Source organism: Candidatus Woesearchaeota archaeon, assembly GCA_016188115.1.
Lineage (GTDB): Archaea > Nanobdellota > Nanobdellia > Woesearchaeales > GW2011-AR9 > JACPIK01.
The window spans coordinates 1-113973 of the sequence record JACPIK010000002.1 but is presented as its reverse complement, the minus strand read 5'-3'; the positions used below and the strand labels follow the sequence as shown (position 1 = coordinate 113973).

The 113973-nt window shown below is 38.8% G+C and carries 121 protein-coding genes and 1 tRNA gene (1 of these 122 only partly in view); 58 read left to right on the top strand and 64 right to left on the bottom strand.

The window, feature by feature from the left end; all coding sequences use genetic code 11:
• A protein-coding gene (locus tag HYV86_00650) for a hypothetical protein (GenBank protein MBI2572348.1) crosses the window boundary here: on the top strand, positions 1-933 show its 3' portion. It extends 486 nt beyond the left edge of the window; the window shows 933 of its 1419 coding nt (coding positions 487-1419); its start codon lies beyond the left edge, outside the window; it ends in the stop codon at positions 931-933.
• Here the strand turns inward: HYV86_00650 and HYV86_00645 are convergent.
• The 3 genes from HYV86_00645 to HYV86_00635 form a co-directional block, all read right to left on the bottom strand.
• Positions 930-2123: a 4-demethylwyosine synthase TYW1 gene (locus tag HYV86_00645; protein ID MBI2572347.1), complete on the bottom strand. Its 1194-nt coding sequence runs from the start codon at positions 2121-2123 to the stop codon at positions 930-932. The two genes, HYV86_00650 and HYV86_00645, sit on opposite strands and share 4 nt — an antisense overlap.
• A gap of 104 nt (positions 2124-2227) precedes the next feature.
• A complete protein-coding gene (locus tag HYV86_00640; GenBank protein ID MBI2572346.1) occupies positions 2228-2644 on the bottom strand; it encodes a hypothetical protein in 417 nt (138 codons plus the stop codon).
• A 29-nt stretch (positions 2645-2673) separates the two neighbouring features.
• A complete protein-coding gene (locus HYV86_00635; GenBank protein ID MBI2572345.1) occupies positions 2674-3120 on the bottom strand; it encodes a hypothetical protein in 447 nt (148 codons plus the stop codon).
• Positions 3121-3211: 91 nt separating this feature from the next.
• Between HYV86_00635 and HYV86_00630 the strand changes: the two genes are divergently transcribed.
• A complete protein-coding gene (locus HYV86_00630) occupies positions 3212-3670 on the top strand; it encodes a hypothetical protein (GenBank protein ID MBI2572344.1) in 459 nt (152 codons plus the stop codon).
• Between the two features lie 21 nt (positions 3671-3691).
• Here HYV86_00630 and HYV86_00625 read toward each other — a convergent pair whose 3' ends face one another.
• Together HYV86_00625 and HYV86_00620 are read right to left on the bottom strand one after the other, a co-directional pair.
• Positions 3692-4240: a cupredoxin domain-containing protein gene (locus tag HYV86_00625; GenBank protein MBI2572343.1), complete on the bottom strand. Its 549-nt coding sequence runs from the start codon at positions 4238-4240 to the stop codon at positions 3692-3694.
• Positions 4204-4596 carry a DoxX family membrane protein gene (locus HYV86_00620; GenBank protein ID MBI2572342.1) on the bottom strand — a complete coding sequence of 131 codons (393 nt, stop codon included), beginning with the start codon at positions 4594-4596 and terminating at the stop codon, positions 4204-4206. Before HYV86_00620 ends, HYV86_00625 begins: the two co-directional genes overlap by 37 nt.
• 388 nt (positions 4597-4984) lie before the next feature.
• On the opposite strand from HYV86_00620, the gene HYV86_00615 reads away from it, so the two are divergent.
• The 9 genes from HYV86_00615 to HYV86_00575 all read left to right on the top strand — a co-directional run bounded on the left by HYV86_00615 (position 4985) and on the right by HYV86_00575 (position 12684).
• Positions 4985-5626 carry a hypothetical protein gene (locus HYV86_00615; GenBank protein MBI2572341.1) on the top strand — a complete coding sequence of 214 codons (642 nt, stop codon included), beginning with the start codon at positions 4985-4987 and terminating at the stop codon, positions 5624-5626.
• 81 nt (positions 5627-5707) lie between these two features.
• Positions 5708-6373 carry a CTP-dependent riboflavin kinase gene (locus HYV86_00610; GenBank protein ID MBI2572340.1) on the top strand — a complete coding sequence of 222 codons (666 nt, stop codon included), beginning with the start codon at positions 5708-5710 and terminating at the stop codon, positions 6371-6373.
• A complete protein-coding gene (locus HYV86_00605) occupies positions 6366-6851 on the top strand; it encodes a riboflavin synthase (protein ID MBI2572339.1) in 486 nt (161 codons plus the stop codon). The genes HYV86_00610 and HYV86_00605 overlap by 8 nt, the downstream gene beginning before the upstream one ends.
• Positions 6848-7297 carry a 6,7-dimethyl-8-ribityllumazine synthase gene (gene ribH / locus HYV86_00600; protein ID MBI2572338.1) on the top strand — a complete coding sequence of 150 codons (450 nt, stop codon included), beginning with the start codon at positions 6848-6850 and terminating at the stop codon, positions 7295-7297. The genes HYV86_00605 and ribH overlap by 4 nt, the downstream gene beginning before the upstream one ends.
• Before the next feature lie 42 nt (positions 7298-7339).
• Entirely contained in the window at positions 7340-8404 is a 1065-nt protein-coding gene (gene ribD / locus HYV86_00595; protein ID MBI2572337.1) for a bifunctional diaminohydroxyphosphoribosylaminopyrimidine deaminase/5-amino-6-(5-phosphoribosylamino)uracil reductase RibD, read from the top strand.
• Complete coding sequence (gene ribB, locus HYV86_00590) at positions 8401-9012, top strand: 3,4-dihydroxy-2-butanone-4-phosphate synthase (protein MBI2572336.1); 612 nt, start codon at positions 8401-8403, stop codon at positions 9010-9012. Before ribD ends, ribB begins: the two co-directional genes overlap by 4 nt.
• Positions 8999-9625, top strand: a complete 627-nt coding sequence (locus HYV86_00585) for an HAD family hydrolase (protein MBI2572335.1) — start codon at positions 8999-9001, stop codon at positions 9623-9625. The genes ribB and HYV86_00585 overlap by 14 nt, the downstream gene beginning before the upstream one ends.
• Before the next feature lie 115 nt (positions 9626-9740).
• Entirely contained in the window at positions 9741-11615 is a 1875-nt protein-coding gene (locus HYV86_00580) for a hypothetical protein (GenBank protein ID MBI2572334.1), read from the top strand.
• 319 nt (positions 11616-11934) lie between these two features.
• Positions 11935-12684, top strand: a complete 750-nt coding sequence (locus HYV86_00575; GenBank protein ID MBI2572333.1) for a hypothetical protein — start codon at positions 11935-11937, stop codon at positions 12682-12684.
• Positions 12685-12688: 4 nt separating this feature from the next.
• Here HYV86_00575 and HYV86_00570 read toward each other — a convergent pair whose 3' ends face one another.
• Complete coding sequence (locus HYV86_00570) at positions 12689-13384, bottom strand: hypothetical protein (GenBank protein MBI2572332.1); 696 nt, start codon at positions 13382-13384, stop codon at positions 12689-12691.
• Positions 13381-14442 carry a hypothetical protein gene (locus HYV86_00565; GenBank protein ID MBI2572331.1) on the bottom strand — a complete coding sequence of 354 codons (1062 nt, stop codon included), beginning with the start codon at positions 14440-14442 and terminating at the stop codon, positions 13381-13383. Before HYV86_00565 ends, HYV86_00570 begins: the two co-directional genes overlap by 4 nt.
• Before the next feature lie 133 nt (positions 14443-14575).
• Between HYV86_00565 and HYV86_00560 the strand changes: the two genes are divergently transcribed.
• The 4 genes from HYV86_00560 to HYV86_00545 all read left to right on the top strand — a co-directional run bounded on the left by HYV86_00560 (position 14576) and on the right by HYV86_00545 (position 19747).
• Positions 14576-15271 (top strand): Lrp/AsnC family transcriptional regulator, encoded by a 696-nt coding sequence (locus HYV86_00560; GenBank protein ID MBI2572330.1) that lies wholly within the window; start codon positions 14576-14578, stop codon positions 15269-15271.
• 24 nt (positions 15272-15295) lie between these two features.
• Positions 15296-15559: a hypothetical protein gene (locus HYV86_00555; protein MBI2572329.1), complete on the top strand. Its 264-nt coding sequence runs from the start codon at positions 15296-15298 to the stop codon at positions 15557-15559.
• Between the two features lie 250 nt (positions 15560-15809).
• Positions 15810-18944, top strand: a complete 3135-nt coding sequence (locus HYV86_00550) for an isoleucine--tRNA ligase (protein ID MBI2572328.1) — start codon at positions 15810-15812, stop codon at positions 18942-18944.
• A 269-nt stretch (positions 18945-19213) separates the two neighbouring features.
• On the top strand, positions 19214-19747 hold the full coding sequence (locus tag HYV86_00545; GenBank protein ID MBI2572327.1) for a hypothetical protein: 534 nt from the start codon (positions 19214-19216) through the stop codon (positions 19745-19747).
• Between the two features lie 56 nt (positions 19748-19803).
• Here the strand turns inward: HYV86_00545 and HYV86_00540 are convergent, their stop codons facing one another.
• Positions 19804-21081, bottom strand: coding sequence for a hypothetical protein (locus HYV86_00540; protein ID MBI2572326.1), 1278 nt, complete (start codon positions 21079-21081; stop codon positions 19804-19806).
• Positions 21082-21132: 51 nt separating this feature from the next.
• Positions 21133-22620, bottom strand: a complete 1488-nt coding sequence (locus HYV86_00535; GenBank protein MBI2572325.1) for a proline--tRNA ligase — start codon at positions 22618-22620, stop codon at positions 21133-21135.
• Positions 22621-22775: 155 nt separating this feature from the next.
• On the opposite strand from HYV86_00535, the gene HYV86_00530 reads away from it, so the two are divergent.
• Positions 22776-24503 (top strand): phosphotransferase, encoded by a 1728-nt coding sequence (locus HYV86_00530; protein MBI2572324.1) that lies wholly within the window; start codon positions 22776-22778, stop codon positions 24501-24503.
• 16 nt (positions 24504-24519) lie between these two features.
• On the opposite strand, the gene HYV86_00525 is transcribed toward HYV86_00530, so the two are convergent.
• Complete coding sequence (locus HYV86_00525) at positions 24520-25470, bottom strand: phosphate uptake regulator PhoU (protein MBI2572323.1); 951 nt, start codon at positions 25468-25470, stop codon at positions 24520-24522.
• 176 nt (positions 25471-25646) lie between these two features.
• On the opposite strand from HYV86_00525, the gene HYV86_00520 reads away from it, so the two are divergent.
• The 4 genes from HYV86_00520 to HYV86_00505 are packed head-to-tail and all read left to right on the top strand — an operon-like array spanning position 25647 to position 29152.
• Entirely contained in the window at positions 25647-26366 is a 720-nt protein-coding gene (locus HYV86_00520) for a hypothetical protein (GenBank protein MBI2572322.1), read from the top strand.
• A 27-nt stretch (positions 26367-26393) separates the two neighbouring features.
• Entirely contained in the window at positions 26394-27296 is a 903-nt protein-coding gene (locus tag HYV86_00515) for a hypothetical protein (protein MBI2572321.1), read from the top strand.
• Between the two features lie 11 nt (positions 27297-27307).
• Positions 27308-28192 carry a hypothetical protein gene (locus tag HYV86_00510; GenBank protein ID MBI2572320.1) on the top strand — a complete coding sequence of 295 codons (885 nt, stop codon included), beginning with the start codon at positions 27308-27310 and terminating at the stop codon, positions 28190-28192.
• 36 nt (positions 28193-28228) lie between these two features.
• Positions 28229-29152, top strand: coding sequence for a thioredoxin family protein (locus HYV86_00505; GenBank protein ID MBI2572319.1), 924 nt, complete (start codon positions 28229-28231; stop codon positions 29150-29152).
• 12 nt (positions 29153-29164) lie between these two features.
• Here the strand turns inward: HYV86_00505 and HYV86_00500 are convergent, their stop codons facing one another.
• The 3 genes from HYV86_00500 to HYV86_00490 form a co-directional block, all read right to left on the bottom strand.
• The gene (locus tag HYV86_00500; protein MBI2572318.1) at positions 29165-30190 is read right to left on the bottom strand and encodes a hypothetical protein; all 1026 of its coding nucleotides are present in this window, start codon (positions 30188-30190) and stop codon (positions 29165-29167) included.
• 233 nt (positions 30191-30423) lie between these two features.
• Entirely contained in the window at positions 30424-31488 is a 1065-nt protein-coding gene (ftsZ, locus tag HYV86_00495; protein ID MBI2572317.1) for a cell division protein FtsZ, read from the bottom strand.
• Between the two features lie 350 nt (positions 31489-31838).
• Complete coding sequence (locus HYV86_00490; GenBank protein ID MBI2572316.1) at positions 31839-32591, bottom strand: nitroreductase family protein; 753 nt, start codon at positions 32589-32591, stop codon at positions 31839-31841.
• Positions 32592-32716: 125 nt separating this feature from the next.
• Between HYV86_00490 and HYV86_00485 the strand changes: the two genes are divergently transcribed.
• On the top strand, positions 32717-33238 hold the full coding sequence (locus HYV86_00485; GenBank protein MBI2572315.1) for a helix-turn-helix domain-containing protein: 522 nt from the start codon (positions 32717-32719) through the stop codon (positions 33236-33238).
• Positions 33239-33520: 282 nt separating this feature from the next.
• On the opposite strand, the gene HYV86_00480 is transcribed toward HYV86_00485, so the two are convergent.
• From HYV86_00480 to HYV86_00465, 4 genes are all read right to left on the bottom strand, one after another.
• A complete protein-coding gene (locus HYV86_00480; GenBank protein MBI2572314.1) occupies positions 33521-34360 on the bottom strand; it encodes a hypothetical protein in 840 nt (279 codons plus the stop codon).
• A 1-nt stretch (position 34361) separates the two neighbouring features.
• Positions 34362-34538: a hypothetical protein gene (locus HYV86_00475; GenBank protein ID MBI2572313.1), complete on the bottom strand. Its 177-nt coding sequence runs from the start codon at positions 34536-34538 to the stop codon at positions 34362-34364.
• Positions 34539-34642: 104 nt separating this feature from the next.
• Positions 34643-35038: a 30S ribosomal protein S6e gene (locus HYV86_00470; GenBank protein MBI2572312.1), complete on the bottom strand. Its 396-nt coding sequence runs from the start codon at positions 35036-35038 to the stop codon at positions 34643-34645.
• Positions 35039-35156: 118 nt separating this feature from the next.
• Positions 35157-35348 (bottom strand): hypothetical protein, encoded by a 192-nt coding sequence (locus HYV86_00465; GenBank protein ID MBI2572311.1) that lies wholly within the window; start codon positions 35346-35348, stop codon positions 35157-35159.
• A gap of 54 nt (positions 35349-35402) precedes the next feature.
• Between HYV86_00465 and HYV86_00460 the strand changes: the two genes are divergently transcribed.
• Positions 35403-35747 (top strand): hypothetical protein, encoded by a 345-nt coding sequence (locus HYV86_00460; GenBank protein MBI2572310.1) that lies wholly within the window; start codon positions 35403-35405, stop codon positions 35745-35747.
• Here HYV86_00460 and HYV86_00455 read toward each other — a convergent pair.
• From HYV86_00455 to HYV86_00405, 11 genes are all read right to left on the bottom strand, one after another.
• Complete coding sequence (locus HYV86_00455) at positions 35728-37014, bottom strand: sensor histidine kinase (GenBank protein ID MBI2572309.1); 1287 nt, start codon at positions 37012-37014, stop codon at positions 35728-35730. The genes HYV86_00460 and HYV86_00455 overlap by 20 nt on opposite strands.
• Before the next feature lie 123 nt (positions 37015-37137).
• Entirely contained in the window at positions 37138-40278 is a 3141-nt protein-coding gene (locus HYV86_00450) for a hypothetical protein (GenBank protein MBI2572308.1), read from the bottom strand.
• The gene (locus HYV86_00445) at positions 40275-42671 is read right to left on the bottom strand and encodes a thrombospondin type 3 repeat-containing protein (protein ID MBI2572307.1); all 2397 of its coding nucleotides are present in this window, start codon (positions 42669-42671) and stop codon (positions 40275-40277) included. The genes HYV86_00450 and HYV86_00445 overlap by 4 nt, the downstream gene beginning before the upstream one ends.
• Positions 42592-44754 carry a hypothetical protein gene (locus HYV86_00440; protein MBI2572306.1) on the bottom strand — a complete coding sequence of 721 codons (2163 nt, stop codon included), beginning with the start codon at positions 44752-44754 and terminating at the stop codon, positions 42592-42594. The genes HYV86_00445 and HYV86_00440 overlap by 80 nt, the downstream gene beginning before the upstream one ends.
• A 53-nt stretch (positions 44755-44807) precedes the next feature.
• Complete coding sequence (locus tag HYV86_00435; protein MBI2572305.1) at positions 44808-45836, bottom strand: hypothetical protein; 1029 nt, start codon at positions 45834-45836, stop codon at positions 44808-44810.
• A gap of 61 nt (positions 45837-45897) precedes the next feature.
• Positions 45898-47439, bottom strand: a complete 1542-nt coding sequence (locus HYV86_00430; GenBank protein MBI2572304.1) for a hypothetical protein — start codon at positions 47437-47439, stop codon at positions 45898-45900.
• 148 nt (positions 47440-47587) lie between these two features.
• Positions 47588-50872, bottom strand: a complete 3285-nt coding sequence (locus HYV86_00425; protein ID MBI2572303.1) for a VCBS repeat-containing protein — start codon at positions 50870-50872, stop codon at positions 47588-47590.
• 171 nt (positions 50873-51043) lie between these two features.
• Positions 51044-51208 (bottom strand) — tRNA-Ser (locus HYV86_00420).
• 49 nt (positions 51209-51257) lie between these two features.
• On the bottom strand, positions 51258-51959 hold the full coding sequence (locus HYV86_00415) for a hypothetical protein (protein ID MBI2572302.1): 702 nt from the start codon (positions 51957-51959) through the stop codon (positions 51258-51260).
• A gap of 113 nt (positions 51960-52072) precedes the next feature.
• On the bottom strand, positions 52073-52453 hold the full coding sequence (locus HYV86_00410; GenBank protein MBI2572301.1) for a cell division protein SepF: 381 nt from the start codon (positions 52451-52453) through the stop codon (positions 52073-52075).
• A 171-nt stretch (positions 52454-52624) separates the two neighbouring features.
• Entirely contained in the window at positions 52625-54070 is a 1446-nt protein-coding gene (locus HYV86_00405) for a hypothetical protein (protein ID MBI2572300.1), read from the bottom strand.
• A gap of 286 nt (positions 54071-54356) precedes the next feature.
• On the opposite strand from HYV86_00405, the gene HYV86_00400 reads away from it, so the two are divergent.
• The 4 genes from HYV86_00400 to HYV86_00385 all read left to right on the top strand — a co-directional run bounded on the left by HYV86_00400 (position 54357) and on the right by HYV86_00385 (position 56528).
• Positions 54357-54941 (top strand): hypothetical protein, encoded by a 585-nt coding sequence (locus tag HYV86_00400; protein ID MBI2572299.1) that lies wholly within the window; start codon positions 54357-54359, stop codon positions 54939-54941.
• A gap of 15 nt (positions 54942-54956) precedes the next feature.
• Positions 54957-55553: a hypothetical protein gene (locus HYV86_00395; protein MBI2572298.1), complete on the top strand. Its 597-nt coding sequence runs from the start codon at positions 54957-54959 to the stop codon at positions 55551-55553.
• A gap of 23 nt (positions 55554-55576) precedes the next feature.
• Complete coding sequence (locus HYV86_00390) at positions 55577-56197, top strand: hypothetical protein (GenBank protein MBI2572297.1); 621 nt, start codon at positions 55577-55579, stop codon at positions 56195-56197.
• A 106-nt stretch (positions 56198-56303) separates the two neighbouring features.
• A complete protein-coding gene (locus HYV86_00385) occupies positions 56304-56528 on the top strand; it encodes a hypothetical protein (GenBank protein MBI2572296.1) in 225 nt (74 codons plus the stop codon).
• Between the two features lie 32 nt (positions 56529-56560).
• Here the strand turns inward: HYV86_00385 and HYV86_00380 are convergent, their stop codons facing one another.
• The 3 genes from HYV86_00380 to HYV86_00370 all read right to left on the bottom strand — a co-directional run bounded on the left by HYV86_00380 (position 56561) and on the right by HYV86_00370 (position 58112).
• Positions 56561-57178 (bottom strand): hypothetical protein, encoded by a 618-nt coding sequence (locus HYV86_00380; GenBank protein ID MBI2572295.1) that lies wholly within the window; start codon positions 57176-57178, stop codon positions 56561-56563.
• Complete coding sequence (locus HYV86_00375) at positions 57178-57732, bottom strand: hypothetical protein (protein MBI2572294.1); 555 nt, start codon at positions 57730-57732, stop codon at positions 57178-57180. Before HYV86_00375 ends, HYV86_00380 begins: the two co-directional genes overlap by 1 nt.
• Positions 57733-57806: 74 nt before the next feature.
• Complete coding sequence (locus tag HYV86_00370; protein ID MBI2572293.1) at positions 57807-58112, bottom strand: hypothetical protein; 306 nt, start codon at positions 58110-58112, stop codon at positions 57807-57809.
• 105 nt (positions 58113-58217) lie between these two features.
• Here HYV86_00370 and HYV86_00365 point away from each other — a divergent pair, with 105 nt between their 5' ends.
• Positions 58218-60506, top strand: a complete 2289-nt coding sequence (locus tag HYV86_00365; GenBank protein MBI2572292.1) for a type II/IV secretion system ATPase subunit — start codon at positions 58218-58220, stop codon at positions 60504-60506.
• Positions 60507-60517: 11 nt separating this feature from the next.
• Here the strand turns inward: HYV86_00365 and HYV86_00360 are convergent, their stop codons facing one another.
• Entirely contained in the window at positions 60518-60784 is a 267-nt protein-coding gene (locus tag HYV86_00360; GenBank protein MBI2572291.1) for a hypothetical protein, read from the bottom strand.
• A gap of 50 nt (positions 60785-60834) precedes the next feature.
• Between HYV86_00360 and HYV86_00355 the strand changes: the two genes are divergently transcribed.
• Positions 60835-61833 carry a DHH family phosphoesterase gene (locus tag HYV86_00355; protein ID MBI2572290.1) on the top strand — a complete coding sequence of 333 codons (999 nt, stop codon included), beginning with the start codon at positions 60835-60837 and terminating at the stop codon, positions 61831-61833.
• On the opposite strand, the gene HYV86_00350 is transcribed toward HYV86_00355, so the two are convergent.
• On the bottom strand, positions 61830-62612 hold the full coding sequence (locus HYV86_00350; GenBank protein MBI2572289.1) for a class I SAM-dependent methyltransferase: 783 nt from the start codon (positions 62610-62612) through the stop codon (positions 61830-61832). The genes HYV86_00355 and HYV86_00350 overlap by 4 nt on opposite strands.
• A gap of 48 nt (positions 62613-62660) precedes the next feature.
• Entirely contained in the window at positions 62661-63815 is a 1155-nt protein-coding gene (locus HYV86_00345; protein MBI2572288.1) for a cysteine desulfurase, read from the bottom strand.
• Positions 63816-63901: 86 nt separating this feature from the next.
• Here HYV86_00345 and HYV86_00340 point away from each other — a divergent pair, with 86 nt between their 5' ends.
• Together HYV86_00340 and HYV86_00335 are read left to right on the top strand one after the other, a co-directional pair.
• Positions 63902-64792: a histidine phosphatase family protein gene (locus HYV86_00340; protein MBI2572287.1), complete on the top strand. Its 891-nt coding sequence runs from the start codon at positions 63902-63904 to the stop codon at positions 64790-64792.
• A 48-nt stretch (positions 64793-64840) separates the two neighbouring features.
• Positions 64841-65482 carry a hypothetical protein gene (locus HYV86_00335; GenBank protein MBI2572286.1) on the top strand — a complete coding sequence of 214 codons (642 nt, stop codon included), beginning with the start codon at positions 64841-64843 and terminating at the stop codon, positions 65480-65482.
• On the opposite strand, the gene HYV86_00330 is transcribed toward HYV86_00335, so the two are convergent.
• On the bottom strand, positions 65479-65793 hold the full coding sequence (locus HYV86_00330) for a hypothetical protein (GenBank protein ID MBI2572285.1): 315 nt from the start codon (positions 65791-65793) through the stop codon (positions 65479-65481). The genes HYV86_00335 and HYV86_00330 overlap by 4 nt on opposite strands.
• 269 nt (positions 65794-66062) lie before the next feature.
• Here HYV86_00330 and HYV86_00325 point away from each other — a divergent pair, with 269 nt between their 5' ends.
• Complete coding sequence (locus HYV86_00325) at positions 66063-66587, top strand: DJ-1/PfpI family protein (protein MBI2572284.1); 525 nt, start codon at positions 66063-66065, stop codon at positions 66585-66587.
• Between the two features lie 34 nt (positions 66588-66621).
• Entirely contained in the window at positions 66622-67179 is a 558-nt protein-coding gene (locus HYV86_00320) for a DUF84 family protein (protein MBI2572283.1), read from the top strand.
• Here the strand turns inward: HYV86_00320 and HYV86_00315 are convergent.
• Positions 67166-67690, bottom strand: a complete 525-nt coding sequence (locus HYV86_00315; GenBank protein MBI2572282.1) for a hypothetical protein — start codon at positions 67688-67690, stop codon at positions 67166-67168. The genes HYV86_00320 and HYV86_00315 overlap by 14 nt on opposite strands.
• 101 nt (positions 67691-67791) lie before the next feature.
• On the opposite strand from HYV86_00315, the gene HYV86_00310 reads away from it, so the two are divergent.
• The 4 genes from HYV86_00310 to HYV86_00295 are packed head-to-tail and all read left to right on the top strand — an operon-like array spanning position 67792 to position 70170.
• Entirely contained in the window at positions 67792-68145 is a 354-nt protein-coding gene (locus tag HYV86_00310; GenBank protein ID MBI2572281.1) for a hypothetical protein, read from the top strand.
• Positions 68145-69059: a class II fructose-bisphosphate aldolase gene (locus HYV86_00305; protein MBI2572280.1), complete on the top strand. Its 915-nt coding sequence runs from the start codon at positions 68145-68147 to the stop codon at positions 69057-69059. Before HYV86_00310 ends, HYV86_00305 begins: the two co-directional genes overlap by 1 nt.
• On the top strand, positions 69059-69544 hold the full coding sequence (locus HYV86_00300; protein MBI2572279.1) for an RpiB/LacA/LacB family sugar-phosphate isomerase: 486 nt from the start codon (positions 69059-69061) through the stop codon (positions 69542-69544). Before HYV86_00305 ends, HYV86_00300 begins: the two co-directional genes overlap by 1 nt.
• 2 nt (positions 69545-69546) lie before the next feature.
• Positions 69547-70170, top strand: coding sequence for a hypothetical protein (locus tag HYV86_00295; GenBank protein MBI2572278.1), 624 nt, complete (start codon positions 69547-69549; stop codon positions 70168-70170).
• A 34-nt stretch (positions 70171-70204) separates the two neighbouring features.
• Here the strand turns inward: HYV86_00295 and HYV86_00290 are convergent, their stop codons facing one another.
• The gene (locus HYV86_00290; protein ID MBI2572277.1) at positions 70205-70690 is read right to left on the bottom strand and encodes a hypothetical protein; all 486 of its coding nucleotides are present in this window, start codon (positions 70688-70690) and stop codon (positions 70205-70207) included.
• A 104-nt stretch (positions 70691-70794) separates the two neighbouring features.
• On the opposite strand from HYV86_00290, the gene radC reads away from it, so the two are divergent.
• Both radC and endA read left to right on the top strand, forming a co-directional pair.
• Positions 70795-71532 (top strand): DNA repair protein RadC, encoded by a 738-nt coding sequence (radC, locus tag HYV86_00285; protein MBI2572276.1) that lies wholly within the window; start codon positions 70795-70797, stop codon positions 71530-71532.
• 32 nt (positions 71533-71564) lie between these two features.
• Positions 71565-72221, top strand: a complete 657-nt coding sequence (gene endA / locus HYV86_00280) for a tRNA-intron lyase (protein MBI2572275.1) — start codon at positions 71565-71567, stop codon at positions 72219-72221.
• On the opposite strand, the gene HYV86_00275 is transcribed toward endA, so the two are convergent.
• Together HYV86_00275 and HYV86_00270 are read right to left on the bottom strand one after the other, a co-directional pair.
• Positions 72218-72418: a hypothetical protein gene (locus HYV86_00275; GenBank protein ID MBI2572274.1), complete on the bottom strand. Its 201-nt coding sequence runs from the start codon at positions 72416-72418 to the stop codon at positions 72218-72220. The genes endA and HYV86_00275 overlap by 4 nt on opposite strands.
• Positions 72419-72464: 46 nt before the next feature.
• On the bottom strand, positions 72465-73067 hold the full coding sequence (locus HYV86_00270; protein MBI2572273.1) for a hypothetical protein: 603 nt from the start codon (positions 73065-73067) through the stop codon (positions 72465-72467).
• Positions 73068-73183: 116 nt separating this feature from the next.
• Here HYV86_00270 and HYV86_00265 point away from each other — a divergent pair, with 116 nt between their 5' ends.
• The 3 genes from HYV86_00265 to HYV86_00255 are packed head-to-tail and all read left to right on the top strand — an operon-like array spanning position 73184 to position 75887.
• Positions 73184-74221 (top strand): hypothetical protein, encoded by a 1038-nt coding sequence (locus HYV86_00265; protein ID MBI2572272.1) that lies wholly within the window; start codon positions 73184-73186, stop codon positions 74219-74221.
• Between the two features lie 60 nt (positions 74222-74281).
• The gene (locus HYV86_00260) at positions 74282-75319 is read left to right on the top strand and encodes a flap endonuclease-1 (protein MBI2572271.1); all 1038 of its coding nucleotides are present in this window, start codon (positions 74282-74284) and stop codon (positions 75317-75319) included.
• 16 nt (positions 75320-75335) lie between these two features.
• Positions 75336-75887 carry an NUDIX hydrolase gene (locus HYV86_00255; protein ID MBI2572270.1) on the top strand — a complete coding sequence of 184 codons (552 nt, stop codon included), beginning with the start codon at positions 75336-75338 and terminating at the stop codon, positions 75885-75887.
• Here HYV86_00255 and HYV86_00250 read toward each other — a convergent pair.
• Positions 75884-76492 (bottom strand): hypothetical protein, encoded by a 609-nt coding sequence (locus HYV86_00250; GenBank protein MBI2572269.1) that lies wholly within the window; start codon positions 76490-76492, stop codon positions 75884-75886. The two genes, HYV86_00255 and HYV86_00250, sit on opposite strands and share 4 nt — an antisense overlap.
• 67 nt (positions 76493-76559) lie before the next feature.
• Entirely contained in the window at positions 76560-77312 is a 753-nt protein-coding gene (locus tag HYV86_00245) for a hypothetical protein (protein MBI2572268.1), read from the bottom strand.
• Positions 77313-77379: 67 nt separating this feature from the next.
• On the opposite strand from HYV86_00245, the gene HYV86_00240 reads away from it, so the two are divergent.
• Positions 77380-78192: a 2OG-Fe(II) oxygenase family protein gene (locus HYV86_00240; GenBank protein MBI2572267.1), complete on the top strand. Its 813-nt coding sequence runs from the start codon at positions 77380-77382 to the stop codon at positions 78190-78192.
• Here the strand turns inward: HYV86_00240 and HYV86_00235 are convergent.
• Positions 78189-79331, bottom strand: a complete 1143-nt coding sequence (locus HYV86_00235) for an ABC transporter substrate-binding protein (protein ID MBI2572266.1) — start codon at positions 79329-79331, stop codon at positions 78189-78191. The genes HYV86_00240 and HYV86_00235 overlap by 4 nt on opposite strands.
• Positions 79332-79444: 113 nt before the next feature.
• On the opposite strand from HYV86_00235, the gene HYV86_00230 reads away from it, so the two are divergent.
• Complete coding sequence (locus tag HYV86_00230; GenBank protein ID MBI2572265.1) at positions 79445-80197, top strand: helix-turn-helix domain-containing protein; 753 nt, start codon at positions 79445-79447, stop codon at positions 80195-80197.
• Positions 80198-80477: 280 nt separating this feature from the next.
• A complete protein-coding gene (locus tag HYV86_00225; GenBank protein MBI2572264.1) occupies positions 80478-81314 on the top strand; it encodes a Bro-N domain-containing protein in 837 nt (278 codons plus the stop codon).
• On the opposite strand, the gene HYV86_00220 is transcribed toward HYV86_00225, so the two are convergent.
• Entirely contained in the window at positions 81315-82031 is a 717-nt protein-coding gene (locus HYV86_00220; protein ID MBI2572263.1) for a hypothetical protein, read from the bottom strand. It abuts the gene before it with no gap.
• Between the two features lie 86 nt (positions 82032-82117).
• Between HYV86_00220 and HYV86_00215 the strand changes: the two genes are divergently transcribed.
• The gene (locus HYV86_00215; GenBank protein ID MBI2572262.1) at positions 82118-82900 is read left to right on the top strand and encodes a hypothetical protein; all 783 of its coding nucleotides are present in this window, start codon (positions 82118-82120) and stop codon (positions 82898-82900) included.
• Positions 82901-82933: 33 nt separating this feature from the next.
• Here HYV86_00215 and HYV86_00210 read toward each other — a convergent pair whose 3' ends face one another.
• A complete protein-coding gene (locus HYV86_00210) occupies positions 82934-83470 on the bottom strand; it encodes an NUDIX domain-containing protein (protein MBI2572261.1) in 537 nt (178 codons plus the stop codon).
• A 48-nt stretch (positions 83471-83518) separates the two neighbouring features.
• Positions 83519-84433 carry a hypothetical protein gene (locus HYV86_00205; GenBank protein ID MBI2572260.1) on the bottom strand — a complete coding sequence of 305 codons (915 nt, stop codon included), beginning with the start codon at positions 84431-84433 and terminating at the stop codon, positions 83519-83521.
• Positions 84434-84611: 178 nt separating this feature from the next.
• Here HYV86_00205 and upp point away from each other — a divergent pair, with 178 nt between their 5' ends.
• Both upp and HYV86_00195 read left to right on the top strand, forming a co-directional pair.
• Entirely contained in the window at positions 84612-85466 is an 855-nt protein-coding gene (gene upp, locus HYV86_00200; protein ID MBI2572259.1) for a uracil phosphoribosyltransferase, read from the top strand.
• 43 nt (positions 85467-85509) lie between these two features.
• Complete coding sequence (locus HYV86_00195) at positions 85510-86532, top strand: class I SAM-dependent methyltransferase family protein (GenBank protein ID MBI2572258.1); 1023 nt, start codon at positions 85510-85512, stop codon at positions 86530-86532.
• Between the two features lie 8 nt (positions 86533-86540).
• On the opposite strand, the gene HYV86_00190 is transcribed toward HYV86_00195, so the two are convergent.
• The 3 genes from HYV86_00190 to HYV86_00180 form a co-directional block, all read right to left on the bottom strand.
• The gene (locus HYV86_00190; protein ID MBI2572257.1) at positions 86541-87833 is read right to left on the bottom strand and encodes a cation:proton antiporter; all 1293 of its coding nucleotides are present in this window, start codon (positions 87831-87833) and stop codon (positions 86541-86543) included.
• 125 nt (positions 87834-87958) lie between these two features.
• A complete protein-coding gene (locus tag HYV86_00185) occupies positions 87959-88243 on the bottom strand; it encodes a cold shock domain-containing protein (protein ID MBI2572256.1) in 285 nt (94 codons plus the stop codon).
• Positions 88244-88504: 261 nt separating this feature from the next.
• Positions 88505-89077, bottom strand: a complete 573-nt coding sequence (locus HYV86_00180; GenBank protein MBI2572255.1) for an NUDIX domain-containing protein — start codon at positions 89075-89077, stop codon at positions 88505-88507.
• Between the two features lie 96 nt (positions 89078-89173).
• On the opposite strand from HYV86_00180, the gene HYV86_00175 reads away from it, so the two are divergent.
• Both HYV86_00175 and HYV86_00170 read left to right on the top strand, forming a co-directional pair.
• Entirely contained in the window at positions 89174-89587 is a 414-nt protein-coding gene (locus HYV86_00175; GenBank protein MBI2572254.1) for a hypothetical protein, read from the top strand.
• Between the two features lie 74 nt (positions 89588-89661).
• Entirely contained in the window at positions 89662-90258 is a 597-nt protein-coding gene (locus HYV86_00170) for a hypothetical protein (protein ID MBI2572253.1), read from the top strand.
• Positions 90259-90322: 64 nt separating this feature from the next.
• On the opposite strand, the gene HYV86_00165 is transcribed toward HYV86_00170, so the two are convergent.
• From HYV86_00165 to HYV86_00155, 3 genes are all read right to left on the bottom strand, one after another.
• Positions 90323-91237 carry a DMT family transporter gene (locus tag HYV86_00165; GenBank protein ID MBI2572252.1) on the bottom strand — a complete coding sequence of 305 codons (915 nt, stop codon included), beginning with the start codon at positions 91235-91237 and terminating at the stop codon, positions 90323-90325.
• 91 nt (positions 91238-91328) lie between these two features.
• Positions 91329-92543: an AAA family ATPase gene (locus HYV86_00160; GenBank protein MBI2572251.1), complete on the bottom strand. Its 1215-nt coding sequence runs from the start codon at positions 92541-92543 to the stop codon at positions 91329-91331.
• 127 nt (positions 92544-92670) lie between these two features.
• Positions 92671-94635 (bottom strand): transglutaminase domain-containing protein, encoded by a 1965-nt coding sequence (locus tag HYV86_00155; protein ID MBI2572250.1) that lies wholly within the window; start codon positions 94633-94635, stop codon positions 92671-92673.
• 227 nt (positions 94636-94862) lie between these two features.
• Here HYV86_00155 and HYV86_00150 point away from each other — a divergent pair, with 227 nt between their 5' ends.
• Positions 94863-95333 (top strand): hypothetical protein, encoded by a 471-nt coding sequence (locus HYV86_00150; GenBank protein ID MBI2572249.1) that lies wholly within the window; start codon positions 94863-94865, stop codon positions 95331-95333.
• Positions 95334-95361: 28 nt separating this feature from the next.
• On the opposite strand, the gene HYV86_00145 is transcribed toward HYV86_00150, so the two are convergent.
• Positions 95362-96405 carry an asparaginase gene (locus HYV86_00145; protein MBI2572248.1) on the bottom strand — a complete coding sequence of 348 codons (1044 nt, stop codon included), beginning with the start codon at positions 96403-96405 and terminating at the stop codon, positions 95362-95364.
• A 94-nt stretch (positions 96406-96499) separates the two neighbouring features.
• On the opposite strand from HYV86_00145, the gene HYV86_00140 reads away from it, so the two are divergent.
• The 4 genes from HYV86_00140 to HYV86_00125 all read left to right on the top strand — a co-directional run bounded on the left by HYV86_00140 (position 96500) and on the right by HYV86_00125 (position 100178).
• The gene (locus HYV86_00140; GenBank protein MBI2572247.1) at positions 96500-97507 is read left to right on the top strand and encodes an Lrp/AsnC family transcriptional regulator; all 1008 of its coding nucleotides are present in this window, start codon (positions 96500-96502) and stop codon (positions 97505-97507) included.
• A gap of 48 nt (positions 97508-97555) precedes the next feature.
• Positions 97556-98035, top strand: a complete 480-nt coding sequence (locus HYV86_00135) for a hypothetical protein (GenBank protein ID MBI2572246.1) — start codon at positions 97556-97558, stop codon at positions 98033-98035.
• A gap of 63 nt (positions 98036-98098) precedes the next feature.
• Positions 98099-98710: a 7-cyano-7-deazaguanine synthase gene (locus HYV86_00130; GenBank protein MBI2572245.1), complete on the top strand. Its 612-nt coding sequence runs from the start codon at positions 98099-98101 to the stop codon at positions 98708-98710.
• A 67-nt stretch (positions 98711-98777) separates the two neighbouring features.
• On the top strand, positions 98778-100178 hold the full coding sequence (locus HYV86_00125; GenBank protein MBI2572244.1) for a cysteine--tRNA ligase: 1401 nt from the start codon (positions 98778-98780) through the stop codon (positions 100176-100178).
• Positions 100179-100186: 8 nt separating this feature from the next.
• Here HYV86_00125 and HYV86_00120 read toward each other — a convergent pair whose 3' ends face one another.
• Complete coding sequence (locus HYV86_00120) at positions 100187-100804, bottom strand: hypothetical protein (protein ID MBI2572243.1); 618 nt, start codon at positions 100802-100804, stop codon at positions 100187-100189.
• Between the two features lie 143 nt (positions 100805-100947).
• Between HYV86_00120 and HYV86_00115 the strand changes: the two genes are divergently transcribed.
• Positions 100948-101892 (top strand): hypothetical protein, encoded by a 945-nt coding sequence (locus HYV86_00115; GenBank protein MBI2572242.1) that lies wholly within the window; start codon positions 100948-100950, stop codon positions 101890-101892.
• A gap of 27 nt (positions 101893-101919) precedes the next feature.
• On the opposite strand, the gene HYV86_00110 is transcribed toward HYV86_00115, so the two are convergent.
• The 6 genes from HYV86_00110 to HYV86_00085 form a co-directional block, all read right to left on the bottom strand.
• Positions 101920-102264, bottom strand: a complete 345-nt coding sequence (locus HYV86_00110; protein MBI2572241.1) for a hypothetical protein — start codon at positions 102262-102264, stop codon at positions 101920-101922.
• Positions 102265-102350: 86 nt separating this feature from the next.
• A complete protein-coding gene (locus HYV86_00105) occupies positions 102351-102698 on the bottom strand; it encodes a hypothetical protein (GenBank protein ID MBI2572240.1) in 348 nt (115 codons plus the stop codon).
• A 76-nt stretch (positions 102699-102774) separates the two neighbouring features.
• A complete protein-coding gene (locus HYV86_00100; protein MBI2572239.1) occupies positions 102775-104424 on the bottom strand; it encodes an acetolactate synthase large subunit in 1650 nt (549 codons plus the stop codon).
• A 181-nt stretch (positions 104425-104605) separates the two neighbouring features.
• Positions 104606-106000 carry an NAD-dependent succinate-semialdehyde dehydrogenase gene (locus HYV86_00095; GenBank protein MBI2572238.1) on the bottom strand — a complete coding sequence of 465 codons (1395 nt, stop codon included), beginning with the start codon at positions 105998-106000 and terminating at the stop codon, positions 104606-104608.
• Positions 106001-106099: 99 nt separating this feature from the next.
• Positions 106100-106477, bottom strand: coding sequence for a peptide-methionine (R)-S-oxide reductase MsrB (gene msrB / locus HYV86_00090; protein ID MBI2572237.1), 378 nt, complete (start codon positions 106475-106477; stop codon positions 106100-106102).
• A gap of 75 nt (positions 106478-106552) precedes the next feature.
• Positions 106553-106924: a glutaredoxin family protein gene (locus HYV86_00085; protein ID MBI2572236.1), complete on the bottom strand. Its 372-nt coding sequence runs from the start codon at positions 106922-106924 to the stop codon at positions 106553-106555.
• A 72-nt stretch (positions 106925-106996) separates the two neighbouring features.
• On the opposite strand from HYV86_00085, the gene HYV86_00080 reads away from it, so the two are divergent.
• On the top strand, positions 106997-107533 hold the full coding sequence (locus HYV86_00080; GenBank protein ID MBI2572235.1) for a vitamin K epoxide reductase family protein: 537 nt from the start codon (positions 106997-106999) through the stop codon (positions 107531-107533).
• A gap of 284 nt (positions 107534-107817) precedes the next feature.
• Here the strand turns inward: HYV86_00080 and HYV86_00075 are convergent, their stop codons facing one another.
• Together HYV86_00075 and HYV86_00070 are read right to left on the bottom strand one after the other, a co-directional pair.
• A complete protein-coding gene (locus HYV86_00075) occupies positions 107818-108858 on the bottom strand; it encodes an FAD-dependent oxidoreductase (protein MBI2572234.1) in 1041 nt (346 codons plus the stop codon).
• A gap of 89 nt (positions 108859-108947) precedes the next feature.
• Positions 108948-109106, bottom strand: coding sequence for a hypothetical protein (locus HYV86_00070; protein ID MBI2572233.1), 159 nt, complete (start codon positions 109104-109106; stop codon positions 108948-108950).
• A 175-nt stretch (positions 109107-109281) separates the two neighbouring features.
• On the opposite strand from HYV86_00070, the gene HYV86_00065 reads away from it, so the two are divergent.
• Positions 109282-109653 (top strand): hypothetical protein, encoded by a 372-nt coding sequence (locus tag HYV86_00065; protein MBI2572232.1) that lies wholly within the window; start codon positions 109282-109284, stop codon positions 109651-109653.
• A gap of 137 nt (positions 109654-109790) precedes the next feature.
• Here the strand turns inward: HYV86_00065 and HYV86_00060 are convergent, their stop codons facing one another.
• The 3 genes from HYV86_00060 to HYV86_00050 form a co-directional block, all read right to left on the bottom strand.
• A complete protein-coding gene (locus HYV86_00060) occupies positions 109791-110300 on the bottom strand; it encodes an NUDIX hydrolase (GenBank protein ID MBI2572231.1) in 510 nt (169 codons plus the stop codon).
• A 113-nt stretch (positions 110301-110413) separates the two neighbouring features.
• Positions 110414-110875, bottom strand: coding sequence for a hypothetical protein (locus HYV86_00055; protein ID MBI2572230.1), 462 nt, complete (start codon positions 110873-110875; stop codon positions 110414-110416).
• Positions 110876-111014: 139 nt separating this feature from the next.
• Entirely contained in the window at positions 111015-112244 is a 1230-nt protein-coding gene (locus tag HYV86_00050) for an MFS transporter (protein MBI2572229.1), read from the bottom strand.
• 265 nt (positions 112245-112509) lie between these two features.
• Between HYV86_00050 and HYV86_00045 the strand changes: the two genes are divergently transcribed.
• Positions 112510-113784 (top strand): exonuclease SbcCD subunit D, encoded by a 1275-nt coding sequence (locus HYV86_00045; protein ID MBI2572228.1) that lies wholly within the window; start codon positions 112510-112512, stop codon positions 113782-113784.
• Positions 113785-113973: the final 189 nt, after the last annotated feature.

Below are 113973 nucleotides of genomic sequence, written 5' to 3'. Positions count from 1 at the left end.
GCTAAGGAAAATTATGATGGGCAGGGAGTATCATTAAACTTTGTATTAAAAACTTGGCTTAATGCAGGAGTAGATGCAGTAGTGACTGCACATCTACATGCAACGAATGAAGCTAGAAATATAACAGAACGATTAAATAAAGAATATTCTCCTCTGGCTAGACAAGCAGCACAGAATAATTCAAATCAGAGATATACACTTAACCTCTTTAACATTTCAGTTGCTCCTTTAGTAGGAGTTTTTCTTGCAGATAAGGGGGAAGAAATTCTATCTCTTAACACTCAAGACAAAGGAAGAAAAATAATAGTTCTTGGTGCTGATGTTAATGCAACTCCATTTGCACAAGAGATTGTTGTTAATGCGGGTTGGGATAATGCCACCTATGGAGGAATGAATAAGACTCGTGGAGCAGGAGGCGCAGTTGAAACTTTAGGTTTAGACAAATTAGTTGGACCAGATGGAAAAGAAATTACGGGAGAAGTTAATTTGGATGGTTTTGATGTTCTCGTAGTTGATGATATGATTCGGCAAGGAGGAACAATGCAGAAAAATAACGAAGTGATAATTGGTTCAACTGTAGATGGTTTAACTCGGGATGCTCGAATCACAGGAAGACCAAATAGAGTAGTAGTGTATGCCACTAGATCACGATTAAGTGAAACAGCACGAACTGTTCTCTCGGCTCCTGCGGTTAATGACATTGTACTTACTGGTCTTGATGCTCGTGTAACTCATAATATTGGTCAATTAGGTCGTAAAACGATCCTATTATGGAGCAATTTTTTATTTGGTACTGCAGCAAAAGCTATTGAAAGAGGAGAAGATCCAGCAACAGTGTTGACTCCGGATTATATTAGAAATAACAATCTTTTAGATTATCATATACCGCGCAGCCACAGAAAGAGAACTGATTTTAAACCAGGAATTATCTAATCATTCTTCTCATCTAATTCCATTTCATCCGTGCTCTCATCGACAAACACGATATCACTCTGAGTTGTTGCATTCGCTGCGTCAGCACGTTTTTTGAGATGTTTAGCATGCATCGCTTCCAAGTGATCTACGGTGCCTTTTCCAGATAATCCAGTTTGAGGTGTTTTGAGATTATATTCATCCGAGGTAAATTCTTTGCCAGTGGCAATATACTCTGCATAGAGTTCATGAAATTTAGGAAAATTAATCCAAGTATACCACACACCATCTTTTTTGTATTTCTTTTTGGCGAGCATAACGACACGAGAGGGGATATGCTCTGAAACAATTTCATAATCCGGAAGATACTTGACTAATTCTTGAGTGAAAGTGACGATTTCTTCATGCAGGGGCATGTTTTCTTTTTTTAGCCGCTGTTGAGATGGTCCAACAAACATATATGATTTGATTTCAATAAAATCAGAACTGCCTTTGTGAATCAAATCGGCATACCCTTGAAAATCTGTATCATTAATTCCTTTGATTACCGTTAATCGTACACAAGTACGTTGTTTTTTTTGCGCAAGATATTCTAGTGATTTATTGAGGCGTTCCCAGTTGTCAGCAAACAAAGGCACATCAACTTCTTTGAGCATGGGTTTGTTCGGTGCGTCAATGCTGACGTAGAGTTGAGTAATTGGTTTAAGATCACGGATCGCTTCAGGATATTGCGCATTGGTAACCAAGAACGTAGAGATCCCTTTTGCATGGAATCGATCAATAAGTTCATTGATACGAGGATAAAAAATAGGCTCGCCAGTAAGAGATAACGCAACATGCTTGACGGTTTTAGACGCTTCAAATGATCGCTTATTGGCTCGATGTGAACCCCCAAAACCAACAAGTAATTTTTCATGCGCTTCGAGACTTTTCTCAAAAATCAGGTTGGGATCATCGACGCCCCATTTCCAGTCTTTAGAGACAGGAGCTTTGTAACCTCGCCAGCAAAAGGTGCAACGATTAGCACAACTAATGCTCGTAGTCATCTGCATGCATTGGTTGCTCATGATACCGTAGAATTTAAGTTTGTAACAGCCGCCTTCACCGTTGATCATATTTTTGGTCCAGCCACAGGTCTTGACTGCAGAATGTTCTCCCACAATACGATATTGCTGTTTTTCGAGTTCGGCTCGGGCTTCTGGTGTTAACATGGGTAGTGGTTTGATGGCTGTTTTTAGTAAATGCACTACGTTTTGTTAAAAACTCTTGCATTTACTATTAGTAAACGAAATATGATTTTTTTTTCGTTTACTATTTAAAAAAGTTGTGTCCATACACCAAGTTTTGTTGAGTGAAGAATTGTTGGCCCTGGAATTTCGCTACGATGAATGATTCTTTCACCCAGAGTGTAGTCCCAATCGCGATTGCGATAAGGGAATAGCCGATTAACTGTTTCTTCTACTTTTTGGGCGTGCAACCATACCCCCATACGCAACCGTGCTGCGTCGTAAGTGCTGTAGACATCGCAACGACCATTGTTTTCCTTTGGATTATAACATTCTCCCGTTATACGTGTAAGAAATTGCACTTCGTTTCCTGTACGCCATGTTAGAGTACGCATCATCTCAATTGGATCATCGCGAGGGGACACACCATCACTTATTTCAAAGAAGATATGGGGACTTCTATGAAGTATGGTTCCAAGATCGTGAGTATAGAGATGTAGTTTCATCGAAAAATCAATTTTGTAGATTTGGCATTTTATTCTAAAATCTTTTCACCAAAAGTATATTTGCCATCCTCGTTTGGAAAAATAATCTCGAGAAGAAGCTGTAAAGAACTAGCATGAGAATTGGAGGCGGCTACTGTATCTTGTGTTCGTTTCAATACAGATGTTTGTAAGTATAACCCACGTTTCTCTTCAAGAGAGAAGAGACCATGATCATGCCCCATGCGATAGAAAGGGTAGGGGAGAGAAGAAGGCCGGGTATAGTCTAATTTTAAATTTAAGATTTCACAAAGGCGCTTTGTATCTAACCTGCTATTTGCAAATTCAATCTCACTACGAAAATTACCAAGAATATTATCACGCGCAAAATACGAGGTGATCCTTAGATTAGCATAGGTGCCTATTTTTATTAATCCATTAGGCTTCTCTTGACATGGCCCTGCGATAGAACTGTATTGAGAAACGACAGTTATAGCCATAATAGCTTAAAGAAGCAGACATTTTATAAAAGTTTCACCACTTTTTAGTATTAAATCATTAATAAAAGCAATCTTGCCTCTAAAACTTACAATGGTACGAAATCCAATTGATAAACATGGACTTTACTTTGAAGGTATTCTTCAATTACGAGACGTCGAACAAGATGTTGTAGATTTTGTAGAAGATGAACTACTGCGCGGCGGAATTAAAGTTGCCAAAGTAATGGAAGTAAAAGGGGGTCTTGACTTTTATCTTTCAGATAATAATTATACTAAAGGGCTAGGTAAAAAACTTCAAGAAAAGTTTGGCGGCGAGATTAAATCTAGCGCAAAACTTCATACCATGCGTGGAGATAAAGAGTTATATCGCGTTACGATTCTGTTTCGACCAACAACATATAACAAAGGTGACAAAGTGATGTATAAAGGGGAAGTTTACATCGTAAATGGTTTGTACAAAACAATTTGGTTACAACATGAAAAAACCGGTCAAAAAATCCAACTGAAGTATAAAGAAATGGAATCAATACGACGAATTGATACTGCGTAAAAAATAGAAATAAGAAAAAAATTATTCAACGATAAGTTTGCCTTTCATGCCTTGTTGACGATGGCTGCCAACACTGCAATAATATTCAAATGTGCCTTTCTTGCTAGCGACAAATTCTACTGAAGTTGGTGTTCCAGGTCGAACTTTTTGTGTATGAGCATCAAATTCATCTACTACCCAATCATGAAAACCATCGGTTGAGCTAAATTCGATACGTACTGTATCACCTTCTTTGACACGAAGTTCTGGAGCATCTTTCCCATCCATAACAAACTTGAAGTTTTCTCCGGTTATCAGAAAGGTTGTTGCACCAGGAGTTGGAGCTGAAGATGTTGTTGGAACTGGTTGAGATTCTTCTTCCATGTTTTCCATTGAATCATCTGCATTGACAACATTCGTTTCTGCAGGCCCATCAAATGGCGCTGGTTCACCATACGGCACTGGTTGTGTTACTTGCGGTACTGGTTGAGATTTGGATTCACACCCCACTGCAAGTACTAATACTAAGCTTACAAGTATTATACTAACTATATTTACAAACGATTTTTTCGTCGACTGTCTATTGTCCATATATCTGCACCTCCTAAAAAGATTGAAACTGTTGCGAGTGTTAGGCCAAGATCACGAATCATAATATCATTATAGCCTAACCCTATTGCAATAGTGAGTAAGTGAAGAGCAAGTAAAAGTGCTACTGGACGTACGAGAAAGCCAATAAGAAGCATGGTTCCTAAAATTACTTCTGCTGCACCGTTGAAGTAGATTAGCGTTTTTGCATAATCTAATTGGAGAAGGAAATCTGGAAGATAACCCATGAAATTATCTGGAAGAATGAGTTGATTAAGACCAAACCAGAGAAAGACGAGACTTATGCTGATACGAAGTACGGCTGGCGCGTAGGGTTGGATGGTTTTGAGTGATACCATGGTGTAGAGGAAATATTTTGAACTTATAAAACTTGTTTAGGAGAGCTCAGCTTAAATCTGAAAAAGTGTGTCAAAAGAGAATTAAAAACTTCTTTTGTGTCAACAATTTTAAGTAATTGGACGGGCTAGATATAGTTATGAGACAAAATGTTGTAGAATCGTTGAACAATTTTCTTACTACTACAACTACTACTTCTTGTTAGATTGTTTTCTCTTACTTGCGTGATGACGCGGAGGAGTTCTTTGGTTTGGTAAACCTGCAGAATTTTCCAAATCACGTGGAGGATGGAGAAAACGGATTGTTGAATCTTTATGTTCTTTTTTCTAACGAGGCATAGGGATTGATTTTATTGAACTAGTCGGCAGACTCTAAATTGCGGAAGAGAAAATGAATAATGAACAAAAAATATCTAAAGTATTGGAAGGAGGAGTGCAAAGTCTCGATGTTGATTTTTCCTCTAAAGAGGCCCTTGAAAAATTTAATTTTCTATCAGAATTAGCAGTACGACCCGCATTAGTATTGGATTACATTAGCTGTCCCGGTGATGGATCGGCGTACAGCTTTTTCTTTGATAGATTGATTAATCTTTTTGGTAATCCGCGCAATGAATTTATTGAACGTGTAAAAAGAGATTATTGTGCCAGGTATAATGAGGGTCTTTGGAATTTTAATCCCCGAGAAGCATTTCTTGATCAGTGTCTGCGTGGATCGAATGAATACGTGCGTGATGAGTTCATTGGAAAAGTCGTTCGAGCAGGACATCGGCTCTATGAACAGAGTGGAGGAATGGGTTGGAATAGGAATGAAGGAGGACCGCGACGTGAGGTCTTGCAGGATAAAATCGTATGGGGAGTTCAAGATGCAGTATTGCATGAGTTTTATGATTTACCCAAAGGATATAGATTTGAACAAGGCTCGCTTTACGCATGTCAATTTGATCTTGATGGTTTGTCGGAGAAACGACCGTTACATCCACGAGATTTTCGTGTTGCGGAAAGAAAATCTAGCCCAGTTTTTCCTAATCTTTGAGCGATTAAATTACTATTTTTTTCTTTTTACTTATTTTTAAGTACCATAACATTTTTAAGTAAATAGTTTATTTTTTGGGATATGAATTGGGATGACACTGCAGCGATGCTTTTGTATCTAGCAAAGAAGAGTGAAGGCAAGACCGAATTAGATCTCTCAACGCTTTCTATCGCTGATGAAGTAGGGATGTCCCAGCAAAGTGTTTCTCGTAAGTTAAAGGAATGTGAGGATGAAGGCTTAATTTGCCGTAAGGTTCATGGACAGGGAATTACGATAACACTCACAGATAAAGCAACGAAATTGTTACGAGAATATCATAATATCCTCTCAACACATTTTAATGAAAAGCAAACTATTTCTCTCAAAGGCATTCTTACTGCGGGCTTGGGAGAAGGAAAGTATTACATGTCATTAGAAGGGTACAAAACGCAGTTTCAGAATAAGTTAGGGTATATTCCTTTTGAAGGAACACTTAATCTAACTGTCGCAGCTACGCAATTAGAACATTTTGTCTCAAGTCTTCCTTCACTACGTTTAGAGGGGTTTAGTACACCACAACGCACATTTGGTGGATTATTAGCATATCCTGTGCTTATTTCATTTGGTTCAAAGAAAACACAGGGTCATTTGATTATGCCAGAACGAACAGTCCATACGAAAGCAGTTGCAGAAGTAATTTGCCCAATTCATTTTCGTAAGTCTTGGAAGTTGAACAATGGTGCGGTGGTGACATTAACGCATGGTTAACAAACAAAATAGAACAGAAGTAAAGAGAATAGGTATTGCTGACACCATGTTTGCACGTGTGAACATGGGAGAGATTGCTGCACAAACGGTAGGAGAGAATCTTGTTGTTGAAAGATACACCGTACCTGGTTTCAAAGATTTGCCGGTTGCCTGCAAAATTCTTATTGAGAAATACAAATGTGATATTGTGGTTGCGTGTGGCTGGGTTGGTAAGGAAGACATCGATGAAGTGTGTGCTCACGAAGCAAATTTAGGTTTAATTCAAGCTGAATTAATGACCAATACCCATATTCTCAAAGTATTTTTTCATGAGAAAGAAGCAGTGGGCGATACCAAGAAGCAAAAAGAGATTTGTGTTGATCGCGTCAAGAAACATACATTGAATGCATTGGAAATGTTGGAAGGAAAAGAAGCGTTAAGAAAGAATGCAGGGAAAGGGAAGAGACAAGGATATAGAGATGCGGGAGAAATAAAATGAGATTACAAACTGAATTAAAATCAAAAGTACAACTTAAAGAACCAACATCCATTAAAATCGGGATTGTGGTATCACAGTGGTATTGGGATGAGATTACCAGTAAGATGCTTGACTCAGCTCTTAAAACTGCAACTGAACATAATGTGCAAACAGAAGTTATGAAAGTGCCAGGCAGTTGGGAGATAATGTTTGGTTCGAAACAATTGTTGATGCGAAAAGATATCGCTGGTGTTGTAACACTAGGAGCTCTTATCGAAGGTGATACTGATCACGATAAATTAATTGCATATACTGTTGCAAGCAAGATTGCAGATTTATCGTTACAATATAACAAGCCGGTCTCACTGGGTGTGACAGGCCCTAAAATGAGTTTTCGTCAAGCAAAGAAACGAACTGATAAAGGCACAGAAGCAATGTTAGCTTGTTTAGAATTGTTGGGAAAATAGATTTTTCTTTTTCTGGTTATTATTTTAACTATGACTTTTACTATGAAATTAGATGAAGAGTATATGCAGCAGGTGTTTGAATTAGCACGTCAAGGCACACCTTCTCCGAATCCTTATGTTGGCTGTGTAATTGTCAAAGATGGAAAAGTCATAGGAGAAGGATATCACCACAAAGCTGGGCAAGCGCATGCAGAAGTTGAAGCGTTGCGAGATTGTGAGAAAAATGGTAACTCTGCTGCTGGGGCAACATTGTATGTTAATCTTGAACCTTGCTCTCATTATGGACGAACACCACCATGTGTGAGTGCTTTACTTGAAGCTAAAGTTGATAGAGTGGTAATTAGTACAGGTGACCCGAATCCATTGGTGAATGGTAAGGGTATTGAGATACTTCGTTCTGGAGGTATTGAAGTTGCGCAAGGTGTTCTTGAAAAAGAGGGAAAGGAGTTAAACAGACATTTTTTTATGTACATTACCCAGAAGCGACCGTTTGTGTATCTTAAAGCAGCAATAACGCTGGATGGAAAAATTGCATGCGCCAATTATGATTCAAAATGGATTAGTTCAGAGGAATCACGGATGTTGGTTCACGATCTGAGAGGTCGAGTGGATGCAGTTTTAGTTGGTAAAAATACAATTATTCAAGATAATCCACAGCTAAATGCACGACATACAGAAAAAATATGTTATCCCACTCGAATAATATTAGATAGTAATGATTCGTTAGATGATGGTTTTACTGTATTTCAAGAAGAAGGCGAAACGCTAGTTCTGACAACTAAAGAGAGTATAAAGAGAAATAGAATTGTCTGTGAAAAGAATGAGGGAAAGGTTAATTTGCATGATGCCCTAACTAAACTTACTGCAAAAGGTATTAGTAGTATTTTAGTAGAAGGCGGCAGCGAGGTCTTTGGTAGTTTCATTACAGAGAAACTCGTTGATGAGTTTTGGTTGTTTATTGCACCAACAATTCTTGGAGATGAGAAAGCGATTCCTCTTATGAATGGTTTTTCTCCACTTTCGATCAATGATGGGATTAAATTCAATTTTACTTCTTTGCAGCAAAGTGGGAAAGATATTTTCGTTAAAGGGGTGTTTGCAAGATGATTCGAGATTCTCAACTACAGAAAGCATTAGAAGAATTACAACAAGGTAAGTTCATTATCATCACAGATGCTCAAGATCGTGAGAACGAAGCGGACTTAGTTTTTGCTGCTCAATTTGTAAGTGAAGAGAAAATTGCGTTCATGTTACAACATACTTCAGGGATTATTTGTGTAGGTATGGAAGAAAAGAGGCTTCAAGAATTGGGTTTAGGACCAATGGTCGAACAGAATACCTCTAAGCATAGTACCCCCTTCACTATTCCGGTTGATGCCAAATTAATCCAAGACGGCGGAGTAAGTGCGCACGATAGGACACTCACAATTAAAGCACTCGTGGAGGGGGTCGCTACAGATTTAGTTAGACCCGGACATGTATTTCCTCTTCAAGCTAGAAAACAAGGCGTGTTAGAAAGAGCAGGTCATACGGAAGCGAGCGTAGATATTTGTAAGATTGCCAGTCTTTATCCTGCTGGCGTGTTATGTGAATTAATGAATCCAGATGGTACAATGATGCGTGGAACGCAGTTGTTAGCATTTGCCAAACATTTTAAAATAGCGATCATTACGATTGAACAAATACGAGATTATCTTACCCATGAAAAACATTAAAGCAATTATTTTTGATTTTGATGATACGCTTGCGTTATCTAATGAAGAGATTATTCGTACAATTGAACGCACTGCTCAGGCGTGTGATTTGCCTTATCCAGAACAAGACGCAATTGTTGAGCTTTTTGGACGACCACTCCAAGTATTGATTGAGACACTTTGGCCTTTTGCGGATGCAGATGAGTTTATCCAAACATATACTAAGTTGTACCAACCACACAACGTGAAATTGGTAGAGGGAGCGAAAAAAACTTTAGAAGAATTACATCGCCAAGGATTTGAATTGCATATTCTTAGCTCACGTAGAAAAAATACGCTTCAGGCGCATATTGAACAGTTTGGTCTATTACCCTTCTTTAAATCAGTGATTGGGTATGAAGATGTTACGCACCATAAGCCAGATTCGCGTGTCTTTGAGATATTTCTGAAAAACTATAAACCAAACGAAGTAGCTTATGTGGGTGATAGTATATATGATGCTCAAGCAGCAAAACAAGCAGGATTTCATTTTATTGGCGTATGCACAGGTATTGTGACGCGAGAAGGATTTGAATTAGAAAAAGCAGACCTAATCTTAAAGTCAGTTGCGGATTTAGATATTTCTTTGTTGTAATTATAGCAGTAATTTAGCAGTAGTTTTTCTGTGTTGTAAAAATGGATGCATCCTCTTCAAGTATGTGTCCTCTGCAAGCGACATCTTTATAAGAAAAACAGCCTTGGGATCTTTCATGAAGTCGTTTTTGATGATAGTTATTTTAGGTTTATTGTTAGTTCCTTTGGCTCTAGCACCAAGTAATGAACCCTATCATTTAACTTTACTTGCTGTACAGGAAACTGATTCTGGGTTTGTTGGTAGTCAGGCTGATTTATATTTAGAAGTGCAAGAAGGATCTGGGCGAGTTTTTTTAGATACACAACCAGCAACAAAAGTAGACACACAGATATCAACTCGATTTGCCAAAGAGATAGCCTGTGAACATTATGACCTTGATTGTGATAATTATGATTTTATTTATACTATTAAATCATCATCTAGTATTATAGGTGGTCCTTCGGCAGGTGCTGCTATTTCTGCGCTTACAGCTATTGCTATGATGGATTTAGATTATGACGAAAAAGTGGCGATTACGGGAACAATTAATTCAGGTGCTATTGTTGGACCAGTTGGCGGGGTTAAAGAAAAGATTGATGCGGCGCAAGCAGCTGGACTGCAGAAAGTATTAATTGCTGCAGGAACAAATATCGAACCGTCTCATAAGATTGCGGTTACTATTTCAGGAAATAATTCCAATTCTACAACGATAACAGATAGTAGTGATGAGGATAATAAGAATAATCAATCTAAGCTCCCAGAGATTTTTAATTTTACAACGTATAAAAATGAAAACTTGCATATCGATGTTGTTGAGGTGCTTAATCTTGATGAAGTGTTGTTTCATCTTACTGGAAAAAATTTCACTTCAGAGATAACACAGGTTATTGAAAATGAAGAGTATAATTTGATTATGAAAGAGTTAGAAACAGTTTTATGTGACCGCGCCCAAGGTTTAGAACAAGTCATCAAAAAAGAAAGGATTGTGCTTAATGAAAGTATTCAAGAGGCAATTGATCAAAAAAGAGGAAGTTCCATAAATGCTTCACAGCGAGGAGATTCATACTCTGCAGCCAGTTTTTGTTTTGGTAACAGTATCACTTTGCGAAGAGAATTATATATAGCACAGAATGTCTCGTCTGGTCAATTAAAGAAGTACCATGTTGAATTAGAACAGAAAGTTGGCATTCTTAAAGAAAAGACAAAGAATGTAAAGATTGAAACAATTTCAGATCTTCAGGCACTTATGATTGTTCAAGAACGTCTTCATGATGTTGAAGAACAGTTAGGTGAATTAAGTGAGAAAATAGAAAAGAACGAGATTCAAGATGCAATAGCATTGGTAGCCTATGCTCAGGAAAGACTTTTTTCCGCTGAGTCCTGGATGAAATTCTTTGAGATGGATGGTAAAAAGTATCTTGTTGATGATACCCTGCTTTCAAATGCCTGCACACAGAAAATTGCGGAAGCGCAAGAACGCCACCAATATACTACTTTATTTCTTAACCCAGACCAGATTAGTCATTTGCAAGAGAAGCTGGACCAAGCACGAGGAGCACAGGCTCGTGGAGAAAAAGCATTGTGTTTGATTATTGCTTCTCAAGTAAAGAGTGATGCGAATGCAATTTTAAGTTCATTTGGATTAGATGATGATTCAGCAAAAGCATATTATGAGAGTAAGAAAGATGCAGCTCTGCGAATTATAGCCCATAATAGCGCAGAAGGAATGTTTCCCATTTTAGGATATTCCTATTTTGAGTATGCTCAAGCTCTTTCTGAAAAAGAGGTGTATACCAGCTTATTATACCTAGAATATGCTTTGGAAATGAGTGATTTACAGATATATTTCCCTGAAGAGAGATCGAATTTTGAGGGAATTTCTGAAATGTTTAATAGAGAAGAGATAAAACATATTTTTCAAGGCATATTGATTGGAAGCTTGATTACTCTTATTCTTTGTTTGCTATTCTTACGTCGACGACCTCATTTGGATTTTGTTAAGTATCGATGAGAGAACAGAAAAACACAGCACTACATGGGCAATAAATTTGTTGAATAAGTTAATTTCTTAAGAAATAAAACCCCTCGCCAACCCGAAAGTCGGCGTGGGGAAAAAGAGGTGATAGATGTTTAAGTTTTGATACTGCCCCCTATATATAAATCTTTCGTTCAATTTAGTATTCGAGAGTAGTAAAAGTAGTAAAATGGCTACTGGTTTTGGATTTCCCCCACAGACCAAAATCATACAGATAAATAGGCAAAGATTAGCCAAATATGCTTACGATCCCCCTGCGATAGGTTTTTATAGATTGTAAACCCATTATCTTCTTATGAAAGAGAAGATATGGTTTGTGATAGTGCTATTCTGTTCTCTACCTATTGTACTAGGTGCTACCATCCAAGGTTCAATTTATAATGATAATCTAGATGTTGAAAAGGACGTATTAATTGAGATTAATAGCACACCTCCTCAAAAATATCTTGCAAAAGAGGGAACATATATGTTTATAGTGCCCTTGGGTGAGTATAGTTTAAGCGCGCGAAAAGCAGGAATTGATGTTGTAGAAAGTTTACATATTACTCAAGAAGGAACATTTGTGTTTGATGTTTTTCTTTTAGAGGATATAAGCCAAGAAGAAGAGCTTTGGGATGACACACAAGATGAACTCGTTGTTGAGCAACAAACGTCATCACGATGGTGGGCATATGTACTTTTTGGAATCATTGTGATTGGATTGTTGGCTCGGATTATTTACATGAGACATAAATATGGTTCAGTTGCATTTTTTCGGCGTAGAATTAAAGCTGAAAGTATCAAACCACTTGAAGTGCACGAGCAAGAAGTTGCCGCGTCACCACAATATTTAGATGATGCACTAGCAATTATCACAAAACACGATGGACGTATACATCAAAAAGACTTACGCAAAGAAATGGGTTATCTTAGTGAAGCAAAAGTAAGTTTAATTCTTACTGAATTAGAACACAAGGGATTGGTTGAAAAAGTTAAGAAAGGACGAGGCAATGTGGTGTTGTTAAAGAATTCTGTTAAGACACTAGAGACGAAAAAAGAGGAATAAAAGCCTATTTATTGTCTAATCTTCTCAAAGTATCGGTCCAAAATTGAGAACGAAAAGATATGGCAATTTGGATGCCATTTGATGCAAGATGATAATCGCGTGAAGATTTTACCAGTTCTCCAAGTGTTTTACTGAATGAGTCAGTATGAGTACTACCCTTTGTTCCCAGCTCTACCTTTTTTTCATCATGGACTTTATGGTGCCAGTAGAATACGGAAGTCTCTGGTGTGAGCCCAAAATCTTGCACAAGACGCGGCCAGAGAATATCGTATTCGATGCCAGGAAGGAGCTCCCCGTAAGTGCGCAAGAAGAAACCACCGCGTACGTCATCAAATGTGTCTCTTTCAATGTAGGTATGAACTTCTTCAACTAAATCTCTTGTTTCTTGGTGAGAGCCATATTTTTTATCTGGGACGTAGATACCCATCGTTTTAAGATCTTGATCTAATAGTTTCTGGTGGTCATCCGGTTGGTATTCGTCCGCGATAATGTCTTCTACAACTTGACGTAAACGACTATCTTGAATACGTTGTGCCGCTGCATTATACAAGGGGACAAATGCCCTTGAAAGAAGACGTTTTTCTAGAAGGACATAAGCTAATTGATCTTTGGTAAGGGATGTTGCCGGGGTTATGTTTGCTCTAAATCGACATGCTAAATCATTTTCCTTTTGATTAAGTTGATCAATATAAAAGGTCATCGTGTCCCCCTTGGTAAACAAAGATACTCACGGTTAAGATGGCGCGTAATGTTCTCAAGAAGTTGGAGATTGATGCCACCATTTTTCAGGACAATATTACCATTTTGTTGGAGATCTTGGTGTGGCGCAACATAAGGACACTGCCCGATGTTGCCATACGCACCCACAGTAATTACTGCACCTGCGCCCATTTGGCATTGCTCCATCCCTAATGAAGGCACATATACAGATGTACTGTGAGATCGTTGATTCGGCACATATTGCTTTGCTGCTTGCTTGAGTATAATGTCAGTAGTTCCAAATGGCGTGTTACACATGAATGCAATACCATGTTCTTGTGCGGCTTGACTGAGTCTTTCGACCCGTTGTGGATTCTCTCGATCGTGTTCTGTAAAGACATAGTTCATACCAAGACGCGTGATACCATCTTTAGGAGAATGAGCTTTTCTGTTCATGGTAGAAATGAAATCTCGCAGGTTTGCAGCTATACGCGCAGGATTTTGCTGTTGCGCAGTTCCTCGAAGCTGAAGTGGTTCGTCGTATTCCCTTCCTCCAAAGAAATCAGCGTCGACAAATTTGTTCCCAAATAAACTCCACATTACATTGACGCCATTTTCAACAAAGATATCAGCTGTTTGTGGATCAAGATTATCACCCGCATTGAAAACATAACTTCGAACTCCAAGCCGTGCAGCGTGTTGAATCTTTGCTATTGTACGCTGTTTTATTGTGTTTCCATCAGGCATCACTGCACCTGATAAAGGATCACCATACCCATTAATGGTTATCCAACCAATATCGAAATGTTCTTTTGCAAAGTCTAGGATCATAATGGATTGGTCTAATGAGAGTATCCTATCATCGCCAGCGAATGGGGAGGTAACACAGCCTCGACAAGCCTGCACTTTTTTATCATTTTCAAATACATATTGGCTTCTTTTTTCACACACGTTGACATCAGGCAGGTTAAGAATATATGGCAGTTGATTTAGATCTAATCTCGCTGCTCTGGCTACTTGTTCTAAATCTGCGACAATTTCAAGTGTGAATACAACCATGGTCGTGTTTCTATCTGTTTAGTTTCTACAAATTTAATATCACTTGAAAGTGACACAGACATATTTAACACTTTGTCACATTTTTATTTACTTTTCCGCTAAATTTAAATAGATTTATTTTTATCGTAAACTTATGAGAGCAAATCTTGATGTAAAAGATAGGAAGTTACTTTATCAATTAGATCTTAATGCACGCCAACCAAATTCTATGCTTGCAAAGAATGTAGGAGTTTCCAAACAAGTATGTGGATTACGCCTTAAGAGATTTGAAAAAGAAAAATTGATTACAACTTTTTATCCCGTCATTGATATTGCTCGATTAGGTTTTACAAATCACAAGAACTTTTTACGTCTTCATAACATTGACCAAAACAAAGAGATGGAATTGATTAATTGGCTTAAGCATCATCGAAATGTGGTGTGGCTTTCGAGCTGTGATGGAATGTTTGATCTGGCATTTGGCACTTGGGCGCAAGACATGGTGTTTTTAGATACCACACTCACAGAATTAAATCAAAAGTTTGGGCAATATATCGCTGAAAGACAAATTGCAACAATTATTCGCGGAGAATATTTTGTGAGAGATTATTTAATTGGGAAGAAAGCTAGCGGACATCGCAAGGAGTCATTCTTTGGTTCGACACCAAACCCCATCAAAATGGATGAGAATGATTGGGAAATTTTGCGGTTACTTGCACTTGATTGTCGAGAGAATGTGACTCAACTTGCACGAAAAGTAAAATTAAGCGCTGATGCTGTTACACAACGAATTCGTAAACTGGAGATTTCAGGAGTCATTAAGCATTACAATTTTGTACCTAATGAATAAGTTTATCCTTATCTGCATTACAAAGTGCTCATTTCATTACGTAATATCAATGAAGAAAAGTATAGCCAGCTGGTGGAATTTTGTCGTGTTCATCCAAATATAGTGTATATTGTTAAAGCATTAGGACCTTGGGATTTTGAAGCTGATTTAGAAGTGGAAGATGTTGAGGAGTTTCGTGTGATTTTAATGCAGTTGAAAAGTGAATTTAGCGAGATTATTCGGGACTATTCAACATTGCAAATTTATCAGGTACATAAATATAACTTCTGCCCAAGTGTACCAAAATAGAGATTATAGAATGCGCCATAATAGAAATGTGTCAATCCTCGTTTTAAGAGTTTATTTTTGTCAGAATGTTTAAGTAGGGAACCCTGCTGTGAGATTAACATGATAACCCTATCTGTTCTAATTAATATAAACAATATTGTTGCGTAAGCAACTACCACCCTAAACCCACTTCTTGAACTTTGACCAACCGCATACATTTATGACCACAGATTGCCAAAACGCTTTTAAACTACCCCCACAGGAGAAACACATGAAATTCACTACCTATAACCATACAGAACTCGAACCGCAAATTCTTGCCTACTGGAAGCATCATAAAACTCTTGAAAAATTACGTACAAAAACACAAGATGGTCCAAAATTTTATTTTCTGGATGGGCCGCCGTATACTTCCGGCCATATCCACTTAGGGCATGCTTGGAATATGGGACTCAAGGATATGATGGTTCGTTATAAGCGCATGCGAGGCCATAATGTGTGGGATAGGGCAGGATATGACATGCATGGCCTTCCTACTGAGCAGAAGGTAATGGTCAAATTTAATCTTAAAGATAAGCAAGATATTGAGCAGTTTGGAATTGCAAAATTCATGGAAGAATGTGAAAAGTTCTGTACTGAAATGATGCTCAAAATGAATGATGATTTTATCCGCATCGGTTCAACATTAGATTTCTCCAATCCGTACCAACCAATTAAACAAGAATTTATGGAAGCAGAGTGGCTTCTCATTAAGAAAGCCCAGGAGAAGAATCGCCTTTATCAGGGACTGCGCACAATGCATTGGGATACTGCAACACAAACTGCTGTTGCCAAACACGAGCTAGAGTACAAACAAATTACAGACATCTCACTTTACGTTAAATTTCCCTTAGTAGGAAAAGATAAGATGTATCTAGTAATTTGGACGACGACTCCGTGGACTGTTCCGCTCAACCTTGCAGTGATGGTTCATCCAGAGATTGAATATTGTGAAGTTAGTGTAGGAACCGAAACATGGATTGTAGCAAAGAACAGAGTAGACGAAGTTATGACGAAAGCAAAAGTGCGTCAATTCCGTGTTACAAAGACAGTAAAAGGAAAAGAACTAGAAGGGTTGCATTATACTCACCCTCTTGGTGTTGAGAAGTATTTACCCTTAGAATTGCAAAAAAATAAACGGCTCTTTTCTGTTTTGCTTACTGAAGAATATGTTGATGATAGTGCTGGAACAGGATTGGTTCATTGCGCTCCAGGTTGTGGTCCTGAGGATTATGAAGTAGGTCATTTGTATCATCTACCTCCATTTAATTGTGTTAATGAGGGTGGTATTTTCGAGAATTTTGGACCATTAAACGGATTAAAAGCGAAAACGGATGATTCTAAGTTTATTGAGTTACTTGATACAACAAAAGCTATTGTTGCTAAAGAAAAATATACTCATGAGTACCCCCATGGCGAACGTAGCCATCAGCCAGTGATTTTTAGAACTACAAAACAATGGTTCTTCAAAGTAGAAGATCTTAAAGATAAAATGGTTACAGCAAATGAGCAAGTGCTCTGGCAACCACAATCTGCTAAAAACGCTTTTCGTTCTTGGCTTGAATTTCTTCGTGATAATTCCATTACTAAACAGCGCTATTGGGGAACACCAGTCCCGATCTGGCAAGCACCCGATGGAGATTTTATTGTTGTAGGAAGTGTAGCAGAACTTGAATCTTTGAGTGGTCAGAAAGTAAAGGGCATGCATATTCCTAAGATAGATGACATTACTATTACCAAAAATGGAAAAGTGTACAAACGTATCCCTGACGTTTTAGATGTTTGGATTGATGCAGGTACTGCGTCTTGGAATTGTTTGGACTATCCTGTCCGCACCGATCTCTTTGAGAAATATTTCCCCGTTGATTTTATCCTTGAGGGAAAAGATCAAATTCGCGGATGGTATAATCTTTTGGTAGTTGCATCTTTTTTAGCGTTTGATATCCAACCGTTCAAAAATGTGGTGATGCATGGATTTCTTAATGATGTAAGTGGAGTGAAAATGTCTAAGTCATTAGGCAATATTATTTCACCAGATGAATTGGTTGAGAAATATGGGGCCGATGGGTTGCGATATTATATGTGTCAGACTAATGCAGGAGAAGACGTAAATTTTAGTTGGGATGAATGTGCTGTGAAATCACGCCAACTTAATATTCTTTGGAATGTGCATAAGTTTTTGATTACGCACTGCGAGGATAATAAGATTAATCCATTCACATTGGATAAAGGGATTACGGAAAATGTACTTGGTGAAGAAGAGAAGTATATCTTTTCACGACTCCATTCAACAATTAAAGAAGTGACTAGATTACTTGAAGAATATCGTATTGATGAGGTTATTGCTCATCTTGATGGTTTATTCCTTGATCTTTCTCGCACATATATTCAGATGGTTCGTGAAAAGAGCGCAGTGGGGGATGATCAAGATAAAGAAGTTGTAGCGTATACTGTTGCACATGTGATGCTTGAAACACTTAAAATGTTTCAAATTGTTGCACCATTTATCTGCGAAGCAATGTATCTTAATTTCAAACAAGCGTTCAATCTAGAACCTGAAAGCATTAGTCACTTTAATTGGCCAGTCGTTGATGAGAACAAGATATCTCGACGTTTAGAGTTAGATATGGCTACTGTGCAAGGCGTGATTCAAGCAGCTCTCGGTGCACGTGAAAAAGCTAAGACAGGAGTGCGCTGGCCGCTTAAAGAAGTGCTTATTTCAAGTAAAGATCCAGATACGCTTGAAGCTGTTGAAAGGCTTCGTGATATTGTGCTTAAACAGGTTAATGCGAAAGGGATTACTGTTGTTGAAAATATCCCCGGTGTGAGTGTTAAAGTCAAACCAAATTATGCAGCGATTGGACCTGCTTATGGGCAACTTGCTCCGCAGATTATCACGAAATTGACCATTGATAGTCCACAAACAATTGTCAAACATCTTGAATCTGAGGGTGCGTATCGTTTTGTACTTGAAGGTAAAGAAGTTGAGATTACTAAAGAGATGTTGGTTATGGAAAAAGTAATTCCAACTCATCTTCAAGAGGGAGCATTCAAGAACGGCTTTGCGTATGTGAATACCCATGTTGATCCGGAGTTAGAAAGCGAAGGATTTGCTCGTGAGTTAATGCGTAATGTGCAGAGTATGCGTAAAAAAGCTGGGTTGCAAAAACGGGACGATATTCATCTCTTCGTGTTGGTGTCAGCAGAAATGCGCAAACGGCTGGCTAGATTTGAAGTGGATGTTCGTGAGAAAGTTGGTGCAGCAAAACTGGAGTACGTAAGTGCTAAAGCTGTTAAAAACCATCTTGCCCATGAAGACTTCAAAGTCAAAAACGAAGAGTTTAGCGTTTGGTTTGATAAAGCATAGTTTGAGATTTTCTTTTTGTGTTTCTTTCTTTTTGTACGTCAATCACTCACGACCACTCTCGGTCAATAGACCGAGAGCATGCTCGGCTACGCCTCGGGTCGTTCGTTCGGACCCTGACCACTCCAATGAATTTTTTTCCGCTTCTCAACCACTGGTGAACACACCAGTGGAATAGTCAGATTTAATTTAGATTTTTTAATAATTCTGATTCAGCGGTGGCTTACCACCCCATAATGTTTATATACACAAAAATATTGATTCTTCTTACTATGGGAACGCCTGTGCCGCTAGGTCCAATTATAATCAAGTACCAAGGGCTCTTTGATTTTGATTTGTTGTATTCTACGATGGTTGATTGGGCAAAGAATTATGGCTATTTCTGGCATGAAAAAACGTACAAACATAAAGTGCCATCCCCCATGGGCGCAGAGCAAGAAATAGATTGGGAAACAGAAAAAAAGGTAACTGAATATATCAAATACACTATCAAGATGAAGATACATATTTTTGACCTGACAGAGATTGAAGTAGATAGTAACGGTAAGAAAAAAAGTCTTTCAAATGGAAGAATGGTCATCACACTTAACGGTATTGTAGAAGCAGATTATGAAAATATTTTTGGAGGGGGCTGGCTAGCAAAGAAACTGGGTGGATGGTATCTTACATTATGGTCTAAAAATCTGGATAATTATTATATTGACCCGTTGTGGTATAGGATGTGGAACCTACAGGCGTTGATTAAGAAGGTTCTGGATATGCAAACGAAAAAATATGCATATAAGAATTATTTAGGAGAAGGATAGGGTTCTTGTCTTTTTATTTTTGAGTTTATTTTAAGTTTAATTGCGTTCTTAATTTTTTATAGCTCCCTACCAAGAATTATGCTTAATTCTAACCCTTCCCTATTCCAGATTTGTTGTTCTACTAGATCATGATAAGAATATTGACATCGTGCGCCTACGTTCCAGCTACCAAGATTTATCTCCATAAAGCCCCCTACTTTCGAACCAGTTATGGTTCCATCTCGAATGGTAATGCCATTTTCGATGCCCATTTGAACATCAGCATGGTACCCCATCCCTAATTTAAAATAATCATAAGGAAACTCTTTGCCGGTGGAGAAAATTCTGGTTGTGCCGTAGGTTGTATTAAATCGCATAGACTGAATTTCAAACCACATTTCTTCAAATGCGATGGGACCAGATCCACTTAAACCAATCCATAATTGAGGAGGAGTTATATCCATAGGACCTAATTGAAATTGGAGGGGCTGATATTCTCGTTTGCCAGAGCGAACATATTCTCCAATGATAGCACTTGCATGATATGTTTCAATGTTAAGAACATCACTCATAGCTTGAGCGAAAGCAATTTCGTGAGGATGAATGCGCGAGGTAAGTCGTAAATTTGGTAAGGGAGAATTGAGATAGTTAGAAGCATTAGAAGGATTATTAGAGCTTAAATTCACCATAGCTGTATACACTTCAAGATCCCACCATTGTTGTTCTTGAATATCGCCAATTTGAGACGGGTGAGAGAGATGAGATGTTCCTGCGAGGAGATTCGCGTAGGAATAAATGCCAGGAGATAGTCGATTGATGAGATAGGTAACTGCATCATGAACGTCCCCTGTTTGAAGTGATTGTTCAAAGACCTGACGAGAAATCTCATATTGAATGTTGCTTCCTGCACCTGCATGCATCCTCATGATAGTAAGTATTTTATCTGAGAGAGGGTAAGGGGCTTCTTCTTCAAATGTGAAACAGATGCCAAAAGGAGCTTGGTCGATACTCCCTGTTCTTTTGAAATAGAGCTGATGTCCAAATTCATGACCAAAACAGGAGAATACGCCGTCTGCAAATGCAATGGCACTTATTTCTCCTACACGACCAAGAGCTGTTGTGGGTGCTACCATATCCGCAACAGAACCAACAAGTTCACTTAGAGACGTAGTCGTTGATACGATGCTTTCGTGAGAATTGATAAAAAGTGAAGAATCAAGAGTTAAAGAGATAGAATGAGGGGATCTTGGGTTTGGTGTTTCTAGAACTATTTGTTTTGGTTCTTGACCTACACTATGTCCAGAGGGATAAAATAGTACAGGAACAAGCAGTGATAAAGATAATGAATAATTCATAAAATGAAAAGATAGATAGCGTTTAAAAATGTTGCCACTTTAAAGTTAAAACTAATAGCTTCTTCCGAAATAATGCCAACGAATCGCAGGTTTTTTACACGCAAAACAACTTTGACCTTTCTTAAGAACAGGTTGATCGAAAGGCGCATTAAGCGATTTAGCTGCTGACTTCTCTTTGAACGCTTCTTCACACGGTGTTTCTCCACACCAAGGAGCAAGAACCATTTTTTTATCTTCGATGTGTTTAATTGCGTCCGTTGCTATGTCTATTTTGATAATGCTTTCTTTCAGGTGTTTCTGCGCTTTGGCAAGTAGATCTTGTTGGAAGGTGTCAAGGAGATGAGGAATATCTTTGCTTAGGTTTGTGAGAGAGTAGGGTTTTTTCTCTCCAGTATCTCGTCGTGCGACCATACATTGTTTTTTCTCAACGTCTTTTGGCCCTATTTCAATTCTAAGTGGAACACCTTTAACTTCCCACTCATTGTATTTCCAGCCCGGTGTATACCCCTCACGATCATCAACATGAACACGCAAACCTGCTTTGGTGAGTGCAGTTTTAGTTGCGTTTACTGCGGCAAGAACTTCTTCTTTACCCTTGTCGAAAATGATTGGTACGATGACAACTTGAATAGGTGCGACTCGAGGGGGAAGGATTAGACCTTTGTCATCAGAATGTTGAAGAATCATCACGCCAATGGATCGAGTGGAAAATCCCCACGAGTTTTGATGCGCAAATTGTTTTTGCTGGTTTTCATCCATGAATTCAATACTGAATGCTTTGGCAAAATTTTGTCCAAGATAATGAGATGTTGCTCCTTGAATTGCTTTACCGTTTGGTAAGAATGCTTCTACAGAAAGAGTAAAGTCTGCACCAGCAAACTTTTCCCCTTCTGATTTTTGACCTTTCAAAACGGGAACAGCATACATCTCTTGAAATACTTGTTCGTAGAAATCAAGAATTTTGTATGCTTCTTTGACTGCTTCATCTTTTGTGGCGAATACAGTATGACCCTCCTGCCAGAGAAATTCTCTGCTTCTCAGGAAAGGCGTACAATGTTTGAATTCCCAACGTACGACACTGCACCATTGATTAAGACGTAAAGGAAGATCTTTGTGGGATCGAATCCATTTTGCATACGCGTCATACATAATGGTTTCCGAGGTAGGTCTAACAGCGAGGCGTTCTCCTAATTTAGTGTCGCCGCCATAATCTACCCACGCAACTTCTGGGGCAAAACCTTCAACGTGATTTTTTTCTTTGGTTAAGAGAGATTCAGGAATAAAGAGAGGAAAATAACAATTTTTGACACCGTCTTGTTTTATAAGATGATCAAAATAGGATTGCACTTGTTCCCAGATAAAATACGCATTCGGACGTAGGATATAACAACCTGAAACAGGAGAATATTCGATCAGCTCTGCTTTTTGAATTAATTGGGTGAACCACTCAGAGAAATCGGACTCTTTAGTTGCCGTGAGACCTTTGGTGTCTTTCGTTTCTGGTTTGGCAGGAGATTTTTGAGGAACTTCTTTTGGCATGATATGAAAGATAAATAAGAGTTATATAAATGTTTAGACAACAATGAGCACAGAGAAGACAACAATGAGGGGATACGTTTTGATTAATCTAATATCTCTTATTTATGTCACTTTTTAGTGATAACTTTTTAAATTGACCCCCATTACCCATGTTTATGGAATCTATCGTCCGACCATCCCTTGTACGTAAAACAGTAGGCGTGTCTTTGGTATTAGGAGCTACCATTGCAGCACAAGAATATGGGCGGAGCACAGGATGTTATGATGAATATGCCAAGGAGATAGCTCTTATGTATGGCGGAATGGCGACAGCAGGGATGGCTCTTTTTCAAAATGCAGGATATGTAGCAGGAGATTGGTTTTTTAGAATTAAAGAACATGTGAGAAATAAAAGAAATGAAAAAAAATCCATTCTTGAAAAAATACTTAGCAAAACAGAGATGCGAGACTTAAAACGGAGATTAGCAACACTCTATGATGCAAATGAAACAAAAATTAAGATTGGAATTGAGGAGCCAATGCATGAAAGTAGCACGGCATATCGAGGGGGCGTTGTAGCGCGTATCCCCCTAGAAATGGAAGGAAAAGAAACACAATATATTTGGATTAAACAAGAAGCAGATGTTGTGAAGGGAGAAAAAGCTGTTTTCCCATCACGCTGGACTCGTAAGGATAAAGAACAAAAACGCAAACAGGAAATGTGTCTTACCCGCGCGGGAGTGGATAGTGTTGTACGATATTTCTTTACTCAAAAAGTGGAGAAACCTTGCGACCAAATACCCCCTCTACTTCTCGCACATGATTATGTAGGGGATATGAGTTCTAATTTACCCGGAAGTAGATTAGATACAATTATTGAAAGTTTGGATAGAGAAAATCGCTTAGATATTTTTAGTTCACTATATCAAACAATGTCAGATTTAAATGGGCAATACAATCATCGACTTCGTAGAGTTCTTGAAGAACGAACCAACCCATCTGATCGTCCTGAAACACGCTTTGAGCATTGTGCATCAAAAACACTTGGGACTGACCTAACACAAAAAATTGTAGATGCATTGGACATACATAAAAGAGACGGGTTTGTCAATGGCGATTTAAAGCTTGAAAATATTTTTTATGATGCACAAAAAGGAGTAAAAGTGCTTGATTTTGGACGGGCAGGTCATGGAGATAGATATATTGATCTTTACTTAGCAGCGTGTGAAATGGGAGTAAGTGAGTCTAAAGCAGCAAATGTACTGCTAGATCAATTACTGCCTGAACAAAATAGAGAATTTGAGCGATCAAGAGCACGTGCAAAAGCGCACCTATTCTGGGCAGTTCACGCCAATGAATATCTTAATAATGGATCAATTACATCACATAGTGTTCGTAAGCAATTTGAAGCATATCAAGCATTTAATCTTTCAAAAGCTTTGGAGTACATTGGACAAATAAAAGAACAGAACTCACAGCTTGAAGAAATCGATCGTTCTTTAAAATCGCATTATCAAGAGATCGGTGCCGAGAGATATGATATAAATCAATTTACGCACCCGGAAGCCACTGGTTTTTACTCACGTACGTTCTCTTTACTCTTTCAAGAAGGCAAAGAAACAGGACACAATGCCATAGATGAGTTAGAGGAGACAGTATTTTATGATAGAGCAAAACAAGCCAGCGAGCGTTTAGTAGGAAGAGGGATGTTACTAGGGATGCCAGGAGTGGGATTCTGTTTAGAAGCAGCAGGGTGGATCGCGGAGAAAATTACCGGATATTCACATCAAGTTAATTGGCTATTACCTACTCTGGCAACAACTGGACTCCTCGTTGCTCGTGAAAGTTTCTCAATTTATCGCCGTAATTCAGCAGTCAAAGAAGCACAGGAACAACTATGTTAGATGATGTTAGATTATGTTAAAATTTCATTTGCGAGGAAAATTGATATCCAACGAGATAGGTTGATGCAACCTGAATATGTCTAGCCAATTCAAAAAAATAAGGAAGAAATTGATTGTCAAATCCTTTATTCTTTACGAGAAAAGTTTGTATTTGACTATATACATCCCAGCGTAGATTGTCAAGTTCATTGAGTTTCGATAGATCTTTTTTGTAAAAAACATCATAGAGAAGTGTAACACCCAGATTAGTTCTCGTTATAACATCCATAAAGATTTTAGGTTCATTAATGAAGGGTTTATGATTTCTTTTTTTATCACACACATCTTTGTAAAAATAGTAATATGTATGGGCTAATACTGAAAATTTAGCAATGAAAGTGAAGAGAAAATAGGATTGTTCTTTTCCACCATAACTTACACCCAGAATGGTTCTGCGTGTAAAATTAGTGAAGCTATCGATTGTTTCTTTGAATTTAGTAATCGTCTCAAGATTAGTAAAAGAATTTGAAGATATGTCTTGATAAACCAGTTCAGCCATTTGCTTTGTGATAAGAAAGACTTTACGTAAAATAATATCGGTTTTATCGGTAGATGGTTCAGCAATATTCTCAATTATCATTTTAGTCTGATTCTCTTCAACAACTTCAAATCCGAGAAGATTTGTGCTAGTAAAATCGTTGATGAACTGCCGCTGTGCTTTTGTAGGATGGTGCAACGTGAAGCGAACATAGCCTGTACGATAGGCATTATTAAGCAAGTGCATCAAAGAACGCTTGGAATAGGATGACACATCCATTTCAAGAGCTTTTTCACTTTTATGAATCTGGGAAAGAGAAACTGTCAGACCTTTTTCAAAAGATTCGACATTGACCTCATCTCCTGCTTTAACATTATTTTCTCTCACCCACGCAGAAGGCAGCGACATAACTAATGAAGAGTTACCCATGCGTGAGACAGTGCGTTTCATGGATTAGTAGAAAGAAAGCCTATTTTTAAATTTTTGCTAAAATACGTATGATACGTATTATACTACCTAAAGATACTTATTTTACTTCTTTGTCACTTACAAGTAATATCTTGGCCGTTTTAGAAAAACAACGAGAAACAGAAACAATGAGAAAAATAGATTAGAGAGGAAAGATCATGAAAAATACCATCACACCACCTATATTCGCTGCCCTTGCTATGCTTTCTGCTAGTTGTGCAGAATACCATTCTTTTCATGAGGAAGACGATAATTCTGCAGCTAATGGAGAAGTCCCCATAGATGTAGGTTCATTTCCTTGTTATGTACCTCTGCGTAACCCCCCTAGTCCAAATTTTTATTTTGAAGGAACTACTAATGAAGGATATGGCAAGACCAAAGAAGAACGAACTAATTGGAAACATAACCAAGGCGTTAACCCTTATGAACAAGTAAACTGCGTTGTTACAAACCCTATCGCTAGAGAATACGATGCGAACTTCACCTACACCGGCAATACTCTTGATCTTTCGGATACACAACAACTTGATAGACCAGAGGTAATAGGAATCTCTTGGTTCTTGGACTCTCTTAAACCTGAAGATTTTGCGGAGAAAAAAGGTTACAACAACCCAGCAGTAGGATACCCTCAGCCAACAGCAGGAATTTATGGGGATACCCTTGTTGCACATGTAGGAAATTGTTACTTTGAAAGTGCAGGTGTTCGTCTTGGAAACGTACAAGATAATGGCGGCTGGATTTTTGCACCAAACCGAGAAGAAGGGAAATTAGGCAGAGTAATGCCAATTATGTCACCCCAGCAAAATCAAACTGCAATTCGCACTAACGCAGGTTTTCCTGATATTTCAGATTGTTTCTCACAGACTACAAGAGAATAAAGACTACAAGGAAATAGAGACACCACCATGAAACATATAACCACCCTAACTACTATTACTGCATTAACTTTCTTGGCATCTGCGTGTACTGATTCAACTACTATTTCACCTCACCCACAAGTACTAGATCAAGGAAATCAAAGACCTTATGTGGAAGATGCTTGGAAAGGACCATTACCATATTACATCGATATGGGCAAGGAAGGAAACCCTTGTTCCGAACCTAGTGTTCGTTGTGTAGACAGTGGGACATTAGATTTCGCTATTTTAGATGCTGCACTTGACCAAAACGTTTTGTTACAAGATGCTTTCATCCCACAAGAAAGAGATGCCGGTCTCGTAGATGTGAATTCTAGGGATGTAAATTCCAGACCAGATAGTACGGGAATTGAAGAATGTATTGAAGGGCAAGAGGTAAATTCACCAGCAGTCAATTGTGCTTTAGGTATTGCAATTAACAATGAAAGAGGATACTTTGTACCAGGAAGAATAAGAGCGCAATATTTACTTCCCCTCGACTTACAAGACGATATACCTGCGGGCAGTGAATATAAGACGACCACTATTTGTGAGATTGAGGGACCAACGGCGCATGAGATAGAGTTTAGAGGACGAGGATATGAGACTACCGGACAAACAATTGATTTGAGAGATGGCGCCCTACTAGCCCAATTATACCATAGATTTGGAGCACCTGCCGTCTTAATTCGACCCACAACAGAGATAGAAGAGACAATTTGCTACCCACAATCTTTTGTAAAAATTGGTGAGTGCATGATCGAAGTTGGGCATGGAGCACCACGAGCCACAACAGTAGGATGGGGTGGAGATCCGCTTAGTTCTATAGTGGCAGTTGGTCCTGATCGACGAGAATGGTATGAAGGCAGAGCTCCCGATTTGCCGTTTTGTTATACGACCATACAAGAATAAGAGATATTACCATGAAACATATAACCACCCTAACTACTATTACTGCATTAACTTTCTTGGCATCTGCGTGTACTGATTCAACTACTATTTCACCTCACCCACAAGCACCAGATCAAGGAGATCAAAGACCTTATGTTGAAGATGCTTGGAAAGGACCATTACCATATTACATTGATATGGGCAAGGAAGGAAATCCTTGTTCTGAACCCAGTGTTCGTTGCGTTGATGCAGGATTAGATTCTGCATTTCATCCAGATATGTTAATAAAAGACGCCCTTAATTCACAAGAAACTGATGTAGCTCTTGCTGATGCAAACCTCAGACCAGATACTTCTGGAATTGAGGAATGTGTCGAAGGACGAAACGTAAACTCACCGGCAGTTAATTGCGCACTTGCAGTTGGACTAGAAGGAAATCAAGGTTATTTTGCGCCGGGAAAGATAATTTCACTCTATTCGTTGTCACCCAACTTTCGCATACCTAGTGATGATTATCGAACCATCACTATCTGTGAACTTGAAGGATCTACGGCATATAAAGTACAGTTTCTACCCGGACAAGGTCACGTGGGTGGGTATGAGTTTACTGGAGAAACTATTGATTTACGAAATGGAGTTCAACTAGCCCAAGCATACACCGGCCGATTTGATGCGCCTGCCGCATTGATACAACCAGCTCTTGGTATAGAAGAGACAATTTGCTACCCACAATCTTTTGTAAAAGTAGGAGGTTGCATGATTGAAGTTGGTAATGGCGGAGCACGGGCACGTACCTGGGGCGGCGAACGATATGGAAACTATTTTATCACTGCAGTTGCGCCAGATCCCCAAGTATGGCGAGAAGGGCAAGCACCTGATTTACCATTTTGTTATACAACAATTCAAGAACAACAATAAGAAATGAGATAAAAAATTGGGAGACCAAGATTAATCTTGAGTCAAAACAATTATGATGACGAAATTACTATGAGACCAACAACTTTGTACTTTGCCTTAGCAAGTTTGCTGATGACAGGATGTAGCGATGATAAACCACGTTACGAACCAATGTATTCTTCCGCAGCAAGACCTGAAACGAGAGTTGTTGCACCAGAAATTCGTTGTTATAGTGAAGGTAAAGATCAGACAAACACGAAAAGCAAAGGAAAGTTACAGTTACGATTTTCAAAAAACATGCCCCTACTTAGCCCTAGAGATAGAGCAGATTTAGAAAAGTATGTCGAAAAACTTGAATTTAAAACACAAAAGGTATATGTTGCGTTTCCACCAGCATACCGCACTCAAGCTGAATGTGCGGTTGCAGAGTTAGATAGGATGGGAAAAGAACGATTCCAAATTTCTCGAGCTCTTACTGTTGAATCAATAGAAAATACACAATACAAAGGTGTGATTATTTCTTCAACAATTCCAAATGCAGTGGCAGCTAAATATAAAAAAAGAACAGAAGATAAGTTCGGCGGGGACATGCAAAGAAATACGCAAACAACCAAACCAACAAGATCCCATTCTGGCCAAATAGCAATCCAAGATCATCCCTCAGGAGAGAGTAAATTTTATGAGCTCATTAAAGGAGATAAACCAGTTGTAGTTGATTTCTATGCCACCTGGTGTGGACCATGTAAATCTCTTGGGAAAGATCTAGAGGACATGAAGCGAGAGTACGCAGGTCAAGCTGAATTTTTAAAAGTTAATGTTGATTCACAAAAATCACTTACGGCAAAAGTTGCTCCTGAACACCAAGGAGATACCAGTCTTAAACTCCCCACAGTTCTTATTTACCAAAGAGGCACGTTGATGAGTCGTATTAAAGGATATAATCCGAATGAAATTCGACGAACATTAGATTCACTTCTCTAAATTTCTTTTTCCCTAAATTTCTGTTTTCAATATTCTTACCAACTTTGGTCCTTCGAAAATAAATGGAGTATATATCTGGATGCCAACAACGTTTCCGATGGAAATTCGTTCTTTGGCTTTGTCGATTGAGTTGATTCCGCCGCAAGCAATGACGTTTGCTTGGGAAAAATGTTCCACCAGAAGCCGTTGGGTTGCAAGAGATTGTTGATACACGGCATTACCACTTGCACCGCCTTTTCCAGGGGAAGGTTGAATATAGTTTGGATCATGCCGAGTAGTGGTGTTAGCAATAGTGAAACGATTGATCGGATATTGAGTTGCCACAGCAATTAACTCTTTCATACCATTATCATCAAGATCTGGCGAAATTTTAAGATCAAGTTCTTGATAGGGATGTTTTGCTTTGGTTACGGTTTGAAGCATACTGACAAGTTGTTCTTGGTATTCCTTGCGTGCATCCATGCCCCCACCAGACCCATGAGTATTAGGACAAGAAATGTTGAGTTCGAAGCGATCAACCCCGTGAAGATCTCGAGTTGTTTTGATAGTGAAAGCAAGGTCGTTGAGGAGATCTTCTCCTTTTTTACCCGGTGTAGACATAAGATTGATAGTTATAGGTACCCCATGAGCACCAAATTTTGCCATATTTTGGGCGACTTTGGCTGCCCCAACACCCGGAAGACCCTGCCAGTTGACCATGGAACCAGTTTGAGGAAATCTTATTATGCTGGGACGAGGGTTGCCTGCCCATGGATCGGCAGTAACCGTACCAACAACAACTCGATCGAATCCAATATACTTGAGAGTTTGGGGCGGGATCTGCCCATTTTTGTTAAAGCCGGCGGCGTTTGAAAGTTCTATTTTAGAAGAGGGGCTTTTGTAATAGAAGATCAGTCTGTCCAGATGAAGTGTGTGAAGAACGCGAATGTTAGTGATGAACCATTCATGAGCTTTGTAAGGGTCTTCTTTAGATAATAAAAATATAATAGGTTTGACTAAAGAGTACGCTGATTCAGAACAAAGGCAGATGAGTTTCATTTAAGATTGCTCATTTTTTTTAGAATTATAAAGATTTAGGAATTGTTACTTGATAAAACCACAATATCTATTTTTGAGAATAGCCATCTAACCATAAATAATTTTTGAAAAAAAAAAAAAAAATCTTGCCCAGTGTTTTAGGGGGGTGGTGTACTAGAAGAAACAGCGTGGGCAAGATTTGGAGGAAAAAAATAAAATTAAAAAAAACCTGCAACGCAGGCGCCTAGCTGTTCTTAAACTAATTCAAGTCCAAGTTCGCGGCTTAATGATTGAGCGCGTTTTTGGGATTTGTGTTGGTCTACTTTGCCAAGGATCCATGGGCTATTAACACCAGTGATAATGGTCATAACAGTCAATTTACCTTTCATTTCGTCAGCAACACGTGCTCCCCAGATAACGTTAGCATCATCATCAAGGCTCTCGGTTACAAGCTCACCAATTCGGCTTACTTCATCAAGAGTCATGTCAGGGCCACCGGTGATGTGGATAAGTGCACCAGTTGCGCCTTCATAGTTGATGTCAAGTAATGGGTTGGAAAGAGCGCCTTTAACAGCTTCTTCAACGCGGTTGTTGGTATCGGAGCTTCCTACACCAATAGCTGCTACGCCACCGTTAGACATGATTGCTTTAACGTCTGCGTAATCCAGGTTAACTAAGCTTGGAACTGCAATGGTCTCAACAATACCTTTAATCATGGTAGCGATGAGTTCATTTGCAACTGCGAAAGCTTGTTGGATTGGCAAGTTACCAGCAATTTGAACAAGGCGGTTGTTATCAATTACAATAACAGTATCAGATACTTGGCGAAGTTGTTGAAGACCAAATTCTGCTTTGTCGCATCGAGCACGCTCAATGTTAAAAGGCATCGTTACGGTTCCAATAACAATTGCACCAGTGTCTTTTGCTACTTGAGCTACTACTGGAGCTGCACCAGTACCAGTTCCTCCTCCCATCCCTGCGCAAACAAAGACCATATCTGATCCTTTCAAAGATTCTTTAATTTTCATCAAAGATTCTTGAGCTGCTTCAGCCCCTTTGCTTGGGAATCCGCCACAACCTAGACCGCGAGTACAATCTTTTCCGATAAGGAACTTTTTGTCTGCTCCGGTAATGTGAAGATGTTGGTGATCTGTGTTGATTGCGAGAATTTCTGCCCCTTTAATTCCTTTTTTATACAACCAGCCAACCATGTTGTTGCCTGCGCCACCCACGCCAATAACTTTAATATTAGCTTGGTTCATACTTTCAAATGTTTCTTCTTGCATATTTTCTAATGCGTTCTTTACGATAAAATCCATTTTTACACCACCTCAAGGTTTTTACGAAGAGGCTTGCTCTTCCCCCCTCTTTTGTTTTCTCGTGAATATGTATCTTTGAAGACACATATTTTGGAGTATGAAAAGATTTATATACTACCGGGATATCCTCTTCCTTGACCTAAGAACCTAACATCTAATTCAGACCAAGACCTAGCTTGTTAGAACCGACCAAACCAATTGTTGAAAACGACCACATGTGGAGATTATGGGGACCAGCCATAAACTCTTTTAACTTCTTTTTGTGATCTTAAACTTTTATATCGACCTGAGTCACAGTATAAAGTAACTTTTATTTAAACTTTTACAACCACTTAGAGATAGGTACAAAATTAATGGTGTTCTTCAGATTGGTGTTTATCGTCGTGAGAATGCTCTTCTTTTTTGATCCCTAATTTATCTTTTGTTTTTTCTAAAATTGCAGAAATCCCTGCTTCGAGAGCTTCTTTTGCATGCCCCGTTTTGCGTGCTAAGATCACAGCAGTATCGTTCATGTACTTGTGAACATCCCGAAATTTACCTCGCCAACGGTTAATGTATACTACTGTTTCGAGTGGATATTTTGCAGGTTTGGGAGGAATCTCGCGAGCATATCCTATAGGAATGATGATTTGTGGACGAACTTCAGCAGGCACACCTAGTAATGAACGCACTGCATCTTCATCAAACGCGCCAATCCATGCAGATCCTAAGCCCATTCCGGTTGCGGCTAAGAGGATATTTTGCGCAGCAGCAGCACAGTTTTGAATCGCATATAAGCGATCACCTCTTACGCCGTAATAGCGTTCTGCTTTCTCTGTTTCTGAGACAATAACTATAACATAGGGCGCTACTGCAAGATCATATTGCTCATAACAGGCTTGAGCCAATCCTTGTTTTCTGCCTGAATCCATAACAACAATAAACTTCCAGTTTTGTATATTTCCGCTACTGGGTGCATGACGTGCAGCATCAAGGATACGAGAAATTTTATCCCACGAAACGTACTTTGGAAGAAAATATTTGACAGTTCGTCGGTACTTGATGATATCCACAATGTCATGTAACTGCGGGATTGGATCATCTTCCTGAAGTGTCTCGCTCATGTTCAAATTTGGAAAGAAAAATACCTATTTAAATGCTATCTTTCCATTTTTGGAATCTGCTTCTTTTTTTGGAATGTATTTTCAAAAATGAAAAACAATATAAATGTGAAGAGATTTATGAACCTGTGGTCAAAAAAGAGATGCTTGCATATTTGATAGATGACAAGAAGGCAGCCATACTTCGACTTCTTTTGAACAGTTCTGAAGAGTTATATCTTAAAGAAATTGCGGACCGAAGCGGCGTATCATTGACCTCAACCTATCGAACATTGCAAGACTTTGTTGGATTAGGGTTGGTAGGTCGAAGGGAATGGAAGACATCTAAAGTGTACCGCATGGAAGCAAATGACAAGACCGCATTTTTGAAAGAGTTGTTGCATGAAGAGTATGACGGAGTTCCGGATTTTGTTGATGCAGTGGGAGGGATGCAAGGAGTCGAAAGTGTCTTGTTACAAGGGGTGCGCAAGAAAGGCAAAGCGAACATTTTGATCATTGGACAAGGTATTGAAGGAGGACCAGTAGAAGAAATTGCCAAACGTATTAAGGACAAAGGATTCGATCTTTCCTTTTTGACCCTGACCCAGAATCAGTATGAACAGATGATGAAAATGGGATTATATGCTGGGGAGAAGGTTGTGTTGAAATAAAGATCTTTGAAACGCTACTTCTTATTGATTATTTTTTAGTTGAAATTCTATTTCCAGATTTTGTAGGAAAACAAGAATTACTTGAGGTTGAGCAAGATCAAGAAAACCCCCTTTTGACCCACACTCACATTGATTCGGTTTCTTGGAAGAAATAACCCTGAGCTGTTTTCACAATAAGTACATTGGCATGTTGCCATGGGACATTCTGTTAGAGTATCTTCTGTTAGAGCACCAGATTGATAAAAAAATTGATACAAAGAAAGAGAAAAAATCAAAGAAAAATTAGTTTAATTTCACATCTCGGCTGGTGCTGGCGATGACTTTGCCGGCTTTGTCAACCAAAGTTAAGTCAATACGAACAGTAGCAAGTTCGCCAACTTGAGCTTCGCTATAGGAAAATCCACCTTCTACAGCTAATGAAGGGCGAATCATTTTCCCAGAAGTAATACTGGCAATGTTTTCAGGGATAAGTATATCTTTGGTTCTTTTATCATATCCTTCCATGATCATTACCAATTTGTAAGGTATCACCGTACCTGGTTCTTGGTTAGCAATACTTACATCGAGACGATCTACTTTGCCCCAAGTGCCCATGGAAGTGCTTTTGACCATATCTAAAGTAAGAATTACTTTGTTAGAATATTTTGTAACTACAACTTCTGGCTCTTCTTGCTTTTCTTGAGCTTTTACTTCTTCTTTTACAGGAACAACTGCAGGTTCTTCAACCGTTTCGGTTACAGGAGGAGTTGCTTCTGCTACCACAGGAACTGTTTCGAGAGGAGCAACTTCAACAGGGGCAGTTTGAACTGCAGGTTCTTCTTGAATACTTGCGCCAGTTAACGAACTTGAAGAATCAAATGGCGAGAAGCACCAACGAGCCATGGAAGGATCCGTTGAACTACACGCTGCCGTTGACATCCAACTTCCTACCAGAAAAACGCTGACAAGTAACACTATACCTACGATGCGTTTGAAGCTACGCCAAGGGTTATACTTCACCGTCATGGTTCGATCGCGAGTTAAAAAATTGCCTTTGGGTTTTTCCGGTTCGATTTTACCACCAAACCGAGAGTTCACGCCAAAAATATCATTTCTATCACTTGAAGGGGGAACATATGCCATTTTATAATATTGATAGAATGAGCCCTACAAAGAATACCAGAAATCCAACACCAAACACAATGTACCCTGCTTTTTCAGGATTTGGTAACGTAGGAAAAACACGCAACCGTTGTCCAACGAATGCAGTAGCTGCATTAATGTTTTGTTGAAACATTGAGAACTGATCTGCTAGACTCATTCCCTCACCTCTTTTTTTATAATCTTTTGGAATGAGAAGAGGTATAAAAAAGTATTGGTAGTGGAGAAGTGAGATAATGGATGAGAAAAAAGAAAACAAAAAGTTTATTTCTTAGAAGGATCGCTTTCAATAGCGTCAGGACCTTCTTTGGTCGCTTTAAGGTTGACTTGATGAATAATTTTCGTAATGCGTTCGCCACAGACAGTACGACGTCGAACGAGACCTTTTTGCTTCTGACCATTACGGTTAAGACCACTAAAACCTACGCCGCCATGCATGAGAATTTTTTTACGGGCTTCTTGAATGCCTTTACGCATAGGAAAACCGCATTTGTCAGAACCGCCGGTAACTTGAAACTCATATCCTGCAAAACCTAATTTATCACCAGAAATAGTTTCACCGATACGTAAATCGTGAAGAGCATCTGCATGTGCATCTTTAATTTCTTTTTGAACTGTTTTTCCGGATTGAAGTCCGATTACAACTTTATATTCTACCATTTTTCATTCTCCCCGAGACTTGGGACCTTAGCAGGTCGCATCCATTGATGGTCTCAGCAATATCAGACTGATTATGAAGATTATTTAAAAAGGTATGGGATATAAAGAACAAGAAGAACTATTTGGCAACAACTGACTCTAAACTTGCTAATTCACTAGAAAGAGTAGTGTGCTCAGCACGAAGTTGATCTAATTTTTTCTTTTGAAAGACATTAATTTGATTACGAGCAAGATCCCATTCTAATTGCCGAAGACGTTTTTCTAATTGGATGATTTGTTCTCGAAGTTGAGATATTCGCTCTGCTGACATAAAATCAACTTAAAGAAGAGACTATATAAATGTTTGGCAACTCTTTTCATACAGATGAATGAGCACACCCTCACCAAATTTGCGTATGCCGTCTTCTTTGTAGGGATAGCAGTATTGGCATTATATTCTCAAGAATTTGAGGTAGAGAGTGTTGCAACAATCGAGTCGCATCCCTCTTCCGAAATAGTACGAATGAAAGGGATTATTACACGACTCTCACCGCATGATAATGTGCTCTTTGCTGAGATTGAAGGACAACGCGTCGAAAAGACGGACGTTATCGTGTTTACTGCGGAAGAATTGTTTCTTAAAGAGGGACAGTTTGTTGAAATAGAAGGCAAAGTTGAAGAGTATAAAGGAAAGAAAGAGATTATTGCATCTAAGGTTGTGGTAAGATAGTGATGTATGCGTGTGGAGGAAGCCTCATTGTTGCTGTCGTTCCATTGCCGGTTTCACTTTGAACTGAAAAATTCCCACCGATTTGTTGAACTTCATCCCTAATAATCCCCATTCCTAAACCTGCCCCAAGACCATGCTGATTTTGCCCAGTTGGATTATCAGAGGTAGTTATACCTGAACGATAAATAAGATCGCTTAAAACAAAACCAGGATTAGGTGTTTGTTCTGCAGGAACATAACCGTGTTTTACAGCACGCTTCCATAAGTTGGTAGTATCAATGCCATTTCCCGTATCTCGAAGTTCAAGATGAGCATGACCATTATTATCATATACTACCCTCACATGAAGTTCAGTACTTTCTTTGCCCGTGGCTTGCGGAGAAGCATATTTAGCAACATTGCCAACCCAATTATTAAGAGCATCTACCACAGCAGGATTAGTAAGTGTGAGAAGAGGAGTTTGCGCACAATAATGAACACGAATACCCAATGTTGCCAATACTGTGGCTTGTTGAGTAAAATATTTACCGAGATTGACATGTTCTTCGGTTAAATCCAAACCAACTTTTCTTGCAACAGTAAGAATGTCATCTGATGCTTTTTCTAATCGAAGAATATGATTCTCAGAGTCTTCTAGACCTAAATGTTCAACGGTGCGAAGAAATGGCTCTACAATATTACCCCCATATGCTTCGATAAGAAGAAGTTCTTCGGGATTAAATTGACCGGCAGTGAGTAGCCCATAAATATGTTCGGCTTTGTCTTGAAGATTTTTTGCTGCTACGGCAATAATTTCTCGTGGCTGATACCCTTCTCTAACAAGTATATCTAGTGATTCACGAAAAGTAGGAGTATCAAATGAACCTACATCCGCAATGGTCGTATAAAGCATGCCTAAAGTAAGATTTAACTCTACATCAGAAAGATAATCATCAATGATAAATCCGGCAAAATTCGCAGTTGTACGTAAAGGGTTTTGGAGATCATGAGTGAATTTATGAACCAAATCACTACGTGGTGCCCATCGTGATAAACGACCCCCAGGTTGTAGAGCACTTAGAACATATAGAGGATTTTGTAATAGTGTGGTAATATCTTCCCGAGGAGCTAAAAGAATAGGTTGTGTGGGAAGCACAGGTTGATATTGTGTTATATCTCGACCTAAAAGATTAGTAGCAATACTTTGAGCAAGCCGTACTCTTTTTGCAGCTAGTTCTACTTGTGCTTCTGCGACAAACCGTGCAAATTGTGAAAGTTGAGTACTCATAGGAATGCTGGCAAGCAGGGGGTTTATAAACTTTGCGTTTTTGTAACTAAACAGTAGTTAAACCAGTGGTTTTTTTTGTTGAGAGATATGAATAGTAAAGAAAAAGAGATAATAACAAAAAAATTATGGTTTAAGGCTAGCAACCACAGGTTTAACTGAAGCACTGGGTTTGGAAGAAAGATCAGTGAATGCTTTTTCTATTTCTTCCTGACTCCAACCAGTGTTCTCTTTGAGGATTTTAACTATGTCTGGATTGGATGTGCCCATGCTTTTTTCTTGCGCAACCCATTTTTTGAGGTCGTCGTAGTTGTAGGTGGGTTGTTTTTTATGATGGAAGTGATGTACCAACAAGATTAATACTGCTACAAGCAAGACAAATGAAGGGATACCTACGGCAATCATTTTCCCAGTTGTCCAGATTGACTTACTTGAAGTCGCTTCTGGTTTTTGCAGAGTTGGCGCTTTTGCTGCAGCACGCGGAGGTTGATATGCTGATCGTTCTTGTACTGAAGGGGGCACATACATTCCCGTTTCATCCATTACACACTCACGTCGATCGTCAGGAACTGAATCATAGGTAGCGCAAAGATGATCATCAACACAAGTTCTGGTCTGGAGACCATTGCTACATTCTGTCCATAATCCACAACGCCATGCTTCTACACAGGGTTCACACACACGAGTTTCTTCTTTTGCAGGAGCACAGCGGTTTTTATCAACACACTGACCTACTTGCGTAAGATCAGCGCGACAGATATCCCAAGTACAAGACCAATCGGAAACACAACGACGGCGTCCGCCTCCGCTACCACCGCCTCCTCCGCCCCCACTACTTTGAGGTTCTTGAACATTAGCTTGTTGAGCTTGACAGACACCATTTGTACAACTATGTCCAGCTGCGCAGTCAGCGTGACCGCCGCAGTTAGCAAGAACACATGCAGTATGAGACGCTTGTTCTAATGCAGGAGCGCATCTAAATCCGTGACCACAATTATTGCCAATACTTCCACAGTTGTCGTGGGTTAAACAGGCATCACCAACACCATCTGCATCAGTATCAACTTGATCTTCGTTGGTAATTAAAGGACAGTTATCGACTGCGTCAAGTGTTCCGTCTTCGTCACTATCAATTGCAGCGCCGCCAAGATCGATTGGAGCTGCTTCACAAACATTATTCTCATTACAAATTAAACCCTCGCCGCATTGTTGGTCGTTCTCACAGACTTGACCAGCCAGGTTAGGGATATTTTCTTCACAAACACCTTCTTGTGAGCAAATGAAACCTTCTTCACAATCTTCACTGGTTTCACACACTGCTGGTTGTTCGACACAAGCAGGTATAATCATGGTGATATAGGAATTCTCAACCACTGGTTCTAAACCATTGCCATTCTCATCAAGAGGAAGGAAGCGATTTTCTCCTGTAAGTGGAATAAATACAGATGAACTAACAATACCTAGATCAGCTTGTCTTTCGGGTGCAAAGCTAGTATAACTAAATTCAAGTTCTGATGATTGCGAGAATACGTTAAGGAATTGTAGACCATCATCGTCTTCTTGTAATCCAATAGTATATCTCTCGTCATCTAAGAGGGTTGCACCATTTATCAAATTAATATCCATCGATGTACTAATAGAGTTTCTATCTTCGTCAAAAGTGACACATCGTAAATTTTGAAGATCTTGGCTGTTAATGCTAACGTAACTACATCTTTCGCCGTTAGAAAGAGTGATCATATTATCAACACCAGTACCGCTTAAATCTAAGACTTTAACATCTATTCGACCATCGATGTTTTCAATAACTACTTTAGCTCCTCCAACAACACAAGCATTATCTATAACACATTCTCCGTCAACACACTCTCCGTCTTCGCAAGGAAGAGACTGCCAGAATAGACAAGCATTGATTGGATCGATCGCACAAGACTCGCGTCCTTCAAGTCCACATTGGGCTGATCCAAAGGCGTCACACCCATTTTCAGCGCATGCTTCAAACGAATGACAATTTTGATCTTCTCCTAAATAAAAGCCTTGGTTGCAGATACATGCATTATTGTCATCAATATTACCATTTTCACAGGCTCCGGGTTCGGCCCCTAAAGCGGGACCAATTGTGACAGTTACTTCTTGATTAAGAGGGGTTGTGAAAACATCTTCACCATTGTTGTAACCATGCAAGGAAACAAGACGAACAACAGACTCACCTTCTTGAAGAGGAGTGAGAGCGATTGTTGCTAAATAACTAGCGGGATCTTGATATAATTCATACACAAACGGAAGATGGGAAGTCTGTTTGAGAGTGATACGACCCTGTTCTTGTTGAACATTAAATGGAACAAGACTTTCTAACTGCGCTTGAGGAGTCGTTGCACGTTCAAATTGGGTGAGAAGAGTTCGAAGAGGCCCATACACTTCGTTTTCATAACGCTCGGCCACTCGGCCTGCTTGATCTGCATCAAAATCTTCACCTCTCTGCTCTTGTGCAAGAAACTCTTGGTGTTGTTGAACTATATCAGCATAATCAACGGGAAGCTGAGTAACGGTAGTGTCTACCTTTGAACCATATGTAACACCAGGTTGATTTTCCGGATCAACTAAAATAGCCATTGTGTCTTGTTGAGTAATAGTCATGAAATACTCACGTAAACGTTGTTTTATTTGTTCAGATTCAAGTGCCACCAGAGTAGACATTAGATGGTCTTTTATCAATCCTAATTGTTGTTCTCTGTCAATAAAACTTTGGGGATTAATTGTGAAAAATTCAGGATCGTATTCAACGACAATGGTTTGAGCATAGACATCAGCAGTGGGAATGCCAACAACAACTAAATCAAATTCTCCCACAGCATCAAGAACAACGGCACGGTCCAATACTGTTTCTGTCTGGTCTTCGAGACGCTCTTCTACGCTTTGAGAATACAACCCATAATCTCCTGGCGACCCAGGTTCAGTTTCTAACTCAGAACCAAACTTGATTGCTTGTCCTGCGAATTGTCCAGTAAAGAAATATGCAGCAAGACCAGCTAAGGCTATAATGAGGAGTGCAACTACAAGAATAATTGCGATACGCTTTCCCTTTTTAGGCTGTGGTTGAGCAGGGGCTGATGTTGAAGAAACCGAAGAGGTGACTTTTGTTACAGGAGCAATATACGGTTTTGTTACTGGTCGTGGAGCAGTCATGGATGTGTGAGACATAGTATTAGTGGTTGGCTTTGAGGAAGCTGGTGCCCGATGAGCATTTTGTGTTTTTAACGTACTCATTCTTCATCACACTCCCAATCTAGCACTGACATCAATTTTCTAAAGTCTGCAAATGTTACACAACTATCATTAGTCACGTCGCCTTCTCCCATTGCTTTGGGAACAGAGCAACTAAGATCAAAGTTTGCTGCAACTATCGATATGTCTTTAAGACCGACACACTGATCGTTATTGAGATCAAGATTTTCTGCCCCCTCGGGAGGTATAATCTCTTCAGGAACCCCGCCAGGAATTATTTCTGGTTCTTCTAGAACACAACGATTGATACTTTCATACCAGAAGTAACCAGCAAGCTGACAGGTCTCAGGATTAAGACACGCTTCAACATTACCATCTTCACAGGTGACTTGATTAAGTATTACTTCTTGATCTACTGCATTACATTGTTCATCATACCAATACAGATTTGCAGCCTCACAAAGTTCTTGAGTAGTACAAGGATCAAGATTAAATGGATTACATTCGTCTTCTAATGGCGCAAGTTGTGTATGACAAGAAGTATCATACCAAAATAAGCCAACACGTTCACATTCTTGTATTGAACTGCAGTATTGTAAAGCATCGGCAGCACATTCGCCATCATCAACGGAGGCTTCATTGTTAACTGCAGAAGGATCGCCATTACAAGTATTTACTGCATCTAAAGGACATTCATCGTCGGCATTAGCTACGCCGTCATTGTCCATATCAGGATCACACATATCACCATATCCATCATGGTCGAGATTAGATTGGTCAGGATTGACTACGTCAATACAACTATCTCGATGATCTGGAACACCATCAGCATCGGCATCGGCGGAATCATCTGCTGGATCACAGGCATCGCCAGCGTTGTCATTATCAATATCTGCTTGATTTACATTAGATACATGAGGACAATTATCAGTTTCATCTGGAACAGTATCACGATCTACGTCTCCTTCGAGAGGAGGTACCATCTCACAGGCATCACCGGCACCGTCCCCATCTTCAAAACCATTGCTATCTTCTTGAAGAGGATTGGCTATGCGTTCGCAGTTATCGTCAGCATTAGAGACACCATCATGATCAAAGTCCGTATCTTCTGGGGCATTAACTTCAACATCGCACACATCACCAATACCATCTAAATCAACATCTGCTTGATCGGAATTAGCAACATCACGACAATTATCATCGATATTTACTCTTCCGTCTTCATCTTTATCTTCTAACGCAGCAGGGTTAGGTTCACAGGCATCACCTACCCCATTACGATTTTGATCTTTTTGGCGGGCATTCGCAATATCATCACAGTTATCATTGCTCGCACAGAAGGTATCGCTATCAACATCAAGAGTGTCATCTTCACCAGTACAGATATCACAAACATTCCCAATACCATCGCGATCAGTATCTGCTTGGTTACCATTGGAATTAGCAGGGCAGTTGTCTACTGCATCAAGAATAGAGTCACCATCTGTGTCTGCATTAGGTCCAGGAACTGGTTCCCCTGCTGGAGCTTCAACGGCTAAATCATAGGATTCAACTACGAGATTAATATCGCCACTGGTTTCTAAATTGATTACATGCACATCCGAAGGCACTAATTGATAGTTTCCAGCAGCAGGAGAGGGAATTATTATTGTTGCAAGAATAACTTCTCCTGTAACAGCACGAGCATAATCTGCGGTTGCTTGTTCGAAGACCACAGTATTAACGTCTTCACAATACGAATCTTGGTAATCTACATCACCTGCAGCACCAAATATAGAAGAAGCTATTGCTTGCGTGATTGAATCAACACCATTGGTAAGAACTAATTGCTCTTGAGGATTTACACTACAAGTGACTCCAGAAGGAAGAGCTACTTTAAAATGAAACGCAACGGTTTGAGCAGCACCCACATTTGCTTTAAGATCGAAAAATTGAGCTGGAAGATCGGCAGGGTTCTCTGCCAAAACAAAACCGATAGTGTTTTGTGCACCTGCATAGGCTTGACCGGCAAATGTTTTGTTGTTTTCTACGAAAAAGAGAAAACCAAAGATTACAGTTAAAGCAAAAATGATTATCATGGCGACAAAAAATATTTTTCTTCCAGTATGTCGAGGAGCAAGAGGAACAGCTTCATTAGCGTGAGGGGGAAGACTATAATCAGGAGCCCCGCCAGGAAGTGAAGATGAGTGAGATGTTGAATACCTGTTGGTAAAATTGGTAGCCATAGAATTGGAGGTAGAAATAGAAGACGATTTTACTGTTGGTTTTGTATGAGACACAGGTTTAGATGAAGTAATATTACTCTTAGCAGCAACACCACTCTTAGCGACTCTTGATTTTGTTTTAGTGACCATCTTAATTTCTTCCTCGGCGATCATTTCGGACATGGTCTCGTTGAGATCTAATCCCTTGACTTGCAGCAATGCGAGCATCATCTCCCCCAAGACCTTCGGAGTTATATTCACGTAATTGAGCTAAAACCCCCTGTAAGAAGAGTTGATTTTCTGCAGTTACTGCATCGATAATATAATTATGACGTTGACGAGGTCCACGACCTTCCCCCTCTTCTTCTATTGTTGCTCTTGAGCCTTTGAATCCTCTTGCAAATAAAGAGACTCGTTTATAGGCAGGAGATTGAGCATAGATAGGTTGTTGTAAGACAATGTTGATCTGATCTAAAATAACATAATTACGAGCATTGAGCGCATCCACCGTAAATGCAGACATAGGGCAGGCATCTCCCACACCATCTCGATCGGCATCAGCTTGGTCTGGATTGACCCTTCCAGGACAATTATCACAAATATCTCCTACGCCGTCGCCATCATTATCAAGACGATCAGGACTTGCAACATCAGGACAGGTATCTACGTTGTCAGCGATGGCATCATGGTCCCGATCTTGGAATCCGCCAATAGTGCAGTCAGGAACAGCATCATGGTTTGCATCAATATTATCAGGGAATTGACCATTTTGAGCATAACTAATGAATGCCATAAGATCATTTAGATCTATTTCTGGACGACCTGGACTGCAATCCAAGTCTAAATTTTCAAGGAGACTACGATACATAGCACTATTAACAAGACAATCTGGTTTTGCGAGTAGATTAAATGCATCATTAAGACAAGCTACATCTGCTTGGTTAAATTGCCCATCACCATTAATATCTTCGTGAACAAAGCGAGGTCGTTGACCACACACATTTAGTGAACAATAAGAGGTTGAACAATCATCATCAGCATCGCATGATCCGCCTAGCGCCCATTTCCATTTTAGACCATCTGCAGTTAATGTACAGATAATCTCTTCTTCAGTGTTATCATCATTAGCAATGTCATTGAGATTGTTACAAATTCCATCAAATTGAGGTAACACCCTATCATTTAGGGGAAGAGGAATGCAGGCACCGTCAACGAGGTGTTGATCGGCAGGACAGGATAGAGGAACTTGCTGTGCAACACATGCACCATTTTGTAGGATAAATCCTGCATTACAGGTATATTCACATTTGCGTTGAGCAGTACACGCAGCAACGACCATGCGATTCGCACTATTAACTACTTGATCATCGCCAGCACATAAAGCAGCATTGGCAGGAACCGCCTCTTGGCATGCTGCCCATGCACCACTTGCACCGGAGACACGACAAACTGCAATACTAGGAGCATCACTAGGATCAGCATCATGTTTGTTGTAAGCAGGATTGTTGAGAGGACCACAACGATCCCAGTCATTGTTAGCACCGCAGATAAATGAAGAATCAGTAGGATGTATTGCACCAAACGGAATACATCGAGCTGCTGCACCAGTACCCATTACACAAGCTGTAGGACTTGGACAGCATAATTTTCTATTTAGAGGTTGAGGATACGGAGGGAAATCACTACACACCGCATTAGAATTTGGTGCAGCACAAGAAAGGGTTGCACGACAGGCTGCTTTTGGATCTGCAGCAGGAGGAGCAGCTGCTGCGGCTTGGACAGTAATAGGAAGTGAAGCTGGAAAATTTCCTGCGGCAAAAGAACGAGCGTCAACTTGGGGGTTTGTAATACCAATCACACCTTGACCGGCTTGTGTTCCTGTGATTTGAAATGTAAAGAGAACATAATCTCCTGCCCCAAGACGAGGAGGAGGATTGAGAGCAGGTACTGCGGCACGAAGCGAATAAGAAGATTGTTGACCATTTTGATTAAAGATATCCAACCCACCATTGGACCACGCTTGACCGCCAACAATAAGAGCAGGATGATTAATTGATACCGCAGAAACTAAAGCAGCAGTTTGGTAGGATCCCCCAATATTTAATGCTGAAACTGCCCCTCGATTTTGTTCATTAGGATTTTCTACAACACGAAGAACTAAATCCACATTTTTTACTTGGCCCGGGGTAAGAGTAAGAGAATTAATTTGTTGGCGGGTTGCTGTATCTTTAAACACAAGGCTGGAAGTAGCGAGAACGCTTGACGCAAGAACAGTAAGAATGATTACCGCAACTAGTAAGCGAAACAATTTCATCCATCAACACCTTCCTTTTCTGATTTGTACTTTTTTTTAGTTTATATACCTTTCTACCGTGGAGTACAGGCGTAGTCGAGATTAGGTAGAATTTGAGACATATCGTCAAAATTCACACAACCATTATGGTTAAGGTCACCAGCACGATTGCGATCTTGTGAAGCGAGATGACCTACACTAGGACAATTGTAATCAAGGCTAGGCAAAATTTGAGACATATCATCGAAATTCACACAGCCATCGTTGTTGAGATCACCAGGAACTACTGCAGCAGGTGCTGCTGGTTGAAAGTTATAACGAGTTCCATCACAGACATAAGTGTCACCTTGAGATTGGACACTAGATCCTTGAGCTGCTGCATCACAGACATACCAACCATAATTTTCGCTATTGGGGAGTTGGACACATAATGATTTAAAACTGCCTTCATAGATGGGATTACGTTCGGCAGAACAATCGACCCAACTATATCCCTCAATTTCCCCTCTAACCTCGTACATCCCGCACACATAATTTCCTCGTCGTTCCCCATTATGGGCTTCATCGCAGGTAAGAAGAGTGTTGTCAACATCACAGATTTTTACTGCATCTGGTGTGAGAGAACCATAAGGAATAGTTACTCCGGCTTCGCTACAAGACAAATCGTTTTGCACATTTGCTATTGCAGGCACTTCTTGGGTACAATCAACGCTTGCGTCACGAAAATCGCAGATAGCGCCAGTGCCTGTACATACGCCATTAGCCCAACGTACGTAAGGTTGAGTTACTTTCTGACAAAGACTTTGCATGAAAGCATTATCTGTGCCAAGAGGAGCAACAATGTATTGAGAAGAGATTAATTCTGGTCGAAAACGGCAGCTATTTTGTCCATCGCAACGAAAGACGCCAGAACATTTTGCAGATGTACACAGATCATTAGAGACCACTTTATCTGCTTGGATTTGGACTTTTTCGGAATTAGCTCCTAAGTCAATTGCTTTACCGCCAATGGTTTTGTTTAATGGATTAATATAGAAAAATGAGACTGCAACAATAATGAGTATAACTGTGACAATGAAAAAGATCTTGCTTTTAGATTGCATATCCACTCAAATCACCTTTTGAAGATTAAATGTATTTTTCATGGTTTAAATAGTTACTGGTCTACGTTCCGGAACAGTCAACGCGAAAGTGAGTAAGTAGAGACAATATAACCTCTTGAATTTGTTGTGCAGTTGCTGCAGGATTTGATGCTACTGCATGCGATGCAGCAACAACGTCATTAAAATTAATACATCCCTGTCGGGGATTTTCTACAGAGTCTTGCATGATTACACTGGCATCAACTTGACCGTTTTCAACGCCACCAGCAGAAACAACTAGATCTGGACTGTTTTGTGCAGGGACAAAAAGACGAATGGTTTCTGTTTTGGTAACAGGCGTACCTTCACGAGGGGCAGATTGTACTTGATTGTTAGCCCCATAGACGATTGGACTAGCATAAGGAGTAAGAGTAAGAGCAACTTGTTTTGATCCAACTCCTGCAGGCATAGTTAAAGAGACCTCAGCTACTTTTTGCTTTTGTCGAGCATTATCATGAAGTTTAAAGACTGAACGATAGTTGCCGCCCCACCCAATTCCAAAAGGTTGATTGAGACGAGCAGTAAATGCTGCTGCAGGATCTGATCCCACAGGACGAACTGTCCCAATACTAGGCAGAAAGTAGGTTAAGAAATTAGCTGATGCAGTGATTCCCTGATCTGAACGTATGATTGCACTCATTCCGTAGAGTTGTTCTCCTTGACCCCAGATTTCGCATGTTACATCTGAACCTGTACTTGCAGTATCAGGACAACGAAGATCGAAATCGAATGGAGGGATTTCTTGTTGTTGCACAGAGGGATTGACAATTCTTACTATTTTTGAGAAAGTGTGAATTGGGTTGACATCTTTAGCATTAACGCTACTTCCAAGTTGCATGCTCCATACAATACTGCCTTTTACATCAACGCGGACTTCAGAACTTTGTGTGTTGGCAGGAACATCAACAGAAACAGCGAATAGATGAGTGTTCCAAGGATAGAGAACTTGATGATCATTAGTCTGTTTGATCACTGATTGTGAAGTGCCCGCAGAAATTACTTGAGAATCAAATACTAGATTAGTACTTATTAAAGTAGAAAAGTCTTGATTTTGTTGATGAGGTGTTGTTTCAACGAAATATAAGAAAGAATATTGTGGATCAAAAGGAAGAGATCGAGAGTTAACCCTCATTTCACAACGTAGAGCTGTTCCTTTCACAACTGTTTCTGGACAAGTTATATAGACTGGATTTTTATTTTCGATACGATTCAAAGAAGGAGATGGAAACAATGTTGCATATGACCAACGTTGACCCACAACTACATCCTCATTATTTTGGTCACGTGCAGCATCAAAGAAAACATTAGGTAAACAGGAAGCACTTTCTAACCACAGTTCGTCCCCCTGACCATTTGCACGGGCATTTGATAATTTTTGATTATGGGTTACCCAGATGCATCCGTCCGTTTGATCGCATATTGCTTTAATATTTTTTGCTGCACAGGTAGAAAGACCATATTGATGATGGTCTCGAGAAGACAGAGGAACTGCAGCACTCACGCTTAAAGACATAATTAGACACAACATTAAGATTAACAAAAGTTTTGCAAAGTGTTGTTTCATACCCATTCCTCTTTTTTAAAATAGCTGAAATCTTTTACGTTTAAATATCTTTCTTGCTGTGTTTATGAGGTAAAGACAAAACATTGTCCTGCCAGAGAAAAAGTTGAAATGAGAAAGAGAGAGAGAGAGAGAAAAAAGAGGAGAGAAATTACGAGCAGACCACTGCAAAATGTTGAAGAATGGCGGTACGAGATGCTATTTCGAGATCTCCTGAAGGATCAGGAAGATTTGAAATGAGTCGTGAGATTTCAACAACATTGGTAAAATCGATGCAGGATTGCGAGGTTAAAAATGAGAGACGTCGAGATTGACGTTCTTGAATTGAAAGATCATTTTCTAGTGAAAAACGATTAATATCGTCTTTTAAAATAACATCTTTTACTTTTCCTTCTTTGAGAACAGTGAAGACCGGAACGGGGGAGGGAGAGTCTTGGTGCTGCGAAGGAGTTTGCAGGTATAAATGAGGCTCGCTTGTTTGAAACACTATTACATCTTCAAGATTATCTTGGTTCATATCTGCTGAATCCACATAATATGTTTTGAAATTGCGCGCATCCATTACGGTATCGGTAACTTCGATCCAACGAGGGAACTGCTGACCGGCAAGAGGACGTTGTTGGAGGTATACTCGTTCTTTAAATACTTGTTTGCCTTTGAATAAATCTTGCAGTCCGTCGCCATTAATATCTAAGAAAGTGATATCTTGAGTATGTCGTGCTGCGAGAGTAAAAAGATGGTGTCGTTCTGTTTCTGTTAATTCAGTATCAGGATCTGAGATAATATTTGCAGGAGGCACAAGGGTAAATGCACCACGATTTTGTAAAGTTCGGGTATATATCCAAACATCATTTTCAATATGCGATGGGATGGGATCACCTGGAAGAATTGTTCGAGGGATATAACGTACAAAAATGATTTCGTTCTCAGCATCACCCATGACATTTTCTACAATTAATTTGGAAGACAATGTTAAGTCCACCCCTGGGAAAAGATCAGTAATAATCTCATCACTAAACTGGGCCTGACCATTGTTGCGAAGCAAACGAACTCGACCATCTCGAGTTAACGAAATGATATCTGGATCGTTGTCTTTGTCAAAATCAAGGGTGATGGAAGAACGATCAGCCACATTAGTACCCCGAAATGGGATTTCAGATAAACTCCAACTATTGGCACCATTTGCACCAATTTGATTAAGGAAAAAACGTTCTTGTTTTCTAGGACCATAATTCATGAAGACGTCCTGACGTCCATCACCATTAAAATCTTGAATGATACACCCTTGCGCACCAAAGGGAACACGAGAATTGACGTTTCCTCGTAAAAACTGGAGATTCCACGTTTCTTTATTCACGCCATTTGCATCTTTTAAAAAATTGCTGATTAATGGATTTATACGAACGACGTTTCCGTTGGCGATTTCAACCCCATTTAACATATTTATTTTCTTGGGGGGTTCACTATGATCCAGAACCGTTTCAAAATTACCCTTAAACTGATCTTGGGGAATTTTGGAGGGAGTGTTGACGAACGAGCCATCACCTCGATTGAGAAGCAGCAGATTCTCAGAATTGCGGTAGGGTAAGACTAAATCTAGGTCACCATCATCATCTAAATCCCCCGTACAAGGAACGCCAGGATACGAAAGTTGAGTAGTATAATCTAAAGGAAGATCGAGTAAGTGCACTGCATCTTCCCACACTTCTTGCTGCGCTGCGTTACTTCTAAAATATTTGAATGGCGTGAGAAGAACATGACAGGAGGATGAACCTTCACCCACCATATCAGGATCAGTATCACCGATACCGCATTCAGAATATCCTTGGTTAGAAGAGAGGATGTCAGGAATATTATCATTGTTTAAATCAACAAGTTGCCCACTGGAAATTAAATTATCCGAACTATACGGAAAGGGATCTTTATCGGAACGAGGAAAAGCAGGTTCACGAGCATTGCCATTATGCAACAACGCCCTCGACTCCCCCGTCCCATATACTATGTCGGGAAAATTATCATTATTAAGATTAGCAAACACTACATCTTTCGTATGCATTTTTCCGTGTTTCCCTTGATAGATGGTTGAAACTGGCTGTGAGGTAAATCTATTTTGAGATTTAAGATAAAGAACAATAGAACAATCGTTAGTAGGGATGCGTGGTGTTGAAGGATTGGAGAATTCTAATTCACAACGAGTTTGATATGCCGCAAGATCTTTGTTATTATCGGCGTTGACATCAGCGCTAGCAAAAACAACCGGAGTTTGATCATCCAGAGGCAAACCACTTGCCCGATAGGTTGCAGAATCTTCTTCAAATGCAGGTGTTGGTTGTTGAGGGTTGCAAACACCTCTTGAGGAAATAATGTTTCGATACACCAGATTGTGTTCTCCCTTAAGCGACGCTACAAAATCTGTATCGCGGTCATTATCCCAATCATACGCTAGCAACTGCGTGGTGTGATGAAGGTTTTGCGGAAACTGAAAACACAGATCATAGAGAAACGAACGGGTGTTACTTCGTGCTTGAACTGGACGATTCATGAATATTCGATTAAGAGAACCTTGATTCACAAAACCTTCAGTGTGAACAGGAATAATTAAATCTTTAAATCCATCTTTGTCTAAGTCTTCAAGAAGAATCTTTCCCCCATCATTATTGAAACGTAAATAACGTAGAACCTCATTACTTCCATCGTCAGCAGTCCAGATTGATTCTATTCCTTGACCGGCGTTGCGGTTGTTAGGATGAGACCATTGAGTAGAAACATCGACTAAACGGTGCCTTCCATTTTCAAGTTTATGCTCATAGATCCCCACATACCCCCTATACGCAACAATAACATCATTGTCGCCATCTTGGTCGAGATCTTCAATAAGCACTTCTTTACCAATGGGAAATTCATAGGTTTGAGGAAGACGTGTCTCGTGTTGTATTATAGTTGGTTCCTGTGTCACATCACGAAAAGTTCCATCTGGTTGTTGAAATAAAAATGCAACACGTTGTTTATAGTTAGCTAATACTAAATCAAGACGATTATCTCCATTTACATCACCAAGAGCTACACTTACGGTTTGATAACCCGAGATAGTTCCAAGTCGACGCATACTTTCATCAGCAAATTGACCATTGCCTTTATTGATATAAATTCGTTCTGGCCAACCACGTATTTGATTTATCTCAGGATTGTCGTTTACATGTTCTTCATTTTCAGCAAAAACCAAATCCATTAATCCGTCGTTGTTAATGTCTCCCACGGCGATTCCATGAGCAGTATGACGATACGAAGGAAGTGATTTGGCCTCTTCTAATCGAGATAATGAGGATGAGTCGATGGAAGGATCAATGGCAGAGACGAGAGTAGTGGAAAAAAGGGCAGCTAAGAGGAAGATAACAGCGGCTAATACCCGGTTATTACTCTTCTTTTCAAAAAACATCCATTCACCTTCTCATTTTTTCTAATTAAATAAAGAAATTGAGATTAATAAGCCTTTTTGATTTGATTTTAAAGAGAACCAGTCACGAATTAGTGAAGAAATTTATTATTGAAAATAATTTTATGATTATAATGAGAAAAATGACCTTGGGGTTTTACACCCAAGGTTGAGCGCCACAGGCCGGACTTTCTCACTATCGTTCGAAGCATTGCGCTTCGGGCGACAATATTTGAACCGACGATCCCAGAGGGACAGAATCTTTGTGGAATTGTTGGAAATCTCATGGACAACCAGCCCATAGCAATCCTGCGCAATACCAGATTATGCGACTGTGGCAACACTATTTTTTTGAGAAGTTTTTATTTAAATGTTTCTATAAATGTGTTTATCCAGAGATACTAACCTCTTTCTCTACAATTTGGTCATAATGGGGTAGATCACGGCTGATCCCAGCATTAATTGTTACACGATTTTCACGCCGAGCAATTGGCACAGAAAAAGTAACATTAAGAAAAGTAGAGCGTGGACGAAGCACGACATCATCACGACGAGGCCAAAATGTGAAGACACGAAGATTACCATCTTTAATAAGTTCATAATCGAAAGAAGGATTTAAAGAGTTTATACCTCTGATTTCAGGGGGATCATTTGGTGATATTTGCCATGCCACCCAAAATCGATCTGTCTTATCATAGTGAAGTTCTCCGCGATTATTAAAAATAAGTGTGCATACAAATGAACCGTCTGGACGCCAGACTTGCTCAGGGCAAGTTAAGATAATGGGAGGACTTTGTTCTAATGTGCTTGCAGGAGTCTGCTGTGCTTGTTGTGCTTGGGAGGCACTTTGACGGGAAGTACAATGATTATCTTGCCAAACACACCCGTTAGAATTACAATTCTGTTGTGTTGATGCAAGATTGCATACTGCTTGATGAGCAGAATCAGACATTAAACTGCCAATTGCGTTACCAGTTGCACTACCCCCTTGTTGTTGCGAATAGAGAGCAAATGTGACACTTATTGTTAATAGAATAAAACAGACTACCAAAAATGCACGAAATGAATGAAAAGTATGGACTGAAACCATGGTGACAAGAACACAAAAATAGATAATAAACTTTTCGACAAGATACAAAATCAAAGCGACTTTAAGAAGATGTAAAAAAACTAAAATAAAAAGAGTAAAAAAGTAAAACGAATCTATTCTTCTACTGTATTACTGCGATGAATACGTGCGAAATAAGGAACAGCGACAACATAGTCTTCGCCAAATCCAGCAATATCGCCGTCGATTGCTTCACAGGTTTTACGAAGTTTACCAATAGCACGTTTAAGTTCTACTAAATCTTTATCTTTCAAAGGTTTGATATTAATCAACGCAATGGTTGAGCCTTCACGAAGCGCATCAAGTACATCTTTAATGTCTTCAAATTCTTGCATCACGAATGGTTTTACAAGAACTCTTGAATGCTCTTCTTTTTGTCCAGCATTTTGCACTTCAACATAATCCGAGGGATTGTGTTCTTCGGCATCGGCTGGTCTTGTTAACTTGTCTTTTAATTGTAAAAAAAAGTCCTTCATTTTAACACCCTCTCCTCACACTTTTGTAATTGTGATTTGTTTTTCTTTTTCACTTTCACATATATAAATCTTTTTATGCTATAAGCATTAGATTCAATAGGTCATCTGCTCGTTAACATTGAAATGAAAAATATTTTAAAAAATAAAAAAATATCCATATTCAACTGCGTTTTAATTTTGCACTTCACACGCATTGGAATAACTTTTACGTAAAGTCCCCTTTTTCTTTTTGGAAAATTCAACTACTGTGCGAGGAAGTTTTATCGAACCCAAAACATTTAATTTTGCATGAACTTTATATGTAATTAAACGGTGCTCTAAACCCTCGAGTTCTGCAATCGTCCATGTTGCTTTAGTGCCATTGACGCCAGAAGTAAGATGTTGAGGTTTAAGTGTTCCAACTTCCAATGGTTTCTCGACAGATCCAATTGCAGGGACCACATCATGAACCGTTAAATTACGAAGAAGTTCTTTGGTCTTATTACGTATTTCAATTGTTACTTTTATCTCTGAAAATGCCCCTTCACTGTGGTTTATTTTAGTAATAACCGCAGTTTTCTTGATAGACACAGGTGAACGAACAACAATATAAAAAACAATCATCCCGATGAGAAGCACTGCTGCATAAATGATTAACCGATAATTTGTACGATACATCACAGTAGCACTTTCATTAGGCGAGAGAGTCATATTCCAGACTAACGATTTGGAATCGCTTTGAATGCGTTTTACTGCAGTATCACTATGTGTAAGAATAAATTTCCACGCAGGAAGTACAAGGGGTACTTCTTGAGTGTTAAGTACATTACCTTGGTTACGAATAGTAAGAGTTGTATCCAACATCAAAAAAGATTCTTGAGTGGAAGAAGTTATTACAAATGGGGACAATACAGGCACTATTTCAATAGTTTTGTCAACTACTTTGAAAGTTTGTCCATTATGAGCAAAGGTAAAAAAGATAACATATGACTTAGGAGATTGATATTGATTTGGCATTAATGTTAGTTCTACTGTTTTTTTCTCTTTAGGTGCGAGATCAATACTTACCTCTTTCTCAATTCCACCCACTTCACTTTGGATGGTTAAAGAAACATCAGTTAAATCACGGACATTTTTATTTTCAATAAATAAACGAATAGGGAGGACTACGCCTGGAACAATTTTTTCATCCATATCGACATCCACAGTTAATGCAGGGAGATAATCGAATGGACGTTCAGGTGTAAGAAACACTTGCAGAGGAGTAGATAACTTTTCTCCAGATTCTTTTTCTACAATTAAATCAACAAAATAACTTCCAGGTTTTAATGCAACCGAAGGATGTACGCGAATAGTAGTAGTATACGTTTGGTCGCTTCCAACTTGAACGACTCGATCAGATAATGGAAACGGTTCTACTGCCCACCCGATTCCAGATTGTAAAGAATAAATTTTGAAACTTTGGGTTTTAGGTGCAGCGTTAAATACAGTTAATTGAAATGTCGCGTACTCTGATGGTTTGATAGTGTTATCAATTTCTGTAACAGAAATATTAGTATTTGCTGCCAGTGCAAGCATTGGCATGATCAATAAAGCGAAAACAGCGACGAAGATTAACCTCATTTTTAAACCCACCATGGGTTATTTTGTATCTTATTCTACTATTTAAAGCCTTCGATTTGCCCAGCTCGGGAATGCCTCGAAAAAATGCAGGATAGGTCATAAATTATGCCAGTGAGATTACGCTAGTTGATTTGCTGATTTCTTGTGGAGATCGGAGAAATGAGAAAGGATAGTAGTTGAGTAACAGTTTAAGATTTATAAGAATAATAAAACCCAGAACCAAATTTCATACCAAAATACGAGAGTACAAACATTTATATACATTAAGTAGTTAATTCTACTCAAAAAAAGAGGATAGATTATGGCTGAAACAGTCTTTAGAGGAGTGATTAATTTCTTAGTAGAGTTAGGAGTATACGAGGTAATATTACCATTCTTACTCATATTCACATTAGTTTTTGCAATTCTAGAAAAAACTAAAATTTTAGGAATTGATCGAGTAGGCGGTCAAGAATTAACTAAGAAGAATTTGAATAGTATAATTGCAATGGTAGTAGCATTCTTAGTTGTTGCATCTACCCAACTCGTTGCATTAATTAGTGAAGTTATGGCAAACATCGTTTTATTGCTGATATTAGGTGTTTGTTTCTTAATGTTGGTGGGCGTGTTTATGGGTGATAAAGAATTCACCCTTAAAGAATATGGGGGATGGTTTACATTCTTTATGTTTCTCATGTTTATTGGCATCGTTGCAATCTTTTTGAATGCTCTTGATTGGCTAAAATATGTTCTGGGAATCTTTGTCGATATCCAACTTGCACCAGTTCTGTTCGTGGTCATTATTGTAGGATTCATAGTGTACATAACTAAAGATCCCAATTCATCAAAGAAAAAAGCCGGAGATAGTGGCGATCATGGTAGTAGTGGCGGTGGAAGCCACCATTAGAAAGGAGGAATTACAATGGCAGATTATTCAACATTTGCAGCAATTTTAGCAAACTATGGAGTGATGGACTTTTTACTCCCATTCCTGTTAGTGTTTACAATAGTATTTGCAGTATTACAAAAAACAAAAATATTAGGTGAACGGAAAAATTTTAATGTTATTTTGGCATTAGTATTAGGTCTTTCATTCGTTGTGCCTCATGTCATTGGCAGTTATCCATTAGGATATGATCCTGTTGAAGTGCTTAATAACGCACTACCGAGTATTTCTCTTGTTTCTATCGCAGCCATTATGCTTCTTCTCTTAATGGGAATCTTTGGAACAGGATTTGCTGCTGCAGCTGCACCTATCATTGCCATTGTTGCAATTGGCTTTGTGCTTTACATTTTTGGCGCGTCACTCGATTTATGGGTAGGACCATATGATGCATTTGATTGGTGGACCGCAGAAACGACTGAATTAATGATAGTCATTCTTGTCTTTGGTTTAATAGTATGGTTAGTAACTAAAGATGAAAGTCATGGTAAAGGCGCAGACACCCTTAAAGGAGTATGGAAAGGAATTTCAAGCCTCTTTGAGAAAACAGGTGGAGGCGGACACGGAGGCCATTAGGTCTTCATTTCCTTTTTATCACCATGGCAACATTTCTGGACGTATCGCTTTTACAATCGGTTGATGCAATTTTTCCTGCGCTTTTTGTTTTTGCGATTGTATTTGCAGTTTTAAACAAAACCCATGCATTGGGAAAAAACTCATTAGGTATCGATGCGATTATCGCTGCGGTTGCCGCGTTTATGGTATTATTATCCAGACCTCTTATTGAATTAATTAATTATATCATCCCTTGGTTTGTCGTTGCAATTATTTTCTTTCTATTGCTCTTGTTGATCTTTAGAGTATTTGGCGCAGAAGAGAGTGATATCGCCAAATATATGATGGAAGATAAAGCTGTAGGCTGGGTTATTATTGCTATTGCCCTCGTGATTATTGCAGCAGGTATGGGCAAAGTGTTTGGGCAAGGGCTTACTGAACAAGCATTTGAAGCAGGAACACAAAACGGCACTGTTACCTACGATGAAAACGGCGTTGCAACTGGAAACTTTCAGCAGAGTGTTACCGCAACTTTGTTTCATCCTAAAGTATTAGGTGTGATTATTATCTTTACGATTGCCATCTTTGCAGTTGCACTGCTTACAGGCCAAGAAGCACCAGGTAAAGGAAGTGGTGGTGGAGATCACGGCGGACATGGTCATTAATTTTTACGTTTCATTTCTTTTTTCTTTGAGATTTTAGTGGTTCTTTTGCATGAATTTTATTTACTAAAAACGTAGCTTTTTATAGAACAAGAGAAAAACACAGATTATGACCTACCATAGTATTGACGATGCTGCATCTCAAAGTCCATGGCAGATTGCGCAAGACATAATGTTAACCTGCATCCCTGGCGTAGGACAATATCGTATTCTTAATGGTAGGAGCAGGATGTATGGGGAGAATCTTGATCATGGGATGGTTTCCGCGACACTATTACAAACAGCCGTAGTGGTAATGCCACTAGTAGCATTAGTTGATTATTTGCAGCGGTAAGTTACAAGTAGAAGATTTAAAAGTTAAAATGACTATATTTTCTTAGGTACTGCACGCATCTGATCTTTGATAGAGGATAATTCTTTGACGTTGTCAACAAATACAGGTACAACGTCTTTAAACACGCGACCAACGGCTTTTAATTCAGTTCCAACATCTTGCATGCGAGTGTCGTATTCATCTAATTTTCCTAACACACCTTGATGAAGAATTTTAAAGTCTTCTTTGAGTCGAACAAGATCATTTTCTGCAGCGCGCTGCCGTTCTTCAACACGTTCTTTCCATTCAATGATTTTTTTTACTTCCCCAATGAGTTGATCCCATTTCTCGTCAATGAGGCTCTCAGTTATCTCTTCTATACGACTATATAATTCAGTTGGTTCCGGACTAGATGATGAACGAGCAGCAGGAGGAGAAGGCATTGATGAAGGATAACGACCTGCGGGTTGTTGAGAAGGATACCCTTGCGGCGCACCATACTCTGCTGCAGGATTAGACATCTCAAGAGAATTAATAGCCATATGAACCTGATCTGGAGGAATTCCTTGTTTGGTTAATTCTTCCATAATTAATGGGTCAGAGAGACCTTGAGCTCGTAGCTCCATAACTTGATTGGTTGGAAGCGATTGAGAAAATGCAGGACCAGCCATTAATGTTCACCTTTTTTATGTTTGGATGAATGTTTTGGATTATTTATGTCTTTTGTTTGATGATGAATTGAATGAGATGATTCTTGACGAGTTGTTTCTTTTTCTGTCGAATTGGTATTATGAACATTTGAGGATAGATTGGAGAGGGGAAATGTGGAAGGAGAATGCTGAGCTAGTATCATTGCGAGTTTTGCATCGACCATACGTTCCAAATCTCGTTGTGTTACAAATGTAAGAGGATTCCATAAATCAATGTATTTACGCAACACCATCACTTCTTCCTGACCTGCTGTTTTTTTGAGTTCTTTAATGATTAAGTCCATCTTCTGGCTAATAGCATCATTGGTGCGTTTAATCTCGAGAAACTCATCACTTAGCAATTTTACTTCTTTACGCAAATCAGTTACTTTTTTGATGGAATCGGATTTTAGTAAGCTAGTTTCACGTAGTAGATTATTAGTTTTGGCTTCAAGTCCTTTGACCCACGTAAAGAGTTTAGCGCTATCAGAGCTACTTTGCTGCGCTGCTTGATCTGGTTGCTTAGGGGTAGCCATGATCTTGTAGGGACAAAGAAGAGATATAAAGTTGTGTGAGTACTATTCAGTGGGATTTATTCTGTTTATTCTTCTTATTCTTCATTTACTTTGAGATAATATCCAAACAGACTATCACGAATCAATACACCCTTAACAGTTACAATTTCTCCTTCGGCTGGCAACGATTTTGAGCCTACTGCAATAGAACCGCCCTGTTCATCTTTGAGAGTATAGCCAGATAGTTCACCAATCTTAAACGAATCATGAACCGTACCTTTGAGAACGAATGTTTTGCCAACATTCTCTTCAGTTTTGATTTCATCGATGGATTGAACAGTGCAACCTACGAGAAAGACCAATACAAGCAGAGTGAGTAGAATGGAGCGAAGTGATGCCATGAAATACAATAAGTGATTGGTATATATATTGTTTTGGCATTAATAGTATAGGGTAGTAACATACAGAAAACGTAATAAACCCAGAGGGATATAACATCTAAAAAGATGGTGACTACTGATAAAGCGTGTTTTGAGTACGAGACGTACCATGAAGGTGAGAACAAAATCGTACGTATTAGTGCCGAGAAGTGCGCTTTTCCTCCTTCTGTTGAATACAGTGAAATCTGTATGAGTAAAGTGATTGATATTTTAATTGCTAATTCAGGTATTACAACGATTATTATCACACAATTACGAGAGTATGAATATGATGCGCCCCAAACGGCACTTCTTGTCGAGGTGGCGATGCTTTATAACAAAATCAACAAGCTGGAGAGAAAACAATATTCTCATTTAGTATCTGATCCCATTCACCAGCGCTATATTGGTCCTGCCTATGCAGAGTTTGCACGCATCATCTCGAAACAATTCAAAGAAGATCCTATTGGAGCATATGTGGCATTACGGCGGCTTGAACGTCGTGAAAAAACACTGGCGAATGCATATATTAATGAACAACATCGGGAAAGCCATGGCGCATTTGTGGCGCTACTTGAAGGAGTACTACGGGCATTTGATGAATTAGCGTTAATTCGTGTTCTTGGGTCTCACTTAAATGAATACCGAATGGGTGATCGTTCGGTGTATGGGATTGTGTTTCGACCAACCACTCGCCCTGATTTTATGTATACTAAGTTAATTACAGAATTTCCCGAGAATAGTAATCTCACTGATAGTTATACTTTTGCTGTTGGGGGAGAACAGTGCGAAGTGAATATCTTTACGTTTGATGATAATGTTAAAACATTATTTCACCTTACGCCCCCTGAATTTCAGTTTGAAGAGGAACTCTATGAGTTGCTTGATGATGCAAAGCGAATTATGTCAGAACATAAACCAAGCCGTGAAGAGTTCGTTGATCCGCAACGTATGCGTGAAGTTTTTTTTAATATTGGACGAGATTTGTTAAGTGATTTAATTGAACACAAAGGATTGGATGTAGAAGATGACAAAATTGATCAACTTGCTCAAGCATTATTACGTTATACCGTTGGTTTTGGATTAATTGAATTGTTGCTCGCTGATCCGAAAGTTCAGGATGTAAATATTAACTCACCCAATGGAGAATTACCTATCTTTATAGTGCATCAGGACTATGGTGATTGTTACACTAATATTTATCCTACACATCTGGAAGTAGAGAGTTGGGCGACAAAGTTGCGCTTAATTTCAGGACGACCACTTGATGAAGCAAATCCTATCCTTGATACAGAACTTGTTGTGAAAGGATTTACCTCTCGGGTATCAGCAATTACTGCTCCGCTTAGTCCAACAGGATTGGTATTCTCATTTCGTCGTCATCGTGATTATCCCTGGACGTTTCCATTATATATGCAGCCAAAGGTAAAGTATATGAATGCACTCTCTGCTGGCTTGTTGAGTTTTTTAATTGATAATAATGCCACTATTCTTGTTGCAGGAACACGGTCAAGCGGGAAGAGTAGTTTATTGGGAAGTTTTTTGACTGAGATGATGCGACGGACTCGTATTATTACGGTTGAGGACACTTTTGAGTTGCCACAAGAATCACTGCGCGCGTTAGGATATAATATTGAACCACTTAAAGTTGCGTCAGCATTGTCATCTCCTGGTTCTGAAGTTGATCCGGCTATTGGTATTCGTTCAACACTTCGGTTAGGAGATTCTTCCATTTTTGTGGGTGAGGTAAGGTCTAAAGAAGCGATTGCGCTGTTTGAAGCGATGCGGGTTGGCGCTGCGGCAAACGTCGTTGCTGGTACGATTCATGCGGATTCTCCCTACGGCGTATTTGATCGCGTGGTGAACGATATTGGCGTTCCGAAAACATCGTTTAAAGCGATTGATATTATTGTTGTCACAAATCCAGTTATTTCTGGATTGAAACGATATAAACGAGTCTTGCGCATTACTGAAGTGCGTAAAGAATGGGATGAAGACCCTTTACGTGAAGGGGGATTTGTTGATTTGATGGTATATAACCCCGTTACTGATCAATTAGAAATTACTGATGAATTAATGAATGGTAATTCTGAAGTGTTAAAGAGAATGGCAGGAAAAGTTCGTGAGTTTTCAGGGGACTGGGACGCAGTGTGGAACAATATTACTTTGCGCGCTGAATGTAAAAAAGCATTAGTTGATATTGTTGCAGAGAAAAATTTGCCTAATTTATTGGAAGCTGGATTTGTGATTGCCGCGAATGATCAATTTCGTTTGATTTCTGATAGAGTGAAAGAGAAGACGGGAAAGCTGGATTCGAGCAAGATTATGTTTGAGTATAAAGAGTGGCTGAAGAGGGAAGTTAAGAAGAAAGGGTAGTCAATACAAAATCATTTCTTCCCCCAGTGCCATCCTGGTTTTTCTCCGGTTTTGTAACAGATCCAAAGTAGAAGCACAGTGGTTATGATTATCCAAGTTATGAAAATGATTGATGAAGTAGAAGCGTTGGTAGGATTTTTGTTGACAATATTGGTAAAGCGTACGGCGTTTATTGTATATGATGCAATAAAGATTGCTATGATGACCCATCCTTGCCAAGTAACAGGTGTCCAACCCCAACCGTAAGTTTTAGCTTTGAACCAGAGTTTTTGTGACATTGAGGAATAATAATCTAAAATTTTATATAGGTTCCTCTTACCAAACTACCATGAAACATCGTCTTATCACACACGCTAACTGCATGGATGGATTTTGCAGTGCGTTTATTTTCAAGAAGTATCTTACAACTGCGTTTGGATTACCTAATTCGAATTTTGAGATTATTCCGGTGAAGCCAACTGATATTGAGCATGGAAAGATAGATATTACAAAAAATGATATTATTTTAGATCTGCCACCCGTTTCAGGTACATTCTTTTGCTGGATCGATCATCATGGCAGCAATCGTGATGCGAAACCAGCAATCCCTCATGTGATCTGGCGTATGGCACCAAGCTGTACCGGATTATTGTGCGATATAGCTCAAGAGAAAGGCGTTACGCTTCCTGCATCAATACAAGAATTTCGTAAGGCTATTGATCTCATTGATACCGCAGGATATAGTTATGAAGAATATATGCAATGTTATTATCAACCGCAAAATTGGCAGGAATTAACAGTGTTACAAAAGATGCATATGTTGTCGTCATTCTTTGCAACAGGTGATCCTGTTTTAAATCAAGAGTTGTTTATTTTCTTGTTACAAGACCCTTTACCTGAAACTCCTTTGGAACTTGTTGATCGGTATTGGATCTGGGCGCAACGATTTTATACGGCCCATGTACAAAGTTTTGAGGAATGGCGCAAGAATGTTGATGGATATATGTATTTGCATGATAACGCAAACTGTGTTGTGCAAGATGATCGTAGAGCAACGATGAAACGCGGAGTTCCCGATAGATTCTACGTCTTTGCTAAATATCGTGATGCAGTGTATTCATTAAACGTAAAAATTGTTGATGACAAAATGGCACGGATTGGCATTGGAACAAATATCTTCAATCGACCTGCTCGTTTTGTTGATGTTGGCGCATTGTGCAAGGAAGTAGGTAAGAAATTTGGCGCAGGATCTGGTGGTGGGCACAAAGAAGTCGGTGGCACAGAGGTGTTTATTGAGAATATTGATGTCGCACTGGATTTTGTATGGGAAAGAATGGAGAAAAGTTAATTCTTTTTCGCCATAACTAACACGTGTTTATATGGAATAACTAATGGTTCTTGCTGTTGAGTTAATAAGACGTTGAGATCGTTTTCTAAACCGCGCTGATTTTCTGCATTTAGACCTTGCACCCAACCATAGGAGAAAACTAAATTGCGATATTGCTGTTGTGTAAATTGAAGTTTTTCGTTGTATTCGCGTAGCTCAACATTACTAAATTCCGACGATGTGTGAAGTTCTGCCATCACCTCGTGCGCGATCTCATTAACTCGTCCGCCAGCAGGTCCGCGGTTTGGTCCACCCCAGCGATCGAGAATTTTACCCATTTGCGTCACGAGTTCTGACTCTTCTCGAGGTTGATATTGCCAGAAGAGGGCAATGGCTCCTTTCTCATTGAGAAGTCTCGCTGCTTTTTGATATCGATCTTTGGAAGTGACCCAATGCCACGCCATGCCCGAAGTGATTAAATCTAGAGAATGATCTTCAATATCTACTTCTTCGAAAGGACCTACCATGAAACTAACTTGTGGAAACGAAGAACATTTATGTTTAGCAATGTCGATCATTTCTACACTAACATCTAATCCTATGACTGGGTATCCACGTTGAGCAAAAGGAAATGTTACTTGCCCAGATCCACAGCCAATGTCGAGAACTTTACCACCCGAGGGTATTCGAGAGAATGCGATGATATCATCAATGAGTGCAGGAGGATAATTTGGTCTTGCTTCTTCATACAGTGCACTTATTTGACCAAAGGTACGAGCTTCTTTAGGGTTAATAATCATTTACTAATTAACAAGATAGATTTTATTTAAAGATATAGAGAATTTTAATTAATTGGCTAGTCGTAGTATTTTCACAGTCTCTGTTAATTTTTTTAATACAACGTCCAACTCTTTCTTTGTGGTTGTTCTTCCTATTGTAATCCTGATCGTTCCTCGTGCGTATTCTTTGGGCAGATTCAATTCTTTGATGACATGGCTCACTTCAATGGAATTTGCAGTACAGGCACTCGCTGTTGAAATGCAAATTCCCTGCTGGCTCAAATAACGAACGAGTGCTTCGCCTTCGACTCCTGCAAATGAGAGATTGATGTTGTTGGCGAGACGAGTGGTTTTGTCGCCGTTGAGTCTGCTTCGGGGGATAGTTTTTAGGATAGTTGAGATGAATGAGTCGCGTAATCGTGTGAGACGTTTGACTTCTTTGATTTTTTCTTTCTGCGCTAATTCAAGTGCTTTAGAAAACCCCATAATACCTGCGACGTTTTCTGTTCCCGGACGCAGCCCATTTTGTTGGTGTCCGCCGTAGAGCAACGCGGCGAGTGGAGTGTCTTTTTTCACGTAGAGTAATCCCGCACCTTTTGGTCCATACATTTTGCCGCTGTTGAGTGTCATAAGATCAACACCTAATTCTTGTACATTGAGATCAAGATAAGATCCTGCTTGACAGGCATCAGTGTGAAAGAGAATTTTGTGCTTTTTGGTAATAGTAGCTATTTTTTCTATTGGTTGAATTGTGCCTATTTCATTGTTAGCATACATCACACTGATCAGAATCGTATCTTTGGTTATGGCGTTTTCGATGTCTTTTGGATTAACAATGCCGTTTGGTTGTGGTTTAATGTAGGTAACTTTTGCGTGGCGTATATTTTCGAGAAATTTACAGGTTTCAAGAACTGCTTTATGTTCAATGGTAGTGGTAATAATATGTTTTACTTTCTGTTTTGATGCAAAAACGATGCCTTGGATGGCAAGATTAATACTTTCTGTACCGCCAGAAGTGAAAATGAGTTGATCCTGTGTATGAGTCTTGAGAATTGTATGTATTGTTGATTCTGCTTTTTTGAGATAGTCAGCAACATCTTGTCCTGCTTGATGGATACTACTTGGGTTGGCAAAGAATTTTGTTTGGTATTTCGTTATTTCCTTGAGAACTTCTTTACGAACAGGCGTTGCAGAAGCGTAGTCGAGATAGATCATAGAATAAATGAAGAGAAGAGTTAATTTAAAGGTTGTGTTGCGTGACCAAGCTTAGAAAGAACATCTTTTTATATCAAAACAGCCTTTCGGGAGATATGACGGTTAAGATCACCTATTTTGTTCATGGAACTACTACAGATAATGAACAAGATATTGCTACTGGTCAAAATCAAGGTGAACTTTCAGAGAGAGGAATTAAAGAATCAGAAGAGTTAGCACGATTAACCGCGGATAAAAAATTTGAAGTAGTGTTTTGTTCTGATTTACAGCGGGCAGTCGATTCAGCGTTTCATGCGTTTGGCTCACGTTTCTTTGTTTTACTTGATGATCATTTACGTGAAGCAAACTATGGTACACTCACAGGAAAGTCATTTAAGTTAATTAAAAGTAAGTTATATCATTATGTCCATACTCCATTTCCTCAAGGTGAAAGTTTAACTGATGTGGAAAAGCGAATAAAAGAATTCTTACTCTTTGTAAAGAAAAAATATGATGGTAAAAGTATTGCTATTGTTGGTCATCAAGCACCACAGCTTGCACTTGATGTCTTATTGAAAGGCAAGACTTGGAAACAAGCCATCGATCAAGACTGGCGCAAGAAAAAAGCGTGGAAACCTGGGTGGGAGTATGTATTAAACGAGTTGCATACGCACCATCATGAGGGGGCTTCTGTAAAACATCGTGCCGTTGTTGCGAAAAAACATACTTTGGTTGTGAAACGTCATGTTCATTCAAAGAAAACACGAAGTTCTGTTGCTAAACCGACTATGAAAGTTCATTCTGTAAAAAAGAGGAGCAAATTAAGAGGAATGACAAAACCGTCAACTATGGGTAAGAAAAAAGTACTTCCTGTAAAAAGAACTGTGAAGAGGACTGTACCAAAGAGAAAAACTAACCCTAAAAGTATGAAAGTGAGTAAGAGTATAAACAAAATCCCTCCTAAAAGAAAACGGAAAGTGGTTCTTCCAAAGAAAAAAAGAGTATAAGCAAGAAGAATAACAACATTTTTATATCTCAATACAACTACCAATTCTATGAAAAGTGTGCAACAACAGGTTCAACAAATTCTGGATAAGGATATTGCAGTCCAAAAATGTCTTAAACAGGATTTGATTAATACTCGTGCACTTGCGCGATATTTGATCAAAGAACATGGGCTTTCCTGCGACACAGATGCAGCGATTAGCGCGATTCGTCGTTATGATCTTGAGGGTGTTAGTACGATGGTTCCTAAAGAGGCCGCGGATATTTTTAATAAAATGTCTATCACAACAAAAGATGAAGTGGCTCGGATTGTTCTTCGAGAAAAAGCGTTTAGCGAAGTGTGCGCAGATTTTATAGGTAAGAAATTGCTTAAAGATAATGTTCGTTTAATGCGTTCAAAAGAAACAATTACACTCATTGTAAGCCAGCGAGAACTTGAAAAAAAACTGGCTATCTTTAAACCTGCAGATGTTTTAGAAGTACACAAAGATCTTTGCGAGATACGTATGCATTTTCCTAAAACAGTCGATAAGATTAAAGGAATATTTGCACGGATTACTGCTGAGTTAGCACTTAATGATATTAATATTGAAGAAATGATTTATAGTGTTCCTGATTGGTTAATTTATGTAAAACAAGAGAGTTTGATTGAAGCGCATAAATCGTTGTTAGAATTGAAAAAAGGAAGTTAAGAATAAATACGACGTTCTAATTCTTGTTGATCTGCTTTTCGCGCAAAGTAGGTGTTAGCAAATGTATGAATAGGTCTGCCTTCTAAATCTTGACAATGTTGTACTCCATCTGGAAGACTTGTCTCTAATTTTTTAACGGACAAATATCCTCGTGTTCCATCAAACTGCGCGACAGCAACAAGTGTTTCTCCTGTGTCATGTTTTTGATACACACCAAAGAGGACCCCATCGTCTTTAACTGATAAAAACGGCCCATCTTCTACGCGCATAAAACGGCTTCGTAATGCATCATACCCAACAGGAGTTTCCATAATTATTCACCAATTAATTGATTGTGATAAAGAGAGTTAAATGCTATGACTTATTTTTATAATACAGAACCAATTTGACAAATAATAATCCATTTTGACACAGAGGGGAGAGTGTGGGAAAAAAGGGAATGGAGATGATTAAATGGTATGTGTGAGAGAGAGAGAGAGTAGTAATTTAGATGATCTGACTTTTTTCTTTTGTATCCATCATGGCACTTTTAACTAAACTATAATAAGAATTATATAGATTAGCCCATTCTTTTTTTGTTATGACTACAGCATTATTTATTATCGCAAATGAAGGGTATCAAGACCGAGAGTATGGAGTTCCTAAAGAGATTTTAGAAAAAGCGGGAATACATGTGACTACTGCTGCGAAGAAGAAAGGATTATGCCATGGATCTATGGGGGGCACTGTTAATGCAATTGCTCTTTCAGATGCAGTTGAGAATGATTTTGATATTATTATTTTTGTGGGAGGACCTGGAAGCGCAGTGTATCAGAAAGAAGGATTAGCGCATAGTCTGGTGCGTCATGCTCTTGAAACGGGAAAAATGATAGGAGCTATTTGTTTAGCACCAACGATTCTAGCATATGCAGGTGTGCTTAAAGGAAAAAAAGCTACTGTGTGGAATCTTGATGGAAAACAAGAAGCGATTCTTGCGACTAATGGAGCAACGTTTACGAACGAAGCAGTTACTATTGACGGGAAGATTGTGACGGCGAATGGACCAATGGCTGCAGAAGCGTTTGCCAACGCAGTGTTAAAAGTTCTGGGAAAAGCACAAAAATAGGAAGAGAGAGAGAGAGAGAGAGAGAGAGAGAGAGATGACTCCAAAAATAATTATTACAGTTGGTTCTTTAGCACCACCAAAAATAGCTGCTGTTGAAAAAGCATTAGAACGATATGCACTTAAATGTTCTTTCTTGAAAGATAGAGAGGTCCGAGAGATAGAAGTGAAAACTACTGTTCCGGCGCAACCAATGAATCGCAGTGATACTATTGAAGGGGCAAAGCAACGAGCACGAGCAGCGCTGAAAGATTCAACATGGGGAGTAGGTATTGAGTCAGGATTTAGCGCAGTACCCGAATCAAAAGTAGGGTATTTAGAGTGTAGTGTTTGTGCAATTTATGATGGAGAAGAATATTTTTTGGGCTTTTCACCTGCGTTTGAATGCCCACCAGAGATTATGACTTTTCTTTTGAAAGGATACAATCTTAGTGAAGCTATGAAACATGCAGGATTAACTACTCAGGAGTATGTGGGATATGCAGAGGGAGCAGTAGGGATTTTATCTCAGGGGGTTCTTACTCGAAAAGATTATCTTCAAGTAGCAGTGGAAATGGCGTTGATGGGTGCAGTGCGAAAAATTAAACGGGAGTAAAATGATATGGTTCTTTTTCATTACGAAAAGGCTCTTTGAATGTGTTCATGAAAGTATACAATATTTCTAATGTGGAGTCTCCCCCTTGCCGAGCGATGTTTAAAATGTTAGATTCAACACCTACCGTTTTGCGGATAAGGTATTTCGCAAGGGATTGATCATAGAATGCTGAAGTAGATCGTCGTTTTGGAGATTCTTGAAATGATTTTTGAGATAGTTCCGTTTTGTAGACTTGTTTCTTTTTTTTGGTCTCTTGTGAACTATACTCTCTGCAGTCACTACGATTGATTAAAGCATGGACCATATTTAATGGTTGACTTAATGTGTCTAGTGTGAAACGAGAAACTAACTCTACTCCCGTTATAAGATCATCAAGACGTACTGGGGAAAAATCAATAATATCATTAATACTCTCGTGAACTTCTTTCACGGGTTTTAACACAGTACCAATAAGAGCTTGGTGCCAAGATAATGCATGAGCTCTTGCAACTTCTTTTGGAACATATTCCATTACTATTAGATAAAAACAGACCTTCTTAAAGATTCGTTACCCCCTACTAACCGTAACGCATTTAAAGAACAAAATCTTCTCTATAATCAAAAAGAGCTACGATGGAAAGAATTGCAAAAGCATTGGAGTGGAGTCCGCGAGTTTTTTCTACAAGTATTGTTGGACTGTGGATGGCAGGGTTTATCGTATTATATGGGTTTGGACCTCATTTTTTTGCAGGAATGCTTGTAACATTAATTTTGATTTCAACGACATTGATGGCGTGGAGAACTGATGTATTTGGGGGCTTTTTGTTTATTGTAGAAAGTATCATTATTTTACTCACAGGGTTAGGAAAAAGCTCAGAGTTTGTGTATGTTATTCTTGCCTTGCCTCTTTTCTTGACAGGAGTATTGTATGTTACAAATTATTTTTATCAAGAACATCATCAAGCAATAGCTGAGGATGATTTTTAATGCTTGCCAACACTAAAACACTTTTGATAAAAGCCCAGCGGGCAGGATATGCTGTACCTCATTTTAACATTAATAATATGGAAATGCTTCAGGGCGTGGTTCAAGCAGCAGTAAATTTGAAATCCCCGATTATTCTTGCAACATCACAGGGTGGAATTGATTATGCAGGAATGCGTTTTTTGCATGGTCTTGCTACAACAGCGGCACAAATAAGTGATATTCCTATTGCGTTACATTTGGATCATGGAAAGGACCTAGACACCATTAAACATGCTATTGAAATTGGATATAGTTCAGTGATGATTGATGCATCACATGAAGAGTTTGAAAAAAATGTTGCAATCACACGTAAAGTAGTGCAAATGGCCCATGCAAAAGGGATTACGGTCGAAGCAGAGTTGGGAACTATTGGTGGAGTTGAGGATACAGTTTCATCACGTAATATAATTTATACCGATCCTGCAAAAGCTGCAGAGTTTGTTCAAAGAACAGGATGTGATTTTTTAGCAGTGGCAATTGGAACGAGTCATGGGGCATACAAATTTTCAGGAAAAGCATCATTACGAATCGATATTTTACAGCAAATTCAACAAAGAGTGCATATTCCTCTCGTTTTACATGGCGCATCTGGCGTACCTAGAACTCTAGTAAAAATGGCGGAGAAATATGGGGCGCAACTGCATGGTGTTGAAGGTGTCCCTGATAGCCAGATTCAAAAAGCAGTCAAAAAGGGAATTTGCAAGATTAATACAGATACAGATTTACGTATCGCGTTTGATGCAGCAGTACGCAAAGTGATTATGGAACAACCAAAAGATTTTGATCCACGACATATCTTAGGACCGGCACGCGATTTGATGATGGATGTAGCTATGCAACGAATTAGATTGTTTGGAAGCGCAGGAAAAGCATAATGGTTCAAAAAATAAAAAAAATATTCATTGGTGCTGATCATGCAGGTTTTGCTCTGAAAGAAAAAGTAAAAAAATGGTTAGTGACTCAAAAAATTGCATTTGAAGATTGCGGCGATCTGGTTTTTAATCCTGATGATGATTACCCTGATTTTGCTGCAGCAGTTGCGCATCGAGTGGTTAAAGAAAAGTCAATTGGAATTGTTTTTTGTGGTTCAGCAGAGGGTGTTTGTATTGCCGCGAATAAAATCAATGGAGCGCGCGCGGTTAATCCCCACGGAATCATTCAAACAAAACTGGCGCGAGTACATGAAGATGCGAATGTGTTATGTCTTGCTGGAGGACAATCTCTCAAACCTCAACCTGCAGTCTCGTTTCAACTTGCAACAAAGATGATTACAATTTTTTTGAAAACACCTTTTTCAAATTTAGCTCGGCATAAACGTAGAATTGCAAAGATTCATAAACTAGAAGGAGTTACAAAATAACGATGGTGCAACTGGTTCCTTCGATTATGGGAAAAAATCAAAAAGAGATTTCTGCTCTTTTTCGAAAATTAAAAGGAATTTCTTCTCGTTTCCATTTGGATATTGCTGATCGAAAATGTGTCCCCAACACCTCGTTGTGGTTTGATTTTACTGTTCCTCGCGCGTATAAATATACTGCTCATCTCATGATTCGTAAACCTTTGGAATGGATGAAGCAGTATGAAAAAAAGATCGACTTGTTTATTCCTCAGTTTGAAGAGATTGAAAATTGGGAAGAATATCTCACTTGGACAAAAGAACATAAGAAAAAAAGAGCAGTGGCTATTCGACCTAAAACTAATATTAAGAAAGTGTTGGCTCGCGTGCGAGATTTAGATTATGTTTTAGTTTTGACAGTGCAACCTGGATTTTATGGCGCGCCATTTGCTCCACAAGGGTTGAAAAATATTGCTTTATTACGTAAAGCAAATCCTAAAATCAAAATTATAGTTGATGGACATATGAATCTTAAAACTGCACCGTGGGCAGCCAAGGCAGGTGCAGATGTGTTGGTGTGTGGATCGTATTTGGCTGCGGCTCAAGATCCGGCGAAAGCGATGAAAGAATTAAGAAAGGAATTGAGATAGGGGATCGAGGCTTTCTCGCTGATTTTCTTGTAAATTATTTTTCTCGTTTCTTGTTTTTAGAATATAGATTAATGATAATTGTTAGAATTAATGCAATTATGCCATATCCCGTTATTAACATAATGCCAAAGATTTTCTCCCAGCCAACAGCATTAATAATATTTTTTGATTGCAAGATAAACGTGAGGAAGATAAAGGAGATAGGAAGAAGTAGACTGTGTTGAAATTTTCCCCCGCTTAGAATATATCTTCTACCTAAAAAAACTAGGACTAAAATTGGAATAATAAGATACGCCAGATAGGATATTTTTGCGAGGGTTGAATACGGTGTATTGGCATAATAATAGTTTGTAACGACTCCTTCCGGCATGTTAATAGTCTGCGTCGAAGTTAGTTCTTCTTGGTGTTGTTGGAAATAGTCTTTATCGGCTTTAATGATATAATTATCAATTGAAAACAAGAGAACTGTTACTATACATAGAACCAATATTAAAAATGAAAATTGTTTTCTATTTTTCATGCAAGTTTAAAGACATGGATTTAGATTTAAATCTAGTGATTTTCCACTCCCGCACTGGTCAAGTCCGCGGTTGCTTTATTAATGTGTTTTTTAATTGTAGTAATATGAAGTTTCAAGAATTAGCGTTGGATTCACGTCCACGAGAACGATTAGAACGATATGGTACTAATGGTCTTTCATCGGCAGAACTGCTGGCGTTGATTCTTAAGTCAGGTACGAAGAAGCAAAGTATCTTAGAGATGTGTAATAGTTTACTGATAAAATATCCTTTGCAGGAGTTGGCTCGTTGTTCATTAGCGCAGCTTACGAAAGAATATGGGATTGGCAAGGCAAAAGCATGTCAATTACTTGCCGTGTTCGAATTGGCAAAGCGAGTTGATACAAAAGAAGAGCAAGTAATGCCAATTACGTGCGCAGCAGATGTGGCGCGACGTTACACTTCAAGATTAGGTAGAGCTACCCAAGAACAAGTGTTAGCAATGTATCTTGATACCAAGAATAAAGTAATTAAAGAGGAAATTGTGACTATTGGAATTCTTGATGCATCGTTGATTCATCCGCGAGAGATATTTCATGGCGCAATTCGACACTGTGCAAGTGCGTTGATAGTAATACATAATCATCCTTCAGGTGATCCAACACCTTCTTCGCAGGATTTAGAAGTGACGAAACGATTAGCAAAAACCGGAGAGACCGTAGGAATTACGTTTCTGGATCATGTGATTATTGGAAGAGAAGGATATTGGAGCTGGAAGGAAGGGAGAAAGAGTCTAAAGTGGGAACAAAAAACGCAGGGAGAATTGTTTGGTGATGAGATCAGTGCGCAATCATCCCTGCCATAACCTTTAAAAACAGGGTAAAAAAGAGCCTTATGATGAGTCCAGATCATAAAAAAGCCGTAGAACCTGAAATGGAAGAAGCAATTGCTGTAGAAGAAGAAACACTCACAGAACTTAAAGTAGATCCTCTTGTTACAGAAGATGCAAAGGAAAACGGTAAAAAGAAAAAAGTAGTTGAAGCTATTCTTGCTGGTGAACGAGTTATTACTGAATCGTCTGATGAATCACGAGAATTATATAATCAATCTCGGTTTGGTTGCTCTGTTGAAGGCGGCAAAGTTGAACTGTCTTTACTTGAAGCATTATATTTAATGGAACGAGGACGTCTTACTGTTCGTAGTGAATCTGGTCGCGCAGTTGCATTTGAAAGTTATCTGAAAAAAGCGCGCAAAGTTGAACCTAATTTTTGGATTCGGTATTCTGTCTTTAAAGATATGCGCAACCGCGGTTATATTATCAAAACGGCTCTTAAATTTGGGGCGGATTTTCGTGTGTATGATCGTGGTGTTAAGCCTGGCGAGGATCACGCACGTTGGATTGTGTATCCGGTTCATGAAGCAAGTGTGTTTACATGGCATGAATTTAGTGCGAAGAACAGAGTAGCTCATTCTACGAAGAAGCGGTTGTTACTTGCTGTAGTGGATGACGAAGGAGATGTCACGTATTATGAAGTGAAATGGATGCGACCTTAATCGTCGAGTATAGAATCAATAGTTATTGGTGTTATTCTTTGTTGTTGATTTGTGGTTTGTGTGTTCTGAATCTGAGAATGATTAGTCATCCCATCATCACTAAATGCTAGATACAGTGCACCAAGTGTAATGGAAGATGCAAGCACGATAACTCCCCATTGCGCAAGATTATAACTAAATATTTTTGGGTTGTACATAACTAGCTGATTTTGAGTCTATTTTAAGAATATTTTGATTAAATAATTATCTCATGCCTTTCTCGATCCGATCCAACTCATTATGAACCAAAATAGGGCAATGGGAAGCGAACAGCATATAAGGACCTAATTTAATTCTACCAGTACAGGTTCTTTCTAAGAGTTTCTCGGTAAGTTTAGGGATGCCAAAGAGATCACCGAACACAAATACACTGTGGTCTGGAAATTGAATACTACGAACATCTTCGCCTTTGCTATGAAGATAATAGGTTGCGACTTTAGAAGCTTTTTCTCGTACTAATGCTTCAAAAGATACTTTTGAGATAGTTACTCCATCAATCACTTTTTTTTCTTCGTCAGGAAGAAGATTTTTTCCAAGAATAAGCGCATCTTTGATGATTTGAGACAAACCGGTTTCATCAAAAGGAAATTCATCAGGGATGTGGTTGCTGGAGATAGTAATTGTTCGTGGCGGGTTAGGCGCGCCGTTCATTACAACATGTACGATTGTATCTTTGCGAATACCTTTTGATACCCAAATACAGTTAGAAATAGTACGGCAAATGAGTCCTGCTTCGGTTTTATGTTCTATACTAAAGCGTTCACCATTGGTTGTGCCTTTAAGGGAGAGAAGGATGAATTCACGCATTTTTCTTTAAAATAGTGTTGATTATAAAAGATTTACCTCCATTTACTACTAACTAGGTGGAATGCTTCCGATGGACTATCACAAATTATATAAACCGGCTATCCCATGAATTTTCTATGCTCGCAGAAGACCAAATTCTTTCGTTTATTCGAACAAGTGGACCGACAATTCCCTCAAAAGTGGCGAAGATCATTAAAACAGAGATTCTTATTGCGTCAGCCCATTTAAGTGACCTTTCTTCACGAGGAAAAGTAAAAGTATCAAGTCTTAAGTGGGGCGGTTCTCCATTATATTATGTCCCCGGTCAAGAGAGCCAATTGTATAACTTTGCAAAAGATAATCTTAATCCTAAAGATTTTGAAGTGTTAGAGATGTTGCGTAATGAAGGAGTACTACGAGAGGCAGAATTGGAATTATTACCCCGAGTTGCGATTCGAAGTCTTAAAGATTTTGCAGTTCCATTACAAGTAACCACTCCAGATAAAACAGAATTATTTTGGAAATGGCACATGTTAACAAATCAAGAAGCAAATGAACGAATTGCGTATATTCTTCACCCTCCTGCCCAGATTCCGATTACTATTCCTGAAGAAGTACCTGATCTTGCTGTGGTTGAACCAGAGCAAGATATAGTTTCCAATAAATCTAATGAAGACTCAATCAAGCCCGTAGTGTCTACATTAATGCAGGACAAAAGTATAGAAAAAGAACGAAAGACCGTTGTACGTAAACAACGAGAAAAACAAAAAACAATTGTTGAAGTTGAAGAGAAAACACCGATTGATGAGTTATTGGTCGCACATGAAACAAGTAAGCCTGAATTTAGTCTTGCTGATCCCTTTTTTGCTGAGCTTAAAAGTTATTGTCAAATTATGAACATGTTTATTGCTGATGGCGAATTAGTACGTAAAAACGCTGAAATTAACTTGCGATCACAATTGCATACTCCTCTGGGAAAAGTTCATTTCTTTTGTAAAGCAAAGAAAAAGGCAAAAGTTGATGAAAAAGATTTATCCGCAGCGTTTATTGAAGCGCAGATGAAAAAATTGCCGTTGCTGTTCTTGTATACAGGTGAATTGACTAAAAAAGCAGTTGAGATGGTTGATGCCAATGCATTTGAAAATGCAATTATTCGAAGAATAGAGAGAAAGTAAATTTTATCAACATACTCTAGAACCACAGCCTTTTTAACTTAAAACTACTTTTTGTGAATCATGGGCCTTTCTATTAAAGATCTTGTTCCACGTAAGGAAATTACGGTGAAGAACCTGTCTGGAAAAATCGTCGCTATTGATACGATGAATATGTTATATCAATTTCTTACTTCGATTCGAGGTGTTGATGGCGCGTTGCTTACAGATAAGAAAGGTCGTGTTACGTCCCATTTGATTGGATTGTTTAGTCGTACTGCAACATTGATGGAGAATGGAGTAAAACCGGTCTTTGTGTTTGATGGAACTCCTCCAGCACTCAAGCAAAAAACGTGGGAGAAACGCAAGATGGCAAAGGCAGATGCTTCTGCGAAATTACTTGTTGCTGAAGAAGCTGGTGATTATGATCAAATGAAAAAACTGTCTGCACGCACGGCAGTACTTACGAAAGAGATGATTGTTGATGCGCAAAGAGTGATTGCCGCGTTAGGATTACCTATTGTTCAAGCACCATCAGAGGGCGAGGCGCAAGCAGCATATATGGTTAGTATGAAAGATGCGTATGCGTGTGTTTCACAGGATTATGATACCCTTATTTTTGGTGCGCCACGTTTAATTCGTAATCTTTCTTTGGAGGGAAAACGACGTAAGAAAGGAACATTGGCAATTGAAGTGGTGTTGCCAGAAGAAGTAATTCTAAGTGAGGTATTAGACTCATTGAAATTAACGCAAGATCAATTGATTGCGCTGGCGATTTTAGTGGGTACAGATTACAATCCTGGTGGTATCAAAGGCATTGGGCCTAAAAAAGCGTTGAAATTATTGCAAGAACACAAGGATGATTTTGAAAAAGTGTTTGAGCTTGTGAAGTGGAAAGAGAGTTATCCCGATTTAGCATGGAAAGAAGTCTTTGATACAATCAAGCATATTCCCGTAACCAAAGAGTATACATTAGAATGGAAGAAGATAAAAGAGGATGAGTTGAAAACCCTGCTTGTAGATGAGTATAATTTCAGTGCTGAACGTGTTGCGGCACGTTTAAGTAAATTGGGTAGTGAACAACAAAAGATGAGCCAGAAAGGGCTTAGTCAATTCTTTTGATGATGGTGATTTAGAGATGAAAACAAAAGGCCCATGGAGAGTGGATGTAAGTAAAGTTATCTATAGAAATCCGTGGTTAATGCTTGAGGAAGATGAAGTAGAACATTCTGGTGTTAAATCTGTTTTTGGATATGTTACTTTAAAAGATGGGGCACATGTCCTTCCGATTGATGAAGAGGGTAATGTTTACCTCTTAGAAGAATTTAGATATGGGATTGGAAAAGAAGTGATTGAAGTTGCAGGAGGCGCTATTGAAAAAGGCGAGACACCACTTGCTGCGGCTACACGAGAGTTAGCGGAAGAGTTAGGTATTAAAGCAGGAAGGATGGTGGAGTTAGGGATCATTTATCCCCTTCCTACGTATGCACTGTATAAAGTTCATTTGTATTTAGCGTTGGATTTAACTTTTTGCGCCCCACAACCTGAAATTGTGGAGACTTTTAAGATTGTGAAAATGCCGTTTCATAAAGCAGTGGAAATGGTCGATAGTGGAGAGATCCCAAACTCCCAAGCGATAGTGGTGTTGTTGAAAGCACAAAGGTGGATGGAGAAAAATAGAAAGAATTAAGAATCTTGCAAGGGGAGTATATCTTGTTGCACTGAAGGTAGTTTCCCTAATTTTCTATTAATATAACGGGACGCATCGTAGAACCAGCGGAGTGATTTTGGTTGAGTGTTTCTGGTAAAATTATTCCATTTTGTAAACGCCTCTTCCATTCTGTTCACCACCCTTTTGTCATTCTCCTTTGCAGATGGGCGTAAAAAATAAGGTTGATTTCCTACGTCATAACAGACAATTTGTTCTATACTATCAATCGATGCTCTTTCATCAGGAAGATGTTCCTGAAAACATCGTGGAGGTGATTCATTCAAACTTGGCCAATGTAGTATTTCAGGAATTTTAATGTGAGGGGAGTAGAGTGTAACACCTGCATAAGTAATCTTACCCACCAGATCCCCCGGTATTAAAAAAATAAATAACCTAAAACCAGATCCGGGATCTATCTCAGCTCTAAAATCAGTTCCCGCTTGGCTACGCAAATGGAGGTTTCCTTGGCATGTCGTTGAAAAAACATATTTTGGTTGCTCGGCTGTAAGTAAATCTAACCTATTTTCTAAGACCCTACAGTGATATCCTTCGCCACCATATAACCGAGGAGTAATGTCATTCATACAAAGAAGAATCTGCAACTCTTATAATAACACCCCCGACTCCCTTCAGTCCTACTTTAGAACAAATTTATTCCTTGGCTTTTCTCCACATGGTGAGAAATTGATCTTTAAGTAATGAGGAAAATGCTGGTGATTCTAACCAGAAGGAAATATAATTTTCGTGTTTAGTTATTTCTGGTGCGCCAAAAGTGATCCGAGCGTATTTGTCATCGATGGTAGAAAAGCGAATGCTCTCTTGATCTTTGGTAGGACGATAACGAATTTTCACACCAACGGCGCTCCATTTAGTGATTTCTGATTCTGCTTCAGGATGATATTGCACAAGAAAACGAACGTCAACTCCGCGTTTAATCGCTTGTGATACAACGCGCACACTGGCGGGATGGTAGATTAGACGCCCAACACAGGAATAGGCATATTTCTTGGAGAGAGGCGTGATCTCGTTGAGTTTACGAACGATATGTTCTTTGCCTTTGAGAACAAGAGCAATGTCTTGCGAGGTGATTGATTTTGTTGCGATCTCTTGTTGAAGTTGGTTAAGACCTTGACCGAGTTGATCAAGATGCTGTTTACGTGATTCCATGATTTCACGAAACTTTTCTAATCCCACTATTTTGTATTGTCGAGGTGTTAGATCGATAATGGAGATGAACCCTTGTGATGCAAGACGAATGAGGCTTTCATAGACTTTATTGGTGGGAAGATTGGATTGTTTTGCAATATCTGATGCTTTAGCATTATGAAGTGTAGCGAGAGCCATGTATACGCGTGCGTCGTATTCAGTAAAGCCGAATTCTTTAAGCAGAGTTTTGATTTCCATAGTTATAGGACTAGGAGGACTTAGAAACGTCCTTTAATTATAAATATGTCTCAAAGAAGAGGAGTTTATGGCTTTTTCATATCTTAAATTGAAACGAGAGATTAGGGAGAAGAATTATGCGTTAGTTAAGAGTTCTATTTCAATGCAAAAGTTGGAATTGGGAGCTTTGTATTTTCTTCATCTTCTGGAATCTGAAGAATTTAAGAACAACTTTGCAGCAGTTAAGATTGATCCAGATAATCGTAGTTCTCGTATAGGTTATTTTCAAAAGACAACCCTCAAGAGTTATCCCACAACCACTGACTTTTTTCATTACAATGATTTTTTTGAAAATTATTTTACCACAGAAGTCCGAGAAGCAAACCCACAATTAAAAAAATTTCTCGAACTTGCACGTCAAATTTATGATGAAAGTAAGTACCTCATGCAACAAATTATTCTCTCTTTTGAAAAAGATTTTCCTGAAATCCATCAACGCTTCTTTCCGATTGAGAAAAAGCCATATTTTTATTTACGCTTTTTGAAATATCATCCAGACCCGGATTCAACACATCTGGTATTAGGTCATTATGATCGCGGTGCATGTACACTTGCTCTTACAGAAAGCGGACCGGGATTGCGTATTGGCAAAGATGAAGAGAATCTTGCTTATGTAGAACATGATCCTCACGAGGTGCTATTCTTGCCAGGATTGATGTTTCCAGAGGTGACAAATGGAGAGTTTACTCCTGCATGGCATGACGTACCTAACCAAGAGCAATGTTGGGATGAGAAAACAGCACGTTGGTCAATTGTGTTTTTCGCGGGATATAGCGGGATGCGCAATGTGCATTTCGAAGAAGCACATACAGCAAAAGAAGAAAAAAAAGAAAAAAGTTAATTCGAAAGCACTGCTTCTCCGTTATGGATTTCAAAGAGAGAGTATTCCGCGTTTGCACGATCGTTCAAATTATCAAATCGAAGCAACCCAGTTACTCCATTGTAGCTACTCGTTTTAAGATAGTGTTCAATCGCTTCTGGTTCTGTTCCTACTTGGTCAATGGCTTGACTGAGAAAATTCATCGTATCATACACACCTAAGCAAATGTTTGGTTGTGCACATTCTACTCCGTATTTCATCTTGTACTTGCCAAGCATTTCTTTTCCTTCTTTGGTTTGTTCAATGACAAAATCTCCACCAATTGCACTTTCGAGCAAAGGAGCATATCGTGAGACTAAGTCTTTTGACTTGACGATATTATCGTTGACAATAAGTTTACTATTAAAGCCAAGCTCGCTAAGTTGTTTGAGTACGATATCACCACTAGTTACAGTTTGTGGACTGATGAAGAGTACATCAATGTCTGCTTGTTGCAAGCGGAGTAGCTGAGTACGAACATCAGTTGTGCCTGTTGCGAATGCTTCACTAGTTACTTTCACGTTAGATCCTTCGAGGAATTTTTCAAGTGAGATTTTAAGCCCAGCTGCATAATCAGTTTGCTCGTAAATTATACCGACGTTTTTGTAGTTGCTCTCTTTGATATGTTGAGCAAATAATTCTGCTTCTTTACTATCGTACGCCCAATTGCGAAAGAGTCGTGGAGAAGACCCACTGATTTTTGGTGTTGAGAGAAGTGTACCAAGTAGTACAGCATCGTTTTGTTCTAAAAGTGGAGCAATACTAAGAGCAGTTCCGCTGCAGGCGCTGGCAGTAAAGATTTTGATGCCTTTTGCTTGGGTTGCTTGTTGAAACTCACTTACGGCAAGTTTTGGATCGCATTGATGGTCTTGAACATCAAGATGAAGTTGCTGTCCGTCGATTCCACCTTGTGAATTGATTTGGTCCACTATTAAACGAGCAGTTTTTTCGGAAACTTCACCATACTGAGCTAATCCTCCAGTCAGGGGAAATAATGCACCAATAGTAATTGGTTCATTAGGGTGAGAAACTACAACTCCTCCCGTTGGACTTTGGTTAGTACAACCAACTACCAACAAAACCACCATTATTAATATTCCAAATAAAGTTATTTTTTTCATAGTATACCTCATTTATGTCACTTTGAAGTTACTATTAAGTATAATAACAAAGTCCCCCCCTTAGTGGGTTACCATTAGAAAGAATTAAAAAGAGCGGAGCCTATTGGTGAACTATGGAAGAGCAGCTTTTAGAAAAATTAGGTTTGACAAAGGGCGAAATCAAAGTTTATCTCGCCCTGAACAAAGTGGGTGAGTCAACTGTTGGGCCAATTGGCAAAGAGAGCGGAGTTTCCAAATCAAAAATTTATGATATTCTAGACAAACTTATTGAAAAAGGGCTAGTGGGATTTATCCATAAAGAAGGAACTAAATATTTCGTTGCCAATGACCCCCACATGATTGTTGAATATGTTGAGCGACGCGAGGAGGAGTTAGCAAAAACCAAGAAACAGGTACAAGACATTCTTCCACAGCTATTACTCCAGCGATCTAGTATAGACAACAAACCAATTGCAGAGATTTACCAAGGTTATCAAGCAATGAAAGCAGTGCGTGATGAGCTCATGCTTACGTATAACCCAGGAGAAACGTTTCTTACAGTCGGCTGTCCCAAGTCAGCAAATGAAATTCTTGAAGGATATTTCTTAGAATTTCATCGACAGCGTTTAAAACGACATGTGGGAATGCGCATTATTTACAACGCTGATGCTCGAAAGTATGGAGAGTTACGCACAAAAATGAAGAATACGTTTGTGCGGTATTTGCCTAAACAATTTCCTAGCCCACATTGGATCGATATTTTTCCTGAAGTAGTAATGTTTGTGTTGATATCAAAGATTCCGTTAACGATAGTGGTACGAGATAAGAGCATGGCAGAGAGTTTTCGAGGTTATTTTGAATTGATGTGGAAGAATGCGAAGGAGTAAAATCACTGGACGCAGCTAGAAAACAAGTTTTTTTGGTGCAAGAGATAAAGAAACCACTCATGAAAACAAGAAACTACTTGTTTCAAGAAAATGAAACATTTTCTGAACAGAAAAACTATGTTTTTCTTGTTTCATATCTGAAAATCTATGCTTTTCATGCTTCATTTCTGCACAGAAAAAGGATAGTTTTCACTTTTCTAGCACCCCATACAAAATCGCACAGGACACACTGGTCAAGTCCGCGAATAGTATATAAACCACCAATTTAGTAATAAAACATATGAACGAATACAAAGCATTATCCATTTTTGAAGGAAAAGAGATTCGTAAGCTCTGGCATGAGAATGAATGGTGGTTTTCTGTTGTAGATGCGGTTCAAGTCTTAACTGATAGTACAGATGCCAAGGACTATTGGTATAGACTCAAAAAAAGAGAGCAAGAATCTACAGGTGCTGAGTTATCGACATTTTGTCGACAACTGAAATTACCTTCTTCAGATGGAAAGTTTTACACTACTGATTGTTCTAATACTGAGGGTCTTTTTCGTATTATCCAATCTATCCCCTCTCCTAAAGCAGAACCATTCAAGCTCTGGTTGGCAAAGACAGGGTATCAACGCGTCCAAGAAATTCAAGACCCCGAATTAGCTCAGAAACGTATGAAAGAGTTGTATAAACAAAAAGGATACTCGGAGGAATGGATTGAAAAGCGCGTTAGAGGAATTGCGATTCGGGATGAATTGACAGATGAATGGAAAAAACGAGGTGTCAAAGAAGGCAAGGAGTTTTCCATCTTAACGGCAGAGATCTCCAAGGCAACGTTTGGTTTAACACCAAAAGAGTACAAAGATCTCAAAAGCCTGAAAAATGAGAATCTCCGAGATCATATGAATGATCTAGAATTATTATTTGGTATGCTAGGTGAACGGATTTCAACTGAGATTACAAAGAAAGACGATGCTGATGGTTTTAATGAATGTAAGACTGCTTCCGTGAAAGGTGGAACCATTGCTGGCAACGCAAGAAAAGAGACTGAAAAAGAATTAGGAAGACCAATTAGCACAACTGAGAACTATCTGCGAGAGCCTGAGTCAAAGAAAAGGAAAATACTGAAGTGACTATCTCTCCCAGATCAGGTTAAAATAATTTAAGTGCGTTTTCACAATTTTCTCGCTTTGAATTTTTATTGCTACGGGTTCATCCCCCCACTCGATGAGCACACAATTATTTGCGTAGATAATGGTAGTAGTAGGGTTGGTAAATTGACCACTTACAAATTTATATTGAAGGCATGGACGTTGAGTAAGTTTTGATTTCATTGATTTTGGAAAGATTGAACGCATAGCAATCTTCTTCTCCGCTCTCTGCTTGTGCCAGAGTTCGAAATAGGGACCAAAGAATTCTTTAAATTGAAGTTGTGCTGCGATTAATGAGATTGGTTTTTCTGTTTCAAGTATATCTTCAAAAAGCATCCGCAGTCCTTTTTTGCCAACGTAAATGCCTGCTTCGAGATGATTTTTGTTTAGTGAGGTAAGACTCTTTATTTCTTCTTGGAGCTTTTTTTTGGTAGTATCTAAGTCCTGTTTCTTTTGTTCCAGAATTTTTAGTAAGTAAGTAGGATCTTTTGCTTCATACCAGGTAAGATTATTACGTTTAATGTATGACACTAACCCTTTTGAACTAAGACGATCAAGAGCCTCATACACGTTTGTTCGATGAAGCTTTATTTCTTTGCTGATCTGATTTGCGTAAGAGGGACCGTTTTGTGAAAGAGAGAGAAATACTTTGATTTCTGCAGGGCTTAGGCCTAACTCTTGAAGAGATTTTTCGATCATAAGACCTCTTTTTTTTGTCTTCTTTAAAAGTGTTGTTGTGTAGAACTACTACTATTGATTATGAATAAGGTAGATTTGGATGAGGTATGAAATTTATTACTGATGAGCGTTCAATAGGATGGGGAGAATATGTAGCAGAAGCGATAGGACATGTTATACTCATCCCACAAAATCCAATTGAATATAACCAGAGGGAATATGCTAAATCATTGATTGCTGGGTGTGTTATAGCAGATTGGGATTTAGGTAAATTCACAGATTGGCAGTTATGGATAACAAGGATCGCAATGCAACCGGTTCACAGAAGGAGACCTAAGGAGTATTATGAAGGAAGAAGAGTAGACCAAATACTAACTTCTGATTGGACCAACCCAGATCATTGGGGAGACGAAAAAGAAGTTACAACGATGCAGGGAGCAGCACATTTAATTGTGGGAGATGGAGGAGATATTTGTGTAAATCCCGATGCGAAATGTTTTGAAGACGACGATGGATGTTTCGATGATGATCGTTATAAAAATCTGAATGTTTACTTGCAGGGACATAGAAAGTATATGATTGCAGGTTCGATTATTGGTGGATCTTTAGAGGGGGTTGAACATCATGAACTTTGGAGCGGAAAACTCTTTTTCTTTCCACACAAAAGATACACTTGGGCCAATGCACCCGATGAAAGGCAAAAAAATGCTATGAGTGATCGTAGAATAGACCAATGGTTAGTGTCACAAGTGTTAACAAATGAAACCTTTTGGGGGGAGCCCATAGGCAGATACAACCAGAGAATACCGCAAGAACAGTTTTTAGAACGAACGTCAGTTCTTGAAAGAAACCCTATTTCTGAGTTTATGAAGAAGATCGGTTGGGAGTAAAAAGAAAGAAAAAAGTTAGGAAATTTTTCGAATTTACTTAATTAAATCAGGATTGCTATTTCTAAAACCCAATGAGATGGTAGTCTTCTCTGGTTTAAAATATACTTCTCCATACACATTCATACCACACGCGACTACTTCTTCGACCCAGTGGCGATCAGCTGGCCACATACGATCAAAAGGAATGTTATTGACTGGATACCATCGTGGTGGACCCATCTCGGATGTTTCTTGCGGTTCACCTTGCCATTTCTCGAGAAGATACATATGGCAGCGAAAATCAAGACCTTTTCCTTCGCCAAATAATTCTTTATGGACATGAAAGTCAATGTAGCCATGGTATCGAAGGTCTTCTGGTACGGCAACGACAGTCGACTCTTTTTGCACTTCATCAAGTGCAGCCTGCTCAAGTGTTTGACTTGCTTCTACTTTTCCACCATAACCATTCTCATATGACCATTGACCGCCTTGATCTTGATTAGGCTTTTTCGCAGCAAGTGCAACCTCTCTGCCTGTTTCAGTTTGACGTACAAGAAAACAAAGGGTCATTTCTTTTTCTGGGCGAGGCATATGATTAGGATCTCAAATATGTTAAAAAAGATTTAGTCTTTGAAGACTTTACTTCTTTTTCGCAAATGCTTTGCTCACACCTTCACTCCAAAATGAAGGTAGCGTATTTGTCATAAAACCACGATAGACGTCTGCGTAGATGTAAGTCAAACCAACGGTGTCTTTGTGCTTTTGGAAGTAGTCGTCAACGTCTTTATACATATCTTGTATCTTTGAGCGTTCAAATTCTTTTTGGAGCAGGCTGGAGGGTTTAAGGAGGAGATAGTCTGCTTGACGTAGAACATTAATTTCAATCGTTGCAGAGTTTTGCGTAATGAAAAGCGCACTGACGTCTTTGTGACGTGCGATAAAGAGAAGTTCTGAGAGAAGGGTATTTTTATCACTCATGGATTTACGGCTGGAAAATGTGAGTCCCCCTTCATCGATTAAGAGGAAACAACCATTGGGAACGGCGTCAAGTGATGAGACCGTAGTGATCCAGTTAGGAAGGCTTTCAGGTTTGAACCCCAATGCATAGACCTCACGTTGGGTCTGGGCATGAATGTTTTCGAGAATACGCATACCTAAGGCGCTTTTACCGGTTCCGCGAGCGCCGAGAATGAGACCAATGGTGCTTTTTTGTGTATAGAGTTTTGTTTCAAATTTCTCGAAATCTCCTTCGAAAGAATGCACTTCTTGAAGTGGTGTAGAAACGGCATCGTGATGAAGAGAACCGGAACGAACAATCGGTTGCAATTGTTGAGATGACGTGTCTTTTCCTTTCTGGAGTTCTTTTTTCTTTCCAGTTTTATCCGACTCTGGGAGGGTATGTTTTTCTTTACTCACAAGATCATGAATTATATAATAAATTTGTTTAAGCAGAAACCATAAACCTTGAAAAGGATAGACAAAGATACATTTGAGTAGGAAACGAACCATTTTTCCGAGAATGCCGCCACGACTGCGAGCCTTGCGTCTTGCCATTTTGAGATAAAAGTAAAAGAGATATATAAATTGTCCAGTATCAGTTAGAGAATTATTTCTATTACACAACTTAATTTAGATCTCCATTCTAGACTTTAGTAATCTTTTTATAGGATGAAGGAAAGGATATCTTTTTTGATGAAACAATTTGTGTTTAATTCTACTAGAGGTGTATTTTATGGTTGCAATGGATTCTCAATATGATGGACGATATGTTGAACTAGCTGTAACTAGCCCCCATATACGTAGGCTTGTATCGCACATGAGGCATTTTTTATTTCAAGGAGATGCTCATTATTTTCGTGTAAATGCAAGAGAAGTTGGAACTTTTTTAGCTTATGAAGCAGAAAAAGTTATTGGAGACCGATTAGGCTTAAAGCATTATGAAATTCCCACGGTTAATGGGGTTGCTGAAGTTGATCTACGTATTGAGGAACCACTTCTTCTTAACATTCTACGAGCAGCTAATCCTTTAGTAGAAGGAACACAAAATGTGTTTCGTCAAGCCCCAGTGGGATTTATGGATATAAAAAGAGACCATGGCGCTGGTGCCTATGATGCCGTAGCTGGAAGTGTTAGAGTAAAAATTACGTATGACCAAATACCAGAGAATGGTTTAGATGGAAAAATCTTAGTTGCACCAGATATCATGCTTGCTTCCGCAAGTAGTTTTACAGAAGGATACAAAATGCTCACCGGCAAGTATGGAACACCACGCTTAACTGTGGTTACGTCTGTCATTTCGGCAAAACCAGGAATAGAACGCGTTCTTACACAAATTCCAGAGAGCATAGTTGTGACAGCTTCCATAGATCCTCGCTTAGATGCAAGGGCATTTATTGACCCTGGATTGGGAGATGCAGGAGATTTATGTTATAATGGAGGATCTGATTTATTGGATATTATAGAGGGGATTTTACGAGCATATGATCCTCAAGAACTAGTTCCTGCTTTGCGTGCAGCGATTCTTTCGAATGGCGCACCTAGGCACGAAAGAGTGGCAGAAGTTATGCAAAGACTATCAGGTAAGTAATCTTCCCATAATCTTTAAATAGCGTAGAAAAGATAGAACCAGTATGCTTGCTGCGTTTACATCCCTACAAAATGCTCAACGAGTTAAAGAGTACCTCATTGCAAAAAATCTGATTAATAAAGATTATCTTGCAATGAAAGAAATGGGATCGATGTATTTTCCGATTGTGAAAAAAGTGACTATTCCTAATGCTACAGTAGTTGATACAAAGTTTGCATTTCCACAAAAGAAAAAAGAACCAACAATTGAAGATGTTCTCAAGGACACACTAACACCCAAAGAGATTACATTGATTCCGCAATCGCAAGAAGTGGTAGGGTCTATTCTTATCTTAGAAATACCAGATGAACTGAAAACAAAAGAAAAGATTATTGCACAAGCATATTTACAAGTTAATAAACATCTTACAACCGTTGTTGGCAAAGATAAGATCCATAGTGGAGAATATCGCACACGTACAGTGCGTGTTCTTGCGGGTAAACGAAGCAAAGAGACAATTCATACTGAGAATGGAGTAAAAATTAAATTACATCTGGAAAAAGTGTATTTCTCCGCGCGTTCGGCAAATGAACGACTACGTATTGCTAAATTGGTAAAACCTCATGAGAACGTGTTAGTGATGTTTTCTGGTGCTGGACCATTTCCGCTGGTTATTGCGAAACATTCTGCTGCGCAGCATGTATGGGGCATTGAGCTTAATCCATTCGGACACCAATATGCGTTGGAAAATGTGATGTTAAACCATCTTGAAAACAGAATTACTTTATTGCAAGGAGATGTTCGTTTTGTTTTGCCTAAAATTAAAGAATCATTTCATCGCATTGCTATGCCTCTTCCAAAAACAGGAGAGTTATTTTTACCTATTGCGTTGCCTAAAGTTAAAGTTGGAGGAATGATTCACCTCTATGCTTTCTTAGATGTAGATGATTTTGAGACCGAGAGAACAAAAGTGTTAGGGATTTGTAAAGATTCTGGATATAAGGTCAACGTAAATGAACCTGTAAAATGTGGACAGTTTGCCCCTCGCGTGTTTAGAGTTTGTTTTGATATTACAAGGACGAAGTAGAAGAATTATTAATTAGCCTCTGGTTTTTCTGATTCCGATCTATTTTTATTAGTGCTTTCCAACAATGACCAGCCTTTCTTGACAACGTATTTGAACCAAATTCCAGCGGTTAATGAGGTGATTATTGCAAGCAGGATTAATGTGACAAAGAATGTCTCGTTAATAATTCCTAGGTCAAATGCCACAGTTGCCAAAACAATACATGGTCCGCCCCGATCGTTTAATGCGACAGCAAAATTGAAACTGGTGAGCCAGTCATATTTGAGCAAGCGGGTAGTGATAAGCACAGCGATGGTTTGCACGACAATAGCAAAAAGAATGAAGAGAGCAAGAAAAGAGAGATCTAAATGATGGATAAGATCAATTTTGAGACCAACAACGGCAAAATAAATGGGGATCAAAAATGCTAATGAGAAATCTTTGATGTGTTGTTTGGCATCTTGAAATCGGGGATTGCGAATGAAATTAATAACAATACCTGCAAGGAAAGCGCCAAAGACGAGATTAATGTTAAGTAAGCTGGCAATAACAGTGAATGCAAGAAGAATAAGAACAATGACAGGCAATTCGTAATTAAGGGGAATAAGGCGAAGCTGTAATTTGGCGATAGCATCGATAATTCTGGGAACTAACATTAATGCCACTAAGAAAAATAGAATAGAAATGAGAACATGAAAGAAGATGTTTGTAAATGAAATCGCAGCAGTGGTAACTAAGCCTGTTGCAATGGAAATAAAGACCCAGAGAATAATGTCATGAATTGTTGCTGTGGCTAGGACTAGTTTAGCAAAGCTTGTTTTGATGATACCCAAATCCAGAAAGATTTTGGAGAGAACTGGAATAGAAGTAATAGCAAGGCTAACAGTAATTACAAGTTTTAGCGAGATTAGATTATTTGCAGGGCCTGCGAGTTTGTTTAAATCGAAAAATGAGGTAGCGACCCAGCCAAATAAAAGAGGAATGAGAGTTGTTCCAAGTACCAAAGCGAGAATCGTTTTTTTATCGGCTTTATCGAATTTACGTTCGAGTTCGAAGCCAGAAGTAAACATCAAGAGTACTAATCCTAACCAATAAAGAGTTGCAAGAAGGACACCCTGTTCGATGAAAATAGTGTGATACACATTTGGAAAGAAATATCCTAAGAATGTTGGGCCTAGCAGAATCCCGCCCACGATTTCACCAACGACACGAGGTAACGCGAACCTGTTGAAAATATAACCAAAGGTATGAGCTGCCAGAAGTAAAGAAAAGAGTGCGATAAAAAAGTGAGTGAGTGCAGTAGGATCGATGGTGATAGCCATAGATGAATGATCTAAAATAGGGTTTTTAAATAAAGCGGATTAGAGTTCTAGTTTGTAAATTGAGATAACAAAGCAACCGACTATATAAAGAGAAAGAAACCGAATAAAAAAAATAAAAAGACAATTTATGCGTCTTGATCTTCGTCTTCCTCATCATCGTAGGAAGATTGAGAGGATGATTGAGCTCGAGGAGCAACATCGGAGCGTTCAGATGCTTTTTGGGTCAAAGTAACTTCTGTAGCTTTAAGACCACGATCGCCTTCTCCGCCTTCGAATGATACTCGATCATTGTCGCGTAAGAATGTTCCTTTTGCAAGACCCGTGAAATGCACGAAATATTCTTTGCCATCATCGCCTGCGATGAATCCAAATCCTTTTTTACGGTTAAAAAACTTTACACTTCCTTCCATTTTACTTTTCCTCCAATACAGAAAGTACTCTTTCTGATGTCATCAGCCAACAACTTGACTAATAGGGGAAAAATGACTATGTTTTTTATAAAGGTTATGATGGGAAATTGATGAACAGAGCATCAGGCGATTAGACGCAAACATCTATAAAGAAATTGTTCTTTTTTACGATCGTGGAAAGCGCGATGATAGTAGTGAACACCAACTGAAAGCTAGGCTTGGTGATGAACGGTAGTAACTTCTTAGCGCCCATAATACTTTTTATGTTTGTTGGAGAAGAAAACGGAGTAAAACTCCTACACTGCGATCTTCTTTCATTTTGCCTTCAAGACAAAGTTTTTTGGCTTCTTCAAATGTAAACCAGACTGGTTCTATGTGCTCGCCAGATTCTAATTTCTGCGTGGTTGTTGAGAATGAATCAATGATGAAATAAAAAAGATCCCATGTCACGGTTGCTCCATTTTTGGAATGATGGAATAAAGAGATGTTATGGGAGATAATGCCTGCTTCTTCAAGAGCTTCTTTTTTGGCAGCGGTATGGGCGTGTTCAATGATGAACAACTTTCCTTTTTCTTGTGCGACACCATATTCATCAAGTGTGTCAAAGACTTTTCCTCCCGGCAAGCGAACATCAAAGTCTTTTAATTCGGTGCGGTATTCTTTCGTAAGCAAGATCATTTTGTCTTTGATAATGATTAAACGTGTTCCAGGGGATCGTTCCGCCCATTCGTATTCAATTTGGCGTTGATTTTCCTGCATTTTTTGATGGAGAACTCGAAGAATTTTACCATGATACACTTCACGTGGTTGTTCAAGGGGAGTGGTTATGGACATAAGAAGTATTTTGAGTTTAGAGTTTAAAAATATTTCGTACTCTTAATGGTGTCCTCGTTGATAAAATTTATAATATCAAGATTTTAGAAGAATGGAATGATCATTTGTATTAGTGGTTCGATGCACTTCACTGAAAAAATGCTCGAAGTGCAAAAACTATTGCAAGCACTCGGACATGAAGTACGCGTAACATCATTTGCCTCCGCATTTATTGGTAAGAATGATGCCGAAAAAGAACACATTAAATTGACACAAAAAAAAGATTACGACACCCTCCAAGAATTTTGGGATTTAATGCAAGGAGCAGATGCGTTGCTAGTGTTAAATCTTGATCGCAAAGGAATCAAAAATTATGTTGGCGGCAATACGTTCTTAGAAATGGGTTTTGCGTATGTACTTGGAATGAAGATCTTTTTGTATAATCCGGTCCCAGAGATTGATTTATACACTTCTGAAATTGAGTCGATGAAACCGATTGTGATTAATCAGGATTTGAAAAAAATAATTTAGCATGATTAGTATTGTTCCATTGATTAAAGAGAATTTTGGTGAAAGTAGTTAAATTGGCGGCAATTTTTAAGACTATGAGATCTGCTCTTGCGTTAGGATTGACAATGTTGGCGTGCGGAGGACAACAACCACAACCAGAAATACGCCCTGCTTTTGATGAGAAAGAATGCGTACGGTTGTATCGTGCATCAGAATCTGATCCGACACTATTTCTCCAAGCTCCCACTACATGTCAAACAGCAATTGAGAGTAGTGTCATGAATTTGCTTCTTAACAGACTTAACGATATTAATACAAAATATGATTTTCCAACGTATCTTGCTCAAGCGTATGTCACGGCAGCACAAGAATGGGGATTACAGGAAAGTGAAGCCGATATTTTCAATGAGAAAATGACAGATTTGTTAGAAGGAAAAGAATCCGGTGCTCGATCTTTGCCAAACAGCGCAGAAACTGCACACTTGAATAGACAGGCTATTTGTGTTGTTGCTAAGAGTGAGTATGGCAAGACATTAGAAACATACAAAACCCATAGTCAAGAGAAACATAGAAATATTCAACGGAGGCTACCACGTCTTGCTACAAGCAACGCATATCTCGATCTTTGGAAAGAATTTAATGATGGAATTGAGGCTCGAGTAAGAGAAGCACAAGAGTTTGAATGTAAGTGAATCTAGTAAAAATTAATATTGTAAGAATGATATGTTTTAGATGTTGATTATTTCATTAAAAAAACTATTTTTCTGATTTTGCGATTACGTATACGGCAGATAATGCAACTATTCCCGCAATTATTTGAAGAATAGAAATATGTTCGTTGAGTAGAATGGCTGCAGTGATAAGACCAAATAATGATGCAGTAGAGAAAATAACAACGGTTTTCATGGAACCGATTGATTTCATTGCACTGAGAAAAAATACCATGGATAAACCAATACTGCAAAAACCAACGATCAAAATCAATGGAAGAATGGGAAGAGATATTGTAAATGGAATTTTAAGAAATAGTGCAAGAAACAATAAGATAGATCCGCCAATAAGAGATTTAAGAGATACGACCGTTAGGACATCATTTTTAAGACTGACAAGTTTGCTTACAGAGTTATCAATTGCCCAACAAAATGTTGCTGCAAGAATAAAGAGATTCCCTTTAAGACCATGGGTAAGAGCTACACCTTCAAATGCGAAGTTTAGAGTAATTGCGATCATACAAATGAGTAGTACGCCCATTGCAACATATTCTTTTCGTTGCGCCTTTTCATGTAGAAAAGAAACTGCGAGGAAAATGGTAAAGATAACTTCAGCATGAAGTAATAATGAAGCGTTTGTTGCAGTTGAGAGTCCTATGCCTTTGAGAAATAGTGACATCCCCACAACTGCACCCATCAGAGCCATAATAAAGATGTAGAGCCAGTCTTTTCCAGTTAGAAAACTAATGTTCTGTTCGGAATGAATGAGTTGTATTTTTTTAAGAATATAAGTGGGAACTAAAAAGCGTAATGAGAACAGAAGAATACCTGCACTAAGATACATGATCCCTGCTGCAACGATAGGATGAACATCCACAAGAATAAGCTTGTTAAGAGTGGTGCTCACACCAAACAGAATCGCTGCGAGAAGCGCAAATGTGTATCCTTTTATATGAAGCATAGTAAATGACTCTTTAACAATAGAGTTAGGCTAAGATGAGTTAGACTAAAATTTGGGAAAAAAGTTAAATTAAAAAAGAAATAATGTCTGCTTACCCAAACAACCTGCTCTTTTCTTCTTGTGTCTCAGCTGCTTTAACTTTCTCCACAGCTTTGGTGAAATCAAGCATAGTTACTGCACTGCGATCTTCGCGAATGGCAAAGAAACCTGCTTCAGTGCAGGCTGCGCGAATTTCAGCACCGCTAAAGTTGATCATTAGTTTACTTACTTTTTTGAGATCAACTTTTTGTAGACTCATGCGTTGAGTATGTACTTTGAGAATTTCATGACGTCCGTCATCATCAGGTAAGCCAACCTCGATAAGACGATCAAGACGACCTGGTCGAATCATGGCAGGATCAAGAATGTCCAAGCGGTTGGTTGCACCAATGATTTTAACATTGTCAAGTGGCTTAAATCCATCTATCTCAGCGAGTAATTGCATAAATGTGCGGTTCACTTCGCGTTCACCTGATGTACCAGTATCCATACGGGTCGCAGCAAGAGCATCGATTTCATCGATAAAGACGATGGTTGGCGCTTTTTTGCGTGCCATGGTGAAAATATCTTTGACAAGCTTTGCGCCTTCTCCAATAAATTTTTGCACAAGTTCAGAACCAACAACTTCGATAAAAGTAGCGTTAGTGCTATGCGCAACGGCTTTGGCAAGCAAAGTCTTTCCGGTTCCAGGTGGACCATATAATAAAATTCCTTTTGGAGGTTGAATCCCTACTTTTTTGAAAAGAGCAGGCTTTTTGAGAGGCAGTTCAATTACTTCTTTGACCTCTTCTACTTCTCGTTTAAGACCACCAATTTCTTTCCAACTTTCTTTTGGTTTCTCAACAATAACATATTTCTCTACGTCAGCGTGATTACTTACATCAATTTTCTTAATAACATTAAGAGCTTTTTGATCTACAAGAACGGCATCACCACTGAGCAATCCTTTCACATCATTGGCGATATAGGAATAAAATTTGTTTCCATTGGGTAAGCGAATAACAGCTTTGTCTTCTTCCACACTCACAACGTCAGCAACAAGTAAGGCTGGTTTTTTAAGATTGGTAAGTTCAGTATTTGCTTTGTTGAAGAGTTCACGCAACATTGCACCTTCTTCTTCAAAGCGACGAATAGTTTGAGAAAGAAGGCGATTTTCATCTTCTATTCGTTTAAGTGACGCACTTACTCGTTTAAGTTCCGCATCAGTAGTGTCTAGGTCAATCGTCTCAGAATAAATTACTTTTTTTTCAACATCCTCTTTTACCATGGGTTTGTAGATGATGTCTCTCTTTTTAAAGATTATGAGTTTTGAAAAGAAATGATTCCGAGTTCATTCATCTTGCCAAGATATAAATTGCTATTAGATTTAATTTAACTTGAATTTTAGGGCTTATTTATGAAAATATCCCTAAAATTGAATTGAAAGCGAAAACAACCTTATCTTTCCAAGACTTTGCTTCACCTTTGAGACTAGCCTGAGAGGATACAGAGTATGAAGATCCACTTTCACTTTCCCAGGTGACTTGGACAGTGTATTCGTTGTTAAATGAAATGGGAGGGTTAGAAAGTTCTAATACCAATTCTTCTTGACTGGCAAGTTCATCAAGAGTCCAAGTATGTTCAAAACCGGCCCCTTGCAATAAGATGTGTACATTATGAGGCACACTAAATGATGTTTTTGTTAATTTCACGGTAAGAGGCAGAGGTTGTTTGAGTTGTGCAGTAGAAGGAACGATTAATGAAACATTCAATGAAGGGTTGTCAGACACAAGATACGGAAAGCGAACTCGTTTTTCAACCAATTCGTTTTCAGCAGATAAGATTATATGAGTAAACCCTGCTTGTGAAGTTGCCAAAGAAACGTCTTGAGAGATAGTCTTTAATGGGTTAACATCTTGAGCAATACAGGATTTTTCGACACAAAATTGTAATGCTTTAAGGGTAGTATTGCCCCTATTGGTAAGAGTACAATGAGCTTGGGCAATTTGTCCTATGAAGAGTTGAGAGGGAACATCACAGGAAAGATCAAGTTCGCGAGAATAACTTTTTTCTTCATCATGTATGGTTAATGCAGCAATGTCTTGTTGAGAATAATATCGAGAACCTGGTTTTGAAGTAAATGTTCCACCTATACTGAGATTTTTTTCTGTATATATTAGAAAAGGAAAATTGTAGATAAATGAAGTGTCAAGATCTTGCGGAGCACGCACAACCCAATAAGTTTCACGTACCTCCTTAGGAGTCAAAAGCACTGTGCGGCGATTTCGACCAAGGATAGATATCTCTGTCGGAGCTGCAAGATGCAGAGTTGTCGCGGTGTAAGAATCAGCAGTATTTTTAACAATAGCTTTGATAAGGTTATAACTGCCAAATTCAATTTTATTGTCAAGAAGCGTATACTCTAATTCTAAAGGTTCCTGGACATGATTTCCCCCTTTAGTAACAGTTACGTCGAATGATAATGGAGTTGTGATGAGTTCAACATTATTACCAAACCATTGATAGGTTGTTGCAGGAGTCGCAGGATCTGCGCTTTCACGCATTTTAATGTGAGTTACATCAATATAACCATATTCTCCGAAAGTAATATCGAACGGAACCCACCCAATAGTGGGAAAATAGACTTCTGCCCACCCATGGGGTGCCCAATTTGAACCGACGGCAGCGACAACAGAAGGATCCGTAGTATATGAAATTCCGGAAACAAAACGGGCAGGAACACCTTGTGATCTTGCCATGGCAATAAATAATGATGTCATTTCGTCACAGACACCCTCTTTATTCTCTAAAACCCATGATGCTTTTTGCGATGCCGTTGCGGTAAGTGTGTTACTGATATTATATTTCACATTTTGTTCAACCCAGCTTGCCATAACAAATGTTGCTTTAAATAAATCAGTTTGACTTTGAGTAATCTCAGCTGCTTTTTTGATGATTATGGGGTTTTGGGAATCGATTGTAGCGGTAGGCTGAAGATATTCTTCTACTCCTATAAGTTGAACGGAACTTAAAGGGAAAGGAATAGGATGAGAAATAACTTGATGAATGTTTTTGGTATGAACAAGAGTTGTATATCCTAATGAGGCAGAGACTGGAAGGGGTTTAGTCCAACTAAAATGAAGTCCTTGATCAGTTTTTTCTCCCGTTGTTTTCCAAGAGAGAAGGTCTTGGCGAAAATCAGATTGAGGGACTAATAAAAGATCTGCATTGATGGAATTAGTTTGATCTGCGGCAGTGGTAGTCCAATTTCCGGAGACTTGGAGAGAAATATCAAGTGATTCATGCATGTATAAGTCACTGGCAAGGGTTACAGGTAAAACTACAAGCATTATGAAGAGTGACCACCACATTTTTTGCATGGTGTTTTGAAGAGTGAGGTTAGATATAAAGATTTGGTTAGAGTCAAAAATAGTGTTAAAAAAAATGCGTTTTGTGGCTAGAAATGATAAGAGAAAAGAAGAAAGGAAAGAAAAGAAGAGAGGAGAGAAAAGAGAGAGAGAGGAAAAAATGAGGAGAGAGTAAATCAGAAGAATGATTTGACTCTAAAATCTAAATCTTTTTAAAACAAGAGCTGTTCGAAAAATTTATGGATTTGAATTCAAATGAAAAAAGAGTAGTAGTTGAACAGGCTCTTGGCACTGCACCATATGGTGAAACGCATTACCGTGTTGCAGCAGATATACTTGACTTCTTTCGCACAGATAGGATGCGTCTTACGTCTTTAACTAATAGTATTAATGATGCGTTGCCGTATTTGAGCCACTCATTGGGACGTGACTTTGATCCAAAAAGCACAGATCCTCAAAAAAGAGGATACAATGTAACATTAAATGCTGAATCGGATGGCAGAGTAGTATTTTATAATGTAGGCAACCTTGTCGCTGAATTATCTGTACCTGGATCATTTTTTAATCGGGAAGCTACTCTGGATTGTGTGGTAAATCGTACACAAAATGGAATTTTCTATGTTGATTTTGCTATGAATAGATATTATACGCAACGTGATGTGAATTTAGTTCCAATGGGATTTATGCGGCAGAATTGGAAACTAGAATAAACACAGAGATAATCAATAAATCCAGCGATTACTTTTTCCAAAACGGTGTTACTTCACCCACATAATCTTTGCTGATTTCTTCTATTAATTGATCACGGGTTTTAAAACCACGCGAAAGCAGCCACATCAATTTAACTTCTGCCATAACATCAGTCAAATCACCCGTAGGAATAGCACCGGCTTCCATTGCTTCGACAGCTGGTGCATCGTTGATTTCTTTGTAGGCATTGCCGCCAAGAAATTTGGTAGAAACCAGAATGGGGATTTTGTAGAGTTGGGTTGCTGCTTTGATTAATGGAAGAAATGAATGTTCCCCCTCTGAGGGCACTGATCCTGCCCCATGCGATTTGAGAATCATACCTTTACATTTACCTGACTTGAATATTTCACGAATGAGATCAGGACTCTGCCCAGGCGTGAGATCAACAGAAAGAACACCAGTTTCAAAATGAGGATAGGGATCAAAAGGCAGCGTATCATCGCGCAAAAAGGCATTAGAACGAAACCACACGCCCGTTGATTTGATGATTCCAATTGGTTCAAGAGCAGGAGAGGTAAATGCGCGAAAATCTGATTCACTTACTTTGACGCAACGTGACCCACGCAGAATAACATCGGAGAATACAATCATAACTTCAACGATGCGATCTCGCACTGCTTTGACCGCGGCTTTAACGGAGTTCTCTAAATTAAAACGCGCATCAGTACCGCAAAGTATAAGAGGCATTTGTGAACCTGTTATAATTACTGGTTTTTTGAGTCCTCGACCTAATGAGAGTGCAAGCGCTGACGCAGTGTATGCCATGGTGTTTGTTCCATGTGTCACGATAAATACATCAAATTCGTCATGATGTTCAATGATGTAGAACGATAACTTTGTCCAATGAGAAGGGTTGACATTAGTACTATCCAAATTTTCTAAGTCAACAAACTCGATGGTGGCGAGATCGCGAATCGTAGGAACCATTTCAAGAAGTTCTTGGATATTCTTGGCTGGAACAATAGATTTGCTGGCTTCGTCTACCACCATGGAGATGGTTCCACCAAAACCAATGATGAGAATTTTAGTCATGCTTTGAAACGATGTTATGTACTTCTTATACGTTTTTACACTTGATTTTTGCAATTCAAAACTTTTAAATAGCCACTATGCCAAAAACGAAAAAATGAAAGAACAAGATCCCATTTCTCTCACGCTAAAAGATCGAAAGATAATTGCCGAATTGTATGATGATGCGCGTAAACCATATTCCGAAATTGCGAAAAATGTAAAATTAAGCAAAGAGGCAGTTGCGTATAGAGTCAAACGGATGTTAGAGTTAGGATTGTTTACTGGTTTTAATACCATTGTTGATGTTCGCAAATTGGGATGGAAAGTATTTTTTGCATATATGCGTTTCAAACGGATTGATATTCGTAAAGAAGAAGAAATTTTGACACAACTTAAAGATCATCCTCACATAGCTTGGCAGGTGAAATGCATTGGTAATTATGATGTGATTATCAAATTCTTTGTTCACAACCATGAGGAAATGAGTGAGATCATGCGTGATATTGAAGATGAATACAAAGAATATGTAGATACATACATGACAGAGTATATTGTTGAAGAACAGCCTGTGCCGTTGTCATTTTTGTTTGATACAATTACACCTCGCGTTTATCCGCAATCGCATGCGCCTCGTACGACTTCTATTACACAACAGGATCTCGCAATCCTGCAGATTATGGCAAAAAATTGCCGCGTATCCATGATAGATATTAGCCAGCAGATTGGCGTTGCACGTGAGACGGTTGCCTATCGTGTTAAGCGACTTGAGCAAGAAGGAGTAATTATAAAATACCGTCCAGAAGTCTGGTCTGGCACACAAAAACAAGGGTACAATTGGTTCTTTGTTGCACTGCGATTAGGCAAGATGACTCATGCGCTCGAAAAAACGCTTTTCACCTATCTTTGGAATCATCCCCACGTTACTTTTTATTACAAAACGAGTGGTCTTGCGGAAGTACAGGTAGAAGTGCGTGTTAAAACAACTATTGAATTTAATGCATTTTTAATGGAGATTAGATCTATTTTGAAGAATGTCTTGAAACGTCATGAATTATTGCTTATTTTGGATGAGCAGAAATTTACCTGTCTGCCAGCGTGTGTGGTAAAAAGAACAGTACAATAATTCCACACAACCTAAATATTTTTTAATGGAAAGATGATTTTGGTAACTATGAGCTTAGACGAAACAAGCAAGCGACGAGTTGTTCAACTCGTTTTAGGAAATGGCCCATATGGTGAAGTCCATTACGAACTTGAACGTGATATGTTAGATTGGATAAGGGGAGATGTCCGTCCTAGAGTAGAAAGAGATGTGTGTCGGTCAAAGGAATATTTGGAAGAAACTTTGAGAACAAATATTACACCATGGGAAAACGATCCTACTATTAAAGGATATTGCGCAGGAGTAGGAGCACGTAACAGCCCACGAGTTGTTTTCTATCATGTTCACAATTTGGTGGATAGAATTGAAATCGGCGGGGCATTCTGGGGAATTTTTCCTGGTTTAGGGACCAGATTAGGAACATTAGATCGTGTTGTAAGACGTTCAAATGAAAGTGCAGCCTATGTTGATTTTGTTACAAATACGTTTCATTCTCTTCGAGCAACACAACCCAACTTGGAAGGATATGGCTTGATTCATCGTGAATAACAGTAATTGGAGATAGTATTGAGAATAACAAATTTTAAATAGCTTTATCTTACTCTTCTAGACATGGAAAAAGGGGTTGCGTTACTTTCTGGAGGGATTGATTCTCCAGTAGCGATTCATTTGATGCAGCAACGGCTTGAGATTATTGCAGTTCATTTCCATCAACTCCCTCTTACGGATGGCAGAGAGATTGAGAAAGTCAAAGAGTTGTGCAAGATCTTGCAGGTTAGGAAATTGTATCTTGTGCCGTTTACACCTGTTCTTAAAGCATTAGTGGAAAAGTGTCAACATAAAGATTATTATGTTTTAGGTAAAATTATGATGATGCGTTGCGCTACATTAATCGCTGCACAAGAGGATGCGCAATTTTTGATTACGGGAGAAAATTTAGGACAAGTTTCGAGCCAGACGTTGAGTAATCTTACTTCAATTACAAAAAATGTAAGCATGGAGATTTTACGTCCGCTGCTTACATATGATAAACAAGAAATTATCAATGTAGCTAAGAAAATTGGCACCTATGAAACATCAAAAGGTCCCGAGATTTGTAATCTTCTAGGACCTAAAAGTCCTTCGACAAAATCTGAACCGGATCGGGTGCGTCAAGATTTAGAACATGTTGATGCAGATATTTTACAAAAAGCGCTGGATGATGCAGAAGTTGTGGAATTTTAACTTTGAATGATTCGATATTATTAATAGAAACAGAATCTTTAAATTAGGATTATTCTTTTAACCAATTATGGTCCTCACGTTGTTTAATACACTCTCTCGATCAAAGGAAACATTTACCTCTCTCTCTTTGCATAAAGCAAAGATGTACACTTGCGGTCCAACCGTGTACAATTTCATGCACATTGGAAACTTACGTTCTTTTTTGTTTGAGGACATTTTACGGCGAGTGTTGATGTGGAACGGCTATGACGTTGAGCATGTAATGAATATCACTGACGTGGGCCATCTTACAGGAGAAAATGATGATACTGGTGAGGATAAGATGCTTAAAGGAGCACGCCGTGAAGGTAAAACAGTCTGGGAAGTCGCGCAATTTTATACCAACGCGTTTGTTGCAGATACTCACCGATTAAATCTGCTTGCTCCGACAGTGCTATGTAAAGCAACTGACCATATCAAAGAACAAATTGAAATGATTCAAAAGTTAGAGAAGCAGGGATTTACGTATTCACGCGGGGGAAATGTCTATTTTGATACTTCCAAATTATCTGATTATGGGAAACTGGCTAGACTTAAATTAGATGCTGATGCAAAAGCAAGAGTCGAACAGGATGAAAATAAGAAAAATCCTCATGATTTCGTATTATGGTTTACAAAATCAAAATTTCAAGATCAAGAGATGAAATGGGACTCACCGTGGGGAGTTGGCTATCCTGGCTGGCACATTGAATGTTCTGCCATGGCAACTCGTTACTTAGGAGAACAGTTCGATATTCACTGTGGGGGTATTGACCACATTTCTGTACACCACACTAACGAGATTGCGCAAGCAGAAGGCGCTACCGGAAAAAAACCATGGGTGCGTTATTGGCTTCATGGAGAATTTTTGGTTATTAGCGGCGGCGAGAAGATGGCGAAATCGGGAGATAACTTTGTAATTTTGCAGACATTGATTGATCGTGGTATTGATCCGTTAGATTATCGCTATTTTTGCCTAGGCACACATTATCGTAATCCATTAATGTTCTCATTTGAAGCACTTGAAGGAGCAAAGAATGCCCGACGACGACTCTATGAAAAATTCTTGGAGTTGAAAAAAGAAGGAGCACAAGAGGAAGAATTAGGACGTAACGCAAGGGAACATATTGAAGCATTTACCAAAGATATTAATGATGATCTTAATATGCCAAAAGCACTCGCAACCGTATGGGAAGTGGTGAAAGATGACTCGCTGTCTGTCTCTGAAAAATATACAATTTTATTAAAGATGGATTCTGTTTTAGGATTGAAATTAGATCACGTCATGGAAGAGAAGATTCCTGCTCAGGTTGTAAAATTAGCTCATGAACGATTGAAAGCTCGTATGGCTAAAGATTGGATCAAGTCTGATGAAATTCGTTCTGAGATTGATGCCATGGGCTGGATTATGGGCGATACGAAGGAAGGCTTCGAATTGAAAAGGAAGTAAGAAAAAAATTATTTAATCCTTTGTTCAAGATCTCTTAAAGCATTATGATTCAACATAAATAATTTTCTCACATCCCCTGTAAATTTCTCAGGTGAGGTTTGAATATCTTTCAAAAGCTCATCAGTTGTGTATAGCCGATGTTCACTTGCAACATTAGGTAATGGGGCATAGGTATAGCCCAAAACAAGATCTTCATGCGTTACATTCATCCAACTTTTTCCATCTGGATCAACCCTCTCAGAGAGAAATGTAGGTATCATTGCTAAGCGTCGCAGATAGATATTGTTACCTTTTTGGATATCACATACCCAATCTTTATATTCCATCTCAACGATATCCAGACCAAGTTCTTCTCGAACCCTCAACACTGTTTTTAGAAGACTTAAATCAGAAGCAAGTTGATGCGTGCCAAAGCTCATTTCATATTGACCTTGATTGTCTGCTGCTTGATCTGATCTTTTAGGGATGTAGATCCCTTCCGGAGTCATTAGGAACATTTGGACATGATGATCTTTGTGTTTGTAGTCTCCTGATTCAGACTCGTGACGCAGAAGCACATGTGCTGCATCTCTTTCCATCCCAGAGACGGGCGTACCATCATAGGCACTCATTTTGATTAAAGCCATTTTATTTCCCCCTAAACATTTAAACATTATTACCCATAGTTTAAGCGTTTTTGATCGAGGAGTATATATTTAGTGCATACTTAATGTATACTGTATACATTTTTACAAAAATCTTATAAAAAGAGAACTAAAACAAGACATACATGGATCAACGCAAGCTCATCCAACATGGTCTCTCGAGTCTTACAGTCGCATTACCCAGTGATTGGATTAAGAGTCACGGTCTTACAAAAGGCAATAATGTCTATGTGGAGAAAGAGGGCGGAAGTGTTATTATTTCTACCAAACAACCAATCAAACATGAGAAGATTAAGATTGATATAACTAAGCTGGATCGAACCTCAGCATTGCTCTATATTATGAGTTTGTATCGCTTCGGGTATAATGAAATAGAGATTCATTTTACTAAGCCATCAACTGCCCATTATCGTAAGGAGATCCATGTGTCTTATCCAGGCATTGTTCATGAAATCACAAATCGTCTTATTGGGGCAGAGGTTGTTGAGCATTCGGAGAAATCCATGCTCATCAAGACTTTGGCTAAAGAATCAGACGAGGATTTTCGGATTATACTACGACGTATTTTTCTTCTTCTTATTCAAACTTCAGAAGCGTTTCTCGAGGGGATACGAAAGAAAGACCTCGCTTTAATTGAGGGCATTGAATTAATGCATGACAACGTGAATAAGTTTGTGAGCTATGCGTTACGACTACTCAATAAATATGGTTATCCAGACGTCAAAAAAACCTGTTTTTATTATCACATCATTGCGTCAATTGATAAGATCATGGACGTGTTCAAATATAATGCGCGTGATATTGTGTCACAAAGACAAAGATTTAACCCCAAGAGTATTGAAATATTTGAACAGATCCATCTCTCGCTGCGATTATATTATGAACTATTCTATTCGTTCTCGTTAGAGAGAGTAAATCAACTTAGTAAAAATCGAGATGAAGTAAAGAGATTGATTGCGAAAAATGCCAAATTAATACCTACAACTGATCTTTTACTCTTAGTGAATCAAAAAAGTATTTTAGAAATTCTTCTCGATTTGACTGATTTTAGAATGGGACTAGAACAGTGAGGATTTAAGAAAATATAAAAAGTTGAATTAATGAACTTTACCTCTCATTGCGGCTTCAACGATTCTTTGGTATTCTTGCTTGCGAGCAGGCCATTTTAATTCTTTCATAGCTTCGTCCAGAAGAATGGAGATTACAGCTAAAAGATATGCTTCTTCTTTTTTATTGGAAACAACCAAATTGAATGCTTTTTCAAGATTGCGAATATATTTTGGACTGGTTGTAAGTAATGCTATCATTTCAGCAGGTTTTGTTCCTCCTGTCCCTTCATTTGCGAGTTGGAGAGCCCCGATAAATAATTTTTTATATTCCTCAAAAGAGATGTGTTCTGGTTGATGCTGAAAAAAATTCTTAACTTGTTGAAGTAGACTCATAACATCATCAATAATTGAGAGTAGTTTAAAAACTTAGATTACCACTCTTTAGAAAGAAAACCGATAGATTTGATATGAGAAAAGGCCTATTCCGCGCCAATCAAGAGGCTACTTACACCTTCAACAAAGAGAAAGCTGGCAATAATGACGGGAAGCGAGGAAGTAATAACAGCAGGGAAGGTAATAAGAAATGAGAGAAAATAGACAAATGCAGGAAGCATGATTAAAAGACAGACAATAGTGGTGCGTATTCTATGACTTTGTTGCGTATGAGCATCAATAACATCACCAATCATGACTATGATAACACCTAATGCACCAAGTAAGAGAAGTGGCATTCCGAAGAGTTCTGATAAGCCCAAGAAGCCAAAAGCATTGAGAAAAAGTATTACACTCACCGGAAGAAAAGCTAATCCTAAAATATATCCAATCATGGAAAGAATTATGAAAAGAGAGTATAAAAATCTTCCTTGTGAATCACTCAGGCATACAGTGGATCTCATTACTTATTTACAACGGACACAGGATATTTCCTAATTCTTCGCCCCAGACTTTATTATTCTCGCTGTAATCAATTGGGCATTCAATGAGTACTGGTCCCTTTTGGCCAAATGCTTTCTCAAGGATTTTTCCTAACTCTTCTGCTTTGGTTACTTTGTATCCTTTGGCACCATAGGCTTCGGCGTACTTAACAAAATCAGGATTTGAGTAGTCAAGTGAAAAATCTTTAAAGCCAGCGTTTTGTTGTTTCCATTTGATAAAACCATAGGCGTTGTCATTGAGTATGAGAACAACAATATTAAGTTTTAAGCGAACAGCAGTCTCAAGTTCCTGAGAATTCATCATAAATCCACCATCGCCGCAAACAGCAAGAACTCTTTTTTGGGGATACAATAATTTTGCAGTCATGGCACTAGGAAGTCCTGCACCCATGGTGGCAAGAGCATTATCAAGTAAAAATGTGCCAATATTATAAGTAGGATAGTGACGTGAGAACCATAATTTGTAAATGCCGTTATCTAAGCAAATAATATCTTCTTTGCCTAATACTGCTCGGCATTCTTTGACAATACGGCGAGGACGAAGGGGAAATGAAGAGTTTTCGGCTTCTTCTACTAATAATTTTGTTGTTAATTCAGTCTTGACTTTTTTCTCATAACTTCCAGCATAATGATATCCGTTAAGTTGTTTTGTTAAAGATTCAAGTGATTGACCTATATCGCCAATGACCTCCCAGGTAGGATTGTAATAAATATCCACTTCGGCAGGCGTAAAGTCAAGATGTAAAATTTTCTTGTTCATGTCACGATTCCAGACACTGGGAGGGTGTTCTCCTACAGAATAACCAACGGTGACAATAAGATCAGCTTTTTCTACAATACAATGCACATAATCTTTTTTATGGATGCCAAAAGCATAGAGTGATTGAGCATGGTCATCACCAAGAACCCCTTTTCCTAATTGAGTGTGAACAACATAGAGCCCCGTTGCGTTGCAAAACGATTTAATGGCGGCACTCACACTGCGTCGCTGCGCTCGACTTGAAACGATTAAAATAGGATTTTTTGCGGATTTAATCATATCAGCAGCAGTGGCGATGGCTTTTTCATCAGCAATTGGTCGACGCACTGTAGTTGCATGATACGAAGCGAATTTCTCATCAACTTGTTCGTGAGCAATATCTTCGGGAAGTTCAATATGACATACTCCGTGACGTTCTGTTGTTGCAAGTTTAAATGCAGTTCTAATCTCTTTAGGAATTGATTTTGGCCCGTGAATTTGCACTGCACGTTTGGTAAGAGGACGCATCATGTTTACAATATCAAGGACTTGAAAACTGGCTTGAAAATTTTCACGAATCCCTTTTTGTCCAGTGATAGCAACCATAGGCATGCCACCAAGATGTGCATGCGCCATTCCTGTGACAAGATTAGTTGCACCAGGACCAAGTGTGGCAAGACAGACTCCCGCTTTTCCAGTTAAACGACCATAGGTTGCTGCCATAAATGCAGCGCATTGTTCATGACGATTGACAATGACTTTAATTTTAGAAGTGCGTAATGACTCGAGAAGATCGAGATTTTCTTCACCAGGGACTGCAAACACATATTCAACACCTTCTTGTTGGAGGCAGTGAACAAATAAATCGGAAGCTTTCATGTGGGATCACCAGTATTACATTTATTTCTTAATAACTTTAATTTGTTAGCGTCTTTCGGATTTGTTGATGTTTAACTTGAAGAGTCGGTTGACCCCGGAGGGGGCTTCCCCCCAACCTTATTCGATGTTTAACTTCTTAAGCCTCACCTTTGGACGCTAACAAATCCAAAAATGAAAAATCTTATTCATACACATTAATTGTCTTAATATTAACAAATTCTTTAATGCCGTAATGTGATAACTCTCGCCCATATCCACTCTTTTTCATTCCGCCAATAGGCAACAGAGGATGACTTTTCGAGATGGAATTAATAAATACTGCCCCTGCATTAATCTTGGATGCAAGAGATTTGCCTTTTTCCAGATCTTTCGTCCAGATAGAAGCACCTAACCCAAATTCAGTTTGATTTGCGATTTTTATCGCTTCGTCATCACTTTCAACAATAATAATAGGGGCTATTGGGCCGAATGTTTCGGTACATACTGAAGTCATGTTGGGTTTGGTGTTTGCAAGCAGAGTAGGTTGGAAAAAAAAGCCAGGACGATTGAGTCGCTTTCCACCAGCAAGTATTTTGGCTCCATTCGCGACGGCATCGGCAACAAACTGTTCCATGTCTTTGACTGCTTGCTCGTTAACCAGAGGACCCATTTGTGTTTCTGGGTCAAGTGGATTGCCAACTTTTATTTGATGCATCAATTCGGCAAAACGAGTTGAAAATTGGTCAGCGACAGCTTTGTGAACAATAAAACGCTTTGAGCCTATACAGACTTGTCCTGCATTACTTGTTCGCCCTTTCACTGCCCCCTGTGCTGCTTTTTCAATATCAGCATCGGCAAGAACAATATGAGGATCAGAACCACCTAGTTCCAGAACCATTTTTTTGATATGTTTGCCGGATTCACTTGCAACTTTGGCACCTGCGCCAACACTTCCAGTCAAAGAACACGCAGCGATATCATCGCTGGCGATGAGTGTGTTACTGGTGTTGTGATCACAGATTACTGAACGAAATATTTGTTCGGGAAATCCTGCAAGATGAAATGCTTCTTCTACACAAAGCGAACTTCCCGTTACGTTACTTGCATGTTTGAGAACAATGGCATTACCTGCCATGAGAGGAGGAAGAGCTACTTTAAACGGCTGCCAAAAAGGAAAATTCCACGGCATGATAAGAAAGATAGTTCCTAAAGGTTCGAAGGTGACGAGATGTTCTTTACCATCAACTTGAAGAGATTCTGGTTTTAGCCATGCTGGACCGTGCTGGGCAATTGCTTGAGCAAGGACAGCGCATTTTTCTATTTCTGCAAGTGATTCAGTGATGGGTTTTCCCATCTCATTGGTCATCATGGTTGCGTAGCGTTGCGCATGTTGACGCAATACTGCTGCGAGTTTGATAAAATAAGGAGCACGTTGGGTAGGAGTAAGAACAGACCATTTCTTTTGGCTATGGTTAGTTGCTTTCGCAATATCAAGTACCTGTTGTTGCGACATGATTGAGTATTGTTGAAGAGTTTGATTTGTGGCAGGGTTAGTAGTAATAAAAGAAGCAGTTGTTGATGCCATGAGAGATGCCATAGAAGTGTAATGAGTGATAGGTACTTAAATATTTAGTGGAGTTGTATTAGATATACCAATTGAAAATGATGAAACGAGAGAGAGAGAGAGAGAGAGAGTCTACTTTTTCTCAAATTCCAATGAACAAGAATTTATACAATATCGTTTCTTTGTGGGTGTTGGTCCATCGTTAAAAACATGACCTAAGTGTCCGCCGCAATTACTACATACTACTTCAGTACGCACTATACCATAGCTGTGGTCTGAGATGAGTTTTACCTTGTTCTGATCAATGACATCAGAGAAGCTTGGCCAACCTGTACCAGAATCAAATTTGGTTGAAGAAGAGAAAATGTCCTGTCCGCATCCTGCACAACTATAAAATCCATTTTCTTTGTGGTGAAGAAATTTGCCTGTAAAAGGAGGTTGAGTGCCTTTTTCAATGAGCACTTTCTTTTGTTGGTCGGTGAGTTTTTTGGTGATTTTTGAATCGTCCATGATTGAATCATCAATGAGATTATTTGGAAAATAATAAAGAATTTGCTCAAGATCTTATTAAAGTCTACTTAGTCCCTATTTTTTCATCCAAGGAGGGATTTTGGAAGGGTTTGGTTTGGTAAGTGGATCTTTGGTCACTTTTGATTTTGTTCGGGGAACTACTTTCATAGGTACAAAAGGAGCTGGAGCAGAAGGAGAGGGAGATTGTTCATTTTGTACTTTGATTGCTTGAAGCATCGCTTCGGGATGAAATCCAACAACCCAGGTTTCACCGATCTCTACTACTGGAACACTTAATTGATGAGTATGGTTCACAACACGATCATATGCAGCTCTATCTTCCATGAGATCAACTTCAGTAAAACGAATTTTGTGCTGTTTGAAGAATTCTTTCGTTTTACCGCACCATTGACAAGTGGGAGTGGTATAGAGTGTAACATTAACCATATAGTCTAAATCGTCGTTTTCTTTAAATGACTTTCGCCACATTTTTATACGAAATGATATTTTGAGCAAAATATGGAGCTTATTCGTAAATTAAAGATCATCCTTATTGTTTTAAGTGTGGTTGGAATACTTATTTCAATCTATTTAGTTAGCAACCACTACAATACAGGGGGAAGTGTTTGCGATATCTCAAAAACAATCTCTTGTTCGTTAGCTAATGGAAGTATCTACTCTAAATTTGCAGGAATACCAGTTTCGATCCTAGGCTTAGCTTGGTTTGCTGTGGTTGCGTATCTGGCAATGCAGTTAAGAGGAAAAACTCAAACGACCATTCCTCTTCTAATGGCATGGAGCTTTATGGGTTTAGGAGCAATTTTTTATTTCATTTATGCGGAAATTAGTGTTCGAGCACTATGCTTGGCATGCACTGCAGCGCATCTCTTAATTTTAATAATTTTAGGTATTTCCTGGAAATTATGGAAAGCAGAACCTGCAAAAGAAACATTATGGATGAGCATTAAAAGAGAGAAATTAGCAATATTTTTGTTTATTATAGTAATGATAATCATATTGCTGGCATTTAACTGGAAGTACTGGTTTGTATATTGAAAGATCAGGTTTACGCTTTGTTGAATTAACCAGATAGAAATCCAACAAAGTGATTTGGTTTTGTGTTGGATTTCTTGTAGGAAACCAAACATCGAATGATTACGTTGGTTTCCTAGATCCAAACCATAATGTTTATATTTTCAAAATGGAAAGGATATTCAAAAGAGGGTGATATGAATGATTGAATGTTCAGTGTGTGGAGAAGAGATGGTGAAGACAGAAAAATGTACTTCCTGCAATAGTTGCTTAACTTGTTGTGAATGCTAGAAATAAAGAGATTTTTATTACAGATTTTTTTTATATCGTCGCATTGTTTTCCATTCTATAATTGACTTAAACAATGCAGGAAGAATACCTGTAAACACCATTTTTTTATACACAAAAATACCATCAAATTTGCCTAGACTAATGATCATAGGACGTGGTTTAGAAATATAAGGTTTAAGAGCCTTGTTTTTTTCTAGATTACAAATGTTTTTCACGACTATTTTTGCTTGTTGCTCTGCATTTTGGGCTGTTTTTTCCTCAATAAAAGAAGTTATATCCCCTGCTGCGAAGATTTTAGAGTGACCCATAACTTGAAGAAATTCATTGACACATACTGCTTTTCGTTCGTTAAGCATTAGGGAACTTTTCTCGTTCAAACAGTGATAATTTGGTTCGATACCAGTACAGAGAAAGGCAAGATCTGATTTTATGGAAGTACCTTTATCAGTAAGATATACTCCTGATTGAGAGGAAATTACTCTCTCATTCCAAATTATTTTAACTCCACGTTTTTCTAAAAATTGGCACGCGTGGAGTCTTGCTCTTGGGGGGTTACGTTCAATTAATTCATCTTTTGCATGTACAATGGTTATCCTCTTAGTAGGAAAATGAGTTATGATCTCGGCGGCAAGCTCGACTCCAACCAATCCTCCCCCGATGACTATAATGTGATTTATTTTGCTGAAATGTTCGGCATATTCACGCAGCTTTTTTCCTCGTGAAGCGATGATGAGATTTTGGTCTTTGATAGGGCTGCTATAATTAGACCCCATTGCCAAAACCAAATAATCAAAGGATATTTTTTGTTTATTGAGATAAATGGCGTTCTCTTCTACCAATGTTACTTTTCCTTGCAAAAATTTTCCTTTGGTTAGATAAGAAGAGTGAGCAATTTCAATCTTGGAAAAATGGCCTGGTTCGACGAGTGTGCGTAAAATAGAGGGAGTAAACTCAAAATAATTTTTTGTATCGATAAGTGTGACTGCAAAATGATGTTGTAAGTTTCGCGCTGCGAATGCTCCTGCAAAACCACCACCCACAATAACTACTTTTTTCATGATTGTTTGAAAGAATAGTAATATATAATTGTTACTTCAGGGATAACTCGAAAATAAAATTAAAAAAAAACAAGAAAGAATTCCAAAGCTTATTTAGCTCCTAAAATTCTAAACATTGTTGTTTTACATTTAGGACATTGACCTTTCATTGCTCGACGTTTTACACCGCCTTTTCCATTCATAGATACTTCTTTAGCATTAGAAATTTCACGTTTTTCTTTACACTTCACACAATATCCTTCAACCATCGTTTACACCTCAGTTTTATTTGTTAAAATTAATTGTTTTACTCTTTTGTATCTTGGTGCGTCCGTGATCTTAAAAAGCTTTCGTATCTTGAGACGTGTTATCAGTGGAATTGAGTTATGTAAGTGTTTAAAAAAAAGAGGAGTTTATATACTTCTAGAAAATATATATATAAACATGAACACGATCCCACATTCATTACGAACTTGGTTTTTGATTCATTTCTGGACAGATATACTTTTTGCATTACCACTGCTTTTTTTTCCCACGTTTACCCTCACGTTGTTTGGGTTTCCTGTCGCTGAAACACTAACTCCGCGTATTGTTGCGGCAGCATTCATCGGCATTGGCGGGACTTCGTTATATTTGCGAAATAAAGGCGTGGAAACTTATGATACTTTGTTAACGCTCAAAATAATTTGGTCTGTTGCCGCAATGGTGGGGATAATTCTTGCACTCATCGAAGGAACATCACTGTTTGCTTGGGCAGTGTTGGGAATCTATTTGCTGTTCTTTAGTGTCTGGGTATATTACAAGAGAAAGATGTAGAAGCGAAAATAAATATACTGGCTAATGAGAGATGCTTATTTCCCAAAGAGTTTTTGTTTCCACTGATACACATCAAAGATATCACCTTGGAATACGCATTTTGCTTCTTTAGTGAGGAACATAGATTTAATCATCATTTATTTTTTTATTAGTTTCAATGCTTTTTCAACGTAATCACGTACATAGGGATGGAGGCTTTTTTCGTGGGACGCAAAATTTTCTGGCGTGATGATATGGGGGTTGCTGTGGAGAATGTCGAGTTTTAATGTACCTTTACCAATACCAAAATACATGATATTAAACGTGTCCGTTCCTTTTCCATGTCCAAATGGATCATCGGCAAACATCGTACGACCAAAACCAAGAATTTCGATGTGAGTTAATTCTAAGCCGCATTCTTCTTTGACTTTTTTTCGGATAGATTCTTCAATACTAACTCCTTTGAGGATACGTCCACCAAGCGGCCAATATTGTCCTCGAGCAGGGTCATTCTCCCGCTTTACTAACAGAATCCCCTCGCCATATTGGATCATAATATCATGACAAGCTACAACGAGATTGGCGTGTGCTACAAGGTAATCAGAACGGGGGAGAAAGGAGGATTGTAAACGGTTGATTTGAATGTCGTGATCGATGTATTCTTTCATCAGCGATATGTTAGACAACCTGTTTTTAAGTTTTCCCCCCTAATTCTGTTCTCTCCCCTGTTTGATATTTTCCCCCACCCCTATGATTTACTCCAACCACCATGATTTATTTTTTATTTATCTTTTCTCTTCTGACTTTGTTGTTGACTTTGTTGGTTTTGTTTTTGAGAACCGGCTTGGTTATCATTCTTTGGGCCATCACTCTGTTTGGAAGCAATCGGGGCAGTACGTGTAGAATTTCTCTCGCTGGGAGCATTACCACTACTGTTTAGGTTTGGTTCACTACCTATCTTTTTATTACTCTCGTTACTAGCAACTGCGTTCCCGTATCGATTTTCTTTCATCTTATTTGATGCATTTTGGTTTTGCCCTGAAGCATCCAAACTAATTCCTTCATCTTCTAAGACTACTTCGTGATCTTTGCTATATGGCTGATCTGTTTGGTCCATAATATCACTATCCATTTCCCCTATGTTGTTATCCTTCCCAGAGACCATGGAACTGTGACTTGCACGAAGTCGGTCTCCAACTAATGAATTACTACTGTCTTGTCCTTTTCGCATAGTTTGTGTCATAACATCACCTCGATGTAATAGTTTAGTAGAAAAAGTATTTTAAAAGAGCTCGCAAATCGTTTTCACCCAAAAGACGGTTTTGAGAAAAAAGAACGAACTTTGAGCATCTGCAATGTATGTCAAATTTAGGACCTATTTTTTAAGATTCACTTTCTTTGGTTATTTTTTGATATAATGAATGACCGCAAAGGAAAAAAACATTGATAAGAAACACGCTTCCCATTACAAGAAAGACACCGCGAACGCCAAAGAACTCCGCAATAGCCCCGCCAATAATTGGACCTATGACAAACCCTATATCCATAAACAGGTCCCATAGTCCTACAATTTCTCCCTTTTTTTGATTAGAAGAAAGATCGATGATTAATCCATTGAGTGCAGGCAAGGCCGTAGACCATCCTATTGATATTGTCAATGCGAGCCCAAAAATAAAAAGTAATTGATGTGAAAAAGAAAAGAAAATTAATCCTAACCCGATAATCCCCATGCCTATTGCAAGCACTATTCTTTTTCCGATTTTATCTGCAAGAATTCCAGCAGGATAGGACAGAAATATTCCTGGAAGAGAGAAGCAAGCAAGTAATAATCCTCCTAAATGAGAGGGGATGTTGAGAACATTCGATCCATAAAATAATGGTTGGAATGCCCATAAAATCTCTTCCCAAGCAGTAAATAAGAATGCAAAAAAGAGCAGTAAAAATAATCCCGTAAAGCGTAGTTCTTTTAATTCATTCAAAACAGAAATTGATTTAGGTGAATGAAAAAATAGGTTTAATACTGGTTTTTGGCGTCGTTCTGTAATTAAAAAATAGAGTAACACGATTGCGATGATGAGAGATATGGAATAATATCCTATTGTACCTCTAAATCCAAGATAGAGAAGAATGAACCCTCCGAGAAATGCGCCTACTGTTTGTGCGAGATATTTTATTTCCATATCTAAGCCATAATCATGCCCGCGCTGAATTCCACTCGTTTGAGAAGCAAATTTAGCGTCGCGAGGGACTTTCCAGATCTGATATGCTGCGCCCCAAAATAAGAAGCCCATGGTCAGAGTGATATCGCCATCAAAAGAGAAAATGAAGATTGTTGCAAGAATAGATAAAACTAAACCTGAGATCATAATCTTTTTTCTATTTGCTTTATCACTTAACTTCCCTACAGGAAAATCTACAATGATGCCACCTAATGATGCTAAAGATAATAACAGACCAATTTCAAAATAAGATTTCCCTAAATGTTCAAGACGAGTGGGAAAAACAAACTCGAGAACGACATCTGCAACAAGCCAGATAAATGTTACTGCGAGCAAACTTACCAAAGTACGATTCAAAAATGATTTGTTTTTGATATTTTTGATAAGATGCATGATGAAACATATATCTTAGAGATATAAAAGCTTTTGGAAGCAGTAGATTGATAGAAATGAGGGGAATGGGAAATGAGAAAAATGGAAGAACAAGAGGGGAGTGAGAGAGAGAGAGAGAAAAATGGGGGAAAGGGAAGAACTAGGAAGAGAGAAAGAGAGGGAAAATGAGAGGACTGGAAGGAGAAGAGATGATCGAAGGAGAGAAACATCCTATTAGGTTTTTCTTACCACAATTCATTTAAACAACACTTATTCCATTTGATATATGAAATATGCTCATTTTGCAGATCTTCATCTTGGATCCTGGCGTGAGCAACCAATGCGTGATCTTTCTACTAAAGCATTTCTCCAAGCCATGGATGAATGCATTGTTCAGAAAGTAGATTTTATTCTTTTTGCAGGAGATTTGTTTAATACTTCTCTGCCTTCATTAGATACACTCAAGATTGTAACAAAAAAACTCAAAGAATTACATGATCTAAATATCCCGCTATATGTCATTGCAGGATCACATGATTTCTCACCTAGTGGAAAAACCATGGTTGATGTGCTTGAGCAAGCAGGTCTTCTGGAAAATGTGTGCAAAGGGCACATTGATCCAGATTCTCGAAGTCTTCATTTGAAATTCACGCAAGACCCTAAAACGGGTGTTAAAATGACGGGAATTGTGGGACGTAAAGGTCAATTGGATCAACGATATTATGAAAATCTGTCATTGGAACATCTCGAACGAGAGGAAGGATATAAGATATTTTTATTTCACACGACGATTAGTGAATTATTAGCGCAAGATATGGCGATGATTGAATCGCAACCCCTCTCTGTCTTTCCTAGAGGTTTTGATTATTATGCAGGGGGACATATCCATCATCCAGCAAAGGTAGAGCAAGAGGGATACAAGTGCGCTACGTATCCTGGTGCATTATTTCCCAATAATTTTGCAGAAGTTGAAAAATATGGGAAAGGTGGCTATTATCTTATCAGTGTAGATGAACAGGGAAATGAACAAATTAATGGGCAAGGAAAGCAAAATGTAGAATGGAAACCGCTTGCTGTTGCCCCACATCAAAAGCTTGTTTTTGATTGTCAAGGTAAGAGCCCCCATGAAGTAAGTAATGAATTGCTGAGGTGGTGTGAGTCAATTGAAGCACATGACGCGATGGTGACTCTGCGTCTTAAAGGCATTTTACGGGAGGGACATGTTGGAGAAATCCGTTTCCGAGACATTTTTGAAAAACTCTACCAAAATGGCGCGTATTTCGTGATGAAAAATACAGTAAAAGTACAAAATCCAGAGTTCGAGCAAATCATGGTTGCAAAAACAAATAGTGAAGAAATCGAAGAGGAAGTTATTCGTGAACATCGAGGGCAGAATTCACTTATTGCTGACACAGAGTACATTTCATTTGTAACATCAATGTTAGGTGTTCTTAACACAACCAAACGTGAAGGTGAAACAGTCCCTGATTTTCAAAAAAGAATAGAAGAGGATTTAGACCAAATGTGGGAAAGAAAAATTATAGATTTAGAAAAAACATAATAGTCAAAGAAATTCGACCACCGTCGGTCAATATGCACAGAAATCGTAGATTTCTGGCACGCTAGAAACGCCATGCGTTTCTCAGCGGACCGGACGGCACAAGAAATCAAGAAACTACTTGATTTCGGTGCAGAAATGAGATTGTTTTCTCATTTCTTGCATGCTCGCTCAAGAAAAGAGACAACGATC

What these genes read in the sequence shown, in the direction of transcription:
- HYV86_00560 (MBI2572330.1), top strand. Translation starts at nt 14,576, where the DNA reads ATGAGAGCAAATCTTGATGTAAAAGATAGGAAGTTACTTTATCAATTA.
- HYV86_00140 (MBI2572247.1), top strand. Translation starts at nt 96,500, where the DNA reads ATGAAAGAACAAGATCCCATTTCTCTCACGCTAAAAGATCGAAAGATA.
- HYV86_00115 (MBI2572242.1), top strand. Translation starts at nt 100,948, where the DNA reads ATGGATCAACGCAAGCTCATCCAACATGGTCTCTCGAGTCTTACAGTC.
- HYV86_00335 (MBI2572286.1), top strand. Translation starts at nt 64,841, where the DNA reads ATGAAAAGTGTGCAACAACAGGTTCAACAAATTCTGGATAAGGATATT.
- HYV86_00580 (MBI2572334.1), top strand. Translation starts at nt 9,741, where the DNA reads ATGAAGTCGTTTTTGATGATAGTTATTTTAGGTTTATTGTTAGTTCCT.
- HYV86_00135 (MBI2572246.1), top strand. Translation starts at nt 97,556, where the DNA reads ATGAGCTTAGACGAAACAAGCAAGCGACGAGTTGTTCAACTCGTTTTA.
- HYV86_00355 (MBI2572290.1), top strand. Translation starts at nt 60,835, where the DNA reads ATGAAACATCGTCTTATCACACACGCTAACTGCATGGATGGATTTTGC.
- HYV86_00520 (MBI2572322.1), top strand. Translation starts at nt 25,647, where the DNA reads ATGAAAAATACCATCACACCACCTATATTCGCTGCCCTTGCTATGCTT.
- HYV86_00385 (MBI2572296.1), top strand. Translation starts at nt 56,304, where the DNA reads ATGACCTACCATAGTATTGACGATGCTGCATCTCAAAGTCCATGGCAG.
- HYV86_00080 (MBI2572235.1), top strand. Translation starts at nt 106,997, where the DNA reads ATGGAGCTTATTCGTAAATTAAAGATCATCCTTATTGTTTTAAGTGTG.
- HYV86_00535 (MBI2572325.1), bottom strand. Translation starts at nt 22,620, where the DNA reads ATGCCAAAAGAAGTTCCTCAAAAATCTCCTGCCAAACCAGAAACGAAA.
- HYV86_00290 (MBI2572277.1), bottom strand. Translation starts at nt 70,690, where the DNA reads ATGAAAAATAGAAAACAATTTTCATTTTTAATATTGGTTCTATGTATA.
- HYV86_00445 (MBI2572307.1), bottom strand. Translation starts at nt 42,671, where the DNA reads ATGATGCTCGCATTGCTGCAAGTCAAGGGATTAGATCTCAACGAGACC.
- upp (MBI2572259.1), top strand. Translation starts at nt 84,612, where the DNA reads ATGGTTGCAATGGATTCTCAATATGATGGACGATATGTTGAACTAGCT.
- HYV86_00300 (MBI2572279.1), top strand. Translation starts at nt 69,059, where the DNA reads ATGGTTCAAAAAATAAAAAAAATATTCATTGGTGCTGATCATGCAGGT.
- HYV86_00350 (MBI2572289.1), bottom strand. Translation starts at nt 62,612, where the DNA reads ATGATTATTAACCCTAAAGAAGCTCGTACCTTTGGTCAAATAAGTGCA.
- HYV86_00310 (MBI2572281.1), top strand. Translation starts at nt 67,792, where the DNA reads ATGGAAAGAATTGCAAAAGCATTGGAGTGGAGTCCGCGAGTTTTTTCT.
- HYV86_00170 (MBI2572253.1), top strand. Translation starts at nt 89,662, where the DNA reads ATGAGATCTGCTCTTGCGTTAGGATTGACAATGTTGGCGTGCGGAGGA.
- HYV86_00085 (MBI2572236.1), bottom strand. Translation starts at nt 106,924, where the DNA reads ATGGTTAATGTTACACTCTATACCACTCCCACTTGTCAATGGTGCGGT.
- HYV86_00480 (MBI2572314.1), bottom strand. Translation starts at nt 34,360, where the DNA reads ATGGCATATGTTCCCCCTTCAAGTGATAGAAATGATATTTTTGGCGTG.
- HYV86_00050 (MBI2572229.1), bottom strand. Translation starts at nt 112,244, where the DNA reads ATGCATCTTATCAAAAATATCAAAAACAAATCATTTTTGAATCGTACT.
- HYV86_00240 (MBI2572267.1), top strand. Translation starts at nt 77,380, where the DNA reads ATGGCTTTTTCATATCTTAAATTGAAACGAGAGATTAGGGAGAAGAAT.
- HYV86_00550 (MBI2572328.1), top strand. Translation starts at nt 15,810, where the DNA reads ATGAAATTCACTACCTATAACCATACAGAACTCGAACCGCAAATTCTT.
- HYV86_00190 (MBI2572257.1), bottom strand. Translation starts at nt 87,833, where the DNA reads ATGGCTATCACCATCGATCCTACTGCACTCACTCACTTTTTTATCGCA.
- msrB (MBI2572237.1), bottom strand. Translation starts at nt 106,477, where the DNA reads ATGGACGATTCAAAAATCACCAAAAAACTCACCGACCAACAAAAGAAA.
- HYV86_00060 (MBI2572231.1), bottom strand. Translation starts at nt 110,300, where the DNA reads ATGAAAGAATACATCGATCACGACATTCAAATCAACCGTTTACAATCC.
- HYV86_00165 (MBI2572252.1), bottom strand. Translation starts at nt 91,237, where the DNA reads ATGCTTCATATAAAAGGATACACATTTGCGCTTCTCGCAGCGATTCTG.
- HYV86_00435 (MBI2572305.1), bottom strand. Translation starts at nt 45,836, where the DNA reads ATGCAATCTAAAAGCAAGATCTTTTTCATTGTCACAGTTATACTCATT.
- ftsZ (MBI2572317.1), bottom strand. Translation starts at nt 31,488, where the DNA reads ATGGATTTTATCGTAAAGAACGCATTAGAAAATATGCAAGAAGAAACA.
- HYV86_00375 (MBI2572294.1), bottom strand. Translation starts at nt 57,732, where the DNA reads ATGGCTACCCCTAAGCAACCAGATCAAGCAGCGCAGCAAAGTAGCTCT.
- HYV86_00095 (MBI2572238.1), bottom strand. Translation starts at nt 106,000, where the DNA reads ATGGCATCTCTCATGGCATCAACAACTGCTTCTTTTATTACTACTAAC.
- HYV86_00620 (MBI2572342.1), bottom strand. Translation starts at nt 4,596, where the DNA reads ATGGTATCACTCAAAACCATCCAACCCTACGCGCCAGCCGTACTTCGT.
- HYV86_00465 (MBI2572311.1), bottom strand. Translation starts at nt 35,348, where the DNA reads ATGTCAGCAGAGCGAATATCTCAACTTCGAGAACAAATCATCCAATTA.
- HYV86_00075 (MBI2572234.1), bottom strand. Translation starts at nt 108,858, where the DNA reads ATGAAAAAAGTAGTTATTGTGGGTGGTGGTTTTGCAGGAGCATTCGCA.
- HYV86_00255 (MBI2572270.1), top strand. Translation starts at nt 75,336, where the DNA reads ATGAAAACAAAAGGCCCATGGAGAGTGGATGTAAGTAAAGTTATCTAT.
- HYV86_00175 (MBI2572254.1), top strand. Translation starts at nt 89,174, where the DNA reads ATGATCATTTGTATTAGTGGTTCGATGCACTTCACTGAAAAAATGCTC.
- HYV86_00575 (MBI2572333.1), top strand. Translation starts at nt 11,935, where the DNA reads ATGAAAGAGAAGATATGGTTTGTGATAGTGCTATTCTGTTCTCTACCT.
- HYV86_00305 (MBI2572280.1), top strand. Translation starts at nt 68,145, where the DNA reads ATGCTTGCCAACACTAAAACACTTTTGATAAAAGCCCAGCGGGCAGGA.
- radC (MBI2572276.1), top strand. Translation starts at nt 70,795, where the DNA reads ATGAAGTTTCAAGAATTAGCGTTGGATTCACGTCCACGAGAACGATTA.
- HYV86_00585 (MBI2572335.1), top strand. Translation starts at nt 8,999, where the DNA reads ATGAAAAACATTAAAGCAATTATTTTTGATTTTGATGATACGCTTGCG.
- HYV86_00065 (MBI2572232.1), top strand. Translation starts at nt 109,282, where the DNA reads ATGAACACGATCCCACATTCATTACGAACTTGGTTTTTGATTCATTTC.
- HYV86_00605 (MBI2572339.1), top strand. Translation starts at nt 6,366, where the DNA reads ATGGTTAACAAACAAAATAGAACAGAAGTAAAGAGAATAGGTATTGCT.
- HYV86_00220 (MBI2572263.1), bottom strand. Translation starts at nt 82,031, where the DNA reads ATGATCGAAAAATCTCTTCAAGAGTTAGGCCTAAGCCCTGCAGAAATC.
- HYV86_00110 (MBI2572241.1), bottom strand. Translation starts at nt 102,264, where the DNA reads ATGAGTCTACTTCAACAAGTTAAGAATTTTTTTCAGCATCAACCAGAA.
- HYV86_00415 (MBI2572302.1), bottom strand. Translation starts at nt 51,959, where the DNA reads ATGGTTTCAGTCCATACTTTTCATTCATTTCGTGCATTTTTGGTAGTC.
- HYV86_00545 (MBI2572327.1), top strand. Translation starts at nt 19,214, where the DNA reads ATGGGAACGCCTGTGCCGCTAGGTCCAATTATAATCAAGTACCAAGGG.
- HYV86_00195 (MBI2572258.1), top strand. Translation starts at nt 85,510, where the DNA reads ATGCTTGCTGCGTTTACATCCCTACAAAATGCTCAACGAGTTAAAGAG.
- HYV86_00450 (MBI2572308.1), bottom strand. Translation starts at nt 40,278, where the DNA reads ATGAGTACGTTAAAAACACAAAATGCTCATCGGGCACCAGCTTCCTCA.
- HYV86_00395 (MBI2572298.1), top strand. Translation starts at nt 54,957, where the DNA reads ATGGCAGATTATTCAACATTTGCAGCAATTTTAGCAAACTATGGAGTG.
- HYV86_00455 (MBI2572309.1), bottom strand. Translation starts at nt 37,014, where the DNA reads ATGAGTACTCAACTTTCACAATTTGCACGGTTTGTCGCAGAAGCACAA.
- HYV86_00330 (MBI2572285.1), bottom strand. Translation starts at nt 65,793, where the DNA reads ATGGAAACTCCTGTTGGGTATGATGCATTACGAAGCCGTTTTATGCGC.
- HYV86_00370 (MBI2572293.1), bottom strand. Translation starts at nt 58,112, where the DNA reads ATGGCATCACTTCGCTCCATTCTACTCACTCTGCTTGTATTGGTCTTT.
- HYV86_00610 (MBI2572340.1), top strand. Translation starts at nt 5,708, where the DNA reads ATGAATTGGGATGACACTGCAGCGATGCTTTTGTATCTAGCAAAGAAG.
- HYV86_00150 (MBI2572249.1), top strand. Translation starts at nt 94,863, where the DNA reads ATGGATTTGAATTCAAATGAAAAAAGAGTAGTAGTTGAACAGGCTCTT.
- HYV86_00460 (MBI2572310.1), top strand. Translation starts at nt 35,403, where the DNA reads ATGAATGAGCACACCCTCACCAAATTTGCGTATGCCGTCTTCTTTGTA.
- HYV86_00250 (MBI2572269.1), bottom strand. Translation starts at nt 76,492, where the DNA reads ATGAATGACATTACTCCTCGGTTATATGGTGGCGAAGGATATCACTGT.
- HYV86_00260 (MBI2572271.1), top strand. Translation starts at nt 74,282, where the DNA reads ATGGGCCTTTCTATTAAAGATCTTGTTCCACGTAAGGAAATTACGGTG.
- HYV86_00410 (MBI2572301.1), bottom strand. Translation starts at nt 52,453, where the DNA reads ATGAAGGACTTTTTTTTACAATTAAAAGACAAGTTAACAAGACCAGCC.
- ribH (MBI2572338.1), top strand. Translation starts at nt 6,848, where the DNA reads ATGAGATTACAAACTGAATTAAAATCAAAAGTACAACTTAAAGAACCA.
- HYV86_00105 (MBI2572240.1), bottom strand. Translation starts at nt 102,698, where the DNA reads ATGATTGGATATATTTTAGGATTAGCTTTTCTTCCGGTGAGTGTAATA.
- HYV86_00055 (MBI2572230.1), bottom strand. Translation starts at nt 110,875, where the DNA reads ATGACACAAACTATGCGAAAAGGACAAGACAGTAGTAATTCATTAGTT.
- HYV86_00515 (MBI2572321.1), top strand. Translation starts at nt 26,394, where the DNA reads ATGAAACATATAACCACCCTAACTACTATTACTGCATTAACTTTCTTG.
- HYV86_00100 (MBI2572239.1), bottom strand. Translation starts at nt 104,424, where the DNA reads ATGAAAGCTTCCGATTTATTTGTTCACTGCCTCCAACAAGAAGGTGTT.
- HYV86_00320 (MBI2572283.1), top strand. Translation starts at nt 66,622, where the DNA reads ATGACTCCAAAAATAATTATTACAGTTGGTTCTTTAGCACCACCAAAA.
- HYV86_00425 (MBI2572303.1), bottom strand. Translation starts at nt 50,872, where the DNA reads ATGTTTTTTGAAAAGAAGAGTAATAACCGGGTATTAGCCGCTGTTATC.
- HYV86_00530 (MBI2572324.1), top strand. Translation starts at nt 22,776, where the DNA reads ATGGAATCTATCGTCCGACCATCCCTTGTACGTAAAACAGTAGGCGTG.
- HYV86_00120 (MBI2572243.1), bottom strand. Translation starts at nt 100,804, where the DNA reads ATGGCTTTAATCAAAATGAGTGCCTATGATGGTACGCCCGTCTCTGGG.
- HYV86_00125 (MBI2572244.1), top strand. Translation starts at nt 98,778, where the DNA reads ATGGTCCTCACGTTGTTTAATACACTCTCTCGATCAAAGGAAACATTT.
- HYV86_00185 (MBI2572256.1), bottom strand. Translation starts at nt 88,243, where the DNA reads ATGGAAGGAAGTGTAAAGTTTTTTAACCGTAAAAAAGGATTTGGATTC.
- endA (MBI2572275.1), top strand. Translation starts at nt 71,565, where the DNA reads ATGAGTCCAGATCATAAAAAAGCCGTAGAACCTGAAATGGAAGAAGCA.
- HYV86_00360 (MBI2572291.1), bottom strand. Translation starts at nt 60,784, where the DNA reads ATGTCACAAAAACTCTGGTTCAAAGCTAAAACTTACGGTTGGGGTTGG.
- HYV86_00525 (MBI2572323.1), bottom strand. Translation starts at nt 25,470, where the DNA reads ATGAAACGCACTGTCTCACGCATGGGTAACTCTTCATTAGTTATGTCG.
- HYV86_00490 (MBI2572316.1), bottom strand. Translation starts at nt 32,591, where the DNA reads ATGAGCGAGACACTTCAGGAAGATGATCCAATCCCGCAGTTACATGAC.
- HYV86_00325 (MBI2572284.1), top strand. Translation starts at nt 66,063, where the DNA reads ATGACTACAGCATTATTTATTATCGCAAATGAAGGGTATCAAGACCGA.
- HYV86_00130 (MBI2572245.1), top strand. Translation starts at nt 98,099, where the DNA reads ATGGAAAAAGGGGTTGCGTTACTTTCTGGAGGGATTGATTCTCCAGTA.
- HYV86_00235 (MBI2572266.1), bottom strand. Translation starts at nt 79,331, where the DNA reads ATGAAAAAAATAACTTTATTTGGAATATTAATAATGGTGGTTTTGTTG.
- HYV86_00340 (MBI2572287.1), top strand. Translation starts at nt 63,902, where the DNA reads ATGACGGTTAAGATCACCTATTTTGTTCATGGAACTACTACAGATAAT.
- HYV86_00645 (MBI2572347.1), bottom strand. Translation starts at nt 2,123, where the DNA reads ATGTTAACACCAGAAGCCCGAGCCGAACTCGAAAAACAGCAATATCGT.
- HYV86_00540 (MBI2572326.1), bottom strand. Translation starts at nt 21,081, where the DNA reads ATGAATTATTCATTATCTTTATCACTGCTTGTTCCTGTACTATTTTAT.
- HYV86_00160 (MBI2572251.1), bottom strand. Translation starts at nt 92,543, where the DNA reads ATGGTAAAAGAGGATGTTGAAAAAAAAGTAATTTATTCTGAGACGATT.
- ribB (MBI2572336.1), top strand. Translation starts at nt 8,401, where the DNA reads ATGATTCGAGATTCTCAACTACAGAAAGCATTAGAAGAATTACAACAA.
- HYV86_00180 (MBI2572255.1), bottom strand. Translation starts at nt 89,077, where the DNA reads ATGTCCATAACCACTCCCCTTGAACAACCACGTGAAGTGTATCATGGT.
- HYV86_00070 (MBI2572233.1), bottom strand. Translation starts at nt 109,106, where the DNA reads ATGGTTGAAGGATATTGTGTGAAGTGTAAAGAAAAACGTGAAATTTCT.
- HYV86_00440 (MBI2572306.1), bottom strand. Translation starts at nt 44,754, where the DNA reads ATGAAATTGTTTCGCTTACTAGTTGCGGTAATCATTCTTACTGTTCTT.
- HYV86_00145 (MBI2572248.1), bottom strand. Translation starts at nt 96,405, where the DNA reads ATGACTAAAATTCTCATCATTGGTTTTGGTGGAACCATCTCCATGGTG.
- HYV86_00365 (MBI2572292.1), top strand. Translation starts at nt 58,218, where the DNA reads ATGGTGACTACTGATAAAGCGTGTTTTGAGTACGAGACGTACCATGAA.
- HYV86_00400 (MBI2572299.1), top strand. Translation starts at nt 54,357, where the DNA reads ATGGCTGAAACAGTCTTTAGAGGAGTGATTAATTTCTTAGTAGAGTTA.
- HYV86_00470 (MBI2572312.1), bottom strand. Translation starts at nt 35,038, where the DNA reads ATGGTAGAATATAAAGTTGTAATCGGACTTCAATCCGGAAAAACAGTT.
- HYV86_00430 (MBI2572304.1), bottom strand. Translation starts at nt 47,439, where the DNA reads ATGAAACAACACTTTGCAAAACTTTTGTTAATCTTAATGTTGTGTCTA.
- ribD (MBI2572337.1), top strand. Translation starts at nt 7,340, where the DNA reads ATGAAATTAGATGAAGAGTATATGCAGCAGGTGTTTGAATTAGCACGT.
- HYV86_00245 (MBI2572268.1), bottom strand. Translation starts at nt 77,312, where the DNA reads ATGGAAATCAAAACTCTGCTTAAAGAATTCGGCTTTACTGAATACGAC.
- HYV86_00565 (MBI2572331.1), bottom strand. Translation starts at nt 14,442, where the DNA reads ATGGTTGTATTCACACTTGAAATTGTCGCAGATTTAGAACAAGTAGCC.
- HYV86_00390 (MBI2572297.1), top strand. Translation starts at nt 55,577, where the DNA reads ATGGCAACATTTCTGGACGTATCGCTTTTACAATCGGTTGATGCAATT.
- HYV86_00570 (MBI2572332.1), bottom strand. Translation starts at nt 13,384, where the DNA reads ATGACCTTTTATATTGATCAACTTAATCAAAAGGAAAATGATTTAGCA.
- HYV86_00210 (MBI2572261.1), bottom strand. Translation starts at nt 83,470, where the DNA reads ATGCCTCGCCCAGAAAAAGAAATGACCCTTTGTTTTCTTGTACGTCAA.
- HYV86_00510 (MBI2572320.1), top strand. Translation starts at nt 27,308, where the DNA reads ATGAAACATATAACCACCCTAACTACTATTACTGCATTAACTTTCTTG.
- HYV86_00630 (MBI2572344.1), top strand. Translation starts at nt 3,212, where the DNA reads ATGGTACGAAATCCAATTGATAAACATGGACTTTACTTTGAAGGTATT.
- HYV86_00270 (MBI2572273.1), bottom strand. Translation starts at nt 73,067, where the DNA reads ATGCGTGAATTCATCCTTCTCTCCCTTAAAGGCACAACCAATGGTGAA.
- HYV86_00475 (MBI2572313.1), bottom strand. Translation starts at nt 34,538, where the DNA reads ATGAGTCTAGCAGATCAGTTCTCAATGTTTCAACAAAACATTAATGCA.
- HYV86_00635 (MBI2572345.1), bottom strand. Translation starts at nt 3,120, where the DNA reads ATGGCTATAACTGTCGTTTCTCAATACAGTTCTATCGCAGGGCCATGT.
- HYV86_00295 (MBI2572278.1), top strand. Translation starts at nt 69,547, where the DNA reads ATGGTGCAACTGGTTCCTTCGATTATGGGAAAAAATCAAAAAGAGATT.
- HYV86_00640 (MBI2572346.1), bottom strand. Translation starts at nt 2,644, where the DNA reads ATGAAACTACATCTCTATACTCACGATCTTGGAACCATACTTCATAGA.
- HYV86_00215 (MBI2572262.1), top strand. Translation starts at nt 82,118, where the DNA reads ATGAAATTTATTACTGATGAGCGTTCAATAGGATGGGGAGAATATGTA.
- HYV86_00315 (MBI2572282.1), bottom strand. Translation starts at nt 67,690, where the DNA reads ATGGAATATGTTCCAAAAGAAGTTGCAAGAGCTCATGCATTATCTTGG.
- HYV86_00045 (MBI2572228.1), top strand. Translation starts at nt 112,510, where the DNA reads ATGAAATATGCTCATTTTGCAGATCTTCATCTTGGATCCTGGCGTGAG.
- HYV86_00225 (MBI2572264.1), top strand. Translation starts at nt 80,478, where the DNA reads ATGAACGAATACAAAGCATTATCCATTTTTGAAGGAAAAGAGATTCGT.
- HYV86_00615 (MBI2572341.1), top strand. Translation starts at nt 4,985, where the DNA reads ATGAATAATGAACAAAAAATATCTAAAGTATTGGAAGGAGGAGTGCAA.
- HYV86_00265 (MBI2572272.1), top strand. Translation starts at nt 73,184, where the DNA reads ATGCTCGCAGAAGACCAAATTCTTTCGTTTATTCGAACAAGTGGACCG.
- HYV86_00155 (MBI2572250.1), bottom strand. Translation starts at nt 94,635, where the DNA reads ATGCAAAAAATGTGGTGGTCACTCTTCATAATGCTTGTAGTTTTACCT.
- HYV86_00625 (MBI2572343.1), bottom strand. Translation starts at nt 4,240, where the DNA reads ATGGACAATAGACAGTCGACGAAAAAATCGTTTGTAAATATAGTTAGT.
- HYV86_00230 (MBI2572265.1), top strand. Translation starts at nt 79,445, where the DNA reads ATGGAAGAGCAGCTTTTAGAAAAATTAGGTTTGACAAAGGGCGAAATC.
- HYV86_00380 (MBI2572295.1), bottom strand. Translation starts at nt 57,178, where the DNA reads ATGGCTGGTCCTGCATTTTCTCAATCGCTTCCAACCAATCAAGTTATG.
- HYV86_00405 (MBI2572300.1), bottom strand. Translation starts at nt 54,070, where the DNA reads ATGGTGGGTTTAAAAATGAGGTTAATCTTCGTCGCTGTTTTCGCTTTA.
- HYV86_00205 (MBI2572260.1), bottom strand. Translation starts at nt 84,433, where the DNA reads ATGGCAAGACGCAAGGCTCGCAGTCGTGGCGGCATTCTCGGAAAAATG.
- HYV86_00275 (MBI2572274.1), bottom strand. Translation starts at nt 72,418, where the DNA reads ATGTACAACCCAAAAATATTTAGTTATAATCTTGCGCAATGGGGAGTT.
- HYV86_00500 (MBI2572318.1), bottom strand. Translation starts at nt 30,190, where the DNA reads ATGAAACTCATCTGCCTTTGTTCTGAATCAGCGTACTCTTTAGTCAAA.